Raw genomic sequence first — 113,231 nt, 5'->3', positions numbered from 1 at the left:
TCGCGAAGGTACGCACGCCGGCGGGCGACGAGGTCTGGCTGGTCAGCGGGTACGAGGACGCCCGCACCCTGTTCAACGACGGCCGGCTGGGCCGCTCGCACCCCGACCCGGACAACGCGCCGCGCGTGTCGGGATCGCCGCTGCTCGGCGGACCCCGCGGCGAGGTGGCCACGGAGAAGGCCGAGCACGACCGCATGCGCAGGTTGTTCATGCCGGCCTTCTCCGCGCGGCGCATGAAGCGGCTCGGCGGGCACGTCGGCATGCTGGTGGAGGAGCGGCTGGAGCACCTGGCCAAGCTCACCCCGCCGGCGGACCTGCACGCCGAGCTGTCCTTCCCGCTCCCGGTGCTGGTCATCTGCCAGCTCCTGGGCGTCCCGTACGAGGACAGGGAGTACTTCAGCGGCCTGTCGTCGCGGATGGGCGACTCCCGTGACCGCGAGCGGGGGCAGGCGGCGCTCGACGAGATGAGCGCGTACACGGCGGGCCTGATCGAGCGCAAGCGGCACGAGCCGGGCGAGGACGTCCTGTCGGACCTGGCGGGGGAGCTGGACGACGACGGGACGATCGCCGAGCTGGCCGGCTCGCTGCTGTTCGCCGGGCACGAGACGACGGTCAACCGCATCGACTTCGGCGTGCTGCTCCTGCTCGCCAACCCGGCCCAGCTCGACCTGCTCAAGGCCGATCCGGGGCTGGCGCCGGCGGCCGTGGAGGAGATCCTGCGCCTGGCCTCGCCCAGCCTGCACGGCCTGCTCAGGTACGCGCACGAGGACATCGAGATCGGCGATCTGACGATCCGCAAGGGCGAGGGCGTCGTGATCACCCCGGGGGCGGCGAACCGGGACGAGCGGATCTATCCCGATCCGGACGTGTTCGACCTGCGCCGCCCGCTCACCGACCCGCACCTGAGCTTCGGGTACGGCCCGCGCTTCTGCATCGGCGCCAGCCTGGCCAGGGTCGAGCTGGAGGCGGTGTTCAGCCGGCTGTTCCAGCGCTTCCCGACGCTGCGTCTGGCCGTGCCGGAGGAGGAGCTGCCGCGCACGGAGGGGAGGATCGCCGACGGCTACGCCGCGCTGCCCGTCACGTGGTGAGCCTCAAGCCGGGCAGCGCCCGTCACCTGGTGAGACTCAGGCGGGGTAGCGCTCGACGCTGACGACCTGCCCGCCGGCCCGGTGCAGCACCGCGAAGGCGCCCTTGCGCAGGTGCACATCCTTGCCGCTGAGCGCCTCGATCAGGCCGGGCAGCACCTTGCCGTGGCTGCACACGGCCGCGGGCCCCGCCAGGTTCCCGACCAGCGCGGGGGTCTTGTGCGGGTCCTGGCTCTCCTCGCTGAGCAGCGGCTCGATCCTGATCTCCGCGTCCACCGCGGCGGCGTACGGCTCCAGCGTCTGCACGCAGCGGGCGCTGGGCGAGCTGAGCAGCGGCTCGGGCCGGTAGGCGGGCAGCGCGGTGGCCAGGGCCGCCGCCTGGGCGGCCCCGTCGGTGTCGAGCGGGCGCGCGGCGTCGTCCCCCCGCCACTCGCTCCTGGAGCCGGCCGAGCCGTGCCGGACGAGGACGAGCGGCACCGTGTCGAGCGGCGCGGCACGCAGGGCACGCAGCAGCCCGGCGTCCCACTCGTACGTCAGCAGCCGCCTGGCCTCCGCCACGGGCAGCCAGCGCAGCTCGTCCACCTCCTCGCCCGGCTCGAAGCCGTCGTCCCCGGCCACGCGGGCGACCCAGTAGTCGACCCGCTTGAGCCGGCCGGAGCTCATGTAGTGCACGGGCGGCAGGGCGCGGCCGAGCAGCACGGTCAGGCCGGTCTCCTCGCGCACCTCGCGCAGGCCGCCCGCGATCACGTGCTCGCCCGGCTTCAGCTTGCCCTTGGGGAAGGTCCAGTCGTCATAGCGGGGGCGGTGGATGACGGCCACCTCGGGGCTGCTCTGCTCGCCCCTCCAGACCACGGCTCCGGCGGCGCGGAGCAGGTCAGTCATCAACGGTCCTCCATCGACGCGTACCGATGAGACGGCTCTGCAGGTCGTCGCCGGCGTGGCGGACCCACGTGCCGTCGGAGTTGAGCCACCACGTGCTCGTGGTCTCGGCCATGGCCTGGTCCATCAGCTCGATGAGGTAGGCCTTGTGCTGCTGGGAGGTCACCTTGACCAGGGCTTCGACCCGCCGGTCCAGGTTGCGGCGCATCAGGTCGGCGCTGCCGATCCACACCTCGGGACGCCGGCCGAGGCCGAACTCGTACACCCTGGAGTGCTCCAGGAAACGCCCCAGCACCGAGCGCACGCGGATGTTCTCCGACAGGTCGGGAATGCCCGGACGCAGGATGCAGATGCCGCGCACCCACAGGTCCACCGGGACGCCGGCCCTGGACGCCCGGTAGAGCGCGTCGATGATCGGCTCGTCCACCAGCGAGTTCGTCTTGATCCTGATGCGGGCGGGCCGCCCGGCCTGCTGGTGGGCGATCTCCCGCTCGATCCTGGCCAGCAGCCCGCTGCGCATCGAGTGCGGCGCGACCAGCAGCCGCCGGTAGGCGGAGTGGTGGGAGTAGCCGGTCAGGTGGATGAACAGGTCCGTGACGTCCTCGCCGACCAGCGGGTCGGCCGTGAGCAGGCCGAAGTCCTCGTACTGGCGGGCGGTCTTGGGGTTGTAGTTGCCGGTGCCGATGTGGCAGTAGCGGCGCAGCTCGCCCGACGGCTCCTGGCGCACGACGAGGGCGAGCTTGCAGTGCGTCTTCAGCCCGACCACGCCGTAGACGACGTGGCAGCCGGCCCGCTCCAGCTTGCGGGCCCAGGAGATGTTGGCGTGCTCGTCGAAGCGGGCCTTGATCTCCACGACGACCACGACCTGCTTGCCCGCCTCGGCCGCGTCGATGAGCGCGTTGACGATGGGGGAGTCGCCGCTGGTGCGGTAGAGGGTCTGCTTGATCGCCAGCACCCTCGGGTCCTCGGCCGCGACCTCGATGAAGCGCTGCACGCTGGTGGCGAAGGAGTCGTACGGGTGGTGCAGCAGGATGTCGCGCTCGCGCAGCGTCGAGAAGATGTCGTCCTCGGCGTTGATCACCTCGGCGGGCACGAACGGCCGGTAGCTCAGCTCGCCCCGGTCGAGGTCGGCGATGGCGTGCAGGCCGGTCAGGTCGAGCGGCCCCGGCAGCCGGTAGATCTCGTGCGGGGCCAGCTCCAGCTCCTCCACGAGCGGCGCCAGCACCTCGGGCGTGATCGTGTCCTCGACCTCCAGCCGCACGGGCGGCCCGAAGCGGCGCTTGAGCAGCTCCTTCTCCAGGGCCTGCATGAGGTTCTCGGTGACGTCCTCGTCGACGTCGAGGTCCTCGTTCCTGGTCACGCGGAACACGTGGTGCTGGAGGATCTCCATGCCCTTGAAGAGCTGCCCGAGATGAGCGGCGATGACGTCTTCGAGCGGCACGAACCGGTCTTTCGACGCCTGGACGAACCTGGGCAGCTGCGAGGGAACCTTCACCCGGGCGAACACGGTGTGGTCGGTCGCCGGGTTCCGCACGAGCACCGCGAGGTTCAGGCTGAGCCCCGAGATGTACGGGAAGGGGTGGGCGGGGTCCACGGCCAGCGGCGTCAGGACGGGCCTGATCCGCTCCCTGAACAGCTTGCGCAGCTCGGTGCGCTCCTCGCGGCCCAGGTCCTCCCAGCGGACGATCTCGATGCCCTCGGCGGCGAGCTGCGGGCAGATCTGCCGGTGGAAGACCGCCGCGTGCCGCCGGGCCAGCTCGTCGGCGATGGCGGCGATGCGCACCAGCTCCTCGCGCGGCTTGAGCCCGCTCTTGGTACGCAGCAGCAGGCCGGTGGCCATCCGCCGCTTGAGCCCGGCCACCCGGACGCGGAAGAACTCGTCGAGGTTGCTGGCGAAGATGGCCAGGAACCGCACGCGTTCGAGCAGCGGCAGCGAGGGGTCCTCGGCCAGTTCGAGCACGCGCAGGTTGAACTGGAGCCAGCTCTCCTCGCGGTTGAGAAAGCGCTCCTGCGGGAGCGGCAGGTCATTGGCAGGCTCGAACGGTTCCGCGGACATATGGCGTATATTGCCCCGTTTGGTTGAACAGAACGTTAACGTAGCCGCAACGGCTCACCCGAAGAGGTCAGCCCAGCTCAACCACATCGTCACTCGGCGTGCCCGCCTCGATCAAGAGTCACTCAGGATGATCTACCTGTTCGAGACGGGCGGCGCGCTCGGCGAGCCTGGCCTCCCGCTGGCGGATCTTCTCCTCCCGCTCGCGGGCCTTCTCGGCCTCCTTCAGCAGCCGCTCGCGCTCCTTCAGCTCGCGCACGCGGGCCTTCTCGGCCTCCTTGAGCTCCTTCTGGCGGATCTTCTCCGCCTCCTTGAGCTCCTTCTCGCGGGCCTTCTCCAGCTCGCGCAGCTCCTTCTCGCTGGCCGTGCGCGGCTGCGGCGGCTTGAGCGCGGGCGGCGTGTGGTCGCGGCTCGTCGCGGTGATCGCCGGGTTGGGGTTGAGCCCCGTCAGGCCGTTCCAGGCGAGGTTGACCAGGTGGGCGGCGACCTCCTCGCGGCCCGGCTTGCGCACGTCGAGCCACCACTGGCCGGTCAGGGCGACCATCCCGACCAGCATCTGGGCGTACATCGGGGCCAGCTTGGGGTCGTAGCCGCGGGCCGCGAACTCGTCGGCCAGCACGTCCTCCACCTGGCTGGCGATCTCGCTGATCAGGCTGGCGAACGTGCCCGTGCCCGAGGCCGCGTGCGAGTCGCGGACCAGGATGCGGAAGCCCTCGCTGCTCTCCTCGATGTAGCGGAGCAGGGCCAGGGCGGCCCGCTCCAGCTTGATCAGGGAGTGTGAGGCGGAGAGGGCTTCGGTGATCATGCCGAGCAGCTTCTGCATCTCGCGGTCGACGACGACCGCGTAGACGCCTTCCTTGCCGCCGAAATGCTCGTACACCACGGGTTTCGACACCTGTGCGGTCGCTGCGATCTCTTCGATAGAGGTCCCGTCGAACCCCTTCTCCGCGAAGAGGGTGCGGCTGATCTGGATCAGCTGCTCTCTTCGCTCGCTACCGGACATGCGCCTGCGAGATCGGGGTTCGGTCACGGTTTCCATAATGACGGTCATGACGGCACGACCGCCCACCGGCGGACGGGCCTAGGCAATGCGCTTCGCCGCCAGGCGCTCCGGCGTCGGCCAGCGCACGTCGTACACCCAGCCCAGCTTCTCGAAGATGCGGATGAGGCCGGCGCTCAGGTCGATCTGGCCCTTGAGCGCGCCGTGCCGGGCGCAGGTCGGGTCGGAGTGGTGCAGGTTGTGCCACGACTCGCCGAAGGACGGGATGGCCAGCCACCACACGTTGCGGGACTTGTCGCGGACCTGGAAGTCCTCCTCGCCGAAGACGTGGCAGATCGAGTTGATCGACCAGGTCACGTGGTGCAGCAGGCCGATGCGGACGAGCGAGCCCCAGAACAGCGCGGTCAGGCCGCCCTGCCACGACCAGGTGAACAGCATGCCCAGCACGCCGGGCAGCAGGATCGAGGTGAGCGCGAGCGGGCCGAACCACTTGTGCAGGCGCAGCACGTCCTGGTCCTTGCACAGGTCGGGGGCGTACTTCTCCCGGTTGGTGCGCTCGCTCTCGAACAGCCAGCCCATGTGGGCGTAGAGCAGGCCCTTGGCCATGTTCTTGAAGCCGGGGCCGAAGCGCCACGGCGAGTGCGGGTCGCCCTCCTTGTCGGAGAACTTGTGGTGCTTGCGGTGGGTGGCCACCCAGTCCAGGACGGACATCTCCAGCGACAGGGTGCCCGCGATGCCCATCGCGATCTTCAGCGGCCGCTTGGCCTTAAAGGAGCCGTGCGTGAAGTAGCGGTGCAGGCCGACGGTGACGCCGAGGCCCGAGACCACGTAGAAGACGAAGGCGATGGCGATGTCCGTCCAGCCGAGCCCCCACCCCCAGGCGAACGGCACGGCGGCCGCGATCGCCACCAGGGGCAGGCCGACCACCAGGCCGAAGGTGATGAGCTCGGACTTCGACTTCGGTTCGGCTTCGAACTCGGGCTTGGGGGCAGGTGCGGAACGCTCGGCGACTACGGTCATCGGCGACCTCCAAGGGCATGTATGAGATTGAATGTCCGGGCTACGCAACCGTAACCTACGCCAGCGTAAGTAAGGAAGACCTAAGGCTGGAATGGTCAGAACGTGCTGCGTGGCTGTGTGAGATGAGTGGGTTTCGTGTCTTGCGTGTTTTCGGCCCGTCTGTTACCCGCGCGCAGGCGAGACATGCGTGAGGGGTAATACGGGCGCGCGGGCCCGTGCGGGGTCGGTATCGTAGAGGGGTGTCGGACATCACCTGTCCGATCTGTCCCGGATCGTCTAATCGGCAGGACAAGTGGTTTTGGTCCACTTTGTAGGGGTTCGAGTCCTCTTCCGGGAGCCTTGAGGCGCTCCCCCCGCGAATCTCCCGGGGGCGGCCAGGTATCCTCACGGTGTCGGGAGGGTAGCGGTGCGGTTGACGTACCGAACACCCTGAGTTGCTGACGTACCGAACGCCCGATCCGTCCAGTCACAGGGAGCCTCAGCCCGTGAGTGTGCCGCGCCCGGCAGCCGTGATCGTCCTCGCCGCCGGCGAGGGCACCCGGATGAAGAGCCAGACCCCGAAAGTCCTGCATGAGGTGTGCGGCCGCGCGCTGGTCGACCACATGCTCGCCGCCGCCCGCGACCTCGACCCCGAGCGGCTCATCGTCGTCATCGGCCACGCGCTGGAGCGGGTCGGCGGCCACCTGGCCGCCACCAGCCCCGACGCCCTCGCCGTCGTCCAGCGGGAGCAGCGCGGCACCGGCCACGCCGTGCGCACCGTGCTCGAAGAGGTCGGCACGATCTCCGGCACCGTCCTCGTCACCTACGGCGACGTGCCGCTCCTGCGTACCGAGACCCTCGCCGGCCTGCTCCAGCGGCACGCCGAAGAAGGCAACGCGGTCACCGTGCTCACCGCCGAGGTGCCCGACCCGACCGGCTACGGCCGGATCATCCGCGACGACGCCGGCGCCGTGCTGGAGATCGTCGAGGAGAAGGACGCGAGCCCCGAGCAGCGCGCCATCAAGGAGATGAACTCCGGCATCTACGCCTTCGACGGCATGCTCCTGGCCGACGCCGTCAAGCGCGTGTCCACCGACAACGCCCAGGGCGAGGAGTACCTCACCGACGTCCTGTCCATCCTGCGCCGCGACGGCCACCGGGTCGGCGCCTGCGTGGCCGCCGACTTCGTCGAGGTCGAGGGCGTCAACGACCGCGTGCAGCTCGCCGCCGCCCGCAAGGTGCTCAACCTGCGCCTGCTGGAGCGGCACATGCGCGCCGGGGTCACCGTCATCGACCCGGCCAGCACCTGGGTGGACGTGGACGTCCGCATCGAGGCCGACGCCGTGATCCACCCCGGCACCCAGCTCCACGGCGCCACCGTCATCGAGGCCGGCGCCGAGGTCGGCCCCGCCACCACGCTCACCGACACCCTGGTCGGCGAGGGCGCCGTGGTCCGCAACACCGTGGCCGACCACGCCGAGATCGGCCCGAGGCCAGCGTCGGCCCCTACGCCTATCTGCGCCCCGGCACCGTGCTCGGCCGCAGGTCCAAGGCCGGCACGTTCGTCGAGATGAAGAACACCAAGGTCGGCGAGCGCTCCAAGGTGCCGCACCTGACCTACGCCGGCGACGCCACGATCGGCGAGGACGTCAACATCGGCGCATCCACCGTCTTCGTCAACTACGACGGGGTCAACAAGCACCACACCACCGTGCGCGACGGCGCGTTCGTCGGCTGCGACACCATGCTCGTGGCACCCGTGACGGTCAACGAAGGCGCCTACACGGCGGCGGGCTCGACCATCACCGATGACGTACCCGCCGGAGCGATCGGCGTGGCGAGAGCGCGACAGCGCAACATCGAGAAATGGGTGCTGCGCAGGCGCGCGGGCACGAAGTCGGCCGCGCACGCCGAGCGGGCGCTGGCCGGGCAAGAGCAGGAGAAACAGCAGTGACCAGCATCAAGCAGCCCGGAGAGAAGAACCTCATGCTCTTCTCCGGGCGGGCCCACCCGGAGCTGGCCGCGGAGGTCGCCGAGCACGTCGGCGTCTCCCTCACCCCCACCAAACTCATCGACTTCGCCAACGGCGAGATCTACGCCCGCTACCTGGAGTCCGTACGCGGCTGCGACGCCTTCGTCATCCAGAGCCACACCGGGCCCATCAACAAGTGGATCATGGAACAGCTCATCATGGTCGACGCGCTCAAGCGGGCCTCCGCCAAGCGCATCACCGTGGTCATGCCGTTCTACGGCTACGCCCGCCAGGACAAGAAGGGCCGCGGCCGCGAGCCCATCACCGCCCGGCTCATCGCCGACATGTTCAAGACCGCGGGCGCCGACCGGCTCATGTCGATCGACCTGCACACCTCGCAGATCCAGGGCTTCTTCGACGGCCCCGTCGACCACCTGTTCGCCATGCCGGTCCTGGAGAGCTACCTCAAGAACAAGCTCGACCTGGAGAACACCACGGTCGTCTCGCCCGACACCGGCCGCGTGCGGCTGTCGGAGCGCTGGGCCGACACGCTCGGCACGCCGCTGGCGTTCATCCACAAGCGCCGCGACCTCGACGTCGCCAACTCCGTGAAGGTCAGCGAGGTCGTCGGCAAGGTGCGCGGCCGCACCTGCGTGCTGATCGACGACATGATCGACACCGCGGGCACGATCTGCAAGGCGTCCGACGCCCTCTACGAGCAGGGCGCCACCAACGTCATCGTGGCCGCCACCCACGCGGTCTTCTCCGACCCCGCCGTCGACCGCCTCAAGAACTCCCGCATCTCCGAGGTGATCGTCACCAACACGCTGCCGCTGTCGCAGGCCGCCCGCTTCGACAAGCTCACCGTGCTGTCCATCGCCCCGCTGATCGCCCGCGCGATCACCGAGGTCTTCCAGGACGGCTCCGTCACGAGCTTGTTCGAGGGCGACACGTGAGCCGATAGACTGTCCAGGTTGCGCTCGTAACGCCTTCCGCTAGGGCGGGTGAGGGTGAGCGCCGAAACCATCCGTCTGCCGCATCCCTAGGAGATGTCGTGTCCGAAGTACGTATCGCCGCCGAGCCGCGCACCGCGTTCGGCAAGGGCGCCGCTCGCAAGATCCGCCGCGCCGACAAGGTGCCCGCCGTCCTCTACGGGCACGGCATCGACCCCAAGCACCTGACCCTGCCGGGCCACGAGGTGCTGCTCGCCCTGCGCACCCCCAACGTGCTCATCCACCTCAAGGGTGAGGGCGTCGACGAGCTCGCCCTGCCCAAGGGCGTGCAGCGCGACCCGATCAAGGGCTTCGTCGAGCACGTCGACCTGCTCCTGGTCAAGCGCGGCGAGAAGGTCACCGTCGAGATCCCGGTCACCACGGTCGGCGACGTCAACTCCGAGGGCCTGCTCGACCAGCAGCTCGTCTCCATCGCCGTGGAGGCCGAGGCCACCCACATCCCGACCGGCGTCGAGGTGAACGTCGAGGGCCTGGAGATCGGCACCGTCATCACCGCCGCCCAGCTCGAGCTCCCGAAGGGCGCCACGCTGGCCGCCGACCCCGAGGCCGTCGTCCTGCACGTCATCAACAAGCCGGTCGAGGAGCCCACGGGCGAGGAGGCCGAGGAGGCCGCCGCCGCGGGCGAGAGCGCCGAGGCCGGCGAGGGCGAGAGCGCGGAGGCTCCCGCCGCCGAGTAGCGACGGGTTACTCGTGAACGGGGCGGCCGGACTCGAGCCGTCCCGTTCCGCTATCCAGGGGCTGTGGAAGGCTGAGAGCATGGATCGCTGGCTGATCGCCGGACTGGGCAACCCGGGGGCCGAATACGCGGGCAACCGGCACAACGCGGGCTTCATGGTGCTCGACGAGCTGGCCGCCAGGGCGAGCGGCCGGTTCAAGGCGCACAAGAGCCGGGCCGAGGTGTGCGAGACGAGCGCCGCCATCCTGGCCAAGCCCCTGACGTACATGAACCTGTCCGGCGGGCCCGTCAAGGCGCTCTCCGACTTCTACAAGATCGGCCCCGAGCGGCTGATCGTCGTCCACGACGAGCTCGACGTGCCGTACGGCGCGCTGCGGGCCAAGCTCGGCGGCGGCGACAACGGCCACAACGGCCTGAAATCGATCACCAAGGTCCTCGGCACCCGCGACTACCTGCGGGTCCGCTTCGGCATCGGCCGCCCGCCCGGCCGCATGGACCCCGCCTCCTTCGTGCTCAGAGACTTCGCCACCATGGAGCGCAAGGACCTGCCGTTCCTCGTCGACCGGGCGGCCGACGTCGTGGAGTCGCTGATGACCCGCGGCCTGGAAGCCACCCAGAACGACTTCCACCGGGCCGATCTGCACATCTCCGGCCCTCCACGCTGATCCCCGCATAGAGCCGTTCGCCAGCCGGGCCGCGCTCGCGCGGCTACGATCTGTGACTGACCGTTCCGGGTCTCGTCACAACCTTGGAGGCAAGGCGTGCGCGGGAGTGAGCTCTTGACCGTAGTTCGGGCCGGTCAGGGGGTCACTTGGGGAGCAGATCCGCGCACGCCGTCCTGGGTCCGCTCCTACCGGCTCAAAGCCGTGCTGGCCGACCTGTGCGGCGCCTGGCTCGGGGCCGGAGCCGCGTTCGCGGTCCGGTTCGGCGGGCTCACCCCGTACGTGCTGCCGTACCTGCTGGTCAGCCTGGCGCTGCCGCTGGTGTGGTGCGGCGCGGTGGCCATCAGCCGGGCCTACGAGCCGCGCATGCTGGGCGTCGGCACCGAGGAGTTCCGCCGGATCGTCCAGGCCGGGGTGACGCTCACCGCGGGCACCGCGATCGGCTCCTACGTCACCAAGACCGACGTCGCCCGCGGCTACGTCGTGCTGGCCCTGCCGCTGGTGACCGTGCTCACGCTCGTCTTCCGTCACGTCCTGCGCCGCTCGCTGCACCGCCGCAGGGCCGCGGGCGCGTGCATGCGCAAGGTCGTCGCCGTCGGCCACGCGGCCTCGATCGCCGAGCTCGTCCGCCTGTTCCGCAATGAGCGCCACCACGGCATGGACGTCGTGGCCGCCTGCCTGCCCGGCGGGCACGCCGGTGAGCGGCTCGGCGAGGTGCCGGTCGCGGGCGACCTCGGCGACGTGCCCCTCGCGGTCGAGCACCACGACGCCGACACGGTCGCCGTGCTGGCCTGCCCCGAGATGGACGGGCAGGCGCTGCGCCGGCTCGCCTGGCAGCTCGAGCGCACCCGCACCGAGCTGGTCGTCGCGCCGGCGCTGATGGACGTCGCGGGCCCGCGCACCACGATCAGGCCGGTGGCGGGCATGCCGCTGCTGCACGTCGAGCACCCCGAGCTGTCCGGGGCCAGGCAGCTCGTCAAGAACGTCTTCGACCGGCTGGTGGCCGCCGCCCTGCTGGTGCTGCTGTCGCCGCTGCTGGTGGGCCTCGCGGTGGCGGTGCGCGCGACCAGCCCCGGGTCCGCGTTCTTCCGCCAGACCAGGGTGGGCCGCGACGGCCGGCTGTTCACGATCGTGAAGTTCCGTACGATGCGGCGCGGCTCGGAGGAGCAGAAGGTCACGCTGGTGAGCGACCGCGACGGCCTGCTGTTCAAGCTCCGCAACGACCCGCGGGTCACGCCGCTCGGCGCGCTGATGCGCCGCCACTCGCTGGACGAGCTGCCGCAGCTGATCAACGTCGTCCGCGGCGACATGTCGCTCGTCGGGCCCCGCCCGCCGCTGCCGGAGGAGGTGGCGCGCTACGGTGACGACGTGCGGCGACGACTCCTCGTCCGGCCTGGGCTGACCGGGCTGTGGCAGGTCAGTGGCAGATCTGACCTATCGTGGGAGGAATCGGTGCGCCTCGACCTGCGTTACGTGGAGAACTGGTCCCTTACTTTGGATCTCCAGATCCTGTGGAAGACTTGGTCGGCCGTCGCCCGCGGGCAAGGAGCATATTGATGACGATTCGCGACGACCACTCCCTCGCCGCCGACCTGGCGACCGAGGCAGGCGAGAGGCTGCTGCGCACGCGCGAGCGCACGGGGTTCGCCGACCCCGCGGCGCTGCGGGCCGAAGGCGACCGCTCCTCCCACCTCTACCTCATGGAGTCGCTGGCGCGGCTGCGGCCCAGCGACAGCGTGCTGTCGGAGGAGGCCACCCGCGAGGAGCGCCTTGACCCGCGCCGGCTGCGGGCCGAGCGGGTGTGGATCGTCGATCCGCTCGACGGCACCAGGGAGTTCTCCGAGGAGGGCAGGGCCGACTGGGCGGTGCACGTGGCCCTGTGGGAGCGCGGCAGGCTGAGCGCCGGCGCGGTGGCGCTGCCCGCGCAGGGGCGCACGCTGACGACCGCCGACCCGCCGAAGCCGCCCTCGTTCGAGAAGGGCCGCTTCCGCATCGCGGTGAGCCGCACCAGGCCCCCCGAGTTCGTGCAGAAGCTGGCCTACCTCGTGGGGGCCGACCTCGTGCCGATCGGCTCGGCCGGGGCCAAGATCTCGGCGGTGCTCACCGGCGAGGTCGAGGCGTACGTGCACGCCGGCGGCCAGTACGAGTGGGACTCCGCGGCGCCGGTGGCCGTCGCGCTGGCCGCGGGGGCGCACGCGAGCCGCATCGACGGCTCCGAGCTGACCTACAACCAAGCCGACCCATCGCTACCAGATATCCTGGTTTCCCTACCGGAGCTGGCGACATCCCTGCTCGCCGGCATCCGGGACCTGCACCGCTGAACCCGCCGGAGGATCCTCCATGCTGCAGCGCGACTACACGACGTCGCAGCTCGACGTGCTCGAAGCAGAGGCCATTCACATCATGCGCGAAGTGGCGGCCGAGTTCGAGCGCCCTTGTCTGCTCTTCTCCGGAGGCAAGGACTCGATCGTCATGCTCCGCATCGCGGAGAAGGCGTTCTGGCCCGCCGCGATCCCGTTCCCGCTCATGCACGTGGACACGGGCCACAACTTCGACGAGGTCATCGAGTTCCGCGACCGCCGCGCCGCCGAGCTGGGCGCGCGGCTGATCGTGGCCAGCGTGCAGGACTCCATCGACCAGGGCAGGGTGGTGGAGGAGACCGGCCGGCGCGCCTCCCGCAACCGCCTGCAGACCACCACGCTGCTCGACGCGATCGAGGAGCACGAGTTCGACGCCGTCTTCGGCGGCGCCCGGCGCGACGAGGAGAAGGCCCGCGCCAAGGAGCGCGTCTTCTCCTTCCGCGACGACTTCGGGCAGTGGGACCCGAAGAACCAGCGCCCCGAGCTGTGGAACCTCTACAACGCGCGCATCCGCAAGGGTGAGCACATCCGCGTCTTCCCGCTGTCGAACTGGACCGAGCTCGACGTCTGGGACTACATCCGGCGCGAGGGCATCGAGATCCCCTCCATCTACTTCGCCCACACCCGCAAGGTCTTCGAGCGCGACGGCATGCTGCTGCCCGACTCCGACGTCGTCCAGCGAGGCGAGGACGAGCCGCTGTTCGAGGCCGTCGTGCGTTACCGCACCGTGGGCGACATGACCTGCACCGGCGCCGTGCAGTCCACGGCCGCCACGGTCGAGGAGATCATCGAGGAGATCGCCGCCACCCGGATCACCGAGCGTGGGGCCACCCGGGCCGACGACCGCTCGTCCGAGGCCGCGATGGAAGATCGCAAGCGAGAGGGCTACTTCTAACGATGGACATTCTGCGCTTTGCCACGGCGGGGAGCGTCGATGACGGCAAGTCCACCCTCATCGGACGGTTGCTGTTCGACTCCAAGGCGATCTTCGAGGACCAGCTCGAGGCCGTCGAGCGCACCTCGCGCGACCGCGGCACCGAGTACACCGACCTGTCGCTGCTGACCGACGGACTGCGGGCCGAGCGGGAGCAGGGCATCACCATCGACGTGGCCTACCGCTACTTCGCGACCCCGCGCCGCAAGTTCATCATCGCCGACACCCCCGGGCACATCCAGTACACCCGGAACATGGTCACCGGCGCCTCCACGGCCGACCTCGCGATCGTGCTCATCGACGCCCGCAAGGGCGTGCTGGAGCAGTCGCGCCGACACGCCTTCCTGACCTCGCTCCTGCGCGTTCCGCACCTCGTGCTGGCCGTCAACAAGATGGACCTGGTCGACTACTCCCAGGAACGCTTCGAGGAGATCAGGGAGGAGTTCACGGCGTTCGCGTCCAAGCTGAACATCAACGACCTCACCTTCATCCCGATCTCCGCCCTCAACGGCGACAACGTGGTCTCGCGCTCCGAGAACATGCCCTGGTACCTCGGCACGTCGCTGCTGCACCATCTGGAGAACGTGCACATCGCCTCCGACCGCAACCTCACCGACGTGCGCTTCCCCGTCCAGTACGTCATCCGCCCCCAGCGGGCCACCGACCCGGCCTTCCACGACTACCGCGGCTACGCCGGCCAGGTGGCGGGCGGCGTGCTCAAGCCCGGTGACGAGGTCGTGCACCTGCCGTCGGGGCTGACCACGCGCATCGCCTCGATCGACACCTTCGACGGGCCGATCGAGGAGGCGTTCCCGCCCATGTCGGTGACGCTGCGCTTCGAGGACGACCTCGACATCTCGCGCGGCGACATGATCGCCCGGCCCAACAACCAGCCGCAGTCGGCGCAGGAGCTGGAGGCGATGGTCTGCTGGATGGCCGACGGCGTCAAGCTCGGGCCGCGGTCCAAGCTGATGATCAAGCACACCACCCGCACCGCCCGCGCCCTGGTGCGCGACCTGCACTACCGGCTCGACGTCAACACCCTGCACCGCGACGAGGAGGCCACCTCGCTCGGCCTCAACGAGATCGGCCGGGTGTCCCTGCGCGTCACGCAGCCGCTCTTCGTGGACGACTACTCCCGCAACCGCGCCACCGGCGGCTTCATCCTGGTCGACGAGACCACCAACGCCACCGTCGGCGCCGGCATGGTCATCGACGCCAGGTAGATCTTTTGGGGTTCGGGTTACCCGCCCTTTACTCTCCGCAGTAGGGTCGTCGCGTTCCGTTGTTCTGGCGACGCGAAGGCGCTCCTCCGTTGACTGATTGTGCGTCCGCCCAGGTGATCTACCTGGGCGGCCTCGGCCGAAGCGGCACCACGCTGCTCGAGAGGCTCCTGGGCGAGCTTCCCGGGGTGGTGCCTCTCGGCGAGGTGGTGCATCTGTGGGACCGGGGGGTTCTGGCGGAGGAGCTCTGCGGGTGCGGCTCGGCCTTCCCCGCCTGTCCGTTCTGGCGGCAGGTGGGGGAGCGGGCGTTCGGCGGCTGGAGAAACGAGCTGGCCGAGCGCATGATCCTGCTGCGCGGCAGGATCGACCGCACCCGCAGGATCGTCCGCATCGAGCATCCCGACCTGCCCGAGTACGCGCGGGCGTACCGGCGGCTCTACGACGCGGCCGGCGCGCCCGTCGTGATCGACTCCAGCAAGCACGCGTCACTGGCCTGCTGCCTGCTCGCGAGCGGCGTGGACCTGCGCGTCGTCCACGTCGTCAGAGACCCGCGCGCCGTCGCGCACTCCTGGGGCCGCACCGTGCCCAGGCCCGAGGACGGGCGGCCGATGACCCGCTGGGGCCCGGCCCGCACCGCGCTCCACTGGTCGGCCCAGAACACCGCGCTGGAGCTGCTGCCCGGGCGCGGCGCCAGGGTGACCAGGGTGCGCTACGAAGACCTGCTCGCCCGGCCCGGCGAGACCCTGCGCACGCTGGCCGTGCGGCTCGGCCTGCCCGAGCCGGAGCTGCCGTTCCTGGAGGGCCGCACCGCCTGGCTGGGGCCCTCCCACACCGCGTCCGGCAACCCGATGCGCTTCCACGTGGGGCGGGTGGAGCTGCGCCGCGACGACGCGTGGCGCTCCGCCCTGCCCGACGCCCACCGGCGGGTGGTCAACGCTCTCACCTGGCCGCTCAGAGCCCGCTACGGCTACTGGGGGGTGGTGCGATGAGCCCGCCGTCGGTCGGGGTCGTCATCCCCACCCGCGGCGACCGGCCCGCGCTGCTGCGCCAGGCCGTCGACGCCGTCCTGCTGCAGGACTACGCGGGCGAGCTGCAGGTGGTCGTCGTGGCCGACGGCCGCTCGCCCCACGACGTCAGCGGCGTGCCGCGCCCCGTCCGGGTGCTGCCCAACACGCGCGCCCCCGGGCTGCCCGGCGCGCGCAACACCGGCATCGCCGCCTGCGACACCGACCTCATCGCCTTCTGCGACGACGACGACGTCTGGCTGCCCGGCAAGCTCGCCGCCCAGGTGCGCGCGCTGGACGAGACCGGCGGCGAGTTCGCGAGCTGCGCCATCGAGGTCGAGCACGGCGGGCGGCACATCGCCCGCCTCGCCGGCACCTCCTCCGTCGGCGTCGCCGACCTCGTGCGCTCGCGGATGGTGATGGTGCACTCCTCGACGTTCCTGTTCCCGCGCGGGCTCTTCTGGCCGGACGAGAGCGCGCCCGCCGGGCAGAACGAAGACTGGGACCTCGCCCTGCGCGCCGCCAGGCGGCGACCGATCGTGCACGTCGACCGGCCGCTCGTGCTGGTGCGATGGGGCGGGTCCCACTATGCGGTCCGCTGGGCGGACCGCATAGCCGGGCTTGAGTGGATGCTCGCCCGGCACCCTGAGCTGGCCGTGGACCCGCGTGGTGCGGCGCGGGTCCGCGGCCAGCTCGCCTTCTGCCACGCCGCCCTGGGGCGGCGGCGCGCCGCCGTCCGGTGGGCGCTGCGGGCCCTCGCCAGCCGGCCCTGGGAGCCGCGCGCGCCGCTCGCCCTGGCGGTTGCGGCCGGGCTCGTCACCGCACCCACTGTGCTGTCGGCCCTGCAGCAGCGCGGGCACGGCATTTGACCCCGCCCGACCACCGCCCCCCACCCGCGAGGGACGGGGTTTCGACGGGCGGGGCCGCGAGGGGGCGGGCGCGGGTGGACGGGGTGGCGACGGCTCCGGTCGCTGGGCGGGTGTGGGTGGAGGGGGTGGCGACGGCTCCGGTCGCTGGGCGGGTGTGGGTGGCCGGGGTTCCGGTGGATGCGGTCACCGGGGCCGAGGTCGTGCGGCGGGTCGGCGAGGCGCTGGAGGCCGGGCGCGGAGGCCGGATCGTCACCCCCAACCTCGACATCTGCCGCGCCGCTGCCGCCGACCCCGCGCTGCGCGAGCTGGTGTGCACCGCCGACCTCGTCGTCGCCGACGGCATGCCGCTGGTGTGGGCGGCGCGGCTGCTCGGCACGCCCCTGCCCGAGCGGGTGACCGGCGCCGACCTCATCTGGACGCTCAGCGCGCTGGCCGCCCGCCACGGCTGGCCCGTCTACCTGCTCGGCGGCGGCCCGCCCGGCGTGGCGGAGCGGGCCGCCGCCGCGCTCAGGCGCCGATGTCCCGGGCTGAGGGTCTGCGGGACGCACGCGCCGCCGTACGGGTTCGACGCCACCCCCGAGGGCGCGGCCGTGGTCCGTGGCAGGGTGGTGGCCGCGCGGCCCCGGCTGGTGTTCGTCGGGCTCGGGTTCCCCCGCCAGGACGTGCTCATCGCCGCGCTGCGGGAGGAGCTGCCGCAGGCGTGGTTCCTGGGGTGCGGGGCGGCCATCGCGTTCGCCGCCGGCACCGCCACCAGGGCGCCCGCGTGGGCCGGCCGGGCCGGGCTGGAGTGGGCGTTCCGCCTGGCCGCCGAGCCGGGCCGGCTGGCCCGCCGCTACCTCGCCGACGGCCTCCCGTTCGCCGCCCGCCTGCTGGCCGGCTGCCTGGCATCCCGCCTCAGGCTCTCGTGGCGGCTCGGGTTCCCGCCGCGGCTCAGCCCGGCGTCGTGGCTCACGCTTCCGTCGTGGTTCAGGCTTCCTGGGTGGTTCAGGCTTCCCGGGTGGCTCAGGTTCGCGTCATGGCGCGGACGCGGGCTGCCTCCTGGTCGCTGAGCCCGCGGGCGCCGTGCGTGATCGCCTGGCGTGAGTCCATCGGCCGGTACGCCGTGCGTGACAGGCCCGACCAGGCGAAGCCACCCCCGGACCGGCCCGAGGGGCGGCAGCAGGCCCGGACGATCCGCCGTTCCGCCGCCGGGGTCCACCGCAGCCCCGCGTACGCGTACAGCGCTCGGAAGCCGGGCACCGGGTCGGCGGCCAGCGCCTCGTACGACGTGACGAGGATCCCGGGCGTGCGGTCCAGCACCGAGCGCGTCACCCGCCACAGCGCCGCCGCCCTGGACACGCGGTCCTGGGACGTGGCGAGCCGCCGCAGCTCCAGCACCTCCGGATAGTCCCTGACCAGCAGCGGCTGCCCCAGCAGCTCGTGGAAGTGCACCGTCCACCCGAGCCGCTGCCAGCTCGCCACGAACGACACCGGGTCCCGCACCAGCGCGATCACCCGGCACCCCAGCCGCCGCGCGAACCACCCGGCGCTCAGCACCGCGAACGGGTCGTCCAGCAGCGCCCGCCGGCCCGTCAGGCGGCCGAGGGCGAAGGCGGTGCCGTAGCGGAGCAGGCGGGCCAGGTCGTAGGGGGAGTGGTTCGTGCGCAGCTCGGCCAGCCAGCGGTAGCGCAGGGCGACGGTGTCGCGGAAGGCGGGCAGCCAGGCGGCGGAGTTGTCGTCGCAGATGTATTGGAAGCGGTGCGTGACCTGGGCGTCGAGCACGCCGGGGCAGCGGCCGGGCGGGTGCTGGGGGTTGAGCGGCTCGTTGACGTAGACGAGGTCGCCTCCGGCGGTGAGCATCCTGCCGACCCAGCTCGTCCCGCTGCGGGGCAGCCCCGTCACGAGCACGGGACCCGCGCGCCCGCCGGGTGTTTCGCCGGCGCTCGGGTGCCCACTGATCTCGTCACCAGCCTCCGGGCCCGGGCGCCCGGCGATCCCGTCGTCGGCGCTCGCGCTCATGCGACCGCCGTCCGGCGGAGGGCGGTGAGGGTGTGGCGGCCGAAGGGGTGCAGGCCGTAGCGGCGGTGGAGCTGCCAGAGGGGCAGCAGGTTCTTGACGATCACCCCGCCGGACCAGCCGGCGACCGCTCCGAGCGCGCCGTGGGCCGGGATGAGGGCCACGTCGAGCAGTACGGTGCAGCCGATCGCGGTCACGAGGTTGGCCAGGCTCGTCCCGGTGTGACCGGCGGCCGTCAGGACGACGTCCACCATGCCGCAGGCCGTCGCCACCATCATGGTCCCGGCCAGCACCAGCGCGACCGGCGCCGCCGACCCGTACGAGGGCCCGAACAGCCGCAGCACCCACGGCGCCAGCACCGCGTACGCGAGCCACACCGGCCAGGTCAGCAGCACCAGCCAGGCTGTGGCCGACTGGTACAGCTCGCGGGCGCGCTCCCGTTCCCCGCAGGCCAGCGCCCTGACCAGGCCGGCCTGGAGGGGTTGCGCCAGGCCCTGGTTGGCGAGCTGGCCGACCACCTTGAAGCGGGTGGCGGCCGTGTAGACGGCGGCCTGGGCGGGGCCGGCGAGCAGCGCCACGATCACGATGTCCACCCGTTGGAACACGGCCTGGATCGCCCCCGCCACCGATCGCGGGGCCGTGTAGCGCCACAGGTCTCGTCCGGTGCCCGGCAGGTACGGCGTGCGCGGCGCCCGCCCGCGCAGCCCGGCCGCGCCCAGCACCACGACCGGCAGGTACGGCGCCGCCCACGCCAGCGTCAGCCCCCACCCGGACACCCCGGCCAGCGCCGCCCCGCCGACCAGCACGACCTGCCCGACCGGGACGAGCACCCCGTCGAGCAGGACGGTGGGCCGCATCATGCCGAACCCTCGCGTGGCGGCCAGCAGCACGTCCGCGACGACGATGGCCGGCAGCAGCGCGGCGGGCGGCCCGAGGCGCGGGTACAGCACCACCGCGGCGCCGGCGGCCACGACCACGCAGGGCACGATCGCGGCGCGGAGGTAGCCGGAGATGCCGCGGTAGTCGTAGGTGGCGGCGCGGGCGATGAAGTAGATGAGGCCGTTGCCCGCGTCGAGCTTGGCGATGCCCGCCGCCATGAGGATCAGCGCCGTCGCGGTGAAGAACGCGCCCGCCTCGGCCGCCGGGAATGCCCTGGTCACCACGACCACGAGGACGAACTGCGCCAGCGCGCCCAGCGCCGCCCCGCCGAGCCCGGCCAGCCCCCTGCGCCCGATCACCGCCGCCACGACGGCTCACCGCCCAGCCAGCGGGTCAGCCGGGCGTCGTACGCCTCGAAGTGGTCCCGCAGGGCCCGCCCGAGCACCTGCGGCACCCGGCGCGGCAGTGCCCGCCCGTTGTGCCGCTCGAACGCCGGGTATCCCAGGTGCGGCACCCCGAGGAAGTCGAGGACCCGGTCGTAGACGGTCTCCGGCTCGGCGAAGAAGCGGTGGCTGTCGAGCACGAGGATGCGTTCGCGGCCGATGAGCGGCTCCAGGCGGTCGAGCTGGTCGGCGTAGCGGCCCCTGGCCAGGTAGGCGTGGTGGCGGTGCGAGTGGTGCAGCGCGTACGGCGAGGCCCGCAGCAGCTCCTCGGCCCCGGCCAGGCGCTGGGCCTCCAGCTCGACGGCGTACTCGAAGTGGGATTCGGTCTCGTAGCCTCGGGCCAGCTCGTGGGCGTGCGCGGAGAAGGCCCGCTCGACGGGGTCGCGGACCAGCACGATGAGCTTGACGCCGGGCAGGTCGGCGGCGATGCGTTCCCCGGCCAGGGGGTGGAACAGGTAGTAGGGGGAGGATTCGTACGCCTGGGCGCGGGTGCCGTACCGGTGGTGGAGCAGCGCGGTGCCGACCCACAGCGGGAAGTGTGCCTGGTACCAGGCGAGGCCGCGCCCGTAGGCGACGTCGAAGTAGTGCACCCCCTTGTGCAGGACGGGTTTGAGCAGCAGCGGATGCTGGGCCAGGGCGCGGTACAGGGAGGTGGTGCCGCACCGCTGCGCCCCTGTGATCAGGAACGACGGCAGCACGCGCGCTCCCGACGTGAATCGTCCGGTGGCCCGTGACAGCGACAGTACCGATCGCTTCATCGTCCTCACCTCAGCAGCTCCTCGTGTTCGACGGCCGGGTCGAGCCAGGTGTGCGGCGGGCCGAGCGGCGTGTGGCCGTCGGCGGCGTGCCGTTCGGCGAGCGCGGCGAGGTAGCGCAGCGCGGTGCGCCTGGCGGTGGCGGGCGGCAGGCCGAGGGGGCCAGCACCTTCGCGGCCCGCGTCACGCAGGCCCGCGCGGCGGCCGGGGGCGCCGCCCTGCGCAGGGTCCGATGGAAGAAGTGGTGGACGGCGTCGAAGCCGTAGGGGACGCCGATCTCGTACCGCTCCCAGTCCCACACGAGCAGTCGGCCGTCGCGGGAGCGGCACAGGTTCCAGGGGGCGAGGTCGCCGTGCCAGGCGGGGCGGTCGCCGCCCGTGGCGGCGATCTCCTTGACCGCCTCCACCAGCAGCGGGCCGGACACCGGGCGGCGCCGCGGCGGCGCGGGCACCGGCAGCGGCGACAGCGCCAGCACCGCGAGGCCCCGCCACTCGCCGTGGTGCAGTACCGCCGGGGCGGCGACCGTCCGCAGGGGCAGCCCGGCCAGCCGGCGCAGCGCCGCCGCCTCGGCGCCGATCAGCGCGCGGGCGCGGTCGGTGTCGCCGATCTTCACGTACGCGAGCCGCCGCCCGCCCGCGTGGGCCTCCAGGACGGGCTTGCGGTTGGCCCGGCGCGCCGGACGTACGTGGAGAACGGTCTCGACGGGACGCTGGAAGACCTCGCTGAGGTGCGCCGCGATCGACCCCTCGACCGGCACCTCGACCGGGGCGCCCGGATGCCACCAGCGGCGCGGCGCCAGCCTGCGGGGCAGCGCGGCGTGCGGCAGCAGCGTGTACGCCCGGGGCGCGCCCGTCCCCGGATACAGCAGCCGCACGGTCTCCGCGAGGTACCCGAGCCGTACGGTGGCATCCCTCATGAGTTCCTCCACAGGAGGGCGAACGAGACGAGGTAGAGGATGAGCGGCGTGACGAGGCCGTCGTAGACGAACATGTAGAGCAGCACGAGCCCCATCACGAGCACCCCGGCGAGCCCGACGGGGCTGCGGTCGCGCCAGTGGCGGCGGATCGCGCCGACGAAGAAGGCGACGTAGAGCGCGGCCCCGGTGAAGCCCTGCGTGATGATCAGCAGCCAGAGCTGCCCGTCGCTGCCCAGCGGCGGATGCCCGCAGGTGGCGCACCAGTCGGTCTTGCCGGTGGTGATCGTGCGGTGGTTGCCGGTGGCGTTGCGCGTGTTGCCGTACCCGATGACGGGGGAGTGCCCGGCGGCGGCGAGGGTGGCGCCGACGGTGAAGGCGCGGATGTCGTTGGAGTGCGGGTTGTCCAGGCGCTGGGCGAACAGGGTGGCCAGCGGGCTGAGCGTGAACGCCAGCGCCGCCGCCGCGAGCACGCCGCACAGCGCGGCTCTGGTGCGCCCGCCGACGCGGACGACCACGTACAGGACGGTCAGGCCGAGCCCGATCCACAGGCCGCGGTTGAGCGAGTACACGACGGGGATGGTGGCCAGCGCGAGCACCACGGCGACGAAGGCGCGGTGCCGTGCCCGTCCGTGCACCCACCAGCCGACCACGAACCAGACCAGCAGCACCGAGGCGTTGCTGCCCCAGGCGTTGGCCCACTCGTACGGCGCCTCGGGCCTGGGTGAGGCGAAGCCGAGCACCTTCTGCGTCTGCGCGGCGGTGGGGTGGATGAGGTTCTGGACGAACGCGTTGCCGCTGATCCACTCCGGCAGCGCCAGCTCCACCGGCGAGGTGAAGGCGAAGCCGGGCAGGAACACGCCGAGCAGGCCGCCCGCGACCGTGGTGACGAACAGGACGCCGAGCATGCGCACGAGGCGCAGCTGCGGCAGCTCCCGCTCGGTGAGGTTGCCCAGGTAGAGCACGGTGATCAGGACGGCGCAGTAGAGCGCCAGCCGCATGCCGTAGCCGAGCAGCCGGCCGGGCCCGAGCTCACCGTACGTGCCGGGCGGCGACTCGCCCAGCATCAGCCCGCTGACCAGGTATCCGGCCAGCAGCAGCAGCCACAGCCCGAACCCGCGCGGCACCCTGACCGGCCGGCGCCGCCACAGGATCACCGCCATGGGCACGGCCAGCACGATCACCGACAGCCCGCCGAACCCCAGCGCCCACCAGGCCGGATAGCCGACCAGCAGCGCCCCGATGGGCCACGCGGGCCCCCTCACGACTGCTTGCCAGGCCGCCGCGGGTGGTGGTGGAGCGCCTGCATGGGAGTGGTCTCCGCGGCGCCGCCCGGCTCCAGCTCGCCGGTGGCGACGAGCTTGCCGAGCGGCGTGTGCGTACGGGGCTCCAGGAGCGGCACGAACGACGGCACCGCGTCGGTGGCCGTGACGACGCCGATGATCGGCACGTCGTGCCGGGCGAGCTGGCGGCGCGCGGCCTCGACGTCGTGCGCGGTGACCAGGCCGAGGCCGATCAGCAGGACGGCCGCGTCGGCCCTGGCGAGGTCACGGACGTCGGAGCCGTCGAGCACGACCAGCGGCGCGCTGACGGCCAGCGGCTCGGCCAGCGACGAGGCGTACAGGTCGGCGGGCAGCGCGCGGACCAGCAGCCTCTTGCCGGGGCAGGCGGAGACGACGGCGCAGGCCAGCTCGTGCAGCACGCCGTGCTCGCGCGGGCTCGACAGGTCGCTGAGCACGGGCAGGCCGGTGAGGCGTTCGACGTCGGCGGCGGTGCGCAGGCGCCGGTCGAGCCGGTCGCGGGCGTAGGCGGCGGCCGAGCCGGTGAGCAGCCCGGCCATGAGCCCGGTGCCGAGGTGCAGCGGCAGGCTGGGGGAGCTGGGGGCGCTGGGCGGCGTGGCCTGGCTGATGACCGTGCCGGGGGTGACCGCGACGGTCCTGAGGGCGTCGTACTTGAGCGCCAGGCTGGCGGCCTGCCGGTTGAGCACGCCCTGCCGCTGGGCGGCGATCGCGTGCTCGGCGCTGCTCCTGGGCAGGCGGGCGAGCTGCTTGATGACCTGGTCGATGCCCGCGTTGACCTGCTTGAGCTTGCCGAGCACGGCCTGCTGTTGCTCGGCCATGGCGGTCAGCGCGCTCTGGCGGCGGTTGGTGAGGTACGCCTCGGCGTACGCGGCGGCCTGGGCGGCGGCGGTGGCGGGCTGGGCGGCCGTGACGGAGATCCACAGCACGGCGGAGTTCGGGGGGACGGTGACCTCGGCCGGCTCGATCGCGGTGACGCCGAGCGCGGCGGCGGCGCGCGCGGCGACCACGGACGACTGGGCGATCTGGGCCTCGGTGTCGAGGTTGAGCGATTCGCGCTGGCGGCTGGTCACCTGGTTGGGCTGGTCCTGCGGGCCGACCGGCATGACCAGCACCTGCGTCGTGGCGGTGTAGGCGGGCGGGGTCAGGCGCATCAGCGCCAGGCCCGCGGTGCCGCCGAACACGACGCAGCCGACGAGGAGCAGCCATCGCCGGCGTAGCAGCGAGAGGTGCTCGTCGAGGTCGGTGCCGGAGCTCATGTGCGCCCACTATAGGAGGGACGGTCAGCACCGATGTTGAATACTCAAGATTTTCTCCGGTAAGGCCATAAAGCAGCGCGCACATAAACGAAAAATCACGAAATTCGGACCGTCACCTCACCGCCACGAACTGGGGAGACTTCCACACTGGCTGAAGTTCCAGGAATGACATGGCAAGGTTCAGGGTGTGAGGGGCGGAAGTCGTTCGACGAGGGGGTTGGAAGGCTTTGCAGCTACGGAGCATTTCCCGCGAAAAACCGCTTAACACTGCAATTCTGGCCATGGTCGTGCTGCTGGCCGGCTGCTCCAGCGCCGAAGGTTCCGACGTCCGGCCGGTGCCGGTCCAGGCACCCGTGGCCAAGCAGGCCGGCGCGCCCGCCTGCACTGTGACCACCAAGCTGATCCCGTCCTGCGGCGCCTGGTGGGGCATGGCGCCCGAGGTGTTCACCGGCGGCTCGGTGGAGCAGGCGCTGCACGGGGCCGAGTCGCGCATGGGCGCGCCGGTCGACGTGCTGCACGTCTACCACCGGGGCAGCGAGCTGTTCCCCACCGGGGCGGAGGTGCGGCTGGCCCGCGACCCGGCCAGGCCCCGGCTGCTGATGGTCAACTGGAAGCCGTCGCTCGACCGTACGTGGGCGGAGATCGCGCAAGGGGCGCTCGACGCCCGGATCGACCGGCTGGCCGAGCACCTGAGACGCACCTTCCCCGAGCGGTTCTTCCTCACCCTGCACCACGAGCCGGAGAACGACGTCGATCCCTCCTCGGGGTCCGGCATGGGGGCCACCGACTACGCGGCCATGTTCCGGCACGTCGTGCTCAGGCTGCGGGAGAAGGGCGTCAGGAACGCCGTCGTCGTCATGACCTACATGGGCGCGCCCAACTGGGCGGCCACCTCCTGGTTCGAGGACCTCTACCCCGGTGACGACGTGGTCGACTGGGTGGCGATGGACCCGTACGCCGACGACCGGGTGCACGACTTCGACGGGCTCGTCAACAAGACGCGCAAGGAGTATCCCGGCTGGCCGGGGTTCTACCGGTGGATGCAGGCGCGCTTCCCCGGCAAGCCGGTGATGGTGGCCGAGTGGGGCGTGTTCGAGCGGCCGAAGGACCGCGCGTTCAAGCGGCGCTTCTTCGAGTCGGTGCGCGGGCAGATCAGGCGTTACCCGCAGATCAAGGCGCTGCTCTACTTCGACTCGCCGCAGGCGCCGCGCGGCGACACGAGCTTCGACTCCGACCCGGGGGCGGGCCGGGCGTTCAGCGAGCTGGCTCGAGATCGGTACTTTCGCTCGACGCCCGTGCCGCGGCCCTAGCCCGCACACGCCAGCCCACGATGGTGACGGCGGTGGCGGCGAGCAGGGCCCAGACGGTGAGCGTGTTGCTCACGTCGAGCAGCTTGAGGGCGGAGGCGAGCAGGACGATCGCCAGCATGGCCCTGATGAGGCCGCCCGGGGCGCGGGAGGAGATCCTGGCGCCGAGGTAGACGCCCGGGATCGAGCCGATGAGCAGCGACAGCGTGAGGTCCATCTGGAAGTCGCCGAACAGGAGATGGCCGAGCGCGGCGGCGGCGACCAGGGGCACGGCCTGCACCAGGTCGGTGCCGACGAGTTGGTTGGCCTTGAGCGCCGGGTAGAGCACGAGCAGCGCCACGATGATCAGGGATCCGGAGCCGACGGAGGAGACGCCGACGACCAGGCCGCCGACCGTACCGACCAGTAGGGTAGGGATTGGGCGCACGACGATGTCGCGGGCGCTCGACGTGCCGCCCCGCCCGCCGAGCCAGCTCTTCAGCGCCATGCCCGCCACGGCCAGCAGCAGCGCGACGCCGAGCGCGTACTTGACCGCGTCGCTCACCGCGAACGCCCTGGCCAGGAACACCCCGCAGAACGCCGCCGGCACCGAGCCCGCGCACAGCCAGCCGACCAGGCGCAGGTTCACCGTGCCGCGGCGCAGGTGCACGACGCTGCCCACCGGCTTCATCACCGCCGAGGCCACCAGGTCGCTGGAGACCGCCGCCAGCGGCGGGACGTTGAAGAACAACATCATCATCGGGGTCATCAGCGCGCCGCCGCCCATCCCGGTCAGCCCGACCACGATGGCGACGACGAACGACCCGGCGATCAGCGCCCAGTCGATCAACGGACCCAGCCTCCGCTCCGCAGCGTGTCCAGCACCCTGGACACGGCCGCCTCGATCGAGATGTGCGTGGTGTCGATGGTCAGGTCGGCGTCGTCCGGCTCCTCGTAGGGGTCGGAGATGCCGGTGAACTCGGGGATCAGGCCGGCGCGGGCCTTGGCGTACAGGCCCTTGCGGTCGCGCCGCTCGCACTCCGCAAGCGGCGTGGCGACGTGCACGAGCAGGAAGTCGGCCCCGACGGATTCGACCATCTCGCGCACCTCCTCGCGGGTGGCCGCGTAGGGCGCGATCGGGGCGCAGATGGCCAGGCCGCCGTGCCGGGCCGCCTCGGCGGCGACGAAGCCGATGCGGCGGATGTTCAGGTCGCGGTCCTGCTTGGAGAACGTCAGGCCCTTGGACAGCAGGTGGCGCACCACGTCGCCGTCGAGGTAGGTCACCGTGCGGCTGCCCAGCTCCAGCAGCGCGTCACGCAGGCCGCGCGCGATCGTGGACTTGCCGGAGCCCGACAGGCCGGTGAAGAACACCACCAGGCCGCGCCGGTGCGGCGGGCCGGGGATGTGCACCGGGTCGGGGCCCGCCAGGTGCTCGGTGGCGCCGTAGGCGGTGGCGACGTGCTCGCGCAGCTCCAGGTCGAGCTCGGGCTCCGCGCGCGGCGCCAGGGGCACCGGGACGACGAGCGTGCCCGGGGGCAGCTGCTCCTTGGCGCGCAGCGCGGCGCGGACGACCGCGGGGCCCGCCTCGCCGTACGCGAGGGGGAGCAGCAGGATCGTCGCGTCCAGCTCCTTGGCGGTGGCGACGACCTCGCCGAGGTCGTCGAGCGGGCCGCGCATGGTGACGGCCAGTGCGGGGCGCCCGCCGAGCTCTTCGGAGACCTGGGCGGGGGTACGCCGCAGCCGCGCGAACGGGCCGTGCTCGGGAGTGCTCAGCGCCTTGAGCGGCCCGGCGGTGAGGCCGTCGGGCTCGTGCGCCGTCACGGTCAGGACGGCCAGCGGCAGGCCCTCTGGGTCGAGCAGGGTGACCTCGTCGCCCGGCTCGACGTCGGCGCCGATGTGCAGCGTGACGGGGGCGGGCCAGGGAGTGCCGTCGGCCAGGGTGCCGCGCTCGTGCACGGCGTGCAGGTCGTCGTGGCCGAGGAACCCCGTCAGTGGCTCGAACGCGCCGTTGAGCAGCAGTTCGAGGTCGGCCAGCTCGCGCGGGTCGGGGGTCCACTCCACGTTGTCTGCATCCCAACTATTCCGATTGAATTGGTAGGAAAGGAGTCTACCGGCTGATACCAGTGTGTCGCCAGACCCCTTTCCGTGGTCAGTGGGGCCCCGGCGCGCCTCAGAGCAGCCGCGCGAAGTGGTGCTGCGGCTTCCTGATCACCATCGTGATCTCGTCGTGCGAGGACGGGAAACGCCCGCTGGTCAGCTTCGACGTCAGCGTGATGGCCGCCGCGCCGATGCGGCGCGACCGGGCGGGCCCGCTCAGGTTGCGCTCCTCGTCGGTGATCATCAGGCCGCGGCTGAGACAGAACGCGTACATGCCGTCGCTGGAGGCCAGCGGCTCGTACACGGCGGGCAGCGGCCCCGGCGTGCCGGGACGGACCAGGCCGCGCCACAGCAGCCGGCGCAGCCACGACGGCGTGAGCCGGTCGAGCAGCCCGTACGCCGAGCGCCGGTCACGCATCCGCAGCAGCACCAGCCCCCCGGGCCGCAGCGACTGCAGCAGCCGGTCGAGGACCAGCTCGGCGTGCCGCACCCGCTCCAGCAGGAACGACAGCTGGATGATGTCGAACCCGCGCGGCGGCAGCGGCACCGAGCGCAGGTCACCGAGCTGCCAGGCGACGAGGTCGGCCCGCTCCGCCAGCACCCGCCTGATCGCCGGATGGTCCTCGTCGGCCCCCGTCACTCTCGTCTCGACGTGGTCGAGCGCCAGCGGCTCGTCGTGGGCGCACCCGGCGACCAGCACGTCGAGCCGCCTCGTCGGTTGCCCGGCAACATGCTCGCGGACCCGCTGACCGAAGAGGTCGCCTCGCTGGGCGACCGATCGCACCTCAGACATGTGACCTACAGTAATCAACCTCTTCCCCTTCGTAATGCATTTCCCTGCTAGCGTCCCTGCCCGTGAGCGATGGGGTCTATGTGGGCAACGCGGGCGTGGACGCGGCGGGCGACCGGGGGTGGCTGCTCGGTCACTTCAAACCCCCGGGCGACCCAAGACACAGCGAGGACGTCGAGATCAAGTGGGGCGTGCACCCGCCGGGCGACGAGCGCGCCGAGTGGGTCAAGGGGGAGGCGCGCACCGCGCTGCTCGTGCTGATCAGCGGCCGGTTCCGGGTGGAGCTGCCCGGGCGCAGCGTGCTGCTGTCCGAGCCGGGCGACTACGTGGTGTGGGGCAAGGGCGTCGACCATTCGTGGCGGGCGGAGGAGGCGTCCACGGTGCTGACCGTGCGCTGGCCTTCCGTGCCTGGTTATCGAGTTGGTTGAGCCGCGGCGGCGAGTAGGCTTGGGAGGGACCCCCGCGACCTGACACGGCCGGGGGTAGTCGTGTTGCCGTCGTGGGGCTGTGGGCGTATCTGATGAGTCTTTCCGGGCTACTTGACCTTGTTCGCGCCGACCCGAAGCTGACCGCCGCTCTCGAAGAGGGCGGCGACGTCTCGCTGATCGCGCCGTCCGCGCTGCGCCCGTTCGGCGTGGCCGCGCTGGCCGCGCACGACCAGCGCACCGTGCTGGCCGTCACCGCCACGGGGCGGGAGGCGGAAGACCTCGCCGCCGCGCTGACCAGCCTGATCGAGCCGAGCTCCGTGGCCGTGTTCCCGGCCTGGGAGACGCTGCCGCACGAGCGGCTCTCGCCGCGCAGCGACACCGTGGGCCAGCGGCTGGCCGTGCTGCGCCGGCTGGCGCACCCGATCAAGGGCGACGCCGCCGCCGGGCCGCTCAGCGTGATCGTGGCGCCCGTGCGCGCCCTGTTGCAGCCCATCGTGAAGGGCCTCGGCGACCTGGAGCCCATCCGGCTCAGGGCCGGCGACGACGCCGACCTCGACGACGTCGTGCGCAACCTGGTCGACAACGGCTACCACCGGGTCGACATGGTGGAGAAGCGCGGCGAGGTGGCCGTGCGCGGCGGCCTGCTCGACGTGTTCCCGCCCACCGAGGAGCACCCGCTGCGGCTGGAGTTCTGGGGCGACACCGTCGAGGAGATCCGCTGGTTCAAGGTGGCCGACCAGCGCTCGCTGGAGTCGGCAGAAGACGGGCTGTTCGCGCCGCCGTGCCGGGAGCTGCTGCTGACCGCCGAGGTGCGTCAGCGGGCCCGCGCGCTGGCCGAGGAGCACCCGGCACTGGCCGAAGTGCTCGACCAGCTCGCCGAGGGCACGCCGGTCGAGGGCATGGAGGCGTTCGCGCCCGTGCTGGCCGGCGAGATGGACCTGCTGCTCGACCACCTGCCGATCAGGTCCGCGGTGTTCGTGTGCGACCCCGAGCGGATCAGGGGGCGGGCAGAAGAGCTGGTCCGCACCTCGCAGGAGTTCCTCGAAGCGTCCTGGATCAACGCGGCGGCCGGCGGCGAGGCGCCGATCGACCTGGGCGCGGCCGCGTTCCGCACGCTGGAGGAGATCCGCGAGCACGCCGACGCGCTCGGCCAGCCCTGGTGGACGATGGCGCCGTTCGGCGCCGGCGTCGAGCTCGACGCGCAAGACTCCGAGTCCTACCGCGGCGACACCGCCAAGGCGCTGGCCGACATCAAGGGCTGGCTCGCCGACGAGAAGGCCGTCGTGCTGCTCAGCGAGGGCCACGGCCCCGCCGAGCGCATGGTCGAGGTGCTCAAGAGCGTCGACGTGCCCGCGCGGCTCACCCAGTACGTCGACAAGGCCCCCGAGCCCAAGGTCGTGCACGTCTCCACCGGCCTGATCGAGCACGGCTTCATCACGCCCGGCCTGGCCGTGCTCACCCACCTCGACCTCGTCGGCCAGAAGGCCTCCACCAAGGACATGCGGCGCCTGCCCTCCCGCCGCCGCAACATGGTGGACCCGCTGCAGCTCAAGGTCGGCGACCACGTCGTGCACGAGCAGCACGGCGTCGGCCGCTACATCGAGATGGTGCAGCGCACCGTCCAGGGCGCCACCCGCGAATACCTCGTCATCGAGTACGCCAAGGGCGACCGCCTCTACGTCCCCACCGACCAGCTCGACGAGGTCACCCGCTACGTCGGCGGCGAGGCGCCCACGCTCAACCGCATGGGCGGCGCCGACTGGGCCAAGGCCAAGTCCCGCGCCAAGAAGGCGGTCAAGGAGATCGCCGGCGAGCTGATCAGGCTCTACTCCGCCCGTATGGCCTCGCCCGGCCACGCCTTCAGCCCCGACACGCCGTGGCAGCGGGAGATGGAGGACGCCTTCCCGTACGCCGAGACCGGCGACCAGCTCGAAGCCATCGACGAGGTCAAGCGCGACATGGAGCGCGGCGTCCCGATGGACCGCCTCATCTGCGGCGACGTCGGCTACGGCAAGACCGAGATCGCGGTGCGGGCGGCCTTCAAGGCCGTCCAGGACGGCAAGCAGGTCGCGGTGCTGGTGCCCACGACGCTGCTGGTGCAGCAGCACATGTCCACCTTCGCCGAGCGCTTCTCCAGCTTCCCCGTCACGATCAAGCCGGTCTCGCGCTTCCAGACCGACGGCGAGATCAAGGGCACGCTCGAAGGGCTGCGCTCCGGCGCCGTGGACGTCGTGATCGGCACCCACCGGCTGCTCAGCCCCGAGGTCAGGTTCAAGGACCTCGGGCTGATCATCATCGACGAGGAGCAGCGGTTCGGCGTCGAGCACAAGGAGGCCATGAAGCACCTGCGTACCCAGGTCGACGTGCTGGCCATGTCCGCCACGCCGATCCCGCGCACGCTGGAGATGGGCCTGACCGGCATCCGCGAGATGTCCACGATCCTCACCCCGCCGGAGGAACGGCATCCGATCCTCACGTTCGTGGGGCCGTACGAGGAGAAGCAGATCGCGGCGGCGATCAGGCGCGAGCTGATGCGCGACGGGCAGATCTTCTTCGTCCACAACCGGGTGGCCTCGATCAACAAGGTCGCCGCCCGGCTGCGCGAGCTGGTGCCGGAGGCGCGCATCGCGGTCGCCCACGGGCAGATGAACGAGCACCAGCTCGAAAAGATCATGGTGGGGTTCTGGGAGCGCGAGTACGACCTGCTCGTCTCCACCACGATCGTCGAGTCCGGGCTCGACGTGCCCAACGCCAACACGCTGATCGTCGACCGGGCCGACAACTACGGACTGTCGCAGCTCCACCAGCTCCGGGGGCGCGTCGGGCGAGGCAGGGAGCGCGGGTACGCGTACTTCCTCTACCCGCCGGAGAAGCCGCTCACCGAGACCGCGCACGAGCGGCTGGCCACCATCTCCCAGCACACCGAGATGGGCGCCGGCATGTACGTCGCGATGAAGGACCTGGAGATCCGCGGCGCCGGCAACGTGCTCGGCGCCGAGCAGTCCGGCTTCATCGCCGGCGTCGGCTTCGACCTGTACGTCCGGCTCATGGCCGAGGCCGTGCAGGAGCAGAAGGCCAAGCTGTCGGGCGCCGAGGTGCAGGAGGAGCAGCACGACGTCAAGGTCGAGCTGCCCATCAACGCGCACATCCCGCACGACTACGTGACCTCCGAGCGGCTGCGGCTGGAGGCGTACAAGCGCATCGCGGCCATCGCCTCCGAGACCGACATCGACGAGGTCCGCGACGAGCTGACCGACCGCTACGGCAAGCCGCCCGTGGAGGTCGAGAACCTCCTGGAGGTCGCCAGGTTCCGGATCAAGGCGCGCGCGGCCGGGCTCACCGACGTCACGCTGCAGGGCCAGAACATCAAGTTCGGCCCCGCCAGGCTCAGGGAGTCGCAGCAGGTCCGCCTCGACCGCCTCTACAAGAAGGCCATCTACAAGCAGGCCGCCGAGACCCTCCTGGTGCCGATCCCCAAGACGAAGCCGCTCGGCGGGCAGCCGCTGCGCGACCTCGACCTGCTCAAATGGTGCGGTGACCTGGTCGAGGCGATGTTCCTCGAGCCCGCGCGGGTAAGCTAGCGGCGATTTCTGGTCGGAAAGGGACGTACGTGAAGTCGATACGAGTGGCCGTGGCCGCCGCTGCGGTGGTCGCGGCAATGACCGCCTGCTCCTCTCCCATGCAGGCCGGGGCCGCGGCCGTGGTCGGGAACGAGCGCATCTCCATGAGCAAGCTCAACGCTGACACACAGGCCTATCTGGCGGCGCTGAAGAAGGCGCAGCTCGACGAGTCGGCACTCGGCGTGCCGGCCAACCAGGCCGTGCTGCAGCGACTGGTCAACGTGAGCGTGTCCAACCAGCTCCTCGACCGGCACAACGTGCAGGTCACCGAGACCGAGATCGACAACGCTCTCAAGGACCCGGGCCAGTTCCAGTCGCCCGAGATCAACCTCCTGGCCAACGGCGTCGCCCCGTCCGACGCCCGCGCCTACGCCCGCGCCATGGTGGGCCTGACCAAGCTGCAGCAGCAGTTCGGCGGCCAGGCCGGGCAGGAGAAGCTGATCCAGGAGTTCAGCTCCATCAAGCCGATCTTCAACCCGCGCTTCGGCCAGCTCAACGGGCAGCGCTCCCAGGAGAACCCCGCGCTGTTCGTCGACACCGGCCGGTTCGGCAAGCTCACCCTCCAGGCGCAGCCGGCCCAGGGCTGACCCCGTGCCGCTGATCGTCGTCACCACCTCGCCCAGGGTCGCGCCCGGCCTGCTGAGCCACCAGGCCTGGCAGGCCCTGCGCTCCGGGCCCGTCCTCACCGCGTCCGGCGCCCACCCGCAGCTGCCCTACCTGGCCGAGGCCGGGATCGACGTCGAGGTCACCGAGCCCGACCCGCGGGCGCTGGCCGTGCGCGCGGCCGGCGAGACCGTCGTGTGGCTGGCCGAGCAGCAGGACGGCGAGGACTTCATGCGCGCCGTCGGGCACGCCGCCGTCGCGCTCGACGAGCCGCCGACGATCGAGGTCGTGCCCGGGTCGTACGACCTGCCGGGGGCGCGGGTGCTCGACCTCGTGGCGGTGATGGACCGGCTGCGCACCGAATGCCCTTGGGACCGTAAGCAGACGCACGAGTCGCTGGTGCCGTACCTGCTCGAAGAGGCCTACGAGGTGCTCGAGACGATCGAGCAGGGCGACTACCCCGCCCTCCGCGAGGAGCTGGGCGACCTGCTGCTGCAGGTCGTCTTCCACGCGCGGGTGGCCGAGGGCTTCGACATGGACGACGTGGCCGCCGGGATCGTCGAGAAGCTGGTCCGCCGCCACCCGCACGTGTTCGGCTCCGTACGCGCCGAGAGCGCCGACGAGGTCAACGACAACTGGGAAGCGATCAAGGCGGCCGAGCGGGCGGCCAAGGGCCGCGAGTCCGTGCTCGACGGGGTGCCCATGGGGCAGCCCGCGCTGTCGCTGGCCGCGCAGCTCATGCGCAGGGCCGAGCGGGCCGGGGCGCCCGAGTCGCTGGCGGCCGCGATCGGGCAGGGCGTGGCGCGGGAGCTGTTCGACCTGGTACGCCGGGCCGCCGAGGCCGGGCTCGACGCCGAGGCCGAGCTGCGGGCCGCGGCACGGGCGTACCGGGACCGGGTGCGGGCGTGGGAATCGTCCTGAGTTTGGCGCGATAAGTCGGGAAATGTCAGGATCCCCTGGGGGCTGTGACGGTGCGACCAGGGGGACTTGAACCAGTGAGACCGCTGCACTCGGGGGAGCCGCGGCACGTGGCCGGCTACCGCCTGCTCGGTCGGCTCGGCGACGGCGGGCAAGGCTCGGTGTACCTCGGCCAGGACACCGACGGCACGCACGTCGCCGTCAAGATGCTGCACGCCCGGCTCCTGGGTGACGCGCGCGCCGAACGCAGATTCCTCCAGGAGAGCGCCATCGCCGCCGGGGTCGCCGGCTTCTGCACCGCCAAGGTCCTCGACAGCGGGCTCGTCGAAGGACGGCCGTACATCGTCAGCGAGTACATCGAAGGCCCGTCCCTGCACGACCAGGTCACCGGCGCCGGGCCGCTCGCGGGCGGCGACCTCGAACGCCTCGCCGTCGGCACGATCACCGCCCTCACCGCCATCCACGGGGCCGGCATCGTGCACCGCGACTTCAAACCCAGCAACATCCTCATGGGCCCCGACGGGCCGCGCGTGATCGACTTCGGCATCGCCAAGGCCATGGACGCCGCGACCACCGGCAGCCTCGTGGTCGGGACGCCCGGGTTCATGGCCCCCGAGCAGATCGCCGGCGACAGCGTCACGGCGGCCACGGACGTCTTCAGCTGGGCCTCCACCATGGGCTTCGCCGCGACCGGCGAGCCCCTGTTCGGACGCGACTCGATCCCGGCCGTCATGCACCGCATCCTGCACGCCGACCCGGATCTGGCGGCGGTGGCGGAGCCGCTGCGTGCCGTCCTGGAAACCTGCCTGTCCAAGGACCCGCGGCAGCGACCGTCGGCGGACGACGTCCTGATGCGCCTGGTACGCCGCGTCGCCGCAGCTTCGCCTCCCCCTGGCCCGCCACGCCCGGCCCCGGCCGCTGCCGAGAGGCCTCGGGGCGCGGCGACCGGCCCCGGCGCGCCGCAGGCTGCGGCGAGTGACTCCGACGCGCATCGGGCTGGGGCGAGTGGCACCGGCACCCGGCAGTCTGCGGCGAATGACGCCGGCCCGCATCAAGGCGCGGCGAGCGGCATCGGCGCGCGCCAGTCTGCGGCGAATGACGCCGGTCCGCATCAAGGTGCGGCGAGCGGCGTCGGCCCGCATCAAGGCGCGGCGAGCGGCGTCGGCGAGCGGCAGGCTGCGGAGAATGGCACCGGCGCGCGCGGGATGCGCGCCGATCGTGGTGAGCGGCCCGGCCCGGTGCGCGGCACGAGCGCTCGGCACTCCGGCAACGCTGAGCAGCGCCCGCGCCACGGCACCCCAGCCGGCCCCGGCCCCGGCGCCGGCATTGGCCCCAGCGCCGGCATTGGCACCGGTACTGGCACCGGCACCGGCGCGCCCGCCGTGCCCGTCACCGGGACTGGATGGCATGTGGCGGCCGGGCAGCCGAGCGGCCCTTCGGGTGGGCGACTGGGCGAGCACTTGGACGGGCAGCCGGATGGCGCGCCAAGCGGGCTGCCGGGCGGGCAGCCGGGTGGCGCAGGGGGCAGGAGGCGGCGGGCGGCGCGCGGCGACAGTGCCAGGCGATCCCGTTCCGGGCGGGCGGTCGTGGTGGGGGTCGGGGCGTTGCTGGCCGTTGGGCTGGTGGCCGGGCTGGTGTCGCGAGGCGTGTGGACGCCCGGCGTCGGGACGGGGCCGAGGGTGAGCGCGAGTGCGGCGCCCGTGTTCGGGGTGGCGATCGGGCCGGAGTTCGGGCCGGGCGCCGGCGCGGGGGTCGGGGCGGTGGCGATCGGGCACCACAAGGGGACCCCGGTGGTGGCCCTCGCTGACCGCGGCGACGGCTCGATCAGCGTGTGGGACGCGCGGACGGGCAAGCGGGTGGCGAAGCTGGCGACCCCCGTCCAGACGCCGGTGTTGTCGATGGGCCTGGCCACGGTCGGCGGCAGCCAGACCGTCGTCTGGACGGACAAGGGCGGGCGGCTGCGGCGCTGGCGGATCGGCGACGCCAAGCAGGGCCCCTGGCAGATGGGCTGTGACGCCGGCGGCGGCGTCCTGGGCCTGGGCACGTGGCGCGGCCACGCGGTCGCCGTCACCGGCTGCCCCGACGGCCAGGTGCGGACGACGGACCTGGTCACGCACGAGCTGGTCGGCGCGCGCCAGAACGTCTCCGCCCCGGTCAGCGCGGTGGCGTGGAACGAGCGGGCAGGACGGCCGCTGATCGGCACCGACGGCGGGGTGCTGGGGCCGGTCCGGGAGTCAGGGCGAAGGGCCGGGTCCGCGCGCTGACCACGTTCGGGAACGACCTGGCCGCCGTCACGGTCGGCGGCTCCACCGGCCTGTACGACCTGACCACCGGCAAGCTCGTCCGTTCGCTCAGCACGGGAGGAGCGGCGGTCGGCGGGACGGCGGCCGGCGGGCGCAGGATGATCGCGGCGGGCGGCGCCGGCGTCCAGGTGTGGAACGCCGACCAGGGCGACCGGCTGGGCGTCCTGCTGGGCGCGGGCACGGAGGTGACGTCGCTGGCGGTGGGCGACGGCCTCCTGGTCGCCGAGCGGGCCGGCCGCCTCCAGGCCTGGAGCCTCACAGGCAACGCCTGACGGGAGGGCCTGGCGAGGGGGCGGTTGGCGGGCAACACCTCACAGGGCGGCGCCTGACCGTGCCGACCCCGCGTGCGGCCGTACCGATAGGCTCTGACGGCATATCACCTTTCGATTTAGGAGCGCATCCCGTGGCTACCATCGAGGTCGTATACGCTCGCGAGATCCTCGACTCCCGGGGCAACCCCACGGTCGAGGTCGAGGTCGTGCTCGACGACGGCAGCACCGGCCGCGCGGCCGTGCCGAGCGGTGCGTCCACCGGCCAGTTCGAGGCGGTCGAGCTGCGTGACGGCGGCAAGCGGTACGGCGGCAAGGGCGTGGAGAAGGCCGTGCTCGCCGTGACGGACGAGATCCAGGAGGAGATCAGCGGGATCGAGGCCGAGGACCAGCGCATCATCGACCAGATCATGATCGATCTGGACCGCACGCCGAACAAGGCGAAGCTCGGCGCCAACGCCATCCTCGGTGTCTCGCTGGCCGTGGCGAAGGCCGCCGCCGACAGCGCGGACCTGCCGCTGTTCCGCTACCTGGGCGGCCCCAACGCGCACGTGCTGCCCGTGCCGATGATGAACATCCTCAACGGCGGTGCCCACGCCGACACGAACGTGGACATCCAGGAGTTCATGATCGCGCCGATCGGGGCGGAGACGTTCCGCGAGGCCGTGCGCATGGGCACGGAGGTGTACCACGCGCTGAAGGCGGTGCTGAAGGAGAAGGGTTACGCCACGGGCCTGGGCGACGAGGGCGGTTTCGCGCCCAACCTGCCCTCCAACCGCGACGCGCTCGACCTGATCCTGGTCGCCATCGAGAAGGCCGGCTACGTGCCGGGCGAGGACGTCGCGCTGGCGCTCGACGTGGCCGCCTCCGAGTTCCACAAGGACGGCGTCTACACGATCGACGGCAAGGGCCTGTCGTCGCAGGAGCTCATCGCGTTCTACGAGGACCTGGTCGCCAACTACCCGCTCGTCTCCATCGAGGACCCGCTGAACGAGGAGGACTGGGAGGGCTGGAAGGCCATCACGGCCTCGCTGGGCGACAAGGTGCAGCTCGTCGGCGACGACCTGTTCGTGACGAACCCGGAGCGGCTGGAGCGCGGCATCAAGGAGGGCGCGGCCAATGCCCTGCTGGTCAAGGTGAACCAGATCGGCACGCTGTCGGAGACGCTCGACGCCGTGGACCTGGCCCACCGCAGCGGCTACCGCTGCATGATGAGCCACCGCTCGGGCGAGACCGAGGACACGACGATCGCCGACCTGGCGGTGGCGGTCAACTGCGGCCAGATCAAGACCGGCGCGCCGGCCCGCTCCGACCGCGTCGCCAAGTACAACCAGCTGCTGCGCATCGAGGAGCTGCTCGATGACGCCGCGCGCTACGCGGGTCGCGCGGCTTTCCCGCGTTTCCGGCGCTAGTTTCGAGTACGGCTCGCGGCACCCCGTAATCCGGCCGCGAGCCGTACTTGAGGGGGTGTGCAGCAATTGGCGAAAAGGCCGCAGCTCACCGGGAGGGCCGCCATCCTGGCCGTCGTGGTGTGCGCGATCGCGATGAGCCTGGCCTACCCTGTGCGCGAGTACATCAGCCTGCGTCGCAGCATCTCCGAGCTGCGCGCCGAGAAGGCCAGGGTCGAGGCGGAGAAGCAGGCGTTGCTCGCCCGCGACCGGCAGAGCGACGACCCCAACTGGATCAAGAAGACGGCGAAGGAGCGGCTGCATTACTGCGGGCCGGGCGAGAAGTGTTACGTGGTGATGGAGCCCGAGCAGCCCGAGCGGCAGTCGGCCGTGAAGCAGCCGGCGGCGGTGCCGCCGTGGTACGAGACGCTGTGGGAGTCGGTGGAGGCCGCCGACAAGGGCACCGGGCGCCGCGCGGTGACGGGAAGGGAAAGTGTTGGACAGTAAGGACGTCGAGGTCGTCGAGAAGCAGCTCGGGCGGCCGCCCCGGGGGTTGCGCGGGGTGGCGCACCGCTGCCCGTGCGGCAATCCCGACGTGGTGGAGACCGCGCCCCGGCTGCCCGACGGCTCGCCCTTCCCGACGCTCTACTACCTGACCTGCCCGAAGGCGGCCTCGGCCATCGGCACGCTGGAGGGCTCGGGCCTGATGCGCGAGATGCAGGCCAGGCTGGTGACCGAGCCGGAGCTGGCGGCGGCCTACCGGGCGGCGCACGACGACTACGTCGCCAGGCGCGACGAGGCCGCGAAGGAGGAGGGGCTGGAGCCGCTCCCGCGCGACATGCAGAGCACCGGGGGCATGCCGGAGCGGGTCAAGTGCCTGCACGCGCTGGTGGCGCACGAGCTGGCGGCCCCCGGGACGAACCCGTTCGGCAGGGAGGCGCTCGACGCACTCCCCGACTGGTGGAGTGAAGGACCATGCGTGTAGCCGCCGTCGACTGCGGCACCAATTCCGTACGCCTGCTCATCGCCGACGTCGAAGGCGAGGAGCTGACGGACGTCGAGCGGCTGATGGAGATCGTCCGCCTGGGTGAGGGCGTCGACGAGACGGGCCGGCTGTCGCCCGACGCCCTGGCGCGCACGTTCAAGGTGATGCGCTCCTACCAGGAGCTGATCGAGCGGCACGGCGCCGTCGCGACGCGCGTGGCGGCGACGAGCGCGACGCGCGACGCGGCCAACCGGCACGAGTTCGTGGCGGGGGTCCGCGAGATCTTCGGGGTGGAGCCGGAGGTGGTGTCGGGGGCCGAGGAGGCGGAGCTGTCGTTCACGGGCGCCACCAGGGGGCTGGTGCGCCTGTCGCCGGAGACCGAGGTGCCGCAGGGCCCGCTGCCCCCGTACCTGGTGGTGGACATCGGGGGCGGCTCGACGGAGTTCGTGCTCGGCGCGGAGCACGCGCAGGCGATGTTGTCGGTGGACATCGGCTGCGTCCGCCTGACGGAGCGGCACCTGCGCGGCGTGGGCGACCCGTCTCCCGCGCAGGCCCTGGAGGCCGTGGTGGCGGACGTCGAGGCCGCGCTCGACCGGGTGGAGGCCGCGGTCCCGGTGCGGGAGGCGCACACGCTGGTGGGCCTGGCGGGCTCGGTGACGACGATCGCGGGCATCGTGCTCGACCTGCCCAAGTACGACTCGGAGCGCATCCACCACTCCCGGATCTCAGCGGAGCAGGTGCACGAGGTGACGCGGCGGTTGCTGGCGATGACGCATGGTGAGCGGGCGGCGGTGCCGGTCATGCATCCGGGGAGGGTTGACGTGATTGGCGCGGGTGCGCTAATTCTTGACCGGATCGTTCGCCGTTTCGCGTTTTCCCAGGTCGTGGTGAGCGAGCACGACATCCTCGACGGAATCGCCTGGGCCCTCGCCGGTAGCTGAAGAAATCCGGACATTTCCGATCTGCGGGCCGTGTTGAGCGTGCATTCAGTATTGTGATTAGGTAAAGGGGCATTACGGGGGCTTTGCCATATCGCTATGCGCGAAAGGCGCCGGCGTGGCGACCGTTCCCGAGCGCGTCTCTTCCCTCACGGAATGGAGCACTCTCACATGATGTCTGTTGGGTTAGCACGTAAGGCCGCCGCGTTCGGCGCTTCGGCCGCGGTGCTGGCCGGTCTGTCCGCGGGTCTGCTGTCCAGCCCCGCCCAGGCGGCCACCAAGGCGGCGCCCAAGGTCTCGGTCTCCGCGCCGAAGGCCTCCCCGGGCGACTACGAAGGTTCCTGCCCGACAAAGATCAACTTCGCGGCCCAGATCAAGGTGCCCGTCAAGGGCAAGACGGAGCTGGCCTACCGCTGGCTCCACGGTGACGGGTCCAAGGGCAAGGTCAACGTGATCAAGCTCAAGGGCCACGGCACCAAGACGGTGACGGTCAAGCAGGCCATCACCTTCAAGGAGGACGTCAAGGGCTGGGAGGCCGTCCAGGTCCTCGGTCCGAAGAAGGTCACCTCGAAGCGGGGCTACTTCTCGGTCTCCTGCCAGGAGGCTCAGGAGGTCGACCGTACGCAGCTCGACCCGACGGTCACGGCGCGCGCCTGGGCCAGCCCGAGCTCGTACGCCGGCCGCTGCGACACCTACGGCGACAAGATCGACTTCACCGGCCTGATCAAGGTCGACCGTCCGTCGTGGGTCCGTTACCGCTGGGTCCTCAACGGTGACGTGGTCGACTACGGCAAGATCAAGGTCCGCGACGCCCGCAAGGTCGGCTTCGGCATCAACCCGCGTCACAGCCAGCGCGGCTGGGCGCAGCTCGAGGTGCTGAGCCCCGACGCCACCTCCTCCAACCGGGCTTACTACAAGGTCTGGTGCAAGGACGAGCGCCGCGACGACCACCGCGACGACCACAAGTCCCCCGAGTCGCACGACATCAAGGTGTCCGCGGCCGCTTCTGTGACGAACAGCGCCAGCTGCGCGCTGACCTCCACGGGCTCCATCACCTCGACGGGTCCCGGCAAGGTCCGCTACCAGTGGTCGCTGAACGGCACCGCGGTCAAGAGCGGTGAGGTGACCTTCGACGGCAAGGGGACGAAGTCCGTCGACGGCCTGTCCGCCACGCTCACCGGTGCCGCGACCAAGGGCGGCACTGTGACGTTCCTGGTTGTCGGCCCGGACAACAGTGACGTCGTGACGCAGTCCTACTCGTCCTGCGAGGCCCCGGCTCCTGCGGAGTCGGCGTCCTCCTCGGCTGCCTGAACGGCACTGAGCTGACCGGCTGAACCGGGTGGCGCCTTCGGGTGCCGCCCGGTTTTTCCTGTCGTCACCATTGCCCGGAGCACAGTGGCACGCACGGCGTGGACGGCGGCCAGTTCCTCTCAAGGAAGCATGGCACCGTGACGCTCTCGGTCTCGGGGCCTGGTGGCAGCGACACCGACACCAAGTCCTACGTCTGCAGCTGAGCGGTACGAAGCTGATCGATTGAGCCGGGTGGCGCCTTCGGGTGCCGCCCGGTTTTTCTGTTGCCACTACTGCGCTAAGCACAGTAGTGTGCTTCGCGTGGACAGCAGCCAGCTCCTCAAGGGAGTGCTCGACCTGGCCGTGCTGGCCGTCCTGAACGAACGCGACGGCTACGGCTACGACGTCGTGCGCAGGCTCAGGGAGGCCGGGTTGCAGGAGGTCGGCGACGCCTCCGTCTACGGCACGCTGCGCCGCCTGTTCAAGGCCGGCGCCCTCACCTCATACGTGGTGGCCTCCGATGAGGGGCCGCATCGCAAGTACTACGGGCTCAACGACGTCGGCAGGGACATGTACGCCGCCTCGGCCAAGACCTGGGCCTCCTTCTCGGCCACCATGGCCGCCCTGCTCAAGGAGGGACAAGAATGACCCCCGAACAGTACGCGCAGGCCGTACGGGATGCCCTGGCCGACCATCCCGAGCGGGAGGAGCTGCTGGAGGACCTCGACGACCATCTCGCCGAGATCGCCGCGGAGTCGGACCTGCCGCTGGAGAACCGGCTGGGGCCGCCCGAGGCGTATGCCGAGGAGCTGGCCTCCGCGTACGGGGAGCGGCCTCAGAGCGGCGGTAGACGCCGTACGGGGCCGCGCGACCGGATCCGGAGGGTCTATGCCGGGCTGATGGGATACGGGCCTTACCGGAGCTTTGCGCGCTTCCTGCCGGAGCTGCGGCCTGGGTGGTGGGTGCTGCGGGGTTACGTGCTGGCCATGGTGCTGGTGGCGTTCGCGGGTGAGCCCGCGCTCGTCCCCATGACGCCGCCTGCCTGGCTGGCCGTCATCGCCGGGATCTGGGCGTCGGTCTGGTTCGGCCGCAGCAACGAGCGGCGCGGCGGCCGGGGGAGCGGGCGGCGGCTGCTCGGGCTGGCGGCCGTGGTGGTGAACGCGGTGGCCGGGTTCGCGTTGTTCGTGGGCATGGTGGCGGCGGGCGACGCGCTCACGCCGCAACCGGAGGAGGACCAGGCGGTGTGGATGCAGCCGGCCTCGTCCGACGGCGTCTACAACCTGCGCCCCTACGCCAAGGACGGCACGCCGCTGACCGACGTCTACCTCTACGACCAGGACGGCAACCCGTTCGTGACGAACCCCGAGTTCTACGGCTACCGCGTGGACCGGGCCTGCGGCGAGCCGGTGCTCAACCGCTACCCGCTGCCCCTGGTCGAGGACGACGGGCAGGACGGGCAGGTGGCCACGGCCACCGCCTGCTCCACGCCGGCGCCGGAGCCGATGGCGACGGTGCGGCCGTCGCAGGCGCCCGCGCAGACGCGGAAGCCGACCCAGAGCGCCGCGCCGGAGCACAAGGACTGATCGGGCACCATCGGTGTCATGAGCTTCGTACCTCCTGGCACTGGCTGGCCCGGCGACCCCGCGACCCCTGACACCCCGGTCGCCCTGAACCCCGCGGACGTGCGCCGCCTCGCCGCCGCCAGCAGCACCCTCGCGGAGCTCACGGCAGAGCAGTCCGTCTGCCGTGCGTGTCCCCGCCTGGTGGAGTGGCGTGAGGACGTCGCCGAGGTGCGGCGGCGCGCGTTCGCGGACGAGACGTACTGGGGCCGTCCCGTCCCGGGCTGGGGCGCCGAGCGGCCGCGGATCCTGCTGGTGGGGCTGGCGCCGGCCGCGCACGGGGGCAACAGGACCGGGCGGATCTTCACGGGGGACCGCAGCGGCGACTGGCTGTTCGCCTCGCTGTACCGGTGCGGGCTGGCGGCGAAGGAGACCAGCACGTACGCGGACGACGGGCAGGAGCTGCCGCAGACGCGCGTGCTGGCGTCGGTGCGCTGCGCGCCGCCGGCGAACAAGCCGCTGCCGGAGGAGAAGGCGGCGTGCTTCCCGTGGATGGCGCGGGAGGTGGCGCTGGTGGCGCCGTACGTGCGGGTGGTGGTGGCGCTCGGCGGGTTCGCCTGGCAGGCGATGTGGCCGGCGCTCAAGGACGCGGGTTACGCGCTGCCGCGCAGCCGCCCGCCGTTCGGCCACGGGGCAGAGGTCGAGGTCTCGTACGGCGCGGCGCCCGTCACCTTGATCGGCTGCTACCACCCGAGCCAGCAGAACACCTTTACCGGCCGCGTCACCGCCCAAATGCTGGACGACATCTTCACCAGGGCCAGGTCACTGGCTGTGTGACGCGTCCCACCACCCCAGGATTGGATTCGCAGGAAGCCTCTGACGTAAGCTTGTGAATGCTTTCACAAGCATTCCCACGAGGGATGGGGCCTCAGGATGAACCAGCACATTTTGATCGTCGGCGGCGGATACGTCGGCCTTTACACGGCGCTGCGGCTGCAGCGCAAGCTCCACCGCGAGCTGCGCAGCGGAGAAGCCCGCATCACGATCATCGACCCCCAGTCCTACATGACCTACCAGCCGTTCCTGCCGGAGGCCGCGGCGGGCAACCTCTCGCCGCGCCACATGGTGGCCCCGCTGCGGCGGGTCCTGCCCAAGGTGCACATCCTGAACGGCACCGTGACCAAGGTCGACCACGCCGGCCGCACCGTCACCTTCCAGCCCGCCGAGGGCGAGCCGCGGCAGGTGGCGTACGACGTGATCGTCATGGCGGCGGGCTCGATCTCGCGCACGCTGCCCATCCCGGGCCTGACCGACATCGGCATCGGGTTCAAGACCGTCGGGGAGGCCATCGCGCTGCGCAACCGCGTGCTGCACCTGCTCGACGTGGCCGAGTCGACCGACGACCCGGCGGTGCGGCGCAGGGCGCTGACGTTCGTGGTGGTCGGCGCCGGCTTCGCGGGCGTCGAGGCCCTGGCCGAGCTGGAGGACATGGCGAAGGACTCGACGCGCTACTACCGCAACATCAAGCCGTCGGACATCCGCTGGGTGCTCGTGGAGGCCACCAACCGGGTGCTGCCCGAGGTCGGCCCCGAGATGGGCAAGTGGACGCTGGAGCAGCTGCGCGAGCGCGGCATCGACGTCCGGCTCGACACCCGGCTGGAGTCGTGCGTCGGCGGGCACGTGGTGCTGTCGGACGGCGAGGAGTTCGACGCCGAGACGCTCGTGTGGACCGCGGGCGTCAAGCCCAGCCCCGTGGTGAACGACAGCGACCTGCCGCTCGACGAGCGCGGCCGGATCAAGACCACGGCCATGCTCACCGTGGCGGGCACGCCGGGCGCCTTCGCGGCGGGCGACGCCGCCGGGGTGCCCGACGTCACGAACCCCGGGCAGTACTGCGCGCCGAACGCCCAGCACGCCGTGCGGCAGGCGAAGGTGCTGGCCGACAACATCGTCCGTCACCTTCGGGGCCAGGAACTGGTCGAATACCGCCACAAGTATGTCGGATCGGTGGCCGGTCTGGGCCTGCATCAGGGCGTCGCCAATGTCTATGGCGTCAAGCTTCGCGGATTCCCTGCGTGGTTCATGCACCGGACCTACCATCTGTCGCGGGTGCCGACGCTGAACCGCAAGGTCCGTGTCGTCGTCGATTGGACCCTGGCCCTGTTCTTCAAGCGCGAGACGATCTCTCTGGGTGAGATGGAGCACCCGCGTGAGGGCTTCAGGGCCGCGGTGGCGACGACCCGCCGCTAGCCCAGGTACGGCAGCGCCCCGGCGAACCATTGCCGGGGCGTTTTCGGCACCCCTGGTCGCAAGCGGAAGGGGTACCACGGGTGGGTCTTTCAGCGGTGACCGTGCTCGGCGTCGACCGGCCCGGCGTGATCGCCGCAGTAACCGGTTCGCTCGCCGACTGCGGCGCGAACATCCAGGACTCGACCATGACGTTGCTCGGCGGCCACGTCGCGATGATGCTGCTCGTCTCCGGCGAGCTGGACCCGGCGGAGCTCAGGAAGCGGGTGGAGGCGCCCGACCTGGTGGTGAGCGCCTCCGCCATCGGGACCAGCCGGCACTTCTGCGAGGAGGGCGACGGCCTCGGCTACGTCCTGACGGTGCACGGCCCCGACCGGCCGGGCATCATCTCCGCGATCAGCGCCGTCCTCGCCGCGGACGGCGGCAACATCACCGGCATGAGCACCAGGCTCACCGGCCGCCTCTACGTCCTGATCGCCGACGTGGAGCTGCCGAAGCAGGTGGACGTGGCGGCGCTCATGCGCAGGCTGGCGGCCGTCGGCGCCAGTCTCGACTCCGACATCACCTTCCGGCCTGTCGAACCGGACTTGCTGTGATCAGGCCAGGGGGTACGGTCCGCGAGGTGCTCGGCGCCCCGCACCCCCTCCTGACCGCCGTGGCCGAGCCGGTGGACCCGACCGCCCCCGAGGTCGTGGCCGCCGCGGCGGATCTGCTGGCCACCTTGCGCCGCGCGCCCTCCACGACGGGCCTGGCGGCCCCCAGATCGGCCTGAGCCTGCGGCTCATCGCCTTTGACGCCCGGCGCCACCCCCGGAGTAGGTCGTGGGCCGGAGAGCTCGTGGTGGCCAATCCCAGGCTCGCCAGCGCGGCCCACTGGGACGACGGCCGCGAGGGGTGCGCCTCGATCATCGGGCTCACCGCCGACGTACGCCGTGCGACGCGTATCACCGTACATGGGCATTTGCCAGGCACGGGCGAGGCCGTCACCATCGAAGCGGATGCCATCGAAGCTCGGTGCATTCAGCACCAACTCGACCATCTGGACGGTCTACTCTTCTTGGACAGAGTCCCTGGAGTGCTATCACTTCACCGCAGACTTCACACTTGTGACGCCTGATGCGAAGTTGTGCTCCTCGGAAGCATGGTCCGTTTCGTATGATTACGGCGCCCCCGTAGCCCAATGGCAGAGGCAAACCCCTTAAAAGGGTTGACGTGCGGGTTCGAATCCCGCCGGGGGCACTTGCAACTTATACCCAATTTAGGTCGCTGACCTGGCGGTTTACCGCGCCCCCCGGACGGGCTCCCAGCAGGACGCCAACGGCGGCCTCCCGGCCGATATCGAGTTGTTATGGATTTGTCCTGTGACCGGCCGATCACTGGTGGTGGATGACCGCCCGGGATATTGACAATCCGGTGGTTTTCTGCTCGCCCCCCGCCTTTGCCGGAGTTTCTTTCCGTGAATGGTTGACTACGCCTTACAGCCGGGTTTTCACGCGGGAAACGTCTCATGGCATGAGACGGAGCCCGCCGGCGACCCCGCGGGAGGATTTCCCGGCCCGCTGGTGACCTGGGGAACTCCTGGGCGGGCACGTTCGTTGTGATCGCAGCCGAAGTCCCGAATGAACATCGATCTGAGCGTCAGTTGACCAAGGTGGCGCCGGGCCCCGTAGGCTCGGCGACACAGGAGGCAGCGATGGAGAGCAAGAACCCCGTATTCAGCAGGTCGCGGCAGCAGGCCGCGGCGGGCTGGGCCGGCCCCACCCCGTCCCCCGACCAGCTGCAGAACATGTACGACGCGCCGTCGTACGCACCACCGTCCCGGCCGGCGTACCGGACCATGACGATCGACGACGTCGTGGTCCGAGGGTTCATGACCCTCGGGGCGCTCGTCCTGGCCGCCGCGGCGGCCTGGTATCTCAACGTACCGCCCATGGTCGCCATCGGGGCGGCCGTCGTCGCGCTCGTCCTGGGCCTGATCGCGTCGTTCACCATGAGCACCAACCCGGCGCTCATCCTGGGCTACGCGGTCGCCGAGGGCGTCTTCCTGGGCAAGATCAGCTCCGTCTTCGAAGGCATGATCAGCGGCATCGTGCTGCAAGCGGTGCTCGGCACGGCCTTCGCGTTCGGGGCGGTGCTGACCGTCTACGCCCTGCGCATCGTCCGGGTGACACCCAAGCTGGTCAAGTTCGTGGTCGCCGCCGCGATCGCGGCCGTCGGCCTCGTGCTCGTCAACCTGATCGTCGGCCTGTTCAACGACGGCGGTCTCGGCCTGCGCACCGACACCCCGCTCGGCTGGATCTTCAGCATCGCGATGATCCTGCTCGGCTGCTTCTTCCTGCTGCTCGACTTCGACTCCGTCGAGCAGGGCGTCAAGCAGGGCGCCCCGGAGAAGTTCGCCTGGCAGTGCGCGTTCGGCCTCACGCTGAGCCTGGTGTGGATCTACCTGGAGGTGCTGCGGTTCGTCAGCTATTTCACGAGTAGCGACTGACCGTTCATCGCCACGACACCCACGAGGGCTCCGCCGTTCCGGCGGGGCCCTCTGCGCTGAGCGACCGAAAATCTACCTGCCGTCACGAAGAGATGCCGGACTGGGGCTTGCCATTCGCACGTCCGTGTTGCAGTGTCAAGCAAAGGACCTTAATCCGCGGAGGTGCCCATGTCCTTGAACCACTCACCGGAGACGCAGACGAAGCTCATCGCAAGGGTCCCGACGATCACGGGACGCGAACTCCCCGAGTGGTTTCAAGCCATCGACAACGGCCCGAGCTTCCTACGGTGTGACGAGCGGGCCAACTGGCTCGCCGACGAGCACGGGCTGACCCACGGCTACGCCGCCGCCATCGTCCACGAGCACGAGCGGCACCGCCGTAACCGTATGGGCTTCATCTAAGCCCACCCATCCCCGCGCCCGTGCCCCAAGCGCGGGCGCGTCATCATGAGGTCATGGATCTCGACAAGGCACTCGACTTTCTCCGCCACCATCACCGCGCGGTCCTGCTCACCAGACACCGCGACGGGCGCCCGCAGATGTCCCCGATCACGGTCGGGGTGCAGGACGGCCGCGTGGTGATCAGCTCCAGGGAGACCGCGGCCAAGGTCCGCAACGCCCTCCGCGATCCCGCGGTCTCGCTCTGCGCGTTCACCGACGGCTTCTTCGGCGAATGGATCCAGGTCGACGGCACGGCGGAGATCATCCACCTGCCCGAGGCGATGGACCTGCTGGTCACCTACTACCGCGACATCTCGGGCGAGCACCCCGACTGGGACGACTACCGCGCCGCCATGGAGCGCGACCGGCGCGTCATCATGCGCATCACCCCCACACGCGTGGGGCCGACCCGGCACGGGTAGGGGTTCGGCGAGCCGCGGCGAGGACCCCGGCCGCGGCTCGCCGGCACACCTTGGCCGATCAGCTCAGGCGCTCGACCTTTTGATCAGCTTCCTTTTTGATCAGCTCAGTCGTTCGACGACCATCGCCATGCCCTGGCCGCCGCCCACGCACATCGTCTCCAGGCCGATGCTCTTGTCGTGGTGCTGCAGGCTGTTGATCAGCGTCGAGGTGATCCTGGCCCCCGTCATGCCGAACGGGTGACCGACCGCGATCGCGCCGCCGTTGACGTTGAGCCGGTCGAGGTCGATGCCCAGCTCCTTGTACGAGGGGATCACCTGCGCCGCGAACGCCTCGTTGATCTCCACCAGGTCGATGTCGTCGATCGCCATGCCGGCCCTGGCCAGCGCCTGCTTCGACGCCTCCACCGGGCCGAGGCCCATGATCTCGGGCGACAAACCCGAGACGCCGGTGGAGACGATCCTGGCCAGCGGCGTGATGCCCAGCTCCGCCGCCTTGACGTCACTCATGATCACGACCGCCGCCGCGCCGTCGTTCAGCGGGCAGCAGTTGCCCGCCGTGACCGTGCCGTCCGGGCGGAAGACCGGCTGCAGCGAGGACACCTTCTCGTACGTCGTGCCCGCCCGCGGGCCGTCGTCCTTGCTGACCACCGTGCCGTCCGGCAGCGTCACCGGCGTGATGTCCTTCTGCCAGAACCCGTCGGCCAGCGCCTTCTCCGCCAGGTTCTGCGAGCGCACGCCGAACTCGTCCTGCTCCTGACGCGAGACGCCCTTGATCTGCGCCAGGTTCTCCGCCGTCTGCCCCATCGCGATGTAGATGTCGGGGACGGCGCCGTCCTCGCGCGGGTCGTGCCACGTCTTCCCGCCCTCCGCGAACGCCTTCGTGCGCTCGCGGGCCTCCAGGAAGATCGGGTTGTGCGTGTCGGGCAGCGAGTCGGAGTTGCCCTTGACGAACCGCGAGACCGTCTCGACACCCGCCGAGACGAACACGTCACCCTCGCCGGCCTTGATGGCGTGGAAGGCCATCCTCGTGGTCTGCAGGGAGGAGGAGCAGTAGCGGGTCACCGTAGTGCCGGGCACGTTGTCGAGCCCCAGCATCACCGCCACCACGCGGGCCATGTTGAAGCCCTGCTCGCCTCCGGGCAGGCCGCAGCCCAGCATGATGTCCTCGATCGAGGCGGGGTCGAGCTGCGGCACCTTCGCCAGCGCCGCCTTGATCATCTGCACGGTCAGGTCGTCGGGGCGGATGTCCTTGAGCGAGCCCTTGAAGGCTCGCCCGATGGGGGAACGCGCGGTTGCGACGATGACTGCCTCGGGCATGGCCCCTCCTTTGTCGGCGCTAATAGTAGAACTATATTCCAGTTCTCTCCGCAAGACCCGCCACCCCTCGGGACGCGGCCCTCCCACCGCCGTGGGTGCGGGTCCCTTCGGGGGTGAGGGGGGCTGCCGCCGCGCGGCGCCGTGCACGTCTGGCGCGGCGGCTGCGCAAGCACGCTGCGCCGCTGTCCGCCTGCGGCGATCGGCATGTGATCGGCTGCGGCACTCGATGGCGCTGCCCGGCTGCGGTGCCTGGCGCGCCGGGCAGGTGGCGCTGTCCGGCTGCGGCGCTGCCCACCTGCGGCGCTCGGAGACGTTGCGCCTGTCGCGGTGCTCGCCTGCGACGCTGCGCCGGCGGCGGTGGCCGGCTGTGGTGGTCGGCATGCTGATCGCCTGCGGCATCCGGTGGTGCTGCCCGGCTGGGGTGCAGCGGTGCTGTCCGGTTGCGGCGTCCGTGAGCGCTCGCCGTCCGGTGCGTCGCGGGGCGCCTGCCGGGTGAGGCCGCGGGCGTGCCGTCTGGGACGGGTGCTGCGGCGCCGTGTGCCGTGCCGCCGTAGTGCCTGCGGGTCCTTGCGCGGCCGTGGCGCGGGCAGGGTCCTTGCGCGGGGGAGGGGGCCGCTCAGGCAAGGCTGGCCGGGGCCGGGCCCGAGAGGGGGGCGGGGCGCTGGGGCGGGGTGGCGGGCCGGGGGTGGTTAGCCGTACATGCCGGGTGTTGGGGCTGTTTGGTCGTTGATGGCGTGCAAGGCGCCCTTTTCGTCGCGCCACAGGCGCCAGCCGTCCTGGCTGCCCGTGAACCAGGGGGGCGGGACGGTGGTGGAGGGGGCGCGTTTGCCGGTGGCGAGGTTGTATTCGCAGAGGGCGGCCGTCGAGTAGAAGCCGGGTGGCTGGCCCTTCAGGGGCAGGGGTTTGGGGTCGGTGATGCAGAAGGACCAGCCGCGTTCCTCCTCCACCGGCACCGACCGCCCCGAGGTGACGTCGAAGGCGGTGCCCTTGGCGTCGTGCTTGAGGAAGCCGAGCTTGTCCATGCGGTCGGGGAAGGCCAGCCACCAGCCGGAGCCGGGCACGTCGGTGGCGCTGATCTGGCCGACCACGCGGCCGGTGGCGGGGTCGAGGCGGGCGAAGCCGCCGTAGGTGCCCTGCTGGTCGACGGGCCGGACGACGGGGGCGAAGCCGGGGGAGCCGCTGGGGTAGACGCGGACGACGGAGGGCCGCATCCAGTTGATGGTGCCGTCGGCGATGCGGATGGAGAACAGGCCGAAGGTGGAGATCTTCCTGGTCTGCGGGTTGGTGTAGGGGGCGACGTAGCCGACCAGGTCGTCGCCGGCCGCGCCGAACGCCCAGCCGCCGGACAGGTCGGTGCCGGGGCCGAGCGCCTGCTCGATGGGCTGCTGCCACTGCAGCTTGCCGGTCTTGGCCTCGTACGACTCGACCATGGGGTTGGCGGCGAGCCGGAGCAGGACGACGCGCCCCTGATCGGACCATTCGACCTCGGAGATGCCGGGCAGGTTCCACAGTTGCTTGCCGGTGGCGGGGTCGAGCACCACCATGCGGGCCTTGGCGAGGGCGGTGTGCTCGGACAGGCAGATGTACGGACCGCAGCGTTGCGGCCCGAACGTGGAGTGGATGGGCCGCGTCCACTTGGGGGCCCCGGTGCGGGCGTCGCGGGCGATGAGCGTGGCGTTCCAGCGGCCCTTCTTGGCCGGGTCGAGCGCCACGACCATGGCCTGTCCGGCGGTCGTCTGGACGATCGCGGGGGCGGAGACGCCCATGCCGGGCAGGCGGCCGGCCATCGTGGCGGGGTGGGCCCACAGGCGCCTGCCGTCGCGCAGGCCGACGGCGACGGTCTCGAGGGCGCCGTCGGGTCTCATGGAGGTGACGGCGACGACGCCGGCCGCCACTGCCATCCGGCTGACGGCGTTGACCTGGGTGTTCTGCCAGGTGGGGAACTTCGAGGTGGCCGCGTCGCTGCCGGAGCAGGCGGCGAGGGCGAAGGGGGCGGCGAGGGTTCCGGCGAGAGCGATGGACGTTTTCCAGAGGGGCCGGAGCACGGGCAATTCACTCCAAAAAGGATGGGGGAGTGACGGCTCCGGAGCGCAGAGTGACCGGCTGGAGGCGCGCGGCCGTCAGGCGTCGTTGACGGCCTCGCCGAGTCGCCGGCGGAACAACGTCGCCCACTTCCCGTGCAGGCCCGTCGCCCGCCCGTCGACCCTGGTCGCGGTGACCTCGGTGCCGGGCTCCTCCGCGGCCGTAGCCGCCGCGAGGTAGATCGGTTGCAGAGCTTCGCCGCGTGCGGGCCGGGGCTCAGGCCACAGCCCCAACGCAGCGCACACTGACGGTAGCACCGCGTAAGCGGCCTGCGCGTAACCTCGGTCACTTGGATGGAAACGATCGGGTCCGAACATTTCTGTCGGGTTTGTATCGAACTCGGGGCCCAGGACGTCGGCGAACGCCACCGTACGTCCGCCCGCGTCCACCACCGCGACCGTCTGCGCCGCGGCGAGCTGCCGGCTCCACCGGCGCGTCACCCAGCGCAGCGGCTGCGCGATGGGCCGCACGGTGCCGAGGTCGGGGCAGGTGCCGACGATCACCTCGGCGCCGGCGTCCCGCAGCCGCCGCACGGCCTTGGTCAGGTGTCGTACGGCGATGGCCGGCGGCGTCTGCGTGATGATGTCGTTGGCCCCCACGAAGATCACTGCCACGTCGGGCTCCATGGCCAGAGCCACGTCCACCTGCTCGGCCAGCTCCGCCGACGGCGCGCCGGACTTGCCCGCGACGACCAGCCGCACGGGCCGCTCGGCGACCGCGGCCAGGCCGTTGGCCAGCAGCACGGCGGGGGTCTTGGCCGGGTCGGTCACGCCCAGGCCCACGGAGGTGGAGTCGCCGAGCATCGCCATCTTGATCGGCTCGCCGGGGAACTCGCCGTACACGCCGTCGGAGGGCGGCCCGTCCAGGCCGTGGGGCTGGCCGATCGCCTTGCGGGCGAGCAGACCCTCGGCGATCAGCAGGCCGTAGGCCGTGGCTCCCAGAGCCGTCAGCCCACCGCCTCCGAGCGCCGCCGCTGTAGCGATCCTCCGCGCCGCGCGCGCCATGCCAGCTGCCCAGACCACGTACGTGCCTCCTCGGTCCAACTCGGCGGTAGCGTTTGCTTGGAACTAGCCGAGGGCCTGCCACCCCCACTGGATCTCGGCCGTTGGCAAGCTGACCAAGCTTCGGTGAAGAAGGTGAACACCTCGGTGCGCGTTTACGATTCCCTCGTCGACCTCATGGGGAACACTCCGCTCGTCCGCCTGCACAAAGTCAACGCGGGGCTGCCTGCGCAGGTGGTGGCGAAGGTCGAGTACTTCAACCCCGGCGGGTCCGTCAAGGACCGCATCGCCGTCCGCATGATCGAGGCCGCGGAGAAGTCGGGCGAGCTGCGCCCGGGTGGCGTGATCGTGGAGCCGACCTCCGGCAACACCGGCGTGGGGCTGGCCATCGTGGCCCAGCAGAAGGGCTACCGGTGCCTGTTCGTAGTGCCGGACAAGGTGGCCCAGGACAAGATCGCGGTGCTGCGGGCGTACGGCGCGGAGGTCGTGGTCTGCCCGACCGCGGTCTCGCCCGACCACCCCGACTCCTACTACTCGGTCTCCGACCGGCTGGCCCGCGAGGTGCCGAACGCCTGGAAGCCGAACCAGTACTCCAACGTCAACAACCCCGACTCGCACTACCACTCCACGGGCCCCGAGCTGTGGGAGCAGACCGACGGCCGGATCACGCACTTCGTGGCGGGCATCGGCACCGGCGGCACGATCAGCGGCACCGGGCGCTACCTCAAGGAGGTCTCGGGCGGGCGCGTGAAGATCATCGGCGCTGACCCGGAGGGCTCGGTCTACTCCGGCGGGTCCGGCCGCCCGTACCTCGTGGAGGGGGTCGGGGAGGACATCTGGCCGGCCACGTACGACACCGAGATCTGCGACGAGATCATCGCGGTGTCCGACAAGGACTCGTTCACCATGACGCGCCGCCTCGCCCGCGAGGAGGGGCTGCTGGTCGGCGGCTCGTGCGGCATGGCGGTCGTGGCGGCGCTGCGTGTCGCGGCGGCGGCGCAGCCCGGCGACATGGTGGTCGTGCTGCTGCCCGACGGCGGGCGCGGCTACCTGTCGAAGATCTTCAACGACGACTGGATGGCCGACTACGGCTTCCTGACCACCAGCTCCGACGAGGGCCTGGTCGGCGACGTGCTGGCGCGCAAGGGGCCGGGGCTGCCGGAGTTCGTGCACGCGCACCCGCACGAGTCGGTCGGCACCGCCATCGCGATCATGCGCGAGTACTCCGTGTCGCAGCTTCCGGTCATGAAGGAGGAGCCGCCAGTCATGGCGGCCGAGGTGATCGGCTCCATCGTCGAGCGCGACCTCCTCGAAGCCCTCTACCACGGCAGGCTCTCCTCCGACGATCCGATCTCCGATCACATGTCCGCGCCGCTACCCACGATCGGCAACGGTGAACCTGTGGCGCGTGCGGTGGAAGCGCTGGAGAAGGCGGATGCGGCGGTTGTGCTCGAAGACGGCAAGCCCGCCGGGCTGATCACCCGGCAGGACCTGCTCGCCTTCCTCGCCAACCACTAGGGCTTCTTGATGCTCTCGATCACGGTGCCGAGGCCCTCCTCGCCGCGGCCCTCGGCGTCGGCGCGCTCGAACAGCCGCAGCAGCGCCTCCGGCACCGTGGTCTCCACCCCGGCCTGCGTCAGCGCCTCCAGCGCGTGGCCGAGGCTGACCGCCTGCATGTGCAGGGAGTTCTCCCCGCCCGGGTAGACGCCGGCGGCGACCTCCTCCGCGAGGATCTTCGCGTACCCCATGGGGCCGTCGCCGCCGAGCTGCGTGAACAGCTCCCGCGCGAACGGCAGGAACTCCAGCGCCGACACCCCGGCCGAGCCCAGCATCGCCATGGCGTGCATGTGGCTGGTCAGGCTCGTCCAGAAGATCAGCAGCAGGGCCTGGTAGTACATCATCGCCAGGCCGTGGTCCGCCCCCACGTACGTGACCCCGCCGAGCGCCTCCAGCGTCGCCCGGTGCCGGTCGAGCACGTCCTGCGGGCCGCTGTAGAAGCTGTACGCGCCCGGCTGCCCGATCCCCGGCGGCGGCACCATGATGCCCGCCGTGATCAGCGTGCCGCCGCGCCCCGCCACCCACCGCGCCGCCTCGCGCAGCTCGTCCGGGGAGCCGGAGCTGAGGTTGACCACCACCTTCCCGTCCAGCCGCGCCTCGCCGAGGCTGTCGTACATCGCCTGGTAGCTGATCTGGCTGACCACCAGCAGCTCGCCGTCCGCCGCCGACGCCGCCCGCACCGCACCCTGGGCGACCAGCGGATCTGCCTTGCTCGCCGTACGGTTCCACACCTTGACCGCGTGGCCCGCGGCCAGGAACGTCTCGGCCATCTTCGACCCCATCGGGCCGAGGCCCACCACTGTCACGTCACTCATGCCCCCACCATCGGGCGGGCCGCTTCGGAAATCCTTCCGGCCCGCTACGGGTTGGTGGTGATGTGGTGCGTTTCGGGGTGCTCGGGCCGCTTGAGGTCCGTACGGACGACGGCTCGCCCGTACCGGTGGCCGAGGCCAAGGTGCGGGCGCTGCTGGCCGCGTTGCTCGCGTACGGGGGCGGCCCCGTACCGGCGGACCGGCTGATCGACGACCTGTGGGGCGGGCGGCCGACCCCGCTCGGCACCCTCCAGGCCCGCGTCTCCCAGCTGCGCCGCGCCCTCGGCGGCCCCGGCACGATCGTGCTCGAACCGGCCGGCTACCGGCTGGCCGCCTTCGACTGTGATGCGAGCCGCTTCCGCGCGCTCGTCGCCCGGCGCTCCCCGGATCCGCGCGTCCGGGCGGCCGAGCTGGAGGAGGCGCTGGGGTTGTGGCGCGGGCCCGCCTACGCCGACTTCACCGGCTTCGGCTTCGCCAGGGACGAGGCCGACCGGCTGGAGGAGCTGCGGCTCGGGGCGCTGGAGGAGCAGGCCGAGGTGCGGCTCTCCCTCGGTGAGCCCGTGGAGCTGGGCGAGCTGGTGGCGCGGCATCCGCTGCGCGAGCGGCTGGTGGCCGCGCACATGACGGCGCTGTACCGGGGCGGCCGGCAGGGCGAGGCGCTGGCCGCCTACCAGGGGCTGCGGGAGCGGCTGGCGGAGGAGCTGGGCGTGGACCCGGCCCCGGCGACGGCGGCGCTGTACGAGGCGATCCTGCGGCAGGAGCCCGCTCTCGGCCCGCCCGCCCCGCCGCCCATGAAGCCGCCCACGAACCTGCCCGCCCCCGTGACCGAGCTGATCGGGCGTGAGGCGGAGCTGGCCTCCGTACGCGCGTCGCTGGGCACGTCCCGGCTGGTGACCCTGACGGGGCCGGGCGGCGTGGGCAAGACGCGGCTCGCCCTGGCGGCGGCCGATGAGGTGACGCGCGGCGGCGAGAGCGACGGCGTGTGGCTGGTCGAGCTGGCCGGGGCGGTCGATCCGGCGGAGGCGGTGGCGGCCGTGCTCGGCGTGCGCGACGACGCGACCGCGCCGCTGCCCGACCGGCTGGCCGGGGCGGTCGCGGCCAAGCGGGTGCTGCTCGTCCTCGACAACTGCGAGCACCTGGTCGGCGCGGTGGCCGCGCTCGTGTCCACGCTGCTGCGGGCCGCGCCCGAGCTGCGCGTCCTCGCCACCAGCCAGGAGCCGCTGGGGGTGGGCGGCGAGTGCGTACGGGTGGTGCCGCCGCTGCCGGAGGCGGAGGCCGTCCGGCTGTTCACCGCACGCGCGGACGTCGAGGCGAGCGAGGCGGTGGCCACCGTCTGCCGGCGGCTCGACGGCATCCCCCTCGCCCTGGAGCTGGCCGCCACCCGCGTGCGGGCACTCGGCGTGGAGGAGCTGGCCGGGCGGCTGGACGACCGGTTCCGCCTGCTCACCGCCGGGATGCGGGACGCCCCCGCCCGGCAGCGCACCCTGCGGGCGATGATCGACTGGAGCTGGGAGCTGCTGACCGGCGCGGAGCGGACGGTGCTGCGGCGGCTGGCCGTGCACGCCGACGGGTGCACGCTGGAGGCGGCCGAGGAGGTCTGCGCCGAGCCGGGGCTGGACGTGCTCGACCTGCTGGCCCGGCTGGTGGATCGTTCGCTGGTGGTACGGGTTCCGGGCGCTTCCTCCGGAGGAGGGCCCCGCTACCGGCTGCTGGAATCGGTCGCCGCCTACTGCGTGGAGCGGCTCCGGGAGGCCGGGGAGCACGAACTGCTCCTGGAGCGGCACGCCCGCTACTACACGGCGCTGGCCGAGCGGGCCGATCTGCGGGGGCCGGGGCAGCGGGAATGGCTCGCCCGGCTCGACGCGGAAAGCGCCAACCTGCGGCTCGCGCTCGCGGGGCCGGAGCCGGTGCGGCTGGTCAACGCGCTGAGCTGGTACTGGATCCTGCGCGGGAGGCTGCGGGAGGCCCGGCGCGCCCTGACCACCGCGCTGAACGGGCGTGCGGCGGCAGCCGGCGGCCCGGAGGTGGCGCGGGCCTCGGTGTGGCTGGCGGCCGTGGAGCTGCTGATCGGCGGGCCCGCGACGCCCGTCCGCCGCGACGAGCTCGACCCCGCCGGGGCGGCGCTGGCCGACTGGCTTCTCAGCCACGTCCGGTGGGCGTACGGCGACCGGCGGGCGCACGAGGCGGCGGCCGAGCGGGCGCTGGCCGCGTTCGAGGCACTGGGCGACCGCTGGGGCGTCGCCGCGGCCCTGTGCCTGCGCGCCAAGCTCGCCGTCGGGCGCGGCGACCTGGCCGCCATGGAGCGCGACGGGGAGCGGGCGCTGGCGATGTTCAGGGAGCTCGGCGACGCGTGGGGCCAGATCGAGGCCATGGACGGGCTCGACCGGGTGGCCGAGATGCGCGGCGACTACGCCAGGTGCGCGCGGCTGCGCGAGGAGGGGCTGCGGATGGCGGAGGAGCTGGGGTTCGAGGTGTCGTTCAAGCTGGCCGGGCTCGGGCGGATCGCGCTGCTGGCCGGCGACTACGCGCTGGCCGACGACTACCACGAGCGGGCCAGGGTGCTGGCGGTCGAGCAGTCGTCCATGTCCGCCGAGGAGAACGCGCTGCTCGGGCTGGCCATGAGCGCCCGGCGGCAGGGCCGGTACGCGGAGGCGGAGTCGTACCTGCTGCCCGTCCTGGAGTGGCTGCGGCAGGTGCGGGGGACGCCCGGGATCGCGTTCGTCATGGCGGAGCTGGGCTTCGCCGCCGAGCAGCGCGGCGACGCCGGGACGGCGCTGGCCCGGCACCGCGAGGGGTACGCCGCCGCGCGCGCCAGCGGGGATCCCCGTGCCGTGGCGCTCGCCCTGGAAGGGCTGGCGGGCGCTCTCTCCCTGGACGCGCCCGCGGGCTCCGGGGCGGAGGCGCTGGAGCGGGCGGGGCTTGACGGCGACGAGCGGCTGGTCGAGGCGGGCAGGCTGCTCGGCGCGGCGTCGGCCGTCCGGCGATCGGTCGGAGCGCCACTGCCGCCGGGCGAGCGCCTGGACGTGGACCGCGCCTCGGCACGCCTGCGCGCGGCATTCGGCGAGGAGGGCTTCCGGCGAGCCCTGGCGTCAGGGGAGGAGGTGTTCGAGCGGGCGCTGACGTCATCCGGGGAGGAGGTGTTCGAGCGGGCGCTGACGTCATCCGGGGAGGAAGTGCTCAGCCGGGCGCTGACGTGGTCGGGAGAGGACGTGCTCGGCCGGACGTCCGGGTCAGGGGAGCGGGAACTCGGCGATGACTTCCCAGGCGCCCTCGTGACCCGGCCCCGCGTAGAGCCGGCCGCCCAGCGCCTCCACCCGTTCGGCCATCCCGACCAGCCCGAACCCGCCGCCCAGTCGCGACACCCGCGGATCTGACCCCGACCCGAAGTTGCGCACCCGCAATACCACCACCCGCTCGTGCCGCCGCAGGTCGGCCTCCACCCAGGCGGTGCGCGCGGCGTGCTTGCGGATGTTCGTCAGCGACTCCTGGAGCACCCGGTGCAGGGTGGTCATGACCTCGGGCGGCAACGTGCGGTCGTCGATCCCCGCCCCGATCTCGAACGCCACCTTCGGCCCCTCCGCCGAGAACCGCTCGGTCAGCATCCGCAGGTCGGCCAGGGTGACACCGGGCCGGCGGTCCGCGTCGTCCTCCGTGCGCAGCACCGCGACCATGCGCCGCATCGAGGTCAGCGCGTCGGAGCCGGCCGTCGCGATCGCGTCGAGGGCGGGCAGCACCGCCTCCGGCTTCGTCTCGGCGACCGTGCGGGCGGCCTGGGCCTGCACGACGATGCCGGTGATGTGGTGGGCGACCAGGTCGTGCAGCTCCCTGGCCAGCTCCAGGCGCTCCGCCCGGCGTACCGAGTGCACGGCCTCCATCCGGCGTTCCTGCTGGAAGCGCAGGTAGCCGCCGATGCCGGCGGCCGTCGACCAGCCCGCGAACAGCAGGAACGCCGACGCCAGCCCCGAGCTCTGGTAGTCGCGCGCGCTGGCCTCCGTCATCAGCACGACCAGCGCCACGCACGCCAGCACGGCCGCCCGGCGGACCGGCTCCACGTGCCGCAGCACCCCGATGAGCAGGACGAGCAGCGAGCCCGTCTCCGCGATGCCCGGCGCGGCGTTGAAACCGGCGCTCTGGATCAGCAGTGAGGTGCCCAGCGACAGGGCCAGCATGAGGCTGAACCCCTCCAGCCGGTACCTGCGCCGCAGCGCCACGGCCACGACGCCGCCCACGCTGCAGGCCAGCACCAGCCACTGGAAGCCGCTGACCACGCCGGCCAGGACGAGGTCGAGCATCAGCAGCATGCCGAGCCAGCCGTACATGGCCAGCTCGCTCAGCCGGCGCAGCCAGTACACGAGGCGCTTGGTATCCCCCACGGCGTCGAGCCTAAGCCGGAAGTCGGACATCTCGTATCAACCGTTCGGCCGAGAGGCCCGGGCGGAGACCAGCCCTTCAGCGGAGGCGGCGCAAGGGGGCCTTCACCGATGCTGGAGTGGTCGGAAGGGGAGAAGACATGGTTGCCATCGGGTTCGCGTTGCTGGGAGTGGGACTGGTCGTGGGCGTGCTGCTCGCGCTGGCCGACCCCGTGCTGCTCTCCCGCATCAACGGGGAGCGGGCGGAGGGCGGCAGCGGCCGGTACATCGAGGCGGACGTGGTGCGGCTCTCGCCCCGGCCGGGCGAGGACCGTCACGAGCCCAAGGCGGCCTGACAGGCCCGGCTCGCGCGGGCATGGTGCGCGAGCCCGCACGGGAGCTACGTGGGGACGGGCTCCCGTGCACGGCCCGCGATCCGGAGGGGACCGGATCGCGGGCCGTTCCGCGTGATGGTCCGCGCGCAGGAGAGGGCCGTTTCGCGGGACGGCCCGCGCTCAGGGGCGGGCCGTTCGCGTGGCGGCGGCCTGTAACGTGGCCTTATGAGCAACGGTTTTGAGACCCTGGCCATCCACGCAGGTCAGGAGCCCGACCCGCTGACCGGCGCGGTCGTGCCGCCGATCTACGCCACGTCCACCTACAAGCAGGACGGCGTGGGCGGCCTGCGTTCGGGATATGAGTACAGCCGCTCGGCCAACCCCACCAGGACCGCGCTCGAATCCGCGCTGGCCGCCGTGGAGGGCGGGGCGCGCGGGCTGGCGTTCGCGTCGGGGCTGGCCGCCGAGGACACCCTGCTGCGCACGGTGTGCAAGCCGCAGGACCACGTGATCATCCCGAACGACGCCTACGGAGGCACGTACCGGCTGTTCGCCAAGGTGCACGAGCGCTGGGACCTGCACTACGACCCGGTGCCGCTGCACGACCTCGACGCCGTGGCCGCGGCCATGACGCAGAAGACGAAGGTCGTCTGGGTCGAGACGCCGACGAACCCGCTGCTCGGCATCGCCGACATCGCCGCGCTGGCGCAGCTCGCCCACGACAACGGCTCGCTGCTGGTCGTCGACAACACCTTCGCCTCGCCGTACCTGCAGCAGCCGCTCGCCCTGGGCGCCGACGTGGTCGTGCACTCGACCACCAAGTACGTCGGCGGGCACTCCGACGTCGTGGGCGGCGCCCTGGTGGCCGCCGACGCGGGGCTCGGTGAGGAGCTGACCTACCACCAGAACGCGATGGGCGCGGTGGCCGGGCCGTTCGACGCGTGGCTGACGCTGCGGGGGCTCAAGACGCTCGGCGTACGCATGGACCGCCACTGCGACAACGCCGAGCGCGTCGTCGACCTGCTGCTCGCCCACCCGCGCGTGACCGAGGTGCTCTACCCCGGGCTGCCCGACCACGCCGGGCACGAGGTGGCGGCCAAGCAGATGCGCAGGTTCGGGGGCATGGTGTCGTTCCGCGTCGCCGGGGGCGAGGCGGAGGCCGTGGCCGTGTGCGACCGGGCCAAGCTGTTCACGCTGGGCGAGTCGCTCGGCGGGGTCGAGTCGCTCATCGAGCACCCGGGCCGGATGACGCACGCCTCGGCGGCGGGCTCGCCGCTGGAGGTGCCCGCCGACCTGGTGCGGCTCTCGGTCGGCATCGAGACGGTCGACGACCTGCTCGCCGACCTCACCCAGGCACTCGGCTGAGCGGTTATTCAGGCACGACCATCAGGAACAGGATCACCAGCCAGATCACGGACAGCAGCCCGCTGATCGCGGCGATCCGCCCGTTCTGCACCTTGGCGTCGTCGTCGGCGCTCTCGCTGGAGAGCGCCTGAACGGCGGTGCGCAGGTCACGGTCGATGATCACCAGCATGACGGCGGCCACGATGAACAGCGTCATGGACGCCGTCATGTACCATCGGCCGAGCACGCCGCCGCCGAGCACGATGCCGAGCACCAGCCCGAACACGAACACACCCAGGCTCCCGAGGCTGTAGATCCTCGTGAGGCGCTGGATGAACTGCAGCGCGGGCACGTTCTTGGTGCGGATGGCGCGCGGCGCGGACATCGTCGCGGCGGTCACCGGCCCGATCGTGAAGATCGCGAAGCCGATGTGCAGCCAGAGAAGCAGGGACGGCATGGCAGAGAGACTAGTCCCCGGTGATCTCGCCGGGGGACTCGACACTCTCTTTGCCGTCACCAGAGCAGCGCATGCACAGCTCCGTGGTCGTCACCGCGACGACCATGAGCACGATGAGGAGTACCGCGGCAATCATGGGAACCCCTCCTTCCCCGTGTCGGACGTAAATATCGTCCGTAATGACTAGACGGACGTGCAACGGAATAAGTTCGCCGCGGGTATCGTTGCGTACCGCCGCTTTTTCCTTACCGTCTGGACACAAGGGGGTGCCGTCCGTGGCCATCAGGCACGTCGAGCCGTACACCGACGAGTGGCTTCAGCAGCCGATCAGCTACGTCCAGCAGGTCGTGGAGCTGCTCGGGGACGAGGTCGCCGACTGGTGGGAAGGCCCGTGCGATCCCAGGGACGCCACCCTCAGGCTCACCGACGGCACCGCACTGGTGTGGGACGAAGAGAGCGGCTGGCGCCTCGGCACGTTCGTCTCGGGCGGCCGCGGCCGGCACACCGAGCTGACCGGCGTCCGCTACCTCGGCCACGGGCTGCTGCCCCGGCCCGAGCGCGTCCCCTCGGCCCTTCAAGACGCGCGCGCCGGCGTGGGCGCCAGCTCGGCCTGGCGGCCCTGCTACCGCTCGCACCGCAACTGCCGCGACGGCTTCGACGTCGCCCTCGACTTCTACGCCCTCGCCTGAGCCCCGGCCCTCCCGGCCTCGGCGGGCGCTGATCGGGGCCGGTGGATAATCACCGGCATGCGGTTCGGGATCCTCGGTGAGACCAGGGCGTGGCGCGCCGACGGGGCGGGGGTGCCGCTGGGCGGGCCCGCTCGCCGCGCGTTGCTGGCGTTGCTGCTCGTACGTCCCCGCGCGGTCGTGTCCGCCGACCGGCTGGCGGAGGAGATCGCCCCGGCCGGGGCTTCGGCGCATGCCCTGCACTCGCAGGTGTCCCGCCTGCGTGCGGCCCTCGGGGCGGAGGCCGTGGTCGAGCGGGCCGGGGCCGGTTACCGGATCATGGTGGCTGACGAGGACGTGGACGCCTGCCGGTTCGAGCGGCTCGCGGCCGAGGGGCGGGACGCGCTCCGTGACGGCGATGCCGGGCGGGCGGTGCCGCTGCTGCGCCAGGCACTGGCGCTCTGGCGGGGGCCGGCGCTGGCCGACCTGCCTGAGAGCGGGATGGCGCGGGCCGCCGCCGTGCGGCTTGAGGAGCTGCGGCTGGCCGCCCTGGAGGACCGGGCCGAGGGGGAGCTGCGGCTCGGCTCGCACCGCGCGGTCGTCCCCGAGCTGCGCGAGCTGGTCAGCCGGCATCCCCTCCGCGAACGGGCGGCGGGGCTGCTCATGCGGGCACTGTCGGCGGACGGCGGGCAGGCCGAGGCGCTGGCCGTGTTCGAGGAGACCCGGCGGCACCTCGCCGAGGAGCTGGGCGCCGACCCGTCGGCCGAGCTGGCCGGGCTGCACCGGGAGCTGCTGAGCGCCGGCCCGTCGCCGTCGCCGGTCGCGCCGCCCGCCCAGCACACCTCCTTCGTGGGCCGCGCGGCGGAGCTGGCCGAGATCGGCGAGCTGCTGCGGGTGGCCCGGCTCGTCACGCTGACGGGGCCAGGCGGGGTGGGCAAGACCCGGCTGTCCGCCGAGGTGGCCGCCGCGTCGGCGGGCGGCGCGGCCCTGTCGGCCGAGGTGGGCGCCGCGTCGGTCGGTGGCGCGGCCCCGTCGGTTGAGACCGTCCCGGCGTCGGCCGGGAGCGCCGGCGGTGCGGGCGGTGAGGTGTGTTTCGCGGAGCTGGCCGCTCTGCGTGACGGGGCCGGGCTGGCGCAGGCGTTGCTGGGCGCGCTCGGGTTGCGGCAGAACGGGCTGCAGCTCGCCGATGGCCCGCGGGCCCCGCTCGACCGCCTCATCACCGCCCTGTCGGACCGCCACCTGCTGCTCGTCCTCGACAACTGCGAGCACGTCGTCGACGAGGCCGCCGCGCTGGTGTCGCGCCTCCTGGCGACCTGCCCGCGGCTGCGGGTGCTGGCCACCAGCAGGGAGCCGCTGGGCATCATCGGCGAGCACGTCCGGCCGGTGCGCCCGCTGGACGGCGACGCGGCGGCCCGGCTGTTCACCGACCGGGCGCGGGCCGCCCGCCAGGGCTTCGCCGCCGACCCCGCGCTGGTGCGCCGCATCTGTACGGCACTCGACGGCCTCCCGCTGGCCATCGAGCTGGCCGCGGCCCGGCTGCGCACCCTGGACGTGCACGACCTGGCCGGCCGGCTGGACGACCTGCTGGGCGTCACCGCGCGCGGCGCCCGCACGGCCGAGCAACGGCACCGCACCCTCCGTACGGTCGTCGGCTGGAGCTGGGACCTGCTCGGCGAGGACGAGCAGCGGGCCGCCCGCCGGTTCACGGTCTTCGCCGGCGGCGCGACCGCCGAGGCCGCGCTGCGGGTGTGCGGCACGGACGGGGACACCCTGGAGTCCCTGGTGGACAAATCGCTTCTGGAGCGGGTGCCAGGGGTGGCGCCGGTCAGCGGCTCGGAGCTGGTCGAGGGCTCGAAGCCGGCTGGTGGCCGGTTCAGGATGTTGGAGACGATCCGGGCGTACGGTGCCGAAAGGCTGGAGGCGGCGGGGGAGCGGGAGGAGGCCAGGCACGCGCACGTCCGGCACTACCTGGAGCTGGCGCAGGCGGCTCACCCGCACCTGACGCGGGCCGGGCAGCTCGCCTGGCTGCCGGTCCTGGCGGCCGAGCACGGCAACCTGCTCGCGGCCCTGCGCTGGGCGGTCCGGGCGGGGCAGGCAGAGTCGGCGTTGCGGCTGCTCGGGGCGGCTTCGGCGTACCTGTGGATCCGGGGCGTGTCCGCGTCGGCGGCGCCCGAGGCGATCGCGTTGCTCGACGCAGCCGGTGACGCGCCCCCGCCGCCGGGGCTGGGCGAGGAGTACGTGACGTGCGTGCTGCTGGCGGCGGCCGTCCCCGCCGGGCGGGCGGCCTGGCAGCGGCACCGCGGGGCGGCGGGGGAGGCGCTGGCCGCCGCGTGGCAGGGCCGGCGGACCGGACGGTATCCGGCCGCGCTGCTGCTGTGGATGATGCACAATGCGGGCGAGCCCGACCCGGACGACGCCTACGACCTCGTGTCCGGCCTGGGGGACAGCCCGGACCCGTGGGTGCGCGCGGTGGCCCGATATGTGTCCGGGTTCGGGGTGCTCGGGGCGGGTGACACCGGGGCGGCCGAGCGGGCGTTCAGGGAGGCGGCGGACGGGTTCCGCGCGGTCGGCGACCGCTGGGGGAGGGCGCTCGCCCTCGACTTCCTGGCCGGGCTGGCGGGCGGCAGGGGCGACCGGGAGCAGGCGATCCTGCTGACCGACCAGGCGCTCGCCCTCACCGACGAGCTCGGCGCGCTGGAGGACTCCGCCGACCTGCTGGTCAACCGGGGCGACCACCTGGCCGCCGGCGATCCGGAGGCCGCCCGCGCCGACTACGCGCGGGCCGCCGCGCTGGCCCGCCGCGCCGGCAGCCCGGCCGGCCTGGCCGCCGCCCTGCGCGGGCTGGGCGACCTCGCCCTCCTGCACGGCGACCTGGCGGAGGCCGAGCGCCTCTACACGGACGCCCTCGAACGCATCGACCCGCACTGGGTCAAGAGCATCGGCAACCGGGTACGCGCGCTGGCCGGGCTCGGCCGTACCGCCGAGGCACGCGGCGACCACGCCACGGCCCGCACGCACTACCGGCGCGCCGCGGGATTCGCGGCGGCGATGGGCCCCTCCGTCCCCGACGCCCTGCGCCTCCTGGGCCTGCCCCAACCTGTCGTCGAGGCGGTGAGCGGCCCGTGAGCAGGCGCTGAGCGGGCGCTGAGCAGGCGGGCACCCCGCCGGAGCCCGCCGTGGGCGTGCGGTGAGCGGGCGGGCGGCGCGCTGGGGCCGGTGGTGAGCGGGCGGGCGGCGCGCTGGGGCCGGTGGTGAGCAGGCGGGGAGCCCGCTCGGGCCGGTGGTGAGCAGGCGGGGAGCCCGCTCGGGCCGGTGGTGAGCGGGCGGTGAGCCGGTGGTGAGCCGTTCGCGGCAGGCTCGCCGTCATGAGAAACCGTGACGTCCTGATCTCCGGCGCCTCCGTCGCCGGCCCCGCCCTCGCCTACTGGCTGCGCCGCCACGGCTTCAACCCGACGGTCGTCGAGCGTGCCCCGGCGCTGCGTGACGGCGGTTACGCCGTCGACTTCCGCGGCCGGGCGCACCTGACGGTGCTGCGCCGCATGGGCATCCTCCAGGCGGTCGAGCAGGCCCGCACCGGCATGGGCTCCATGTGGTACGTCAATGACGCCGGCCAGCCGCAGGCCAAGCTGCCGGCCGACCTGTTCTCGGGCGACGTCGAGATCCTGCGCGGCGACCTGGCCCGCATCCTGTACGACGCCACCCGGCAGGGCACCGAGTACGTCTTCGGCGACTCGATCACCTCGCTCACCGAGGACGCCGACGGGGTGAGCGTCACGTTCGAGCGTTCCGCGCCCCGCCGTTTCGACCTGGTCGTCGGCGCCGACGGCCTGCACTCGAACACGCGCCGGCTGGCGTTCGGCCCGGAGGAGCGGTTCGTCAGGCACCTGGGTGTCTACTGCGCGATCTTCACCACGGCCAACCATCTCGGCCTGGATCATGTCGGCCACGCGTACCGGACGGGGAGCAGGCTCGTCGCGATGTACAGCGCCCGCCACAACGCGGAGGCGAAGGCGGTCTTCTACTTCGGCTCGCCGCTGCTGGACCTGGACCGCCGTGACGTGGCCCGCCAGCAGGACGTTCTGGCCGAGCACTTCACGGGCAACGGCTGGCAGAGCGATCACCTGCTGCGCGAGATGCGGCGGGCGCCGGACTTCTACTTCGACTCGGTCGGCCAGGTCCGCCTGGACAGGTGGACGCGGGGCCGGGTCGCGCTGCTCGGCGACGCCGCGTACTGCCCGTCGTCCCTGTCGGGCATGGGCACGGGGCTGGCGCTGGTGGGTGCGTACGTGCTGGCGGGCGAGCTGGCCGCGGCCGGCGGGGACCACCGCGTCGCCTTCGCCCGGTACGAGGAGGAGCTGCGCGCGTACGCGGAGGGATGCCTGAAGATGGGCGACGGCGTGGCCAAGCTCATGATCCCGAGCAGCCGCCTGGCGGCCTCGCTGCTCAACCGCTACTACAAGATCATGCCGTACCTGCCGGGGAAGAACATGGCGGCGAACATCGCCCGCAAGGCCGCCGAGAACATCACCCTGCGCGACTACCCAAGGAAGTAGCACGAAGGGGACGAACGTCGCTTATCGTGTGTCCGTGACCGCCGCACAACGCCGCCGCGACCAGCTCAAGGAGTTCCTGCGTGCCAAGCGCGAGGCGCTGACGCCCGCCGACGTCGGCATGCCGGCCGCCGGCCGCCGCCGCACCCCCGGGCTGCGCAGGGAAGAGGTGGCCGTGCTCGCCGGGGTCGGGGTGTCCTGGTACACGTGGCTGGAGCAGGGGCGCGACATCAAGGTCTCCGACGCCGTGCTCGACGCGGTCGCCCGCGCGCTGCTGCTGGACGAGGCGGAGCGCGCGCACCTGTACGTGCTGGCCGGGCTGAACCCGCCGGACCCCGCCGGGCAGCCGGGCGCGCCGGTCGGCGACCAGCTCCGCGCGGTGCTGGACGCGTGGCTGCCGAACCCGGCCCACGTGCTGGACCGGCACTACAACCTGGTCGCCATGAACGCGGCCTCCCGGACGGTCTTCGGCTACGACGACGACGTCCGCAACTGCATGGTGGCGTTCTTCACCCACCCGATCTATCGCAGCCGGTTCACGGTCTGGCACGAGTTCGCCCCCGACATGGTGGCCGACTTCCGTGCCTCGGCGGCCCGCTACCCGGACGACCCGGTGTTCGGGCAGATCGCCGACGAGCTGCGCGCGGTCAGCCCGGACTTCGCCGAGCTGTGGGCCCGGCCCGACGTGCGCTCCCGGTCGCAGGGCGTCAAGGCGATCACGCATCCCGAGGCCGGGAAGCTCGTCTTCGCGTACTCGCTGTTCCGGCTGCCGGACCGGGCGGACCTGAACGTGGTGCTGCACACGCCGGACCCCGCCACCGACACCAAGGAGAAGGTCGAGAGGCTGGTGCTCGTACACCCAGGATGAGCTGACACTGCCTCGGCCGGGGCCGTCCCCGCACGATGGACGGCATGAGAGCAATCACGATCCCCGAATTCGGTGACGCCGGCGTCCTTCGGCTGGACGAGGTCAAGACCCCCGAGCCGGGCCCGGGGCAGGTCGCCATCGACGTGGCCTACGCGGGCGCGAACTTCGCCGAGATCCTCTACCGGCAGGGCATCGCGGACGTGCCGCTGCCGTTCGTGCCCGGCATCGAGGTGTCCGGCCGCGTACGGGCGCTCGGCCCCGGCGTCGAGGGGCTGCGCGTGGGGCAGCCGGTCGCCGCGCTGACCATCGTCGACAGCGGCGGTTACGCCGAGGTGGCGGTCACCGCCGCCGACCTGGTGGCCCCGCTCGACGGGTACGACCTGGAGCCGGGGCTGGCGGCGGCGCTGCCGTCCAACAGCACCACGGCGTTCCTGGTGCTCGACCGGGTGGCCCGCATCGAGCCGGGGGAGAGCGTGCTCGTGCACGCCGCCGCCGGCGGCGTGGGCAGCCAGCTCGGCCAGGCCGCCCGCCTGCTCGGCGCCGGCCGCGTGGTGGGCACGGTGGGCAGCGCCGCGAAGATCGAGGCGGCCAGGGCTTTCGGGTACGACGACGTCGTGCTGCGCGAGGAGGCGTCTGGCCGGTTCGACATCGTGGTGGACATGGTGGGCGGCCCGGCCCGCCGGAGCAGCCTCGACCTGCTCGCGCCGATGGGCCGGATGGTCGTGATGGGCAACGCCTCCGGCGCTGAGGACGTCGGGATCCCGGCCAACGAGCTGTGGCTCAGCAACAAGACGGTCTCCGGGTTCAACCTGGCCGCCTTCTCGGCCGCGTTCCCCGAGGAGGCCGGGCGGGCGCTGCGCCGCGCCGTGGCCGGGGCCGCGAGCGGTGACCTGCGGGTGCGGGTGGAGTCGCTGCCGCTGGAGCAGGCCGCGCAGGCCCACCGCCGCATCGAGTCCGGCCGCACGACCGGCAAGCTGGTGCTCGAAGTGGCACGGCACTGAGGCTTCCATGGCTCCCGGCCCGGGATGCCGGGCACGCTCGTCCGCTCCGCGGCCCGGTCGTGCCCGGAGGGTGGCAGGTCGCTGTGGCGTCAAGAGGCTCCCGGCGGCGGTGCGTGCAGCACGAGCAGGACGTGCTCGTCGTCGCCGTGCCGCACCGTGCCCGCCCGCTCGAACCCGTGCCTCTCCAGCAGCCGCACCGACGCCGTGTTGCCGTGGAAGGGGTCGGCGTACAGGGGCCGGTGCCGCTCCTTGGCGAGGAAGAGCCCGAGCGCGCGGGTGCCGATGCCGCGCCCCCAGAACGCCCGCCCGAACCAGTAGCCGATGAAGCGCCGATCGCCCTCCCACCACGCCACCACGTTGCCCGCCAGCTCGTCTCCCACCATGACGGCCTGCACGAGCCCAGTGGGATCGCCGAGGACGTTCGTCTTCCAGTGACGCAGGAACGCCTCCCGCTCCCGGGGCCGGAACCGGGAGCGCCGCACGGCCTCCGGATCGTGCTCCTGCTCCAGGAACACCTCCAGATCGACCTCCGTCACGTCCCTGATCAGCACGATGTCGTCCATGCCGGCCGAGTCTGCCAGCCGCCACCGACAGTTCAGCGAGCCCGTCGCAACCGCAGGAAGTCGCTGACGACGTACTCGCCGAGCCGTTCGGCGCTCGGGGAGAAGACCCGGCCGCCGTTCCTGCGGGCCACCTCGTCCACGAACTCCTTGAGCCGGTCGTCGGCCGCCAGCATGAACACGTTGATCGTGGCCCGCCGCCGCGTCATCTTGTCGACCTCGGCCAGCGTCAGCTCCAGGGTCTCGTGCGACGGCGGCCACTCGAACGCCGACCGGCCGTTGCGCATGAGGTGGGCGGTGGGCTCGCCGTCGGTCACCACGAGCACGACCGGCTCGAAGTCGGGGTGGCGGTCGAGGTGGCGGCCGGCGATGAGCAGGGCGTGGTGCAGGTTCGTGCCCTGGACCATGTCCCAGTCGAGGCCGGCCAGCTCGTCGGGCTGCAGCACCCTGGCGTAGTTGGAGAAGCCGATGATCTGCACGGCGTCCTGCGGGAACTTGGAGGCGACCAGCGCCTGCAGGGCCAGCGCGGTCTGCTTGGCGGCGGCCCAGGTGCCGCGCAGGGCCATCGAGTACGACAGGTCCACCAGCAGGCAGACGGCCGCGGCGCTGCGCCGCTCGGTCTCGGCCACCTCGAAGTCGTCCACCGACAGCCGCACGCCGACCCGGTCTCCGAGCGTGACGCCGCCGCTGCGCACGCCGTTGACCAGCGTGCGGACGACGTCGAGCGGCTGCTCGTCGCCGAACCGCCACGGCCGCGACGAGCCGGTCAGCTCGCCGGCCGAGCCCGCGTCGTGCTGGTCGTGGTCGCCGCGGCGGCCCGCGTCGAGCGAGGAGAAGACGCGGCGCAGCGCGGTCTCGCCCAGGCGGCGCACGGCCTTCGGGGTCAGCTCCAGCTTGCCGCGGCGGCGCAGCAGGTAGCCCTGCTCCTCCAGCTCGCGTTCGATGCGCTTGAGCGCCTCCAGGTCGTCCACCGCGGAGCGGCCGAGCGCGCGGCGTACGGCGGCTTCGTCGATGTCGTCGAGCCGCGCGCCCGGGTAGTCCTGGCGCAGGGCGGTTTCGAGCTGGGTGAGGTCGGCCAGCTCCTCCAGCGCGGTGACGGCGTCGCCCATGCCCAGGGGCTCGTCGCCGGTGAGGCGTTCGGGGGCGTTCCAGGCCAGGTCGGGGCGGCGGGCGTAGAGGGCCTCGCCGAGCCGGCGCATCTGGTCGGACAGGCCCGCCTGGTCGAGGGTCTGGTTGATGAGGTTGCTCAGCTCCTCGCGCTGGCGCGGCGTCATCGAGGCGAGCATGCGCTGCGTGGCGGCGGCGCGGCGGGCGAGGATGTCGACGAGCTCGTCGAGGTTGCGGGGCTTCTCGGGGAACAGGTCCCCGTATTTCGCCATGAAGGAGTCGAAGTCGGCCTGGGTGTGCTCGCCCCTGGAGTCCTTGTCCAGCATGTCGTTCAGGTCCGACATCATCTGCCGGACCCGCTCCATCGCCTCCGGGTCAGGGTTGGCCAGCGCGTCGCGCAGGCCCCTGAACTGGCTGTCCAGCACCTCCCTGCGCAGCAGGTCGCGCAGCTCCTCGAACGTCTGCCTGGCCGCGTTCGAGCGCCACTCGTACGTGCTCAGCTCCTGGATGGCGCTGGCCGTGTCCTCGGGCAGCGCGTCGAGCCCCGCCTCCCGCAGCCGCGCGTCGTCGGACGGGTCGGGGAACAGCTCGGCCCGCTCCTGCCCGATCGCCTTGTCCAGCAGGGCCCTGGCGCGCTCCAGCGTGCCGTCGAGCCGCCCGCGCTCGCGCAGGTCGCGGCGGCGCCTGCGGACCTCCCTGAGCATGTCGTCGAGCCCGCGCCGCTCCTGCGCGCCGGGCAGGCCGCGCTTGAGCAGGTCGCGCAGGGCGTGCACGGGCGTCGAGCCCGACAGGATGGCGTCGCCCATCTCGTCGAGCGCCGCTCGTACGTCGTAGGGAGGGGCCAGGGGGTCGGGGCCGTCGTGGTACTCGCCATAGCGAAAGGCCATCACGAAACCACGCTAACCCGAGAAGCGGCTCTTTGTGTGGGTTCAGGCGTCGCCGTAGACCTCCCACACCTCGTTCAGCGCGTCCACGCCCGGCGTGTAGTCCACCTTCACCAGCACCGGGTGCGCGGCGCCCTTGAGCGCCTTGGTGAGGTCCTGCCACGTGCACATCTTCTTGCCGAGGCCGTTCCTGTCCGCGTTCACCGGCTTGCCGGCCAGCCAGGCGTCGCCGCACCTCGCCGTGGTGCGGTAGAAGGCCGTCGTGTACGCGTACCCCAGCTTGATCTGCTTGCCGCCGGTGGTGAGCAGGACGGACGTGTCGCCGGCCCGCTTGATCGTGCCGGTCGCCGTGCGGGGGCTGCCCCAGCTCGCCACCAGGACCTCGTTGACCTTCGTGGCCTTGCCGCCCGCGTGCTCGACCCGCACCGGCACCGGGCCGCTGCCCAGCTCGTCCGCCAGGTGCGCGGGCGTGCACTTCGTGCGCCCCAGACCCTTGGCGTCGACGGCGACGCGGCCCTCGGTCTCCTTCAGGTCGCACGCGGTCGTGACCCGCCCGTACGCGGCCTTGGTGTAGTCGAGCCGCAGCTCCTTCGCCTTCGGCAGGGCCTTGAACGCGAACGTCCGCCGCGTCGCCCGGGAGGCCGACTTCGGCACGATGCGCAGGTGCCCCTTGCCGTCGGCCCAGGCGAAGCCGTACACGGCCGAAGCCGCCTCGGCGGGCACGCTCAGGGAAGCCGCGCCCAGGGGGACGACGCTCAGGGGAACGGTGGCAGCGGCGGTGGCAAAGGCGACGAGCAGGCGCATGAACGGTCTCCCCCGAACAAAGTGATCAGACATCCACTATGACGCGAGAGACCGCCGACCCGTTCACGTCCGGTAAACCGTGACTCCGTCAAGGTCTTCCTTGGACAGCCGCCGCATGAGGTAAAGCCCTTCGAGGGCGAACTCCAGGGCCGCCGCCGCGTGCCCCGGCGACTCCTCGCCCGTGCCCATGCCCAGCCGCGCCATCACCTTGGCCAGCCCCGCCACCGGCCCGATGCGGTGCAGCAGCTCGGCCGCCGGCACCAGCTCGCCCGACTCCACCTGGGTGCCCTCGGCGAACTTGTCGGTCAGCGCCGACAGGTCCATGCCGCCCAGCCGGCTCCTGAACGTCTCGGCCGTCGCCCGGCGCAGCAGGTGGGCCAGGATCTCGGTCTCCCTGCCCTCCTCGCTGACCTCGAACTCCACCTTGCCCCGCAGGCTGTGCACCACGCACCCCAGGTCCACCACGCGGGTGACCGCCTGCTCCTCGCCGGCGATCGCCGCCCGGCGCACGGCCGAAGCGGCCGCGGTCTCGGCCGCCGCGATCGCGAAGCGGGCCGACACGCCCGAACGGGAGTCGACCGCCGTCGACTCGCGGACCAGCCGGGTGAACCGGGCGATCACCTCGACCAGGTGCTCGGGGACGTCGGCCCCGATGTCCGGCACGGACTCCTGGCGGATGAGGGCCAGCTCGTGCTCGACCGTCAACGGGTAGTGGGTGCGGATCTCGGCGCCGAAACGGTCCTTCAGAGGCGTGATGATCCGGCCGCGGTTGGTGTAGTCCTCGGGGTTGGCGCTGGCGATGAGCAGGATGTCGAGAGGCAGCCGCAGGTTGTAGCCGCGTACCTGGATGTCGCGCTCCTCCAGCACGTTGAGCAGCGACACCTGGATGCGCTCGGCCAGGTCGGGCAGCTCGTTGACGGAGAAGACACCCCGGTTGGTGCGCGGCACCAGGCCGTAGTGGACCGTTTCGGGGTCGCCCAGCGTGCGCCCCTCGGCGATCTTGATGGGGTCGACGTCGCCGATCAGGTCACCCACCGACGTGTCGGGCGTGGCCAGCTTCTCGCCGTACCGCTCGTCCCGGTGCTTCCACGCGACGGGCAGCTCGTCGCCCAGCTCGCGCGCCAGCTTCCGGCAGCGCGTGCAGACCGGCTCGTACGGATGGTCGTTGATCTCGCAGCCCTCGACCACCGGCGTCCATTCGTCGAGCAGGCCCGTGACCGTGCGGATGAGCCGGGTCTTGCCCTGACCCCGCTCACCGAGGAGGACCAGATCGTGCCCGGCGAGCAGGGCCCGCTCCAGATGCGGCAGGACGGTGTCGTCGAAGCCCACGATGCCGGGGAAGCGCGGCTCGCCCGCGCGCAGCCTGGCCAGCAGGTTTTCCCGGATCTCGGCCTTGACGGTGCGATGAACGTGGCCGCTCTCTCGCAACTCGCGGAGAATACGTGGCTGATGCACGGGATCGAGACTACGTCCCCTGCGAGGAATGTGGCAGAGACTTTCGCATCTGGCGGAGATTTCGGATCTTGACTATTGCGTGACGGTTCGTGGGCGTGCTTGTCCCTTTAGTGGGGAGAATCGGGCCTAGGGAACTTGGACATGTCGAGGGAGGCGAGACCCGTGGCCTTGATGACCAGCCGCTTCGCCGACGGCCTCGCCGTGGGTTCCGACCTGGTGGAGGCCGCGGAGAACGCCGTCGGCCAGGCACTGTCGAGGCTCAGCGGCCAAGCCGACCTGGTCTGCTTCTTCATCTGCGGCGACGATCCCGACGACGTCGCCCGCGCCGGCCAGGCCGCGATGAAGCTCGCACCCGAGGCGCACGTGATCGGATGCAGCGCCACCGGCGTGATCGGTGACGGGCAAGGAGTGGAGCTGACGCCCGCCGTGAGCGCGTGGGCGGCCACCCTCGAAGGGGCGCGGCTGACCACGTTCGCCCTGGAGACGCTGACGGCCGAAGACCGGTTCGTGGTCGTCGGGCTGCCCGAGCGCGGCGGCGACGACCACGTCGCGATCCTGCTCGCCGACCCGTACAGCTTCCCCACGGACGCCTTCGTCGAGCGCTCCGTGGACGTGCTGGGCGACCTGCCGCTGATCGGCGGCCTCGCCAACGGGCTGCAGGGACGAGGCTCCGTACGGCTCTTCGCCGACGGCGAGATCTACACCGAAGGCGCCATCGGCGTGCTGCTCAGCGGCCCGATCAAGATCAGCACCGTGGTGAGCCAGGGCTGCCGGCCCATCGGCCCCAGCATGGTCGTCACCGCCTCCGAGGACAACCTCCTGCTGGAGCTGGCCGGCCAGCCCGCCCTGGCCCGCCTGGAGGACATCGTCAGCGAGCTCGACGAGGACGACCGCGAGCTCGTCGCCTCCGGGCTGCAGATCGGCCTCGCGATGGACGAGTACGCCGAACGCCACGAACGCGGCGACTTCCTCATCCGCGGCGTCATCGGCATCGACCCCGAGCGCGAGGCCGTCGCCATCGGCGACATCGTCGAGGTCGGCCGCACCGTCCGCTTCCAGGTCCGCGACGCCGCCACCGCCGACGAGGACCTGTACGACGTCCTCGACGCGCACCGCGAGGAGCTCGGCCGGGTCGAAGGGGCACTGCTGTTCTCCTGCAACGGGCGGGGCTCGGCCATGTTCGGCACCGCCGACCACGACCCCGTCGCCCTCCGCGACACCCTCGGCCCCATCGGGGTGGCCGGCTTCTTCTCGGCCGGCGAGGTCGGGCCCGTGGCCGGGCACAACCACGTGCACGGCTTCACGGCCTCCGTCCTGGTGTTCTCCTCCAGCACGTCGGGCGGGTCGTGAGCGTATACGGCCGACGCTCGTGATCCTGGCCGTCGACGTCGGGGGCACCAAGATGGCCGCCGGGCTGGTCGCCCACGACGGCACCGTGACCGGGACCAGGCGGATCGCGACACCGCAGGGCGCCGACGCCGAGACCCTGTGGCAGACGCTCGCCGACCTCATCGCCCCGCTCGCCCCCGGCGCCGAAGGGGTGGGGGTCGGCTGCGGCGGCCCGCTCACCTGGCCCGACGGCACCGTCTCGCCCCTCAACATCCCCGGCTGGCGCGGCTTCCCCCTGCGCGCCCGCCTGGCCGCCCTGCTCCCCGGCTTACCGGTACGGCTGCACAACGACGCCGTCTGCCTGGCCGTGGCCGAGCACTGGCTGGGCGCCGGACGGGGCAGCACGGACATGCTCGGCATGGTCGTGTCCACGGGCGTGGGCGGCGGCCTCATCCTCGGCGGACGCCTCCACCACGGCCGCACCGGCAACGCCGGCCACATCGGCCACGTGGTGGTCGAACCGGCGGGCGGCCCCCGCTGTGGCTGCGGCGGCCACGGCTGCCTGGAGGCCATCGCCCGAGGCCCGGCCCTGGTCACCTGGGCCTTGTCCCACGGCTGGACCCCCGGCACCACCTCCGCCGCGTCCCCCACCGCAACACTCCGCGACGGGACGGATCACGAGACCGCCCGGGCTGGTGCGGTGCTGCTTGACTCGGCGGACGGTGGCGACGGTAGGCCCGCTGCGGCGTTGTGTGGCTCGGCGGACGGCGACGGCATCGGGCCCGCTGCGGTGCTGCGCGGCACGGCGAGCGGCGGTGGCGCCGGGGCCGGTGCGCCTGTGCGCGACGCGACGGAGCCCGGCGCCGTGGGGACCGCCGCGACGGTGGGGCGGGCCACGGGATGCGGTGCCTCGCGGGGCGGGGCAGTGGCGAACGGCGCGTATGCGGAGGATCGGGCCGTGACGGCGCGGCAGCTCGCGGCCGACGCGCAGGCTGGGGACGTGGTCGCGGCGCGGGCGATGCGCCGTGCCGGCCGGGCGCTCGGCGTCGCTCTCGCCTCCGTGACGCACCTGTGCGACCTCGACGTCATCACCATCGGCGGCGGCCTGTCGCAGGCGGGCGAGCCGCTGTTCGGCCCGCTGGAGGAGGCGTTGCGGGAGCACGCCAGGATGGGGTTCGCCCGCCACGTGCGGGTCCTGCCCGCCGCACTGGGCCAGGACGCCGGCCTGGTGGGCGCCGCCGCCCTGCTGCTGGCGGACGACACCTACTGGCCGCCCCAGAACGCCTGACGCCCCGCCAATGCGGGCCCGGCGGCCCCCGTGCTGCTCGGGAGGGTGCCGCCGGGCCCCACAAGGGGCGTCAGCCGGTCTTGCTGTCCAGGGTCGGCCCCTGGCCGGGCTGCTCCGTGCTCGTGTCGAACCCGGGCCCCTCGTCCTGCCCCTTCGTGGTCCCGTCCCCGGTGGGTGCGGGCAGCGGGACGGCCCGGCAGGGGGAGACGGTGCCCTTGACGACGCTGAGGTCCAGTGCCGTGGGCGCCTTGTCGTCGCCCTCCTTGCTCTTGGAGACGGTCAGGACCAGCGTGTGGTCGGCCCCGACCTGCCCGTCCTCGATCGTGAAGGTGAGCGTCTTGCCGCCCTTCCCGGCGCCGATGCGGGCCGCGAACCGGCCGGCGGTGTCGCCGGCGGGCTCGCCGCGCGGCTTCTCGCAGGTCTGTCCGGGCGGGAGGTAGTCGACGACGGCACGGATCCCCGCGTCGCCCAGCGCGACTTCGAGCCCTTCCGGGTCGGTGAACGTGTTGATCTCCACGCTGACCTTGCCGTCGGCGCCGCGGGTCACCGCGTACGCGGGCCCGCCGAGCAGGCCGCCGGCCAGGACTGCCGCGGTGGCGGCCGCCGCGACCCCCGCCACCGCGGCGGACAGCCCCACGACCCGTCGCCGGGAGCGGCCCGGGGCCGGTGTCACCGTCGTCATCATGTGCTCCGCCTTCCTCGTCGTGATCTCTTCCTTGAGTGCACTGAGAAGGCGATCTTCGAAGTTGCTCATGCCTGTCCTTCCAGGTACACGGCCGAGGGCGACGCGAGGCGTTCGAGGGCACGCCGGGCCCTGTGCAGGCGGACTCGCGCGGTGACCTGCCTGATGCCGAGCGCCTGGGCGGCCTCGCCGACGGTGAGCTGGTCGATGGCGACGAGCTCCAGCACCGCGCGCTCGCCCTCCGGCAGGCTGTCCATGGCCTTCAGGGCGTTGCGCATCTGCCGCTCGGCGTCGATCCGCTCCTCCATCCTGGCGAGGTCGTCGTCGTCCATCAGGCGCCGCCCGGCCAGGCGGCCGGTGGCCCGCGCCTCGCGCGCGGCCTGGCGGTGCCGGGCCGACACGACGTTGCGTGCGATGCCGTACAGCCAGGCTGTCTCGTTGCCCCGGCCGGGCACGTAGGTGTGCGCGGAGTCCAGGGCCGCCAGGAAGATGTCGGCCGTCAGGTCGGCGGCGAGGTGAGGATCACTCACTCGCCGGACCACGAAACGCATCACGGCATCGACGTGGCGGCGGTAGAAGGCCTCAAAGGCCGCAGGGTCCTCGTGGAGGCGCACAGGCCTCGCTCCCTTCGTCGTTCGCCCTTACACCTTTACTTGGACCGGGCGACGAGAAGCGTTTCCGCGCAGGTCAGGCGGGTTTGCGAGGTTGGAAGAGCCAGGCGTCGAAGAGCGCGTCGAGGTTTTTGCCGGACAGCCGCTCGGCGAGCGCGACGAACTGCTCGGTGGTCACGTGACCGTAGCGGTGGGCGGAGGTCCAGGCTTTGAGCAGGGTGAAGAAGGTGGGGTCGCCGATGGCTCTGCGCAGCGCGTGCAGGGTCATGCCGCCGCGGATGTAGACGGACTGGTTGAACAGGTCGTCGGGCTTGGCGCGGCCTGGGGGATATTTCCACATCGGGTCGGCGGCGGGGCGCTTGAGCAGTTCTTTGAACGCGGCCTCCGCCGTCTTGGTGCCCTTGTGCTCGGCCCACAGCCATTCGGCGTAGGTGGCGAAGCCCTCGTTGAGCCAGAGGTCCTTCCAGCGCTTGATCGTCAGGCTGTTGCCGAACCACTGGTGCGCCAGCTCGTGCGCGATGATCGTCTCGTCGGGCTGGAAGCCGCCGTACAGGGGCTTGGTCTGGTTCTCCAGGGCGTAGCCGGCGGAGTAGTCGTCGACGATGCCGCCGGTGGAGGAGAACGGGTAGGGGCCGAACACGGTCGCCCAGTAGTCGGTGATCTGCCCGGAGAGCGTGTAGAGCGGGCCGAGCGCGCTCTTGAACCTGGGGTCGGTGGCGGCGAGGTTGGGGATGCCGGCGGCGGTGCTGCCCTGGCGCAGGTCGAACTTGCCGAGCGTGGCCGTCGCCAGGTAGGTCGCCATCGGGTGGCGCTCGCGCCAGCGGTAGGTGGTCTTGCCGCCGGAGGTGACGGGCTGCCCGACCATCTCGCCGTTGGCCAGGGCGGTCACCCCGGCGGGCACGGTGATCGTGAAGTCGAACGTGGCCTTGTCGGCGGGGTGGTCGTTGCTGGGGAACCAGGTCTTGGAGCCGTTGGGCTCGGAGGCCACGAACGCGCCGTCGGCGGTGGGGATGAAGCCGTAGGTGCCGAGGTTGGCGTTGTCGTTGGCCGGCTTGGGCAGCCCGCTGTAGACGACCTTGACCTTGAAGGAGATGCCGTCGGGGATGGCCCGCGCGGGCCGCACGGTCAGCTCGTCGCCTTTCCTGGTGAACGCGGCGGGCGTGTCGTTGACCGCGACCTCGCGCACGTCGAGCCCGGCCAGGTCGAGGTTGAAACCGGTCAGCTCGTGCTTGGCGGCGGCGCTGAGCGTGGTGACGCCGTCGAGCCGCTTGGTGGCGGGCGTGTAGTCGACGACGAGGTCGTAGTGGGTGACGTCGTAGCCGCCGTTGCCGTCGCGCGGGAAGTCGGGGTCGCCGATGCCGGGCGCGCCCGCGCGCCGGTCGGCGACGGTCTGCCCGGCGGCGGGCGGGGTGGGCTCGTCGGCGGGTGAGCAGGCCAGCACGCTGACGAGCGTGACGAGCATGGCCACCCCGCGTCTTTTGGAACGCATGAGAGTAACGAGCCCCCTTCAGTCCGTGACCTGAATATTACGCTGAGTCAGGCGTTCACGACGACCGTCCTGGCGGCCTTGTCGTGTACGGCCTGTTTGCGGGGGTCGAAGAGGATCCAGCCGAGATCCACGAGGGAGCCGACGCAGCACAGCCAGCCGAGCGCGGTGAACACGGCCTGCCTGACCGCTGCCTGCCCGACGCCTATTCTCCCGCCGAACTCGGACACGACACGGAGACCGAACAGCTTCTTGCCCAGAGTCTGACCGTTCCAGAAGGCGTGCAGCAGCCAGAAGTAGAGGAAGGCCACGAGGCCGGCCACGAAGGTGTGCTCGACGGGGTAGGGCTCAGTGCCGCCCCTGCTCCCGTCCCAGACGGGGCTCCAGCTCGTCCAGGTGAACGGCCCGACGGCGACGTTGACGATGAGCAGGTCGAGGACGCCGGCGAACAGCCGTCGCCAGCGCCCCGCCAGCCCTGGTGGCGGCAATCCCATGATGTCTGGATGACCCCCACCAAGTCGGGACAAACTAAAGGTTGCCCCTGCGTTCCTGCTCCCGCTCGATCGCCTCGAACAGCGCCTTGAAGTTGCCCTTGCCGAATCCGAGCGAGCCGTGCCGCTCGATGAGCTCGAAGAAGACGGTGGGCCGGTCCTGGACGGGCTGGGTGAAGATCTGCAGCAGGTAGCCGTCCTCGTCGCGGTCCACCAGGATGCCGCGCTTCTTCAGCTCCTCGATCGGGGCGCGCACCTGCCCGATGCGGGCGCGCAGCTCGGGGTCGTCGTAGTACGAGTCGGGCGTCTGCAGGAAGCTCACGCCGGCGGCCCGCATGTGGTCGACCGTGGTCAGGATGTCGTTGGTGGCCAGCGCGATGTGCTGCACGCCAGGGCCCCGGTAGAACTCGAGGTACTCGTCGATCTGCGACTTCTTGCGGCTGATGGCCGGCTCGTTGAGCGGGAACTTGACCTTGCGCGTGCCGTCGGCCACGACCTTCGACATGAGCGCGGAGTACTCGGTGGCGATGTCGTCGCCGATGAACTCCGCCATGTTCGTGAAGCCCATCACCTTGCGGTAGAACTCCACCCACTCGTCCATCTTGCCCAGCTCGACGTTGCCGACGCAGTGGTCGATCGCCTGGAACAGCCGGCCGTTCTTCGTCGCGGGCGGCGCGACGAGCGGCTCGGCGGGGACGTAGCCGGGCAGGTAGGGGCCGCCGTAGTTGGAGGTGTCGACCAGGGTGTGCCGGGTCTCGCCGTACGTGGCGATGGCCGCGAGCACCACCTTGCCGTGCTCGTCCTCCACGGTGTGCGGCTCGGCCAGGCCCTTCGCGCCGTGGGCGACGGCGTAGGCGTAGCCGGCCTCCACGTCGGGCACCTCGATGGCCAGGTCGATCACGCCGTCGCCGTGCTCGGCCACGTGCCGCGCAAGGTCCGTGCCGGGGCGCAGCGAGGCCCGCAGCTCGAAGGTGGCGCTGCCCGAGGTCAGCACGTACGCGGCCACGTCGGGGCTGCCGTTCTCCGGCCCCTTGTAGGCCACGAGCCGCATCCCGAAGGCGGTGGAGTAGTAGTGGGCGGCCTGCCGGGCGTTCCCGACAGCGAACACCACGGCGTGCATGCCGTTGACCGGAAAGACATCACTCATACCCCTAACTCTTGATTTGGCTGGACGAGTTGCGCAAGAGTTACTTGAATGAGTGGACAATCTGCCTAGTGTTCGGGCGAACTGTGCGGTAGATCTGTACAGCATGACGACGATCGACGAACTCGACTCCCGGCTGATCGCCCTGCTGACCGCCGAGCCCCGGCTGGGCGTGCTGGAGTGCTCGCGGCGGCTCGGCGTGGCCCGCGGCACGGTCCAGGCCCGGCTCGACCGGCTCATGGAGCGGGGGGTGATCACCGGTTTCGGCCCCGACGTGTCGCCCGCCGCGCTCGGCTACCACGTCACCGCGTTCGTCAGCATGGAGATCAGGCAGGTGGCCGGGCACGACCCGGTGGCCGACCGGCTGGCCCGCATTCCCGAAGTGCTGGAGGTGCACACGATCACCGGCGACAGTGATCTTTTGTGCCGCGTGGTCGCCAGGACGAACGCCGATTTACAGCGCGTCATCGATCGAATCGTCGATGTGCAGGGAGTGTTGCGGACGAATTCGATCATTGCGCTCGACACGCCGGTTCCCTATCGGGTGCTGCCGTTGGTCGCCGATGTTCCGCGTCGGGAGGGGCGATAGACGTACTATCGACAGGGGACTAGGCACCGTTGTCGATCGTTTACCCTTACCATTCGCCCAGCTTGCGGGGGTTGGACGAGGCTTGACGAGGGGGTCGAGGGTGCGGAGTGGCGGTGGTAAAGGAATGCGGAAGCGGCGGCGGATTCTCCGGGTTCTCCTGGTTTCCATAGGCACGGGAATCGTCGTACTGGCGGGGCTTTTCGCCATTGCCTGGGCATTGACTCCCATTCCCGACACGACGCAGAAGCAGGCGACCGCACAGGGCTCGGTGATCTATTACCGCGACGGTAAATCCGTGCTCGCCCGGCAGGGCATCGACCGCAGGAAGGTCGAGCTCGCCAGGGTGCCCGAGCACGTGCGCGACGCGGTCATCGCGGCGGAGAACCGCTCCTTCTACGAGGACGCCGGCGTCTCGCTCAAGGGCACCGGCCGGGCCGTCTGGTCCACCCTCACCGGGCAGCAGCTCCAGGGCGGCTCCACGATCACCCAGCAGCTCGTCCGCAACTACTACAGCGGGCTCAGCCAGGAACGCTCCGTCACCCGCAAGTTCAAAGAGATCCTCATCGCGATGAAGGTCGACCAGTCCAAGTCGAAGGACTGGGTGCTGGAGCAGTACCTCAACACGATCTACTTCGGCCGCGGCGCCAACGGCATCCAGTCGGCCGCCCGCGCCTACTTCGGCAAGGACGTCGAGGAGCTGACCGTGTCCGAGGGCGCCTACCTCGCCGCGGTGATCCAGCAGCCCAGCCGCTTCGCCGACCCCAAGGGCACCGACCTGGTCGCCGCCAGGGAGCGCTGGCAGTCGGTGATCAACGCCATGGGCCAGACCGGCGCGCTGACGGCCGAGCAGGTGGCCGCGCAGCAGTTCCCCGAGCTGACCACGCCGAAGAAGCCGTTCGAGCTCAAGGGCCAGGCCCAGTACATGCTGGAGCAGGTCACCGCCGAGCTGAACCGGCGCGGCTACACCGACGAGGACATCAACAGCGGCGGCCTCAAGATCGTCACCACGTTCGACAAGAAGCTCATGACCGCCGCCCAGCGCGCGGTCGAGGACACCCTGCCGGACGACACGCCCAAGAAGGTGCGCACCGGCCTCGCGGCCGTCGACCCCGCCACCGGCGAGGTCGTCGCCTTCTACGGCGGCAAGCCGTCGCAGTCGCGGTACTACGACAGCGCCTTCTCGGCCAAGGTCATGGCCGGGTCCACGTTCAAGCCGTACACGCTGGCCGCCGCGCTCGACAACGGCTTCGAGCTGTCCGACCGCGTCGACGGCAACTCGCCGCTGCGCGTCGCCTCCGCCTCCCAGGCCATCCCCAACGACGGCGACCGCTCCTACGGCCAGATCAACCTCGTCAGCGCCACCCAGAACTCCGTCAACACCGCCTTCGTGGACCTCGGCCAGAAGGTCGGCCTGGACAAGGTGGCCAAGGTCGCCGAGGCGGCCGGCATCCCCGCCGAGCAGCTCGACAAGCAGAAGGAGGCCGCCTCCTTCCCGCTCGGCGTCTCCTCCGTCAGCGCCGTCCAGAACGCCTCCGGCTTCTCCACCTTCGCCAACAAGGGCGTGCACGTGGAGGCGCACGTGGTCAAGTCCGTCACCGACGCGGAAGGCCGCAAGGAGGTCGTCAAGCCCGTCGAGACCAAGGTGGTGGGCGAGCAGGCCGCGGCCGACACCACGTACGCGATGCAGCAGGTCGTCAAGTACGGCACCGGCACCGCCGCCCGCCTCTACGACCGCCCGGTGGCCGGCAAGACCGGCACCACCGACGACTCCAGGTCCGTCTGGTTCAACGGCTTCACGCCGCAGCTCGCGGTCGCGGTGAACATGTTCCGCGACGACAACGCCACCGTCACCATCCCCGGCTACGGCACCCAGTTCGGCGGCCAGCTGCCCGCGCAGATCTGGCGCGAGTTCATGACCGTCGCGATGGAGGGCAAGCCGGTCGAGGAGTTCCCCGAGCCGTCCGAGTACGGCTGGACCTCCCGCTACTCCGAGCCCGACCGCGACACCCAGCAGCCCGACCAGGGCTACAGCCCGCCGCCCAGCCAGGACGGCTGGGACGACCGGCCCGAGCCCGGCACGACCCCGCCGCCGTTCTCCGACGAGCCACCCGTGACCGAGACCCCCGACGACGGCGGGCGCGGGCCCGACGAGCAGCCGGAGCAGACCTCACCGCCCGACACCGACCTGCCCGACCAGCCGTCGGTGCCGGAGGGCGGCGTGGACGAGGGCAGGGGCGGCCGTCAGGAACAACCGGGCGGCGGCCGCTGACCTCCGCCGTGTCAGCCCCCCATGAGCTCCGCGCGTAGCTCCTCGACGGTCGTCACCGGCATCCGGCAGGTGAACCCCCTGCACACGTACGCGGCGGGCGCCTCGCCCACCAGCCCGCGCCCCTCCAGGAGGGCGGGGAAGGCGGCCTCGCGCGGCACCAGCGCGTCGCCCGTGCCGCGGTCGACGGTGTCGCCCCTGCCGAGCGCCACCACGAGCCCCGGCACGTCCGCGAGCAGCGCCTCCCGGTGCAGCGCCGCCGTACGCGGATCGTCGGCCGGCCCGACGACGGCCACCTCCACGGGCCCCGACAGCGCCGCTCGCGCCACGGCCAGCCCCCACCCGGCGAACCGGGCGTGCCCGGCGGCCAGCACCGACACGGTGCCGAGCGCCGCCTGGGCGGCCTCGCGGTGGCGGGTGGAGCCGGTCAGCGCGCCGTAGGAGAGCAGCGCGCCGGCGGCCGCGTACTGGCCGGAGGGGGTGGCGTTGTCGGTCGGGTCCTGAGGGCGCTGGAAGAGGCGCTCGGCGTCGTCGGCGGTGTCGTAGAAGCCGCCGTCGTCGTCGGAGAAACGGGCGAGCACGGTGTCGAGCAGCGTGCCCGCCAGCCGCAGCCAGCGCGGCTCGCCCGTCACGCCGTACAGGGAGATCAGGCCCTCCGCCAGGTTCGCGTAGTCCTCCAGCACCCCGGCGTTCTTGCCGGCCCTGCCGTCTCTGGACGTGCGCAGCAGCCGGTCGCCGCGCACGTGCGTGGCGGCCATCAGCTCGGCGGCCGCCGTGGCCGCCGCCACCAGGTCGGGACGCTCGAAGACGGCGCCGGTCTCGGCCAGGGCCGCGATGACCAGGCCGTTCCAAGAGGCCACGACCTTGTCGTCACGCCCGGGGCGCACCCGCAGCTCCCTGGCGGCCAGCAGCCGGGCCCGCACGTCGGCGTAGCGCGCCTGGTCTTCGGGGTCGCGCAGGAGCTGCAGCACCGACGTGCCGTGCTCGAACGTGCCCGTGGGCGTCACCTCGAGCAGGCCGGCCGCCCACCGCCCGTCGTCCTCGCCGAGCACCTCGCGCAGCTCGCCGGGTGTCCAGACGTAGAACTTGCCCTCCACGCCCTCGCTGTCGGCGTCGAGGGCCGAGGCGAAGCCGCCCTCCGGCGTGCGCAGCTCGCGCAGCAGCCAGTCGGCCGTCTCCAGCGCGATCCGCCGGGCCAGCTCGCCGCCGCCCGCCTTCCACCAGTGCGTGTAGACGCGCAGCAGCAGGGCGTTGTCGTAGAGCATCTTCTCGAAGTGCGGCACGACCCACCGCGCGTCGACGCTGTACCGGGCGAACCCGCCGCCGAGCTGGTCGTACATGCCGCCACGCGCCATGGCGTCGAGCGTCTTGCCGCTCATCTCACGCTCGCCCGAACGCAGCAGGAACTCCAGCACCATCGACGGCGGGAACTTCGGCGCCCCGCCGAACCCGCCGCTGGCCGCGTCGAACGACTCCCGCAGGTTGTGCACGGCCTGCCGCAGCGTCTCCTCGCCCGGCAGCGGCCCGCTGGGCAGCGTGGTGTGCGTGTTGAGCGCCTCCACCACCTTCGCCCCCTGCTTGAGCACCGACTCCCTGTCGCCCGTCCACACGTTGTGGACCTCGGTGAGCAGGCGCTGGAAGTGCGGGCGCGGGAAGTACGTGCCGCAGTAGAACGGGTGCCCGTCGGGCGTCGCGAACACCGTCATGGGCCAGCCGCCCTGATGCGTCATGGCCTGCGTGGCGCCCATGTAGACGGCGTCGACGTCGGGCCGCTCCTCGCGGTCGACCTTGATGTTGACGAAGTGCTCGTTCATCAGCCGCGCCGTCTCGGCGTCCTCGAAGCTCTCGTGCGCCATGACGTGGCACCAGTGGCATGCCGAGTAGCCGACGCTGATGAGCAGCGGCACGTCACGCCGCCTGGCCTCCGCGAACGCCTCCTCACCCCACGGATGCCAGTCGACGGGGTTGTCGGCGTGCTGCAGCAGGTAGGGGCTCGTCGCGTCTTTCAAGCGGTTCATCAGGGACCTCCACCGCCCACCCTAGCCGGGCGGGCGGCGATGACTTGGCAGGCCGGTACGGCGTAGGTTACGCACGTGGATATGGACTTCGTCTGCGCCCAGGCCGGTCGCCCGGCGTCGGCCCTCACGCGCAGGGACGTGGCACGCGCGCTGCTCGCCGTGCCGTCGGGCGTGGCGCTCGTGGCGCTGCCCGACCTGCGGCGGGCCATGATGTCGGCGGGCAACCCGCTCTCCCTCGCCTTCTGGGAGTCGGCCAAGTCGACGCTCAGCTCGATCGAGGCGGGCGTGGCCACGGTGGGTGACGTGCAGCGGTGGGTGGAGTCCACGGGCACCGAGCCGATCCTCATGACGCCCAGCTACTTCGTCTGGCCGGAGGAGGACGAGCGCGGGCCCGTGGCGACCGAGATGTTCGCCCGGCTGGTGGCGTACCTGGAGGAGCGGGTCGAGGCGGGGGAGATCGACCCCGACGCGCTGGCGACCGGCGACCAGGACGCCCGCGCGGCCTACGAGGAGCTGCAGGAGCGCTGGCTGGGCACGCCGCTGCCCGACGGGCGGGTGCCCGGGTTCGCGGTCAGCGACGAGCAGGACGAGGAGCTGTTCGCGGCGTGGGACGAGGAGGAGGCGTTCGCGCTGTCGGAGCTGCGGCGGATCATGGCCGAGCTGCCCAAGCAGCCCGAGCTGCCCGTCGCGGAGCTGACGGCGGCGGCGGGCCGGCTGCGCGCGTTGCTCGCCCTGCCCGGCTACCCGGCCAACGTGCTGCGGGCCTGCGCCGGCTTCGGCGACCGGCCGGTGCCGGACGACGACGTGGAGCTGTGGCTGGCGGTCGCGGCGGGCGTGGCGGGGCCCATCTCGGACCTGTCGGACGGCGAGGACATGCTGGAGGAGTTCGCCGACCTCGACGGGGACCTGAGCGACGAGGACACCGCGCTGGCCAACCTCTGCGCGATCCAGCACGCCGACTGGCTGGCGGGGGTGGCGGCGCTCGTCCGGCTGGGGCCCGGGGTGCTGGCCTCGCCGGAGCGGATGGCCCGGCTCATCGCCGAGTCGGAGGACATCGACATCGACGAGCAGGACGACGACGACCTCGACGCGACGGAAGGGTTGTTCGAGTCGGTGGTGAGCCTGTGGCGCCACCTCGGCATCGTCGACCAGGACGAGGTGCTCACCCCGCTGGGCTGGTGGGGGCTGCCCAAGGCGCTGGAACGCGCCTGGACGCCCTCCTCCGAGTGAGGACGGCCACGCGTCCTCCTCCGAGTGAGGACGGCTACGCGTCCACCAGGCTCTGGAACTCGGGGTGGCGCTTGATGTACTTGGCGACGTAGGGGCAGCGCGGCTCGACGCGCAGGCCGGTGTCGGCGCTCGCCCGCAGGGCGTGCTCGACCAGCCGGCCCGCCAGGCCCTGCCCTTCGTAGGCGGGCAGCACCTCGGTGTGCGTGAAGACGATCTTCGTGGGCAGCAGGAGGTAGTCGGCGAACCCGGCGACCTTGCCGTCCACGAGGATCTCGAAGCGGCTCTCCGCCGAGTTGTCGACTGTTTCGATCGCCATCTACTTCTTGGCCTTCTCCTCGTCGCGGGCTTCGCCCTCGGCCTCGCCCTCGCGGGGCACCTGGATCTTCGACATCTGCTTGTTCATCGACTTGATCAGGATGTACAGGGCGAGCCCGAGCAGGGCCACGACGACGAACCCGAGCAGGCCCGGGCTCACTTCACCTGCTGCTAGAACCATCACCCCTCCAGTCTGCCACCAGGGGGTGATGGTCCGGCCAGAGGAGTGGTCAGTGGCAGGCGGGCTCGACCTCGTCGGCGTGGATGCCGGCGAACAGGTCGTCCTCGGGCAGCTCGGTGTCGACCAGCGAGCGGGCGAGGTGGTAGTCCTCCGTCGGCCAGATCTCCTGCTGCAGCTCGCGCGGGCAGACGAACCACCAGCTGTCGGGGTCGACCTGGGTGGCGTGCGCCTTCAGCGCCTCGTCACGGATCTCGAAGTAGTCGCCGCACGGCACGCGCGTGGTGACGGGCCACTTGGCGGGGCGGTCCTCCCAGCGGGAGATCCAGTCGGCGTACGGGGAGCCGAGGCCACGCTCGGTCATCGCCTCGTGCAGCGCCTCGAAGCGCTCCTTGGTGAAGCCCATCTGGTAGTAGAGCTTGAGCGGCTGCCACGGGTCGCCGGTGCCGGGGTAGCGGTCGGGGTCGCCGGCCGCCTCGAACGCCTCCACGGAGACCCTGTTGGTCATGATGTGGTCGGGGTGCGGGTAGCCGCCGTCGTCGTCGTAAGTGATGATCACGTGCGGCCTGAACTCGCGGACGGCGGCCACCAGCGGCGCCGCGGCGTCCTCCAGCTTCTGCAGCGCGAAGCAGCCCTCGGGGAGCGGCTCGTCCTCGTTCTCCGGCAGCCCGGAGTCCACGAAGCCCATGAAACGCTGCTCGACGCCGAGGATCTCGCGCGCCCTGGCCATCTCGGCCCTGCGCACCTCCGCGATGTTCGCCACGATCTCGGGCCGGTCCATCTTCGGGTTGAGCACGGACCCGCGCTCACCGCCCGTGAGGGTACAGACCAGCACTTCCACGCCTTCACGCACGTAACGCGCCATGGTGGCGGCGCCCTTGCTCGACTCGTCGTCGGGGTGGGCGTGAACGGCCATCAGCCTCAGCGGTGCACTCACGGGCTCGATGCTCCTCGGTAGGGACCGGTCAGTCGCCCAGAGAGGTTAGTTTCTGCTGGGCGGTCGCGAGGGCACACCCCTCGCGGGCGACAATTGTCTCGGATAACGCCGAGGGAGTGCAGGGAGATTCCGCCATGGTCACCAGAGATGCCGGGAACGGGCCAGTTCTCGGCACGCCCGACGACTTCCCAGACCGACCCAAACGAGGTGGCCGGCTGGTCGTCCACGTGGTGATCGGCGTGCTGGTGGCCATCATCGCCGGTGGCTGGGGCTACGTCATGTGGTCGATGACGGCCGGCGGGTCGGAGGCGCCGGCGCAGGTCGTGACGTTCAAAGTCAACGGGCCCAGCAGCGCCGAGATCACCTTTGAGGTGTACAAGCCAGACGATAGGGTGGCCGTCTGCCGGATCAGGGCTCTGGACGTCAATCATGCGGAAGTGGGCAGCAAGGAAGTAAGAATCGCGGCTGGTGAGGGTAGTAAGCAGCTCAAGGAAAGCCTCGACACGAGCGGTCAGGCGACTTCCGTCCACATCCAGTACTGCAATCTCGTATAGTGAGACATTTGGGGAAGCGTTCGAGCGGTTAAGTTGTTAGCCTTTCGCAATTCAACCGTACGCAACCTCAAGTGATCTCAGGGCCCCCTAGGCAAGCAAGGAGAACCCGTGGCCGACTCTCGCGATGAGAACGTCACCTGGCTGACGCAGGAGGCGTACGACCGCCTGAAGGCGGAGTACGAGTATCTCTCCGGCCCCGGGCGCGTCGACATCGCCAAGAAGATCGAGGCCGCTCGTGAAGAGGGCGACCTGCGCGAGAACGGTGGATACCACGCCGCCAAGGACGAGCAGGGCAAGATGGAGGCCCGGATCTTCCACCTCCGGCAGATTCTCGACAACGCCCAGGTCGGAGAGGCCCCCAAGGCCGAGGGCGTGGTGGGCCCCGGCATGACCGTGACCATCCGGTTCGTCGGTGACGACGACGAGGTCACCTTCCTGCTCGCCTCCCGCGAGGAGAGCGGAGCACCGATCGACGTCTACTCGCCCAAGTCCCCGCTCGGGGCGGCGATCAACGGGAAGAAGATCGGAGAGAAGGCCACCTACTCCCTGCCCAACGGACGGCAGAACACCGTCGAGATCCTCGAGGCTGTGCCGTACATCGGCAACTGACCCCCACGGACCACGACCGCCGGGCCCACGTCGGCCCGGCGGCGTTTTGGCATGGGCCAGCTCAGCACGGGCCTCACGGGCCTCATGGGACGGATCCGTACGCGCAGGGGTCCGGGATCCGGCAGGACCTCAGCTTCCTGGTCAAGAGCCGTAAGCGGCGCAACACGTACAAGCTGGTGCCGTTCATCGTGGTGGTCCTGGTCGCGGTGCTGACCGCCGACGTGCTGTTACTGACCCGGCCGGACGCCTCGCTGGCGCCCGGCGAGGCCGTGCGCGCCACCCCCAGGCAGACGCCGCTCGCGCAGAAGCGGCCCCTGCGGCAGCAGCCGCCCGCCCAGCAGACGCAGCCGCCGGCCCAGCAGCCCGTCACGACGGGGCAGCCGGTGGCGCCGCTGAGCAAGCTGCACAAGCCGAACCTGTTCGTGCTCACCAGCACGCCGTTCACGAACGAGATGCTGCAGAAGGTCGCGAGGCTGTCCGGCGTGCGGGCGCTGGAGCTGGCCGACGCGGCCTCGGTCACGCTCGACGGCAAGCGGGTGCAGACGCTGGCCGTCAACCCCTCCACCTTCCGCTCCTACACGCCCAAGGTGACCGCCTCTTCTGACGCGCTGTGGCAGAACGTCGCGGCCGGGGACGTGGCGGTCTCGTTCGTGCTCGGCAACGACGGCGGCCTGACGCTGCACAGCCGGGTGTCGGCGGGCGGGAGCCGGCAGCTGCGCATCGGCGCGTACGCCACCACGGGGTTCGGCGCCGTGGACGCGGTCGTGTCCAAGGAGGTCGGCCGCGCGCTGGGGCTGCCCCGCGACAACGCGCTCATCGTCAGCGCGCCGAAGGCGAACTCCGACACACTGGCCAGGAAGATCAAGAAGGTGCTGGGCAAGGGCACGCAGGTGGCCACGGTCAACCCGGTGCTGCCGCAGCCGCGGCAGAAGGTGACCGAGCGGAGCTGGCCGGCGGGCTCGTTCATGACCGGTGAGCAGCTCACGGTGGCGCTCCGGGCGGCGGTCTCCAAGCTGGGCCGCCCGTACGTGTGGGGCGCCGAGGGCCCCGACACCTTCGACTGCTCCGGCCTGGTCCAGTGGGCGTACGGGCAGGCGGGGGTGCGGATGCCGCGGGTGACGCACCAGCAGTGGGTGACGGGGCCGCAGGTGCCGCTGTCGCAGGCGCAGCCCGGTGACCTGCTCTTCTGGCGGAACGACCCGACGAACCCCGACTACATCTCCCATGTGGCGATTTATTGGGGTAACGGGAAGATGCTCCACGCACCCCGTACCGGTGACGTCGTGAAGATCGCCCCGGTGAACACCAGGAACCTGGCGGGCGTCGTCCGGGTCAGCCCCGTCGCGGCGGCCAAGGTCCGCTGACGCCTTTCCTCCACGGCAGGTCCTTCTAGCCTTGCGTGCGTTGCGGCTCGCAAGAGTGTAATGATGATTACATGGCAACAGACGACACGACCGCGCAGGTGCGGGCCTGGTTCACCGGCCGCCTGCCCGAAGGCTGGTTCACCGCGGCGCCCGAGATCGTCAGGGACCGCGAGGAGATCGCGGTGCTCGGCACCCTGCCCGACCCGCCCGCCGACACGCCCGAGGCCGAGCGGCCGGCCCTGATCGAGGGGCTGGCCAGGCGGTTCAGGGAGGAGACGCGGGAGCGGCGCATCGAGATCGCCAGGGAGGCCGAGCGCCGGTTCCGCCAGAAGGTGTCGTGGGGCGTGGTCTGCGGCGGCGAGACTGTGATGTTCACCACACTCTCCGTGCCCGTGATGACGCGGCTGCGCCAGGCCGAGCGCCAGGTGCTCGACACGCTCGTGGCCGCCGGCGTGGCCAGGAGCCGCAGCGACGCGCTCGCCTGGTGCGTCCGCCTCGTCGGGAAGAACACCGACGAATGGCTCGCCGAGCTGCGCGACGCCCTGCAGCACGTCGACCGCGTCCGCTCCGCGGGGCCCGACGTCCATTCATAGACCGTCCAGCGGAAACGGCTCACGGAAAGGACTAAACCACTGCGCTAATTGGTTTAGACCAGCTTAATTGGACTGGACCACTGGCCTCCGAAGGCGCCGGAAATTGCTCTTTTAAATCCTTCGCGGCTGGGTAGGCTCCCCCAATCATCAGGGCCGCTGCCTGCGGCGACACGCCCGGCCGACAGGTCTACGCCAATTGGCTTTCCGGGTGCTTCGTCGTTAATGATGACTGGGCCCTGAGAGAGTGGAGGAGTCAAGTCGTGTCCGTTTCCGTGGAAGTAGAAGCGCCCACCAGCAATAGCCAATTGGCCGCGTGGGTGAACGAGATCGCAGCCCTCACCCAGCCGGACCGCGTCGAGTGGTGCGACGGGTCGGAGGAGGAGTGGACTCGGCTCACCAACCTCCTCGTGGAGCAGGGCACGCTCACGCGTCTGGCCGCCCGGCCCAACAGCTTCTACGCCAAGTCCGACCCCACCGACGTCGCGCGGGTCGAGGACCGTACCTTCATCTGCTCCGAGCGCCGCGAGGACGCCGGGCCCACCAACAACTGGATCGCGCCCGCCGAGATGCGCCAGACGTTCGGCGAGCTGTTCAAGGGCTGCATGCGCGGCCGCACCATGTACGTGGTGCCGTTCTGCATGGGCCCGCTGGGCGGCGAAATCTCCCAGCTCGGGGTGGAGATCACCGACTCCCCGTACGTCGCCGTCTCCATGCGGATCATGACCCGGATGGGGGATCGGGCGCTGCGGCTCATCGAGGAACGCGGCGACTTCGTCAAGGCGGTCCACTCCGTCGGGGCCCCGCTGGAGCCCGGCCAGGCGGACGTGCCGTGGCCGTGCAGCTCCACCAAGTACATCAGCCACTTCCCCGAGACCCGCGAGATCTGGTCCTACGGATCCGGCTACGGCGGCAACGCGCTGCTCGGCAAGAAGTGCTACGCGCTGCGCATCGCCAGCGTGATGGCCCGCGACGAGGGCTGGCTGGCCGAGCACATGCTCATACTCAAACTCACGCCGCCCTCCGGCGAGACCCGCTACATCGCCGCGGCCTTCCCCAGCGCCTGCGGCAAGACCAACCTCGCCATGCTCAAGCCCACGATCCCGGGCTGGAAGGTCGAGACGATCGGCGACGACATCGCCTGGATGCGGTTCGGCGAGGACGGCCGCCTGTACGCGATCAACCCGGAGGCCGGCTTCTTCGGCGTGGCGCCCGGCACCGGCCAGGTCACCAACGCCAACGCCATCGAGACGCTGTGGGGCAACAGCATCTTCACCAACGTCGCGCTCACCGACGACGGCGACGTGTGGTGGGAGGGCCTGACCGAGGAGCCGCCGGCCCACCTCACCGACTGGAAGGGCCGCTCCTGGACGCCCGACAGCGACGAGCCGGCCGCCCACCCCAACGCCCGCTTCACCACGCCGGCCTCGCAGTGCCCGACCATCGCGCCCGAATGGCAGGACCCCAAGGGCGTGCCCATCTCGGCGATCCTGTTCGGCGGCCGCCGCGCCACCGCCGTGCCTCTGGTCACGGAGTCGCTGAGCTGGCAGCACGGCGTCTTCCTCGGAGCCAACGTCGCCTCCGAGAAGACCGCCGCCGCCGAGGGCAAGGTCGGCGAGCTGCGCCACGACCCGTTCGCCATGCTGCCGTTCTGCGGCTACAACATGGGCGACTACTTCGGCCACTGGCTGGAGATCGGCCGCCGCGAGGGCGCCGAGCTGCCGCGCATCTACTACGTCAACTGGTTCAGGAAGAACGACGAGGGCAAGTTCGTCTGGCCCGGCTTCGGCGAGAACAGCCGCGTGCTGAAGTGGATCGTGGAGCGGCTCAACGGCGAGGCCAAGGCCGTGCCCACGCCGATCGGCCTGCTGCCCGCCGACCTCGACACGCAGGGCCTCGACCTGTCGGAGGAGGACCTGCGCCTGCTGCTGACCGTCGACCGGGACGTGTGGCGCGAGGAGGCGGCGCTGATCCCCGCCCACTTCGACACGTTCGGCAGCCACCTGCCCAAGGAGCTGTGGGACGAGTACAACGCCCTGCTCGACCGCCTGGGCTGACGGGAACTCACGGCGCCGGCGTCCGCGTGACGGCCGGCGCCGTTCGCGTGTCGCCGCCACGGCACGGTGATGTAACCCGCGGGAGCTAAACGAGCAAAACCCCGGCCCCCGGCACCCCGGCCTCTACCTTGCGGATAAGTGTCTTTCCGGCACGCAGGCTGATCGGCCGCACGAGGGGAGGCCGCACATGGACCTGTTCCTGCTCATCGTATCGGTGGCCATCGCGGCTTACGCCGCTGTCACCACTTCCGCCATCACCCGGGCGCACGCCGCGATCAGGTCGGCCGCCACGGGATCCGGGCTGGGGGAGCTCGGCCACTACGACCTGGCGTACCTGGTCGGTGGCCCCACCAGGGTGGCCGACACGGCCATCGCCATCCTCGCGGAGCGGCACGAGCTCCGCGTCTCGCGCGGTGGACGGGTGCACCGCGTCATCACCAGCACGACCGCACGGGAGCCCATCGAGGAGGCGGTGCTGGGCGTGGTCGCCACCCGCTCGGGCCTGCCCGTGATGTCGCTTAGGATCGAGGCCGTCAGGAGCCTCGCCATGGAGGAGATCAAGCAGCGCCTCACGGCGCAGGGGCTGCTGCTGCCCGACGGGGCGTTCGTCCAGGCCCGCAGGCTGAGCGTACGGCTGCGGGTGCTGTCGGTGCCCGCGTACGCCGGGTTCGCGATCGAGGGCCTGACCATGGCCCTGGCCCCGAACCTGCACGCCCTGCTCGCCACGCTCGTCTTCCTGGGCACGATGATCGGCGCGGAGGCCGTGCTCGGCAACCACCGCCGCATCGTGCGGCACACGCTGACCGAGTCCGGCCGGGACGCGCTGGACTCGGCCAGGCGGGCCCACGCCCCCGGCGCCGACGGGCCGGTGCCGCTCGCGCTCTACGGCCTCGGCGAGCTGCGCGACGCCAAGCTGCGGGCCGAGCTCAGCCGGCGGGCGCCCCAGCGGGAGCGGCGGCCCAGGAGCTCGTACGCGGGCAGCGGCTCGTCCCGCCGCGGCGGCGCCTGGTACGGCGGCAGCGGCTCGCACGGCGGCGGCTCCTACGGCTGCGGCGGCGGCTCGTCGAGCTGCGGAAGCGGATCGTCGGGCTGCGGCGGGGGCGGCGGCTGCGGCGGCGGTGGCTGCGGCGGGGGAAGCTGACCATGGCGAGCCTCGGAGTGGGCATCGGCTGGCGGCCCGAGCTGGACCTGACCATCGAGCGGATGGGCGGCGTCGACTTCCTCGAAGTGGTCGCCGAGAACATCCGGCCGGGCCGCCTGCCGGAGTCGCTGCGCGTCCTGCGGGCCAGGGGCCTGCCGGTCATCCCCCACGGGGTCTCGCTAGGGGTCGGCGGCGCGGAGCCGCCCTCCCCGGCCCGGCTGGCCCACCTGGCCGCGTGCGCGCAGGCACTGGACGCGCCGCTGGTCAGCGAGCACCTGGCGTTCGTCCGCGGCGGCGGCATCGAGGCGGGGCACCTGCTGCCGGTGCCGCGCACGCGCGAGTCGCTGAAGGTCGTCATCGAGAACGTGCGCAGAGCCCAGGACGCGCTGCCCGTCCCGCTGGCCCTGGAGAACGTCGCGGCCGTCTTCGGCTGGCCCGATGACGAGCTGACCGAGGCGCAGTTCCTGGCCGAGCTGGTCGCCGCCACCGGCGTGGGGCTGCTGATCGACGTGGCCAACCTCTACACCAACCAGGTCAACCTGGGCCTGCCGGCCGTGGCGGCGCTGGACACGCTGCCGCTGGAGCACCTGGCGTACGTCCACGTCGCCGGCGGCTACGAGCACCACGGCATCTGGCACGACACGCACACCACGACGGCCCCCCAGGCCGTCCTGGACCTGCTGACCGAGCTGTGCTCCCGGGTCACGCCGCCCGGGGTGCTGCTGGAGTGGGACGACGAGTACCCGAGCGACGCGGTGCTGGCGGACGAGCTGTCCAGGATCAGGGCCGCGATGGCGGTGCCGGGGCAGGCGCGATGACCCCGATGGAGGCGCGGCGGCTCGCCGGCGCACAGGGGCCGCCGACGCAGCCGCCGCAACTCACCGCCCCACCACTGGAAGTATCGGAGCAGGCCGCACAAGAGCAGGCCGCCCAAGAGCAGGCCGCACCAGAGCGCGTCTCACCGGAGGAGGCGCGGGAGCGGGACGAGGAGCGGCGCAGGCGGCTGGCGGAGGCGCAGGGGCGGGTCGTGGCCGCCCTGGTGGCAGGGGCGGAGGTGCCCGAGGGTTTCGACCTGGAGCGCATGCGCGCCCAGGCCGTCAGCCTGGTCTCCAAGCGGCGCGCGATCGTGGCGAGGCTCCGCCCGGACGCGGCCGCGGCGGCGGGCCCTGACCTGGCCGCCGAGTTCGCCGCGTACGCGCGGGCCCGCGCCACGCCCCCGCCCGGCTACCGCGCCGACGCCGACGACTTCGCCGCCTGGCTGCGCGAGCGCGGCCGGATGCCCGGCGAGCCGCCCCCGAAGCGCCGCTGGTGGTCGCGCCTGCCTGGCATACGCTGATCCCGGCCGGGTTCGGCAGCAAGCGCTTGGGAGGCGGCATGCGGATCGTCAACATGGGCGAGTGGCCCCTGGGCCCGGAGGACGAGCGGCGGCACGCCCCCGGCGGCGAGCCGCTGTGGAACGAGTCCTGGTACTACGACTTCGTCTCGGAGGACGGCAGGGCGGGCGGCTACGTCCGCCTCGGCCTCTACCCGGCGTGGGGCCGCGCCTGGTACTGGGCCTGCCTGGTCACGGCCGACGGCGACCGGGTCGAGGTGATCGACCACGAGGCGGCACTGCCCCGGGGCGACCTGGCGGTGGCGGGCCCGGGCTACACGGCCGCGCACGCCACGACGGACCCCTTCGAGCGCGCGCACATCCGGCTGAGCTCCGCCGAGCTCAGCCTGGACCTGGAGTTCCGCACGGCGGGAGGCGCGTACGGCTACGCGCTCACCCCGCGCTACGAGGTTCCCTGCGAGGTCACCGGCACCATAGGCGGCCTGCCCTTCCGGGGACACGGCGAGCGCGACCACAGCTGGGGCGTGCGCGACTGGTGGTCGATCTCGTGGTTGTGGAGCAGCGCCCGCCTGGACGACGGCACGTACCTGCACGGCATGCGCGCGAACGTGGGCATGGAGCTGCCCTGGCCGGCGTTCCTGGCGGCCAAGGGGGACCTGGCGCATGTCGAGGGCTTCGGGGCGGCCACGGTGTTCGACGGTGACCGGCCGGTGGAGTCGGTGCTGCGCTTCCCCGGCTGCGTCACGACCGTGCGGCCGGTCGCCTTCGCCCCGGTGACGCTGACCTCGCCGGAGGGCGTGGCGGCCCGGTTCGCCAGGGCGCTGTGCGCGTACGAGACCGAGGACGGGCGCACGGGCCACGGCTGGACGGAGTGGCACCAGCCACCGGGCTGGCGCGAGCACGTGTGGTAGCCGCGGGTTCAGCGAGCACGCCTGGTAGCCGCGGGTTCGGCGAGCACGCCTGGGATTCACGGGTTTAGCGCGGAGGGGCGGGGATACGGGGGAGGGCATGGGAGGTCTACGCTGCGTCGATGGGTCCTATCTGTCCGTTACGCCCGTCGCGTGCACGGACAGCGTCGGCGCGCCGTACGAGATCACTTTGGAGCTGCACCGCGACGGCACCCCGTACGGCAGCGTGGGTGAGCGTTGCGGCCACCTGCTGGCGCGCCTGGCGCGCGGCGTTGATGAGGCCCGCCAGGGGCGGGGCGCGGCCAGGCGCTGGGCCGACCCCGACGACCGTTTTCCCGGGGAAGGGCCCGACGGCGAGCTGTTCTCCTTCCGCTACCTGACCAGGGCCGGGCTGGGCGGCGGCGAGCTGCGCTGCCAGCTGCGCACCATCCCGGTCTGGCAGCCGGGGCCGGGGGAGTGGCGGGTGACCAGGAGGGCGTTCGTGGAGGCGTGGGGCGCCACGGGGGTGGGCATGCGGGCGGTCCTCACCTCGGCGGAGCTGTCGGTGTTCGTGCGCGAGCTCGTGGATGAGGCGGAAGGGTGTCTGAAAGGTAGAGACTCTGCGGAGGAATAGTGTAGACGGAGCAGGCACGGGCGTTTCGCGGTGATAATTGCCTGTTGGGGCATTGCGCCAAGGGGCACAAGTCACCGCTGGGGAGGCACTCCGTGGGCCTGCGCGATCTGGTCTACCGGCTGTACGAGCGCCGGCTGGAGGCCAAGCTGTCGAAGGACAGCATCCCCCGGCATGTCGGGGTCATCATCGACGGCAACCGCCGCTGGGCGCGCGCCATGGGCCTGCGTGACGTGTCCACAGGTCACCGCAAGGGCGCGGACAAGATCTCCGAGCTGCTGGGCTGGTGCCGCGAGCTCGGCGTCGAGGTGGTCACGGTGTGGATGTTGTCCAACGACAACCTCAACCGGCCGAGGGAAGAGCTGGAGCCGCTGCTGCGCATCATCGAGGACGTGACGCGGGAGCTGGTGGCGGAGGGCTGGCGGATCAGCCCCGTCGGCGCGCTCGATCTGCTGCCGGACAGAACCGCCAATGTCCTAAAAAATGCAAAAGAAGCGTCATCACACCGTCCGGGCCTGATTGTGAACGTTGCAGTTGGGTATGGAGGAAGACGTGAGATTGCCGATGCGGTGCGCTCACTGCTCCAGGAGCACGCGAGCAGGGGAGCGAGCATCGAGGACCTCGTGGAGGTACTCGATGTCGAGCACATCGCGGAGCATCTTTACACTCGCGGCCAGCCCGACCCGGACCTCCTCATCCGGACCTCGGGCGAGCAGCGCCTGTCCGGTTTCATGCTCTGGCAGAGTGCTCACTCCGAGTTCTACTTCCACGAGGCCTACTGGCCGGACTTCCGCAGGGTCGACTTCCTGCGGGCGCTGCGCGATTACGCTGCGAGACACCGGCGTTACGGTTCCTGACACGACAATCGGGTATCCAGGACGTAACGTTGGAAGTGTCCGGTCACAGGTCGGACATTTCGGAGAGGGCCCGCCTTTGCACCAACACTTGCCGAGGGGGGCCGGACTCCGGCACCGACGGCAGCTCGCGGTCGGGGACGCGGGTCCGGTCCGATTCCCACCTCGTCTGCAGGGTGCCCGCACCTATGGGCGCCCGGGGGAGAACGTGTGGCAGTGTCCTCGAGCAACCCTACTCACCAGTCGGCCAAGCGCACGTACGTGCTGGACACCTCGGTCCTGCTAGCCGACCCGGCGGCGATGACCCGGTTCGCCGAGCACGACGTGGTCCTTCCCATCGTGGTCATCACGGAGCTGGAAGGTAAGCGGCACCATCCGGAGCTCGGCTACTTCGCCCGCAAGGCCCTGCGCTACCTGGACGACCTGCGCGTTCAGTACGGCAGGCTGGACGAGGCGATGCCGACGGGGGACGGCACGATCAGGGTAGAGCTCAACCACAGCGATCCGTCCATCCTGCCCGCGGGCTTCCGCCTCGGCGACAACGACACGCGCATCCTGACGGTGGCCCGCTCGCTGGCCAGCGAGGGCTGCGACGTCGTCCTCGTCTCCAAGGACCTGCCGATGCGGGTCAAGGCCGCCTCGATCGGCCTGGCGGCGGAGGAGTACCGCGCCGAGCTGGTGCACGAGTCAGGCTGGACGGGCATGGCCGAGGTCCAGGTGACCGCGGAAGACGTCGAGACGCTGTTCGAGACGGGCACCGCGGACATGGAGGAGGCCAGAGACCTGCCCACGCACACGGGCCTGCGGCTGCTGTCGGCCAAGGGCTCGGCGCTCGGCCGGGTGCAGCCGGACAAGTCGGTGCGCCTCGTCCGCGGCGACCGGGAGGTCTTCGGCCTGCACGGCCGCTCCGCGGAGCAGCGCATCGCGCTCGACCTGCTGATGGACCCGGAGATCGGCATCGTCTCGCTGGGCGGCCGGGCCGGCACCGGCAAGTCGGCGCTGGCGCTCTGCGCGGGCCTGGAGGCCGTCCTGGAGCGCCGCCAGCACCGCAAGGTCATCGTCTTCCGCCCCATCTACGCCGTCGGCGGCCAGGAGCTCGGCTACCTGCCCGGCACCGAGGGCGAGAAGATGGGCCCGTGGGGGCAGGCCGTCTACGACACGCTCGGCGCGATCACCTCGCCCGAGGTGATCGAGGAGGTGCTCGACCGCGGCATGCTGGAGGTGCTGCCGCTGACGCACATCCGCGGCCGGTCGCTGCACGACGCGTTCGTGATCGTGGACGAGGCGCAGTCGCTGGAGCGCGGGGTGCTGCTGACGGTGCTGAGCCGGATCGGCGCCAACTCGCGGGTGGTGCTCACCCACGACGTGGCCCAGCGCGACAACCTGCGCGTGGGGCGGCACGACGGCGTGGTCGCGGTGGTGGAGAAGCTGAAGGGTCATCCGCTGTTCGCCCACGTCACGCTGACCAGGTCCGAGCGCTCCCCGATCGCCGCGCTGGTGACGGAGATGCTGGAAGACATCACGATGTAGTGCTCAGTCGAGCCTTTGAGCAGTGATGCTCAGTTGAGCACCGAGCAGTGATGCTCAGTTGAGCTCAGGGCACGTGTGCCGCCCCTCGTCCTTCGGGGGGCGGCCCTCGTTCTCCCGCACGATCTTGACGACCTCGAACGCCGCGTCCTGCTGGGCCGTGCAGACGATCTGCGCCATGCCGAGCTTGGTCAGCGTGCCGTCGCCGCTGATGTAGACGGTCAGCGTCGAGGTGCGGGGGAGCTGGATCTCGTCGCGCTGCGGCGGGTTGATGGAGTTCCTGGTCCGCAGGTACGTGAAGCCGCGCAACGCGGTGTCCCGGTCGCCGAGCGGGTGGGCGGAGGCGTCGAAGAGCGCGGTCAGCACGCTGTCCACGGTGTCGTCCTCGACGTCGGCGGGCTCCCGCATGAGCTTGCCGTTCCTGAGCAGGAAGATCGTCTTGGTGGGCGGCGGGATTCGGACGGTGGGGGCGCTGCCCCGGTCCTGGACGTCGGTGGGCAGGATGCCGCAGCCGGTCATGGCCAGCAGCAGGACGACGGCGACGAGAGCTCTCATATGTGCGGCAGCCAGACCGTGAAGAGGGTGCCCGGGCTCTTCGGGCGTACGGAGATGGTGCCCCCGTGCAGCTGGACGTTGGCGCGGGCGATCGCCAGGCCGAGGCCGCTGCCCTGGCTGCGGGCCCGGCCCGCGCCGGCCTTGAAGAAGCGGTCGAAGACGTGCGGCAGCGCCTCGCGCGGGATGCCCTTGCCGTGGTCGCGCACCTTCACCTCCAGGCCGTTCTCGGTGGCCCTGGCGCTCACCACGACCGGGGGCAGGCCGTGCTTGAGCGCGTTGCCGACCAGGTTGGCCACGATGACGTCGAAGCGGCTGGGGTCGAGGTTGGCGGTCAGGCCCTGGGAGGCGTTGACCGTCACCTTGTCGGTCCAGGCGCGCACCTCCAGGCAGTCCTGGATGGAGTCGGCCACGTTGACCGGCTCCAGGTTGAGCGTGGCCGTGCCGGCGTCGAAGCGGCTGATCTCGATGAGGTGCTCGACCAGCTCGCGCAGGCGTTCGATCTCCCTGAGCACCAGCCGGACGGCCTGCGCGGGCGCCTCCGGCAGGTGCTCGGCCTCGTCGGAGAGCATGTCGGCCACGGCGGTCATGGCGGTCAGCGGCGTGCGCAGCTCGTGGGAGACGTCGGCCACGAACCTGCGGGACATGGCCTCCAGCGAGCGCAGCTCCGACACGCTCAGCTCCAGCGCGGCGGCGGCGTCGTTGAAGCGGGCGGTGAGCCCGGCCAGCTCGTCCTGGCCGTGCACGGGCAGGCGGGTGTCCAGGCGGCCCTGGCCGAGCGCCTGGGCGGCCGCGCTCAGCCGGCGCACCGGCAGCAGCACCTGCCGGGCCGACAGCAGCGCCACGACCAGGGCGATGAGCACGATGACCAGGCCGGTCCAGGCGAGCGTGGTCCTGAGCGCCTCCAGCTGGCGCTCGTCGTCGTGCATGGGGAAGAAGACGAACGCCCGCAGGCCGGTCGCCTCCGGCCCCGCGGAGCCGTCGCGGTAGACCTCGGCGCCGACGATCAGGTAGAGCTCGTTGTCGATGATCTTGCGCTGGGTGACGACGCTCTGCTTGGCCCGGCCGTGCAGCTCGTTGGGGACGTCGCTCATCGACATGGGGCCCTCGGAGGCGACCATGGTGCCGTACTCGATCAGCGCGCTGCGGCCGGGGCCGCTGAGCGCGTGGGCGACCCGGGTCAGCTCCCTGGAGGTGGGGGCGGCCTCGCCGGGCCGCAGCTTGCCGATGGGGAAGTCGATGCTGCTGAGCTCCCTGGTCACCAGCTCCAGCGAGGTCGTCTCGGTCCTGGTGATGAGCGCGGTCTTGGCCAGCTCGTACCCGATGGTGGCGACCAGGAGGGAGGCGGTGACGGCGACGAGGGTGAAGGTGATGACCAGGCGGGCGCGCAGGCCCGTGGGGCGGGGGATCGCGCGGGGGATCAGGCGCGCCATCACGGGGGGCTGAACCGGTAGCCGAAGCCGCGCACGGTGTGGATGAAGACGGGCTCGGCCGGCTTGGGCTCGATCTTGGCGCGGATGCGCTGCACGCAGGCGTCCACCAGGCGGGAGTCGGCGATGTGCGTGTGGTCCCAGACGGCGCGCAGCAGGTAGCGGCGGTTGAGCACCTGGCCGGGGTGCCGGACGAGCTCCAGCAGCAGCCGCAGCTCCGTCGGCGTCAGGTGGATCTCCTTGCCGGCCAGCGTGACCTTGAGCGCGCCCCGGTCGATCACGAGGTCGCCGAACGTGATGCGGTCGGAGGCGGCGGACTCGGCGCGGCGCAGCACGGCGCGGATGCGGGCGTCCAGGACGCGCGGCTCGACCGGCTTGACCACGTAGTCGTCGGCGCCCGCCTCCAGGCCCACCACCACGTCGAGGTCGTCGCCCCTGGCCGTGAGCAGGATGACGGGGAGCTGGTCGAGCTTGCGGATGCGGCGGCACACCTCGACGCCGTCGATGCCGGGCAGCATGACGTCGAGGATCGCGATCTCCGGGCGCCGGGCCCTGATGTGGTCGAGCGCCTCCTCACCCGTCGCGTACGACGTGACGGAGTGCCCCTGCCTGGTCAGCGCCAGCTCAAGAGCCGTGCGGACCGAGGGGTCGTCTTCTACGAGGAGGATGCCAGCCACGCGCACATTATTATTCCTTGTCCCGAATACCCGGTATGTGTCACCAAACTGTGACACGGCGTGGATGAGATCCAGAAGATGGGCGGGGACCCTGAAAACGGCTTCCCTTCGGCGACGGGGGTGCGAAGGGGAGCCCCTCCGTGCTGTGACCAAAGTCACATATTTCCGGAAACGCGGAGGTTACCTGCTGGTTGGTGAAATTTACGCCAAGCGATTCCCGCGTTTAGGTTGCGGACCACCCCCCATGACAGGGCAAGCTCATGATTCGTGAGCCCCGGTCCGCAGTTGAGCGAGCGCCCCCCGAAGGAAGACCTCCCCTCGGCGCGCCGGCCTTCGCGCTTCACTCCCAAGCGCGTCATCATCACCACCCTCTCGCTGGTGATCGTCATCGGTGGCGGCGGCTTCGTCGCCTACCGCGCCGTCCAGAACGCCAACGAGCCGAAGCAGACGCCGATGTCGCTCACCGACCTCGGCAAGCTCGCCAGCGGCGACCTGTACGCGCCCGACCCCGAGGCCGACCTGCTCAAGGCCGAGGCCGAGCAGGCCTACCGCGCCGACCAGCTCAAGAAGGAGCGCTCGGGAGCGGCCGGCAAGGGCCTCGACTGGGTGGTGCCCAAGAAGGCGCCCGGCGGCGACGGCTTCCCGGCCCAGAACTTCCCGCCCGGCAGCAACCCCTCCCCGGGCAGCAACAAGGCCACCGCCAAGGCGATGCTGGCCTCGTTCGGGTTCGGCGCCGACCAGTGGGGCTGCCTGGAGAGCCTCTGGCAGAAGGAGAGCGGCTGGAACGAGCGGGCCATGAACCGCTACTCCGGCGCGTACGGCATCCCGCAGTCGCTGCCCGGCAGCAAGATGGCCAGCGCCGGCGCCGACTGGCAGACCAACGCGGCCACCCAGATCAAGTGGGGCCTGGGCTACATCAAGGGCCGCTACGGCTCGCCCTGCGCCGCCTGGGGCCACTCGCAGTCCGTCGGCTGGTACTGAGCCCGCCGATCGGTACTGGGCCCGCCGGTGGGTACTGGGCCCGCCGGTGGGTACGGGTCCGTCGGTTGGTATTAGGTCCGGAGCGGGTCAACTTTCCTTCCCCAATCGGCAAGCCGTCGCGCCCGATCCTGTATACGGGCGCACGCTGGCCGCATGGGTGTGAAGGTCAGTGTGATCATCAATGTCCACAATCCGGGTGACACCGCCGACGCGTGCGTCCGCTCCGCGCTGGAGCAGACCATGCCCCGGGACGAGTACGAGGTCATCGTCGTGGACGACGGTTCCACCGACGGGACGGCCGAGCGCCTCGACACCCTGGCCTCCGTCAGGAAGAACGTGCGCGCGCTGCACCTGCCGTACACGGGCTCGCCCTCGCGGGCCCGCAACGTCGGCCTGGCCGCGGCCGCCGGCGACTACGTGTACTTCCTGGAGCCCGGCGACCGCCTGGAGCGGGACGCGCTGGAACGCATGCACGACCGGGCCGTGGAGTCCGACGCGGACGTGCTGGTCGGCCGCCTGGTCCGCGACTTCGGGCCGCCGATGACCGCCTTCGCGCGCAGCACCGGCCGCGCCGACATCCTGCGCGACCGGCTGCTCACCCTGCTCTACCCGCAGCAGCTCTACCGGCGCGCCTTCCTGGAGGAGCACGAGCTGGGCTTCTCCGTGCCGGGCAGCCGGATGGGGGAGCAGGCGTTCGTGCTGCGCGCCTACCTGCATGCCAAGGTGGTCGCGGTGCTGGCCGAGCACGTCTGCTGCCACCTGGGCGAGCGCCCGCGCGTCGAGGAGGAGCCGCGGGCGATCGTCAAGGAGCTGCTGAAGCTGCTCGACGACATCGACACCTACGTGGGCGAGGGGCGCCAGCGCGACCGCATGTACGCGTACTGGCTGCGCTACGCCGTCCTGCGCCCGCTGCTGACCGCCAGGTTCGCCGACTCGTCCGTGGACCGGGGCATGCACTTCCGCGTCGTGCAGGAGCTGGTGGGGCGGCGCTTCCCGGAGCGCCTGGACCGGTACCTGCCGGTGCAGCTGCGCGTCGTGGCCGCGTACGTGCGCATGGGCCGCCTCGACCAGATCGTGCTCATGTCGAACTCGACCAGGCGCGCGGGCCTGCGCGCCGACCTCACCGAGGTGCGCTGGGACGCCCACGTCCTGGTGCTCGGGCTGACCGCCGAGGTGCTGGCCGGCGACGGCAGCCCCGACCGGTACCAGGTGGACGGCGACCGCCTGCACTGGATCCCGCCGCGCTCCCTGGAGACCAGGAAGCTGCCCCCGGACGCCACCGACATCACCAAGGACGTCGAGCGGGCCCGCATCGAGCTGTACGTGCGCCACACCGAGACGGGCGTCGTGCACTTCCTGCCGCTCACCCAGCGCGTCGAGCGCGTCCCCGCGGGCCGCCGCCGGGTCCGCGTGCGCATCAAGGGCGAGACCCGGCTGGACGTCACCACGGCCGCCCTGGGCGGGCCGCTGCGGCCCGGCCAGTGGGAGGTGCACGTGCGCATGTTCAGCGGGGCCAGCCAGGCCAGGAGCCGCGTCAGCCACCCCGACGGGCCGCTCAACTGCCTGGGCGTGCTGGCCCAGCGGCCCAGGATGCGCCTCGTGGTGCCGTGCTGGAGCGACGCGGGCGAGCTGGGGCTGGCCATCGAGCCGCGCTCGTTCTCCGAGTCGATCAAGCTGGTGTCACCGGGGGTGACGGTCAAGCACCTCGGGCGGCACCTGTACGTCGTGCTGCCGGTCCCGTACGTGCCGCCGAGCGGCGGCCCCGCGCTGGAGCTGGTCCTGCGCAACACCGGCAGGCGCGGCCGCGAGGTGAGCGCGCCCGCCCTGGTCGAGGCCGGGGTGCCGGGCCGGCTGGCCGGGCAGCTCGTCGCCAAGGTGCCGATCAAGCGCCTGATGCCCGGCGCCGAGGAGCTGGGGCCGGGCCGCTGGCAGTGCACGCTGCGCTCCTCCGACGAGGAGGTGGGGCTGCGGTTCGCGCTGGAGATGCACCGGGGCAGGATCGAGGTCAGGCCGGCCGCGGCCGTCGACCCCGGGCGCCGCTCGCCCCTGGGCCGCGACACCGTCTGGCACCGGCTCGGCCGCAGGCTGCCCGGCGCGCGGCACATCGTCCGCCTGGCGCGCGCGGGCAGGCACCGCTACCTCATGGACTGACCCAGCCCTCCAGCTCCTCGAAGGCGCTCCTGAAGGCCGGGAGCATCGGCTTGAGCCGGTCGGGGTAGACGTCCACGAGGCTGTCGAGATGGTTGCCGCCCTCCACCCGGTGGTAGCGGAACGGGCGGTGCGGGCCGACCATCTTCGCGTACACGTCGGAGTCGCGAGAGATCGGCAGCAGCGTGTCCAGCGTGCCGTGCAGGGTGATCAGCGGCTTGGTGATCCGGCCGGTCAGCGCGATCTTCGCGACCGCCGCGTACGGCCGGCGCTCGTCGTAGTCGTAGTCGGCGGCGGCGCCCTGGTAGGACGGGTCCAGCTCCTTCTGGTAGAGCTGCTGGGTCAGCTCCCAGTAGTACTGCCGGTGGAACGGCCACAGGAACTCCGAGCCCGCGGCGAACCCGGCCGCCCGCACCCCGGCCTCGTCCGGGTACGCCTTCAGCGCGGGCGGCAGGAAGTTCAGCAGGTTGTCGCCCTTGACCCGCCAGAGCGTGCCCTCCCAGTCCACGCCGCCGTCGTAGAGCCAGCCCCGGTTCTCCAGCTGCCAGCGCACCAGGTAGCCGCCGTTGGAGATGCCCGCGGCGAACGTGCGCGCGGGCTTCCTGCCGTACCGCTGCCTGACCACCGCCTTGGCGGCCACCGTGAGCTGGGTGACGCGCTCGTTCCACTCGGCGATGGCGTCGCCGGGGCGGCGGCCGTCCTCGTGGAAGTTCACGCCCACGTTGCCCTTGTCGGTGGAGGCGAACGCGTACCCCTTGGACAGCACCCAGTCGGAGATCGTGTAGTCGTTGGCGTACTGCTCCCGGTTGCCGGGCGTGCCGGCGACGATGAGGCCGCCGTTCCACTCGTCCGGCAGCCTGATCACGAATTGGGAGTCGTGGTTCCAGCCGTGGGTGGCGTTGCCGGTGGAGGTGTCGGGGAAGTAGCCGTCGATCTGGACGCCGGGCACGCCGGTGGGGTTGACCGTGGCCGCCGAGTGCAGCCCGGCCCAGTCCGCCGGGTCGGTGTGCCCGGTCCGCGTCGTGCCGGCCGTGGTCAGGTCGCCGAGCGCGGCGATCTCCACGTGCTCGGCGCCCGGCACCGCGAGCCGCGGTACGGGGGTCAGTAAGCTCGCTACGAGCGTGAGCGCGACCAGCATCTACGCCTCCCTCAGGTGCTCGGCCAGCAGCCGCTGGAACTGTTCCGGGTGCTCCAGGTGCGGGCTGTGGCCGCACTCGTCCAGCACCACCTCCCGGTACGCGCCGTACCGCGCCAGCACGGCCCTGGTCTGGCTCACCATGGGCTGGGCCGGGGTGCCGGGGGAGCCGGGCACGAGGCCGAGCGCGCCCAGGTGGGCGAGGTCGAACAGCGAGGTGTCGGAGACGATCACGTCGTCGGCGCCCCTGATCCACAGGATCGGCGGCCTGGGGCCGATCTCGTGCAGGTCGCCGAGGCGGAAGTGGGTGGGCGCGCAGGCGTTGAGCACGCCGGTCTTGCCCGGGGCCACGCCCGGCCAGGCGGCGGAGGTCGCGGCGTCGCCGGGGTAGTGGGCGTCGCCGACCCGCGTGGTGAGCATCGCCCGGACGTAGAAGTCCTCGTCGGGGATGGGGCGGTGGTCGACGTAGGCGGAGCGGAAGACGCTGCGCGGCGAGGTGGGCGACTCGTCCGACAGGTCGCCCGCCTGGAGCCGGGTCACGAAGTCGGGGTTCGCGGCGCCGGCGCCCGATCCCGTGCCGTCGGGGTGGGTGAGCCGCCCGTCCGGGCCCTCCGTGCCGCCGAAGCCGTACGGGGAGATCGGGTTGACCAGCGTGACGCTCCGGACGGCCTCAGGGTGGTCGCGCAGCACCTGCAGCACGATGCCGCCGCCCAGGCTCCAGCCCACCAGGTGCACCCGGTCGAGACCGAGCGCCTCGACGAGCTCGATGACGTCGTCGGAGTAGTCGCGCAGGCCCCTCGTGGCGTCCACCGGGGCCGGGTCCGTCTCGCCGAACCCGCGCAAATCCACCGCCAGCAGCCGGTACCCGTCCGGCAGCGCGGCCATGGCGTCGCGCCAGAAGGCGGCGGAGGAGACGTTGCCGTGCACGAACAGCACGGGCTCGCCGGCGGTCCTGCCCTCGACGGTCAGGACGTGCTGGGTGAGCCTCGGCGTGGTGACCTTCATTTCACGTAAGTCCTCTCGGCCAGGTCGCTGCCCCGAGTCTCGCGGGCCGCGTACACCGAGACCAGGGTGAGCAGCGCCGCGATCCCGAGGTAGGCCGAGATGGGCACGCTGCTGGCGTACTTCTGGAGCAGGGCGACCGCGATGATCGGGGCCAGCGCGCCGGCCACGATGGCCGAGAGCTGCGCGCCGATGGAGACGCCGGTGTAGCGCGTCCTGGTGCCGAACAGCTCGGAGAAGAAGGCCGCCTGCGGGCCGTACATCATGCCGTGGAAGAGCAGGCCGACCGTGACGGCCAGGGTGATCGCCAGGAAGTTGCCGGTGTCCACGAGCGGGAAGAACGCGAAGATCCACACCCCGATGCCGGCGGCGCCCGACAGGTAGATCGGGCGGCGGCCGAGCCGGTCGGACAGCGCCCCCACAGCGGGATCGTCACGAAGTGGATGCCCGAGGAGACCAGCACCGCGTTCAGCACCGTGGAGTTGTCGATGCCGGTCTGCTTGGCGTAGGTGATGACGAAGACGGTCAGCAGGTAGAACGAGATGTTCTCCGCCAGCCGGGCGCCGATCGCGACCAGCACGTCCTTGCTGTGGTGGCGCAGCACCCCGACGATCGGGGCCCGCGGCTCCGGCGGGGCCTCCTGGAAGACCCGCGACTCGGTGATCGTCAGCCTGATCCACAGGCCGATCAGCACCAGCACGCCCGACAGCAGGAACGGCACCCGCCACCCCCACGCCAGGAACGCCTCGTCCGACTGCCAGGCGGCCAGCGCCGCCAGCACGCCGGTGGCCAGCAGGTTGCCGCCGGGGGCGCCCGCCTGCGGCCAGGAGGCCCAGAAGCCGCGCCGCGCCGTGTCGCCGTGCTCGGAGACGATCAGCACCGCGCCGCCCCACTCACCGCCGAGCGCGAAGCCCTGCACGAGCCGCAGCGCCGTCAGCACCAGCGCCGCCGCCGGGCCCAGCGTCTCGTACGTCGGCAGGCAGCCGATCAGGAACGTCGCCGTGCCCATCATCAGCAGGCTGACGACCAGCAGCGTCTTGCGGCCGACCCGGTCGCCGAAGTGGCCGAAGACCAGGCCGCCGAGCGGGCGGGCGACGAATCCGACGGCGTAGGTGAGGAACGACAGCAGCGTGCCGGTCAGCGGGTCGGACTCGGGGAAGAAGAGCTTGTTGAACACGAGGGCGGCTGCCGAGCCGTACAGGAAGAAGTCGTACCACTCGATGGTGGTGCCGATCAGGCTCGCGGCGACGATCTTCTTGATGGAAGTGGCCATGCCGGTCACCGTAGGTTGTGACCGGGGTCACTCATATGGTGCTGGGGCCCATAGTGTCGGGCGTGTCTGTGTGGCCGAGCCGGTGCAGGCGGAGGGCGAGCTGGATCTCCAGCGCCCGCTCCGGCGCCGGCCAGCCCTCGCCGAGCAGCTTGCCGATCCGGTCGAGGCGCTGCGTGACGGTGTTGACGTGGATGTGCATGGCCTCGGCCGTGCGGGACGGCGAGCCGCCGGTGCCGAAGTACGCGGCCAGCGTGTCGACCAGGGCGGTGCCCCTGCGGGCGTCGTAGTCGATCACCGGGCCCAGCGTGCGCGCGACGAAGCCGGGCACGTCGCGGCCGTCGCCGACGAGCAGCCCCACGAAGCCCAGCTCGCTCGCGCTCGCCCCGTCACCGGCCCGCCCGAGCGCGATCAGCGCCTCCGCGCACCTGCGCGCCTCCTGGTAGGCGGCGGCCACGTTCGCCGGGTCGCCCGCGCGGGACGCGCCCGCCGTGGCGGGGCTGTGCAGCGACGCCGTCAGCTCGCGTGCCACCCGCTGCGCCAGCCCGCCCGCGTCGTCGCCCGGCAGCAGCAGCACCACCTCGTCGGCCCGCCCGGCGGCCAGCCCGTGCCGCAGCGTCGCCTGCGAGGAGGCCCAGAACGCCGCCCGCTCGCGCTGCCCGGAATGCTTGGCGACCACCAGCACGTGCGGCGCGCCCAGGTCCATGCCCAGCCGCCGCGCCCGGTCGGCCAGCCCCGGCGAGCCGGGCCGCGAAATCAGGTCGTCGAGCAGCTCGCCCCTGACCCGCCCCTCGGCCTCGGCCACGCTCCTGCGGAACAGCAGCAGCAACGCGCACACCAGCGCCGCCCGCTCGAGGATCCGCTCGTCGGCGTCGTCGCTGCGCAGCAGCAGCGTGCACAGCGGCTCACCGCCCACGTCCACCGACGCGATCAGCAGATCACCCCTGCGCACGGTACGCCCCAGCGCCCTGGACGCCTGCGCCGCCTCGAACACCCCCGAGTCGAGCTCGCCCACGTCACCGCTGATAGCCCGCCCCAGGTCGTCCAGCACCGCCAGCGAGCCGCCCAGCACGTCGGTCACCACGGCCGCGACGTCCTCGATGCCGCCGCCGCGCAACACCAGCGACGTCATCCGGTCGTGCGCCATCGCCGCCCGCTCCACGGCCTCGCCGTGCTCCCTGGCGGTCCGGTGCGCCTGGGACAGCTCCTCCAGCGCGTTCCTGGTCTCCTGCAGCAGCCGGGCGTTGTCGATCGCGACCGCGGCGTGCGCGGCCAGGCTGGCCAGCAGCGACACCTCCTCCTGGTGGAACGGCCGCGCGCTGCGGTTGGCCGCCATCAGCACGCCGATCACCCGCTGCCCCAGCCGCAGCGGCACCCCGAGGATCGCGACCAGGCCCTCCTCCTTGACCGCGTCGTCGATGTGCTCCCGGTGCCGGAAGCGGGCGTCGGCGAAGTAGTCGGCCGTCGCGTACGGCACCGCCGTCTGCGCCACCAGCCCGCCCAGCCCGTGCCCCATCGCCAGCCGCAACGCCCGGAACTTGGCCGAGATCGACCCGTCCGTGACCCGCATGTAGGTGTCGCCCCGCTCGGGGTCGTGCAGCGTCATGTACGCGACGTCGGTGGCCAGGAGCTGCCTGGCCCGGTGCACGATGGCCTCCAGCACGGCGTCGAGGTCGCGCAGCGCCGCCAGGTCGCCCGCCGTGTCGTACAGGGCCGACAGCTCCGCCTCCCGCCTGGCCCGCCGCTTCAGCAGGTCGCGGACCTTGAGCGCCTCGACCTTGGCCCGCTCCAGCTCCTCGATCGTGGCCGGGTCCGCGCCGGACGCCCTGGCCTGGATGATCGGCCCCTCGAACTCGACCGCCGACGCCTCCCTGGCCAGCAACTCCAGGAACCGGATGCTCACTAGCGGGCCGTCCAGCCACCGTCCACCGGCAGCGACACCCCGGTGATGAACGCCCCGGCCGGGCCGCACAGGTAGGCGACCAGCTCGGCCACCTCCTCGGGCTCGATCAGGCGCTTGATCGCCGCCGGGGCCAGCATGATGTCGCGCACCACCTCGTCCTGCTCGATGCCGTGCACCCTGGCCTGGTCGGCGATCTGCGCCTCCACCAGCCCCGTGCGCACGTAGGCCGGGCAGACGCAGGTGGAGGTCACCCCGTGCGGGGCCCCTTCGAGCGCCACGACCTTGGAGAAGCCCTCCAGCGCGTGCTTGGCCGTCGTGTACGCCGACTTGAACGGCGAGGCCCGCAGCCCGTGCACCGACGAGATGTTCACGAACCGGCCCCAGCCCCTGGCGTACATGCCGGGCAGCACCCTGCGCGCGATCAGGAACGGCGCCTCGACCATCACCCTCAGCATCGTGGCGAACACCTCGGGCGGGAACTCCTCGATCGGCGCCACGTGCTGGAACCCCGCGTTGTTGACCACGATGTCCACCGGCTCGTCGGGCAGCGCCGCCACGAACCCTGGATCGCTCAGATCGGCCACCACCGCGGTGCCGCCCACCTCGGCGGCCACCTTCTCGGCGGGCTCGGCCCGCAGGTCGACGACCAGCACCCTGGCCCCGGCCGCGGCCAGCCGCCGGGCGCACGCCGCCCCGATGCCGGCCCGGCCCCCGTCACCAGCGCGGTGCGCCCCGTCAGCTCCTTCGCCATACCTCGCCACCCTAAGCGCTCACCTCACCGCGACGCATGGGTGCCGGCGACATAGATGGCTGGCTCGCTATGTGGATCAAGCGCTTCTGCTATGGTGACGGCATGATCGCGTACTCGTTCCTGTGGTGGCCCGCCTCCTAGGCGGACCTCCGGCGCGATACGCACACGGCCGCCTCGACGAGGCGGCCGTCACCGTTGCTGTGGGTGCCCCCCGTCGAGACCAGACACGAAGGGGGCACTCATGACCACCACCTGGCCACGGATCCTCACCACGCTGCTCGACGGCGCGTCCCTCACCTCCGCCCAGGCCGCCTGGGCCATGGACCAGATCATGTCCGGCCTGGCCACCGACGCCCAGATCGCCGCGTTCGCGGTCGCGCTGCGCGCCAAGGGCGAGACCGTGGCCGAGGTGTCCGGCCTCGCCGACGGCATGCTGGCCAAGGCCCTCGCGATCCGGGTGCCCGGCGACCCCGTCGACCTCGTCGGCACCGGCGGCGACCGCGCCAACACCGTGAACGTCTCCACCATGGCCGCCATCGTCACCGCCGCCGCCGGCGCCAAGGTGGTCAAGCACGGCGGCCGGGCCGCCTCCTCCATGGCGGGCGCGGCCGACGTCCTCGAAGAGCTCGGCGTGGTCATCGACCTGCCGCCCGCCGCCGTGGTGCGGGTGGCCGACGAGGTCGGCATCACGTTCTGCTTCGCCGCCGCCTTCAACCCGGCGCTGAGACGCACCTCCCGGCCGCGCCGCGAGCTGGGCGTCCCCACCGTCTTCAACTTCCTCGGGCCGCTCACCAACCCCGCGCTGCCCTCCGCGCAGGCCGTCGGGGTCTTCCACGCGTCCATGGCGCCGACCATCGCGGGCGTGCTCGCCGAGCGCGGCTGCTCCGCGCTCGTCTTCCGCGGCGACGACGGGCTCGACGAGCTCACCACCTGCGGCCCCTCGTCCATCTGGGTCGTCCGCCGGGGCCGCGTCACGCCCGCCGCCTTCGACCCGCTCGACCTGGCCATCCCCCGCGCCCGCATCGACGACCTGCGCGGCGGCGACGCCCGCCACAACGCCGGCGTGGCCCGCGCCGTGCTGTCCGGCGAGCGCGGCCCCGTGCGCGACATCGTCCTGCTGAACGCCGCCGCCGCCCTGGTGGCCGCCGACGGCACCCCGCCGGCGGCCGAGCTCACCCCCGCCCTGGCCGCCGGCTACAAGCGGGCCGCCGACGCCGTCGACTCCGGCGCCGCGCTCTCCCTGCTCACCCGCTGGGCCCACGCCACCCGGCAGGAGGCCGCCGCCGTGCGCTCGGTCAGGGCCTAGCTTCTCAAGGCCGGGTCATAGAGAGGACGTCGAGCGCGGCGTCGAGCTGCTCCTCCGTGAGCTTGCCCGCGGCCACGTGGCCGCGCTCGATGACGACCTCCCTGATCGTCTTACGCTCCGCCAGCGCCTGCTTGGCGATCTTCGCCGCCTCCTCGTAGCCGACGTACTTGTTCAGCGGGGTGACGATCGACGGGGACGACTCGGCGTACTCGCGCAGCCGCTCCACGTTCGCCGTGATGCCGGCCACGCAGCGGTCGGCGAGCAGCCGCGAGACGTTCGCCAGCAGCCTGATCGACTCCAGGATGTTGCGCGCGATGAGCGGGAGCTGCACGTTCAGCTCGAAGTTGCCCGACGCGCCCGCGAACGTGATCGCCGCGTCGTTGCCGATCACCTGGGCCGCGACCATGGCCGTGGCCTCGGGGATCACCGGGTTCACCTTGCCCGGCATGATCGACGAGCCCGGCTGGAGGTCGGG

Annotated in this window: 100 protein-coding genes, 2 tRNA genes and 5 pseudogenes (2 of these 107 only partly in view); 65 read left to right on the top strand and 42 right to left on the bottom strand. The window is 71.8% G+C overall.

All coding sequences use genetic code 11. The annotated features are described in order from the left end of the window. Positions 1 to 1,088 carry the 3' portion of a cytochrome P450 gene (locus tag KIS93_RS26960; RefSeq protein WP_080045062.1) on the top strand. 85 nt of this gene lie to the left of the window's left edge, so 1,088 of the gene's 1,173 nt are visible here — the last part of the coding sequence; its start codon lies beyond the left edge, outside the window; its stop codon occupies positions 1,086 to 1,088. Between the two features lie 36 nt (positions 1,089 to 1,124). On the opposite strand, the gene KIS93_RS26955 is transcribed toward KIS93_RS26960, so the two are convergent. From KIS93_RS26955 to KIS93_RS26940, 4 genes are all read right to left on the bottom strand, one after another. Next, positions 1,125 to 1,967, bottom strand: a complete 843-nt coding sequence (locus KIS93_RS26955) for an NUDIX hydrolase (RefSeq protein WP_230465776.1) — start codon at positions 1,965 to 1,967, stop codon at positions 1,125 to 1,127. Next, a complete protein-coding gene (locus KIS93_RS26950) occupies positions 1,960 to 4,020 on the bottom strand; it encodes an RNA degradosome polyphosphate kinase (RefSeq protein ID WP_080045063.1) in 2,061 nt (686 codons plus the stop codon). Before KIS93_RS26950 ends, KIS93_RS26955 begins: the two co-directional genes overlap by 8 nt. A 118-nt stretch (positions 4,021 to 4,138) precedes the next feature. Then, positions 4,139 to 5,020: a TetR/AcrR family transcriptional regulator gene (locus KIS93_RS26945; protein WP_230465777.1), complete on the bottom strand. Its 882-nt coding sequence runs from the start codon at positions 5,018 to 5,020 to the stop codon at positions 4,139 to 4,141. A 78-nt stretch (positions 5,021 to 5,098) separates the two neighbouring features. After that, complete coding sequence (locus tag KIS93_RS26940; protein WP_080045065.1) at positions 5,099 to 6,037, bottom strand: acyl-CoA desaturase; 939 nt, start codon at positions 6,035 to 6,037, stop codon at positions 5,099 to 5,101. A 265-nt stretch (positions 6,038 to 6,302) separates the two neighbouring features. Between KIS93_RS26940 and KIS93_RS26935 the strand changes: the two genes are divergently transcribed. The 12 genes and pseudogenes from KIS93_RS26935 (at position 6,303) to KIS93_RS26880 (ending at position 17,778) form a co-directional block, all read left to right on the top strand. Then, positions 6,303 to 6,374 (top strand) — tRNA-Gln (locus KIS93_RS26935). Between the two features lie 148 nt (positions 6,375 to 6,522). Beyond that, positions 6,523 to 7,970: pseudogene (gene glmU, locus KIS93_RS26930) on the top strand (bifunctional UDP-N-acetylglucosamine diphosphorylase/glucosamine-1-phosphate N-acetyltransferase GlmU). Continuing rightward, positions 7,967 to 8,944 carry a ribose-phosphate diphosphokinase gene (locus tag KIS93_RS26925; RefSeq protein ID WP_080045067.1) on the top strand — a complete coding sequence of 326 codons (978 nt, stop codon included), beginning with the start codon at positions 7,967 to 7,969 and terminating at the stop codon, positions 8,942 to 8,944. Before glmU ends, KIS93_RS26925 begins: the two are co-directional and overlap by 4 nt. A 98-nt stretch (positions 8,945 to 9,042) precedes the next feature. Then, positions 9,043 to 9,678: a 50S ribosomal protein L25/general stress protein Ctc gene (locus KIS93_RS26920; protein ID WP_080045068.1), complete on the top strand. Its 636-nt coding sequence runs from the start codon at positions 9,043 to 9,045 to the stop codon at positions 9,676 to 9,678. 79 nt (positions 9,679 to 9,757) lie between these two features. Beyond that, positions 9,758 to 10,342: an aminoacyl-tRNA hydrolase gene (pth, locus tag KIS93_RS26915; RefSeq protein WP_080045069.1), complete on the top strand. Its 585-nt coding sequence runs from the start codon at positions 9,758 to 9,760 to the stop codon at positions 10,340 to 10,342. Positions 10,343 to 10,456: 114 nt separating this feature from the next. Further along, positions 10,457 to 11,896: a sugar transferase gene (locus KIS93_RS26910; protein WP_155129058.1), complete on the top strand. Its 1,440-nt coding sequence runs from the start codon at positions 10,457 to 10,459 to the stop codon at positions 11,894 to 11,896. Next, positions 11,896 to 12,660, top strand: coding sequence for a 3'(2'),5'-bisphosphate nucleotidase CysQ (locus KIS93_RS26905; protein ID WP_080045071.1), 765 nt, complete (start codon positions 11,896 to 11,898; stop codon positions 12,658 to 12,660). Before KIS93_RS26910 ends, KIS93_RS26905 begins: the two co-directional genes overlap by 1 nt. A 19-nt stretch (positions 12,661 to 12,679) precedes the next feature. Beyond that, positions 12,680 to 13,594 carry a sulfate adenylyltransferase subunit CysD gene (gene cysD / locus KIS93_RS26900; RefSeq protein WP_080045072.1) on the top strand — a complete coding sequence of 305 codons (915 nt, stop codon included), beginning with the start codon at positions 12,680 to 12,682 and terminating at the stop codon, positions 13,592 to 13,594. A 2-nt stretch (positions 13,595 to 13,596) separates the two neighbouring features. Beyond that, on the top strand, positions 13,597 to 14,859 hold the full coding sequence (gene cysN, locus KIS93_RS26895; RefSeq protein WP_080045073.1) for a sulfate adenylyltransferase subunit CysN: 1,263 nt from the start codon (positions 13,597 to 13,599) through the stop codon (positions 14,857 to 14,859). An 89-nt stretch (positions 14,860 to 14,948) separates the two neighbouring features. After that, positions 14,949 to 15,845 carry a sulfotransferase gene (locus KIS93_RS26890; RefSeq protein WP_230465778.1) on the top strand — a complete coding sequence of 299 codons (897 nt, stop codon included), beginning with the start codon at positions 14,949 to 14,951 and terminating at the stop codon, positions 15,843 to 15,845. Beyond that, positions 15,842 to 16,729 carry a glycosyltransferase family 2 protein gene (locus KIS93_RS26885; protein WP_080045074.1) on the top strand — a complete coding sequence of 296 codons (888 nt, stop codon included), beginning with the start codon at positions 15,842 to 15,844 and terminating at the stop codon, positions 16,727 to 16,729. The genes KIS93_RS26890 and KIS93_RS26885 overlap by 4 nt, the downstream gene beginning before the upstream one ends. 83 nt (positions 16,730 to 16,812) lie before the next feature. Further along, on the top strand, positions 16,813 to 17,778 hold the full coding sequence (locus tag KIS93_RS26880) for a WecB/TagA/CpsF family glycosyltransferase (RefSeq protein WP_230465779.1): 966 nt from the start codon (positions 16,813 to 16,815) through the stop codon (positions 17,776 to 17,778). On the opposite strand, the gene KIS93_RS26875 is transcribed toward KIS93_RS26880, so the two are convergent. The 6 genes from KIS93_RS26875 to KIS93_RS26850 are packed head-to-tail and all read right to left on the bottom strand — an operon-like array spanning position 17,732 to position 24,271. Next, on the bottom strand, positions 17,732 to 18,727 hold the full coding sequence (locus tag KIS93_RS26875) for a sulfotransferase (RefSeq protein WP_080045076.1): 996 nt from the start codon (positions 18,725 to 18,727) through the stop codon (positions 17,732 to 17,734). The genes KIS93_RS26880 and KIS93_RS26875 overlap by 47 nt on opposite strands. After that, positions 18,724 to 19,971, bottom strand: coding sequence for a lipopolysaccharide biosynthesis protein (locus tag KIS93_RS26870; protein ID WP_080045077.1), 1,248 nt, complete (start codon positions 19,969 to 19,971; stop codon positions 18,724 to 18,726). Before KIS93_RS26870 ends, KIS93_RS26875 begins: the two co-directional genes overlap by 4 nt. After that, positions 19,959 to 20,804 (bottom strand): sulfotransferase family protein, encoded by an 846-nt coding sequence (locus KIS93_RS26865; protein WP_080047475.1) that lies wholly within the window; start codon positions 20,802 to 20,804, stop codon positions 19,959 to 19,961. The genes KIS93_RS26870 and KIS93_RS26865 overlap by 13 nt, the downstream gene beginning before the upstream one ends. A 10-nt stretch (positions 20,805 to 20,814) precedes the next feature. After that, the gene (locus KIS93_RS26860; protein WP_246005372.1) at positions 20,815 to 21,717 is read right to left on the bottom strand and encodes a hypothetical protein; all 903 of its coding nucleotides are present in this window, start codon (positions 21,715 to 21,717) and stop codon (positions 20,815 to 20,817) included. Then, positions 21,714 to 22,979 (bottom strand): hypothetical protein, encoded by a 1,266-nt coding sequence (locus tag KIS93_RS26855; RefSeq protein WP_080045079.1) that lies wholly within the window; start codon positions 22,977 to 22,979, stop codon positions 21,714 to 21,716. The genes KIS93_RS26860 and KIS93_RS26855 overlap by 4 nt, the downstream gene beginning before the upstream one ends. Continuing rightward, complete coding sequence (locus KIS93_RS26850; RefSeq protein WP_080045080.1) at positions 22,976 to 24,271, bottom strand: Wzz/FepE/Etk N-terminal domain-containing protein; 1,296 nt, start codon at positions 24,269 to 24,271, stop codon at positions 22,976 to 22,978. The genes KIS93_RS26855 and KIS93_RS26850 overlap by 4 nt, the downstream gene beginning before the upstream one ends. Positions 24,272 to 24,552: 281 nt before the next feature. On the opposite strand from KIS93_RS26850, the gene KIS93_RS26845 reads away from it, so the two are divergent. Further along, complete coding sequence (locus tag KIS93_RS26845; protein ID WP_080045081.1) at positions 24,553 to 25,581, top strand: glycoside hydrolase family 26 protein; 1,029 nt, start codon at positions 24,553 to 24,555, stop codon at positions 25,579 to 25,581. Here the strand turns inward: KIS93_RS26845 and KIS93_RS26840 are convergent. The 3 genes from KIS93_RS26840 to KIS93_RS26830 all read right to left on the bottom strand — a co-directional run bounded on the left by KIS93_RS26840 (position 25,526) and on the right by KIS93_RS26830 (position 28,447). Further along, complete coding sequence (locus KIS93_RS26840; RefSeq protein WP_080045082.1) at positions 25,526 to 26,407, bottom strand: sulfite exporter TauE/SafE family protein; 882 nt, start codon at positions 26,405 to 26,407, stop codon at positions 25,526 to 25,528. The two genes, KIS93_RS26845 and KIS93_RS26840, sit on opposite strands and share 56 nt — an antisense overlap. Continuing rightward, on the bottom strand, positions 26,404 to 27,618 hold the full coding sequence (gene cysC, locus KIS93_RS26835; protein ID WP_080045083.1) for an adenylyl-sulfate kinase: 1,215 nt from the start codon (positions 27,616 to 27,618) through the stop codon (positions 26,404 to 26,406). The genes KIS93_RS26840 and cysC overlap by 4 nt, the downstream gene beginning before the upstream one ends. 109 nt (positions 27,619 to 27,727) lie before the next feature. Then, positions 27,728 to 28,447 (bottom strand): class I SAM-dependent methyltransferase, encoded by a 720-nt coding sequence (locus KIS93_RS26830; RefSeq protein ID WP_080045084.1) that lies wholly within the window; start codon positions 28,445 to 28,447, stop codon positions 27,728 to 27,730. 62 nt (positions 28,448 to 28,509) lie between these two features. On the opposite strand from KIS93_RS26830, the gene KIS93_RS26825 reads away from it, so the two are divergent. The 22 genes from KIS93_RS26825 to KIS93_RS26725 all read left to right on the top strand — a co-directional run bounded on the left by KIS93_RS26825 (position 28,510) and on the right by KIS93_RS26725 (position 48,342). Beyond that, positions 28,510 to 28,872, top strand: a complete 363-nt coding sequence (locus tag KIS93_RS26825; protein WP_080045085.1) for a cupin domain-containing protein — start codon at positions 28,510 to 28,512, stop codon at positions 28,870 to 28,872. Between the two features lie 92 nt (positions 28,873 to 28,964). Next, entirely contained in the window at positions 28,965 to 32,453 is a 3,489-nt protein-coding gene (gene mfd / locus KIS93_RS26820) for a transcription-repair coupling factor (protein WP_080047476.1), read from the top strand. A gap of 29 nt (positions 32,454 to 32,482) precedes the next feature. Beyond that, positions 32,483 to 33,079, top strand: coding sequence for a SurA N-terminal domain-containing protein (locus tag KIS93_RS26815; protein ID WP_186404456.1), 597 nt, complete (start codon positions 32,483 to 32,485; stop codon positions 33,077 to 33,079). A gap of 4 nt (positions 33,080 to 33,083) precedes the next feature. Beyond that, positions 33,084 to 34,016, top strand: a complete 933-nt coding sequence (locus KIS93_RS26810) for a nucleoside triphosphate pyrophosphohydrolase (RefSeq protein WP_080045087.1) — start codon at positions 33,084 to 33,086, stop codon at positions 34,014 to 34,016. A gap of 74 nt (positions 34,017 to 34,090) precedes the next feature. After that, a complete protein-coding gene (locus KIS93_RS26805; protein ID WP_186404455.1) occupies positions 34,091 to 36,277 on the top strand; it encodes a serine/threonine protein kinase in 2,187 nt (728 codons plus the stop codon). Beyond that, positions 36,181 to 36,588: a WD40 repeat domain-containing protein gene (locus tag KIS93_RS26800; protein ID WP_186404454.1), complete on the top strand. Its 408-nt coding sequence runs from the start codon at positions 36,181 to 36,183 to the stop codon at positions 36,586 to 36,588. The genes KIS93_RS26805 and KIS93_RS26800 overlap by 97 nt, the downstream gene beginning before the upstream one ends. Positions 36,589 to 36,719: 131 nt before the next feature. After that, complete coding sequence (gene eno / locus KIS93_RS26795; protein WP_080045089.1) at positions 36,720 to 37,997, top strand: phosphopyruvate hydratase; 1,278 nt, start codon at positions 36,720 to 36,722, stop codon at positions 37,995 to 37,997. 66 nt (positions 37,998 to 38,063) lie between these two features. Then, a complete protein-coding gene (locus KIS93_RS26790) occupies positions 38,064 to 38,480 on the top strand; it encodes an FtsB family cell division protein (RefSeq protein WP_080045090.1) in 417 nt (138 codons plus the stop codon). After that, positions 38,470 to 38,958, top strand: a complete 489-nt coding sequence (locus tag KIS93_RS26785) for a DUF501 domain-containing protein (RefSeq protein WP_155130109.1) — start codon at positions 38,470 to 38,472, stop codon at positions 38,956 to 38,958. Before KIS93_RS26790 ends, KIS93_RS26785 begins: the two co-directional genes overlap by 11 nt. Continuing rightward, complete coding sequence (locus tag KIS93_RS26780) at positions 38,949 to 39,899, top strand: Ppx/GppA phosphatase family protein (protein ID WP_080045092.1); 951 nt, start codon at positions 38,949 to 38,951, stop codon at positions 39,897 to 39,899. The genes KIS93_RS26785 and KIS93_RS26780 overlap by 10 nt, the downstream gene beginning before the upstream one ends. 168 nt (positions 39,900 to 40,067) lie before the next feature. Then, entirely contained in the window at positions 40,068 to 41,207 is a 1,140-nt protein-coding gene (locus KIS93_RS26775; protein WP_155129067.1) for a hypothetical protein, read from the top strand. Positions 41,208 to 41,507: 300 nt separating this feature from the next. Then, the gene (locus KIS93_RS26770; RefSeq protein ID WP_080045094.1) at positions 41,508 to 41,834 is read left to right on the top strand and encodes a PadR family transcriptional regulator; all 327 of its coding nucleotides are present in this window, start codon (positions 41,508 to 41,510) and stop codon (positions 41,832 to 41,834) included. Then, a complete protein-coding gene (locus KIS93_RS26765; RefSeq protein WP_080045095.1) occupies positions 41,831 to 42,769 on the top strand; it encodes a hypothetical protein in 939 nt (312 codons plus the stop codon). The genes KIS93_RS26770 and KIS93_RS26765 overlap by 4 nt, the downstream gene beginning before the upstream one ends. An 18-nt stretch (positions 42,770 to 42,787) precedes the next feature. Continuing rightward, positions 42,788 to 43,582, top strand: a complete 795-nt coding sequence (locus KIS93_RS26760; RefSeq protein ID WP_080045096.1) for a uracil-DNA glycosylase — start codon at positions 42,788 to 42,790, stop codon at positions 43,580 to 43,582. A 96-nt stretch (positions 43,583 to 43,678) separates the two neighbouring features. Beyond that, positions 43,679 to 44,995, top strand: a complete 1,317-nt coding sequence (locus KIS93_RS26755; protein ID WP_080045097.1) for an NAD(P)/FAD-dependent oxidoreductase — start codon at positions 43,679 to 43,681, stop codon at positions 44,993 to 44,995. A gap of 80 nt (positions 44,996 to 45,075) precedes the next feature. Beyond that, a complete protein-coding gene (locus KIS93_RS26750; RefSeq protein ID WP_080045098.1) occupies positions 45,076 to 45,588 on the top strand; it encodes a glycine cleavage system transcriptional repressor in 513 nt (170 codons plus the stop codon). Between the two features lie 26 nt (positions 45,589 to 45,614). Continuing rightward, positions 45,615 to 45,764, top strand: coding sequence for a hypothetical protein (locus KIS93_RS65670; protein WP_246005371.1), 150 nt, complete (start codon positions 45,615 to 45,617; stop codon positions 45,762 to 45,764). Continuing rightward, positions 45,755 to 46,108: a peptide deformylase gene (locus KIS93_RS69125; RefSeq protein ID WP_420895882.1), complete on the top strand. Its 354-nt coding sequence runs from the start codon at positions 45,755 to 45,757 to the stop codon at positions 46,106 to 46,108. Before KIS93_RS65670 ends, KIS93_RS69125 begins: the two co-directional genes overlap by 10 nt. Positions 46,109 to 46,157: 49 nt before the next feature. Further along, a tRNA-Leu gene (locus tag KIS93_RS26740) sits at positions 46,158 to 46,230 on the top strand. A 454-nt stretch (positions 46,231 to 46,684) separates the two neighbouring features. After that, a complete protein-coding gene (locus KIS93_RS26735) occupies positions 46,685 to 47,479 on the top strand; it encodes a Bax inhibitor-1/YccA family protein (protein ID WP_080045100.1) in 795 nt (264 codons plus the stop codon). Between the two features lie 168 nt (positions 47,480 to 47,647). After that, on the top strand, positions 47,648 to 47,881 hold the full coding sequence (locus tag KIS93_RS26730; RefSeq protein ID WP_080045101.1) for a DUF4287 domain-containing protein: 234 nt from the start codon (positions 47,648 to 47,650) through the stop codon (positions 47,879 to 47,881). A gap of 53 nt (positions 47,882 to 47,934) precedes the next feature. Beyond that, complete coding sequence (locus KIS93_RS26725) at positions 47,935 to 48,342, top strand: PPOX class F420-dependent oxidoreductase (RefSeq protein ID WP_080045102.1); 408 nt, start codon at positions 47,935 to 47,937, stop codon at positions 48,340 to 48,342. 99 nt (positions 48,343 to 48,441) lie between these two features. Here KIS93_RS26725 and KIS93_RS26720 read toward each other — a convergent pair whose 3' ends face one another. From KIS93_RS26720 to KIS93_RS26710, 3 genes are all read right to left on the bottom strand, one after another. Next, complete coding sequence (locus KIS93_RS26720; RefSeq protein WP_080045103.1) at positions 48,442 to 49,659, bottom strand: acetyl-CoA C-acetyltransferase; 1,218 nt, start codon at positions 49,657 to 49,659, stop codon at positions 48,442 to 48,444. A gap of 689 nt (positions 49,660 to 50,348) precedes the next feature. Then, positions 50,349 to 51,704 (bottom strand): outer membrane protein assembly factor BamB family protein, encoded by a 1,356-nt coding sequence (locus KIS93_RS26715; RefSeq protein ID WP_080045104.1) that lies wholly within the window; start codon positions 51,702 to 51,704, stop codon positions 50,349 to 50,351. Positions 51,705 to 51,779: 75 nt separating this feature from the next. Next, positions 51,780 to 52,763 carry an SGNH/GDSL hydrolase family protein gene (locus tag KIS93_RS26710; RefSeq protein ID WP_230465780.1) on the bottom strand — a complete coding sequence of 328 codons (984 nt, stop codon included), beginning with the start codon at positions 52,761 to 52,763 and terminating at the stop codon, positions 51,780 to 51,782. Between the two features lie 126 nt (positions 52,764 to 52,889). On the opposite strand from KIS93_RS26710, the gene KIS93_RS26705 reads away from it, so the two are divergent. Continuing rightward, a complete protein-coding gene (locus KIS93_RS26705) occupies positions 52,890 to 54,260 on the top strand; it encodes a cystathionine beta-synthase (RefSeq protein ID WP_080047477.1) in 1,371 nt (456 codons plus the stop codon). Here the strand turns inward: KIS93_RS26705 and KIS93_RS26700 are convergent. Further along, positions 54,257 to 55,114, bottom strand: a complete 858-nt coding sequence (locus tag KIS93_RS26700) for an NAD(P)-dependent oxidoreductase (protein ID WP_080045106.1) — start codon at positions 55,112 to 55,114, stop codon at positions 54,257 to 54,259. The genes KIS93_RS26705 and KIS93_RS26700 overlap by 4 nt on opposite strands. 65 nt (positions 55,115 to 55,179) lie before the next feature. Between KIS93_RS26700 and KIS93_RS26695 the strand changes: the two genes are divergently transcribed. Beyond that, positions 55,180 to 58,485 (top strand): ATP-binding protein, encoded by a 3,306-nt coding sequence (locus KIS93_RS26695; RefSeq protein WP_335673905.1) that lies wholly within the window; start codon positions 55,180 to 55,182, stop codon positions 58,483 to 58,485. On the opposite strand, the pseudogene KIS93_RS68415 reads toward KIS93_RS26695, so the two are convergent. Next, positions 58,408 to 58,986, bottom strand: a pseudogene (locus KIS93_RS68415) (sensor histidine kinase); the annotation flags it as partial. The gene KIS93_RS26695 and the pseudogene KIS93_RS68415 overlap by 78 nt on opposite strands. Positions 58,987 to 59,621: 635 nt before the next feature. On the opposite strand from KIS93_RS68415, the gene KIS93_RS26685 reads away from it, so the two are divergent. Continuing rightward, positions 59,622 to 59,816, top strand: coding sequence for a hypothetical protein (locus KIS93_RS26685; protein WP_080045107.1), 195 nt, complete (start codon positions 59,622 to 59,624; stop codon positions 59,814 to 59,816). Positions 59,817 to 60,020: 204 nt separating this feature from the next. Continuing rightward, on the top strand, positions 60,021 to 61,160 hold the full coding sequence (locus KIS93_RS26680) for a cystathionine gamma-synthase (RefSeq protein ID WP_080045108.1): 1,140 nt from the start codon (positions 60,021 to 60,023) through the stop codon (positions 61,158 to 61,160). Between the two features lie 4 nt (positions 61,161 to 61,164). On the opposite strand, the gene KIS93_RS26675 is transcribed toward KIS93_RS26680, so the two are convergent. Continuing rightward, positions 61,165 to 61,596, bottom strand: a complete 432-nt coding sequence (locus KIS93_RS26675) for a DUF2269 family protein (RefSeq protein WP_080045109.1) — start codon at positions 61,594 to 61,596, stop codon at positions 61,165 to 61,167. Positions 61,597 to 61,606: 10 nt separating this feature from the next. After that, positions 61,607 to 61,732 carry a hypothetical protein gene (locus tag KIS93_RS67615; protein WP_268966912.1) on the bottom strand — a complete coding sequence of 42 codons (126 nt, stop codon included), beginning with the start codon at positions 61,730 to 61,732 and terminating at the stop codon, positions 61,607 to 61,609. Positions 61,733 to 61,871: 139 nt separating this feature from the next. Between KIS93_RS67615 and KIS93_RS26670 the strand changes: the two genes are divergently transcribed. The 5 genes from KIS93_RS26670 (at position 61,872) to KIS93_RS26650 (ending at position 68,680) form a co-directional block, all read left to right on the top strand. Beyond that, complete coding sequence (locus tag KIS93_RS26670; RefSeq protein ID WP_230465781.1) at positions 61,872 to 62,285, top strand: DUF6292 family protein; 414 nt, start codon at positions 61,872 to 61,874, stop codon at positions 62,283 to 62,285. A gap of 57 nt (positions 62,286 to 62,342) precedes the next feature. Further along, positions 62,343 to 65,387 carry an ATP-binding protein gene (locus KIS93_RS26665; protein ID WP_080045111.1) on the top strand — a complete coding sequence of 1,015 codons (3,045 nt, stop codon included), beginning with the start codon at positions 62,343 to 62,345 and terminating at the stop codon, positions 65,385 to 65,387. A 239-nt stretch (positions 65,388 to 65,626) separates the two neighbouring features. Then, on the top strand, positions 65,627 to 66,814 hold the full coding sequence (locus KIS93_RS26660; RefSeq protein WP_080045112.1) for an FAD-dependent monooxygenase: 1,188 nt from the start codon (positions 65,627 to 65,629) through the stop codon (positions 66,812 to 66,814). A gap of 34 nt (positions 66,815 to 66,848) precedes the next feature. Further along, positions 66,849 to 67,679: a helix-turn-helix transcriptional regulator gene (locus tag KIS93_RS26655; protein WP_230465782.1), complete on the top strand. Its 831-nt coding sequence runs from the start codon at positions 66,849 to 66,851 to the stop codon at positions 67,677 to 67,679. 44 nt (positions 67,680 to 67,723) lie between these two features. Then, positions 67,724 to 68,680 carry a quinone oxidoreductase family protein gene (locus KIS93_RS26650; RefSeq protein ID WP_155129070.1) on the top strand — a complete coding sequence of 319 codons (957 nt, stop codon included), beginning with the start codon at positions 67,724 to 67,726 and terminating at the stop codon, positions 68,678 to 68,680. Between the two features lie 89 nt (positions 68,681 to 68,769). Here KIS93_RS26650 and KIS93_RS26645 read toward each other — a convergent pair whose 3' ends face one another. The 4 genes from KIS93_RS26645 to KIS93_RS26630 all read right to left on the bottom strand — a co-directional run bounded on the left by KIS93_RS26645 (position 68,770) and on the right by KIS93_RS26630 (position 73,463). Then, entirely contained in the window at positions 68,770 to 69,243 is a 474-nt protein-coding gene (locus KIS93_RS26645; RefSeq protein WP_080045115.1) for a GNAT family N-acetyltransferase, read from the bottom strand. A gap of 32 nt (positions 69,244 to 69,275) precedes the next feature. Continuing rightward, positions 69,276 to 71,234: a vWA domain-containing protein gene (locus tag KIS93_RS26640; RefSeq protein ID WP_080045116.1), complete on the bottom strand. Its 1,959-nt coding sequence runs from the start codon at positions 71,232 to 71,234 to the stop codon at positions 69,276 to 69,278. A 42-nt stretch (positions 71,235 to 71,276) separates the two neighbouring features. Beyond that, positions 71,277 to 72,035: a hypothetical protein gene (locus KIS93_RS26635; RefSeq protein ID WP_080045117.1), complete on the bottom strand. Its 759-nt coding sequence runs from the start codon at positions 72,033 to 72,035 to the stop codon at positions 71,277 to 71,279. Positions 72,036 to 72,098: 63 nt separating this feature from the next. After that, positions 72,099 to 73,463, bottom strand: a complete 1,365-nt coding sequence (locus KIS93_RS26630; RefSeq protein ID WP_230465783.1) for a sigma 54-interacting transcriptional regulator — start codon at positions 73,461 to 73,463, stop codon at positions 72,099 to 72,101. A gap of 198 nt (positions 73,464 to 73,661) precedes the next feature. On the opposite strand from KIS93_RS26630, the gene KIS93_RS26625 reads away from it, so the two are divergent. Together KIS93_RS26625 and KIS93_RS67610 are read left to right on the top strand one after the other, a co-directional pair. Then, positions 73,662 to 74,840 (top strand): FIST signal transduction protein, encoded by a 1,179-nt coding sequence (locus tag KIS93_RS26625; protein ID WP_080047479.1) that lies wholly within the window; start codon positions 73,662 to 73,664, stop codon positions 74,838 to 74,840. Between the two features lie 19 nt (positions 74,841 to 74,859). Continuing rightward, a complete protein-coding gene (locus KIS93_RS67610; RefSeq protein WP_080045119.1) occupies positions 74,860 to 76,107 on the top strand; it encodes an ROK family protein in 1,248 nt (415 codons plus the stop codon). A 70-nt stretch (positions 76,108 to 76,177) separates the two neighbouring features. Here KIS93_RS67610 and KIS93_RS26615 read toward each other — a convergent pair whose 3' ends face one another. The 5 genes from KIS93_RS26615 to hppD form a co-directional block, all read right to left on the bottom strand. Further along, positions 76,178 to 76,861, bottom strand: coding sequence for a hypothetical protein (locus KIS93_RS26615; RefSeq protein ID WP_080045120.1), 684 nt, complete (start codon positions 76,859 to 76,861; stop codon positions 76,178 to 76,180). Continuing rightward, positions 76,858 to 77,403 (bottom strand): RNA polymerase sigma factor, encoded by a 546-nt coding sequence (locus KIS93_RS26610; protein WP_080045121.1) that lies wholly within the window; start codon positions 77,401 to 77,403, stop codon positions 76,858 to 76,860. The genes KIS93_RS26615 and KIS93_RS26610 overlap by 4 nt, the downstream gene beginning before the upstream one ends. A gap of 73 nt (positions 77,404 to 77,476) precedes the next feature. Continuing rightward, a complete protein-coding gene (locus KIS93_RS26605; protein ID WP_080045122.1) occupies positions 77,477 to 78,889 on the bottom strand; it encodes a M1 family metallopeptidase in 1,413 nt (470 codons plus the stop codon). A gap of 47 nt (positions 78,890 to 78,936) precedes the next feature. Further along, a complete protein-coding gene (locus tag KIS93_RS26600; protein WP_080045123.1) occupies positions 78,937 to 79,380 on the bottom strand; it encodes an RDD family protein in 444 nt (147 codons plus the stop codon). A 34-nt stretch (positions 79,381 to 79,414) separates the two neighbouring features. After that, a complete protein-coding gene (gene hppD / locus KIS93_RS26595) occupies positions 79,415 to 80,524 on the bottom strand; it encodes a 4-hydroxyphenylpyruvate dioxygenase (protein WP_080045124.1) in 1,110 nt (369 codons plus the stop codon). 103 nt (positions 80,525 to 80,627) lie between these two features. Between hppD and KIS93_RS26590 the strand changes: the two genes are divergently transcribed. Both KIS93_RS26590 and KIS93_RS26585 read left to right on the top strand, forming a co-directional pair. Beyond that, positions 80,628 to 81,110, top strand: a complete 483-nt coding sequence (locus KIS93_RS26590) for an Lrp/AsnC family transcriptional regulator (RefSeq protein ID WP_080045125.1) — start codon at positions 80,628 to 80,630, stop codon at positions 81,108 to 81,110. A gap of 217 nt (positions 81,111 to 81,327) precedes the next feature. Then, positions 81,328 to 83,379, top strand: a complete 2,052-nt coding sequence (locus KIS93_RS26585; RefSeq protein WP_230465785.1) for a transglycosylase domain-containing protein — start codon at positions 81,328 to 81,330, stop codon at positions 83,377 to 83,379. An 11-nt stretch (positions 83,380 to 83,390) separates the two neighbouring features. Here KIS93_RS26585 and KIS93_RS26580 read toward each other — a convergent pair whose 3' ends face one another. Then, positions 83,391 to 85,394 carry a thioredoxin domain-containing protein gene (locus KIS93_RS26580; protein WP_186404453.1) on the bottom strand — a complete coding sequence of 668 codons (2,004 nt, stop codon included), beginning with the start codon at positions 85,392 to 85,394 and terminating at the stop codon, positions 83,391 to 83,393. Positions 85,395 to 85,475: 81 nt separating this feature from the next. On the opposite strand from KIS93_RS26580, the gene KIS93_RS26575 reads away from it, so the two are divergent. Next, positions 85,476 to 86,624, top strand: coding sequence for a hypothetical protein (locus KIS93_RS26575; protein WP_080045128.1), 1,149 nt, complete (start codon positions 85,476 to 85,478; stop codon positions 86,622 to 86,624). A 34-nt stretch (positions 86,625 to 86,658) separates the two neighbouring features. Here KIS93_RS26575 and KIS93_RS26570 read toward each other — a convergent pair whose 3' ends face one another. From KIS93_RS26570 to mca, 3 genes are read right to left on the bottom strand one after another with little or no spacing between them, the layout of a single operon-like run. Then, the gene (locus tag KIS93_RS26570) at positions 86,659 to 86,940 is read right to left on the bottom strand and encodes a GNAT family N-acetyltransferase (RefSeq protein WP_080045129.1); all 282 of its coding nucleotides are present in this window, start codon (positions 86,938 to 86,940) and stop codon (positions 86,659 to 86,661) included. After that, positions 86,941 to 87,120, bottom strand: coding sequence for a hypothetical protein (locus KIS93_RS26565; protein ID WP_080045130.1), 180 nt, complete (start codon positions 87,118 to 87,120; stop codon positions 86,941 to 86,943). Between the two features lie 49 nt (positions 87,121 to 87,169). Next, on the bottom strand, positions 87,170 to 88,054 hold the full coding sequence (gene mca, locus KIS93_RS26560) for a mycothiol conjugate amidase Mca (protein ID WP_080045131.1): 885 nt from the start codon (positions 88,052 to 88,054) through the stop codon (positions 87,170 to 87,172). A 134-nt stretch (positions 88,055 to 88,188) separates the two neighbouring features. On the opposite strand from mca, the gene KIS93_RS26555 reads away from it, so the two are divergent. The 12 genes from KIS93_RS26555 (at position 88,189) to KIS93_RS26500 (ending at position 99,604) form a co-directional block, all read left to right on the top strand. Continuing rightward, the gene (locus KIS93_RS26555; protein WP_080045132.1) at positions 88,189 to 88,608 is read left to right on the top strand and encodes a DUF4307 domain-containing protein; all 420 of its coding nucleotides are present in this window, start codon (positions 88,189 to 88,191) and stop codon (positions 88,606 to 88,608) included. 108 nt (positions 88,609 to 88,716) lie between these two features. Next, a complete protein-coding gene (gene greA / locus KIS93_RS26550; protein ID WP_043628806.1) occupies positions 88,717 to 89,217 on the top strand; it encodes a transcription elongation factor GreA in 501 nt (166 codons plus the stop codon). Between the two features lie 176 nt (positions 89,218 to 89,393). Further along, the gene (locus tag KIS93_RS26545) at positions 89,394 to 90,581 is read left to right on the top strand and encodes a C40 family peptidase (protein WP_230465786.1); all 1,188 of its coding nucleotides are present in this window, start codon (positions 89,394 to 89,396) and stop codon (positions 90,579 to 90,581) included. Between the two features lie 71 nt (positions 90,582 to 90,652). Further along, positions 90,653 to 91,174 (top strand): hypothetical protein, encoded by a 522-nt coding sequence (locus KIS93_RS26540; protein ID WP_080045134.1) that lies wholly within the window; start codon positions 90,653 to 90,655, stop codon positions 91,172 to 91,174. Between the two features lie 260 nt (positions 91,175 to 91,434). Further along, positions 91,435 to 93,228, top strand: a complete 1,794-nt coding sequence (locus KIS93_RS26535; RefSeq protein ID WP_080045135.1) for a phosphoenolpyruvate carboxykinase (GTP) — start codon at positions 91,435 to 91,437, stop codon at positions 93,226 to 93,228. A gap of 187 nt (positions 93,229 to 93,415) precedes the next feature. Further along, positions 93,416 to 94,369 carry a TIGR04222 domain-containing membrane protein gene (locus KIS93_RS26530; RefSeq protein ID WP_080045136.1) on the top strand — a complete coding sequence of 318 codons (954 nt, stop codon included), beginning with the start codon at positions 93,416 to 93,418 and terminating at the stop codon, positions 94,367 to 94,369. A gap of 2 nt (positions 94,370 to 94,371) precedes the next feature. Next, a complete protein-coding gene (locus KIS93_RS26525; protein WP_080045137.1) occupies positions 94,372 to 95,187 on the top strand; it encodes an MbnB/TglH/ChrH family RiPP precursor modification enzyme in 816 nt (271 codons plus the stop codon). After that, positions 95,184 to 95,705 carry an SCO6045 C-terminal-like domain-containing protein gene (locus tag KIS93_RS63610; protein ID WP_222107629.1) on the top strand — a complete coding sequence of 174 codons (522 nt, stop codon included), beginning with the start codon at positions 95,184 to 95,186 and terminating at the stop codon, positions 95,703 to 95,705. Before KIS93_RS26525 ends, KIS93_RS63610 begins: the two co-directional genes overlap by 4 nt. Positions 95,706 to 95,743: 38 nt before the next feature. After that, a complete protein-coding gene (locus KIS93_RS26515; protein WP_080047481.1) occupies positions 95,744 to 96,613 on the top strand; it encodes a DUF7064 domain-containing protein in 870 nt (289 codons plus the stop codon). A gap of 97 nt (positions 96,614 to 96,710) precedes the next feature. Continuing rightward, complete coding sequence (locus KIS93_RS26510) at positions 96,711 to 97,223, top strand: hypothetical protein (protein WP_080045138.1); 513 nt, start codon at positions 96,711 to 96,713, stop codon at positions 97,221 to 97,223. 92 nt (positions 97,224 to 97,315) lie between these two features. After that, the gene (locus tag KIS93_RS26505) at positions 97,316 to 98,077 is read left to right on the top strand and encodes an isoprenyl transferase (protein WP_080045139.1); all 762 of its coding nucleotides are present in this window, start codon (positions 97,316 to 97,318) and stop codon (positions 98,075 to 98,077) included. A gap of 258 nt (positions 98,078 to 98,335) precedes the next feature. Continuing rightward, the gene (locus tag KIS93_RS26500; protein WP_080047482.1) at positions 98,336 to 99,604 is read left to right on the top strand and encodes a PhoH family protein; all 1,269 of its coding nucleotides are present in this window, start codon (positions 98,336 to 98,338) and stop codon (positions 99,602 to 99,604) included. Positions 99,605 to 99,658: 54 nt separating this feature from the next. Here KIS93_RS26500 and KIS93_RS26495 read toward each other — a convergent pair whose 3' ends face one another. From KIS93_RS26495 to KIS93_RS26485, 3 genes are read right to left on the bottom strand one after another with little or no spacing between them, the layout of a single operon-like run. Continuing rightward, complete coding sequence (locus tag KIS93_RS26495) at positions 99,659 to 100,156, bottom strand: hypothetical protein (protein WP_155129073.1); 498 nt, start codon at positions 100,154 to 100,156, stop codon at positions 99,659 to 99,661. Further along, positions 100,153 to 101,586, bottom strand: a complete 1,434-nt coding sequence (locus tag KIS93_RS26490) for a sensor histidine kinase (protein WP_080045141.1) — start codon at positions 101,584 to 101,586, stop codon at positions 100,153 to 100,155. The genes KIS93_RS26495 and KIS93_RS26490 overlap by 4 nt, the downstream gene beginning before the upstream one ends. Then, the gene (locus KIS93_RS26485) at positions 101,586 to 102,260 is read right to left on the bottom strand and encodes a response regulator transcription factor (RefSeq protein ID WP_080047483.1); all 675 of its coding nucleotides are present in this window, start codon (positions 102,258 to 102,260) and stop codon (positions 101,586 to 101,588) included. Before KIS93_RS26485 ends, KIS93_RS26490 begins: the two co-directional genes overlap by 1 nt. Before the next feature lie 285 nt (positions 102,261 to 102,545). On the opposite strand from KIS93_RS26485, the gene KIS93_RS26480 reads away from it, so the two are divergent. Next, the gene (locus KIS93_RS26480; RefSeq protein ID WP_246005370.1) at positions 102,546 to 103,241 is read left to right on the top strand and encodes an aggregation-promoting factor C-terminal-like domain-containing protein; all 696 of its coding nucleotides are present in this window, start codon (positions 102,546 to 102,548) and stop codon (positions 103,239 to 103,241) included. Between the two features lie 153 nt (positions 103,242 to 103,394). Further along, on the top strand, positions 103,395 to 105,392 hold the full coding sequence (locus KIS93_RS26475; protein WP_080045142.1) for a glycosyltransferase family 2 protein: 1,998 nt from the start codon (positions 103,395 to 103,397) through the stop codon (positions 105,390 to 105,392). Here the strand turns inward: KIS93_RS26475 and KIS93_RS26470 are convergent. From KIS93_RS26470 to KIS93_RS26450, 5 genes and pseudogenes are all read right to left on the bottom strand, one after another. Continuing rightward, a complete protein-coding gene (locus KIS93_RS26470; RefSeq protein ID WP_080045143.1) occupies positions 105,382 to 106,527 on the bottom strand; it encodes an alpha/beta hydrolase family protein in 1,146 nt (381 codons plus the stop codon). The two genes, KIS93_RS26475 and KIS93_RS26470, sit on opposite strands and share 11 nt — an antisense overlap. Next, positions 106,528 to 107,529 carry an alpha/beta fold hydrolase gene (locus KIS93_RS26465; RefSeq protein WP_080045144.1) on the bottom strand — a complete coding sequence of 334 codons (1,002 nt, stop codon included), beginning with the start codon at positions 107,527 to 107,529 and terminating at the stop codon, positions 106,528 to 106,530. Next, a pseudogene (locus tag KIS93_RS26460) lies at positions 107,526 to 108,799 on the bottom strand (MFS transporter). Before KIS93_RS26460 ends, KIS93_RS26465 begins: the two are co-directional and overlap by 4 nt. Before the next feature lie 31 nt (positions 108,800 to 108,830). Further along, positions 108,831 to 110,699: a helix-turn-helix domain-containing protein gene (locus tag KIS93_RS26455; RefSeq protein WP_230465787.1), complete on the bottom strand. Its 1,869-nt coding sequence runs from the start codon at positions 110,697 to 110,699 to the stop codon at positions 108,831 to 108,833. After that, positions 110,699 to 111,450, bottom strand: a pseudogene (locus KIS93_RS26450) (3-hydroxybutyrate dehydrogenase). The gene KIS93_RS26455 and the pseudogene KIS93_RS26450 overlap by 1 nt, the downstream one beginning before the upstream one ends. Positions 111,451 to 111,691: 241 nt before the next feature. Here KIS93_RS26450 and trpD point away from each other — a divergent pair. Beyond that, positions 111,692 to 112,756 carry an anthranilate phosphoribosyltransferase gene (gene trpD / locus KIS93_RS26445; protein ID WP_080045146.1) on the top strand — a complete coding sequence of 355 codons (1,065 nt, stop codon included), beginning with the start codon at positions 111,692 to 111,694 and terminating at the stop codon, positions 112,754 to 112,756. A gap of 4 nt (positions 112,757 to 112,760) precedes the next feature. Here trpD and KIS93_RS26440 read toward each other — a convergent pair. Continuing rightward, positions 112,761 to 113,231: pseudogene (locus KIS93_RS26440) on the bottom strand (class II fumarate hydratase); it runs 914 nt beyond the window's last position.

Source organism: [Actinomadura] parvosata subsp. kistnae (assembly GCF_900323885.1).
GTDB lineage: Bacteria > Actinomycetota > Actinomycetes > Streptosporangiales > Streptosporangiaceae > Nonomuraea > Nonomuraea composti.
The sequence above is the reverse complement of the archived record's forward strand: the minus strand, read 5'-3'. Positions and strand labels throughout refer to the sequence as shown.

Excerpts from the sequence above, each read along its gene's own strand:
- KIS93_RS26955 (WP_230465776.1), bottom strand. The coding sequence starts at position 1,967 with ATGACTGACCTGCTCCGCGCCGCCGGAGCCGTGGTCTGGAGGGGCGAG.
- KIS93_RS26950 (WP_080045063.1), bottom strand. The coding sequence starts at position 4,020 with ATGTCCGCGGAACCGTTCGAGCCTGCCAATGACCTGCCGCTCCCGCAG.
- KIS93_RS26945 (WP_230465777.1), bottom strand. The coding sequence starts at position 5,020 with ATGTCCGGTAGCGAGCGAAGAGAGCAGCTGATCCAGATCAGCCGCACC.
- KIS93_RS26940 (WP_080045065.1), bottom strand. The coding sequence starts at position 6,037 with ATGACCGTAGTCGCCGAGCGTTCCGCACCTGCCCCCAAGCCCGAGTTC.
- pth (WP_080045069.1), top strand. The coding sequence starts at position 9,758 with ATGGATCGCTGGCTGATCGCCGGACTGGGCAACCCGGGGGCCGAATAC.
- KIS93_RS26905 (WP_080045071.1), top strand. The coding sequence starts at position 11,896 with ATGACGATTCGCGACGACCACTCCCTCGCCGCCGACCTGGCGACCGAG.
- cysD (WP_080045072.1), top strand. The coding sequence starts at position 12,680 with ATGCTGCAGCGCGACTACACGACGTCGCAGCTCGACGTGCTCGAAGCA.
- cysN (WP_080045073.1), top strand. The coding sequence starts at position 13,597 with ATGGACATTCTGCGCTTTGCCACGGCGGGGAGCGTCGATGACGGCAAG.
- KIS93_RS26885 (WP_080045074.1), top strand. The coding sequence starts at position 15,842 with ATGAGCCCGCCGTCGGTCGGGGTCGTCATCCCCACCCGCGGCGACCGG.
- KIS93_RS26875 (WP_080045076.1), bottom strand. The coding sequence starts at position 18,727 with ATGAGCGCGAGCGCCGACGACGGGATCGCCGGGCGCCCGGGCCCGGAG.
- KIS93_RS26865 (WP_080047475.1), bottom strand. The coding sequence starts at position 20,804 with ATGAAGCGATCGGTACTGTCGCTGTCACGGGCCACCGGACGATTCACG.
- KIS93_RS26860 (WP_246005372.1), bottom strand. The coding sequence starts at position 21,717 with ATGAGGGATGCCACCGTACGGCTCGGGTACCTCGCGGAGACCGTGCGG.
- KIS93_RS26850 (WP_080045080.1), bottom strand. The coding sequence starts at position 24,271 with ATGAGCTCCGGCACCGACCTCGACGAGCACCTCTCGCTGCTACGCCGG.
- KIS93_RS26845 (WP_080045081.1), top strand. The coding sequence starts at position 24,553 with ATGGTCGTGCTGCTGGCCGGCTGCTCCAGCGCCGAAGGTTCCGACGTC.
- KIS93_RS26830 (WP_080045084.1), bottom strand. The coding sequence starts at position 28,447 with ATGTCTGAGGTGCGATCGGTCGCCCAGCGAGGCGACCTCTTCGGTCAG.
- mfd (WP_080047476.1), top strand. The coding sequence starts at position 28,965 with ATGAGTCTTTCCGGGCTACTTGACCTTGTTCGCGCCGACCCGAAGCTG.
- KIS93_RS26780 (WP_080045092.1), top strand. The coding sequence starts at position 38,949 with ATGCGTGTAGCCGCCGTCGACTGCGGCACCAATTCCGTACGCCTGCTC.
- KIS93_RS26775 (WP_155129067.1), top strand. The coding sequence starts at position 40,068 with ATGATGTCTGTTGGGTTAGCACGTAAGGCCGCCGCGTTCGGCGCTTCG.
- KIS93_RS26765 (WP_080045095.1), top strand. The coding sequence starts at position 41,831 with ATGACCCCCGAACAGTACGCGCAGGCCGTACGGGATGCCCTGGCCGAC.
- KIS93_RS26760 (WP_080045096.1), top strand. The coding sequence starts at position 42,788 with ATGAGCTTCGTACCTCCTGGCACTGGCTGGCCCGGCGACCCCGCGACC.
- KIS93_RS26755 (WP_080045097.1), top strand. The coding sequence starts at position 43,679 with ATGAACCAGCACATTTTGATCGTCGGCGGCGGATACGTCGGCCTTTAC.
- KIS93_RS26735 (WP_080045100.1), top strand. The coding sequence starts at position 46,685 with ATGGAGAGCAAGAACCCCGTATTCAGCAGGTCGCGGCAGCAGGCCGCG.
- KIS93_RS26730 (WP_080045101.1), top strand. The coding sequence starts at position 47,648 with ATGTCCTTGAACCACTCACCGGAGACGCAGACGAAGCTCATCGCAAGG.
- KIS93_RS26725 (WP_080045102.1), top strand. The coding sequence starts at position 47,935 with ATGGATCTCGACAAGGCACTCGACTTTCTCCGCCACCATCACCGCGCG.
- KIS93_RS26720 (WP_080045103.1), bottom strand. The coding sequence starts at position 49,659 with ATGCCCGAGGCAGTCATCGTCGCAACCGCGCGTTCCCCCATCGGGCGA.
- KIS93_RS26700 (WP_080045106.1), bottom strand. The coding sequence starts at position 55,114 with ATGAGTGACGTGACAGTGGTGGGCCTCGGCCCGATGGGGTCGAAGATG.
- KIS93_RS26685 (WP_080045107.1), top strand. The coding sequence starts at position 59,622 with ATGGTTGCCATCGGGTTCGCGTTGCTGGGAGTGGGACTGGTCGTGGGC.
- KIS93_RS26680 (WP_080045108.1), top strand. The coding sequence starts at position 60,021 with ATGAGCAACGGTTTTGAGACCCTGGCCATCCACGCAGGTCAGGAGCCC.
- KIS93_RS26675 (WP_080045109.1), bottom strand. The coding sequence starts at position 61,596 with ATGCCGTCCCTGCTTCTCTGGCTGCACATCGGCTTCGCGATCTTCACG.
- KIS93_RS67615 (WP_268966912.1), bottom strand. The coding sequence starts at position 61,732 with ATGATTGCCGCGGTACTCCTCATCGTGCTCATGGTCGTCGCGGTGACG.
- KIS93_RS26665 (WP_080045111.1), top strand. The coding sequence starts at position 62,343 with ATGCGGTTCGGGATCCTCGGTGAGACCAGGGCGTGGCGCGCCGACGGG.
- KIS93_RS26660 (WP_080045112.1), top strand. The coding sequence starts at position 65,627 with ATGAGAAACCGTGACGTCCTGATCTCCGGCGCCTCCGTCGCCGGCCCC.
- KIS93_RS26650 (WP_155129070.1), top strand. The coding sequence starts at position 67,724 with ATGAGAGCAATCACGATCCCCGAATTCGGTGACGCCGGCGTCCTTCGG.
- KIS93_RS26645 (WP_080045115.1), bottom strand. The coding sequence starts at position 69,243 with ATGGACGACATCGTGCTGATCAGGGACGTGACGGAGGTCGATCTGGAG.
- KIS93_RS26640 (WP_080045116.1), bottom strand. The coding sequence starts at position 71,234 with ATGGCCTTTCGCTATGGCGAGTACCACGACGGCCCCGACCCCCTGGCC.
- KIS93_RS26635 (WP_080045117.1), bottom strand. The coding sequence starts at position 72,035 with ATGCGCCTGCTCGTCGCCTTTGCCACCGCCGCTGCCACCGTTCCCCTG.
- KIS93_RS26625 (WP_080047479.1), top strand. The coding sequence starts at position 73,662 with ATGACCAGCCGCTTCGCCGACGGCCTCGCCGTGGGTTCCGACCTGGTG.
- KIS93_RS26615 (WP_080045120.1), bottom strand. The coding sequence starts at position 76,861 with ATGAGCAACTTCGAAGATCGCCTTCTCAGTGCACTCAAGGAAGAGATC.
- KIS93_RS26605 (WP_080045122.1), bottom strand. The coding sequence starts at position 78,889 with ATGCGTTCCAAAAGACGCGGGGTGGCCATGCTCGTCACGCTCGTCAGC.
- KIS93_RS26600 (WP_080045123.1), bottom strand. The coding sequence starts at position 79,380 with ATGGGATTGCCGCCACCAGGGCTGGCGGGGCGCTGGCGACGGCTGTTC.
- hppD (WP_080045124.1), bottom strand. The coding sequence starts at position 80,524 with ATGAGTGATGTCTTTCCGGTCAACGGCATGCACGCCGTGGTGTTCGCT.
- KIS93_RS26590 (WP_080045125.1), top strand. The coding sequence starts at position 80,628 with ATGACGACGATCGACGAACTCGACTCCCGGCTGATCGCCCTGCTGACC.
- KIS93_RS26580 (WP_186404453.1), bottom strand. The coding sequence starts at position 85,394 with ATGAACCGCTTGAAAGACGCGACGAGCCCCTACCTGCTGCAGCACGCC.
- KIS93_RS26575 (WP_080045128.1), top strand. The coding sequence starts at position 85,476 with ATGGACTTCGTCTGCGCCCAGGCCGGTCGCCCGGCGTCGGCCCTCACG.
- KIS93_RS26570 (WP_080045129.1), bottom strand. The coding sequence starts at position 86,940 with ATGGCGATCGAAACAGTCGACAACTCGGCGGAGAGCCGCTTCGAGATC.
- KIS93_RS26565 (WP_080045130.1), bottom strand. The coding sequence starts at position 87,120 with ATGGTTCTAGCAGCAGGTGAAGTGAGCCCGGGCCTGCTCGGGTTCGTC.
- KIS93_RS26555 (WP_080045132.1), top strand. The coding sequence starts at position 88,189 with ATGGTCACCAGAGATGCCGGGAACGGGCCAGTTCTCGGCACGCCCGAC.
- KIS93_RS26540 (WP_080045134.1), top strand. The coding sequence starts at position 90,653 with ATGGCAACAGACGACACGACCGCGCAGGTGCGGGCCTGGTTCACCGGC.
- KIS93_RS26530 (WP_080045136.1), top strand. The coding sequence starts at position 93,416 with ATGGACCTGTTCCTGCTCATCGTATCGGTGGCCATCGCGGCTTACGCC.
- KIS93_RS26525 (WP_080045137.1), top strand. The coding sequence starts at position 94,372 with ATGGCGAGCCTCGGAGTGGGCATCGGCTGGCGGCCCGAGCTGGACCTG.
- KIS93_RS63610 (WP_222107629.1), top strand. The coding sequence starts at position 95,184 with ATGACCCCGATGGAGGCGCGGCGGCTCGCCGGCGCACAGGGGCCGCCG.
- KIS93_RS26515 (WP_080047481.1), top strand. The coding sequence starts at position 95,744 with ATGCGGATCGTCAACATGGGCGAGTGGCCCCTGGGCCCGGAGGACGAG.
- KIS93_RS26510 (WP_080045138.1), top strand. The coding sequence starts at position 96,711 with ATGGGAGGTCTACGCTGCGTCGATGGGTCCTATCTGTCCGTTACGCCC.
- KIS93_RS26495 (WP_155129073.1), bottom strand. The coding sequence starts at position 100,156 with ATGAGAGCTCTCGTCGCCGTCGTCCTGCTGCTGGCCATGACCGGCTGC.
- KIS93_RS26490 (WP_080045141.1), bottom strand. The coding sequence starts at position 101,586 with ATGGCGCGCCTGATCCCCCGCGCGATCCCCCGCCCCACGGGCCTGCGC.
- KIS93_RS26475 (WP_080045142.1), top strand. The coding sequence starts at position 103,395 with ATGGGTGTGAAGGTCAGTGTGATCATCAATGTCCACAATCCGGGTGAC.
- KIS93_RS26470 (WP_080045143.1), bottom strand. The coding sequence starts at position 106,527 with ATGCTGGTCGCGCTCACGCTCGTAGCGAGCTTACTGACCCCCGTACCG.
- KIS93_RS26465 (WP_080045144.1), bottom strand. The coding sequence starts at position 107,529 with ATGAAGGTCACCACGCCGAGGCTCACCCAGCACGTCCTGACCGTCGAG.
- trpD (WP_080045146.1), top strand. The coding sequence starts at position 111,692 with ATGACCACCACCTGGCCACGGATCCTCACCACGCTGCTCGACGGCGCG.